The sequence below is a fragment of the Pedococcus sp. 5OH_020 genome, from assembly GCF_027812955.1.
Taxonomy (GTDB): domain Bacteria; phylum Actinomycetota; class Actinomycetes; order Actinomycetales; family Dermatophilaceae; genus Pedococcus.
Map to the genome: position 1 here is coordinate 341,893 of NZ_JAPYZV010000004.1, position 96,128 is coordinate 438,020.

The 96,128-nt window shown below is 71.7% G+C and carries 89 protein-coding genes, 1 tRNA gene, 1 pseudogene and 1 riboswitch (1 of these 92 running past the window's edge); of the genes and pseudogenes, 81 read left to right on the forward strand and 10 right to left on the reverse strand.

Annotated features, from left to right (window positions below):
- Positions 1-945, forward strand: partial view of an HAD-IIA family hydrolase gene (locus PHA84_RS09425; RefSeq protein WP_270887835.1) — the 3' portion only. It extends 108 nt beyond the left edge of the window; 945 of the gene's 1,053 nt are visible here — the last part of the coding sequence; the start codon falls outside the window, past its left edge; the stop codon is at positions 943-945.
- A 70-nt stretch (positions 946-1,015) separates the two neighbouring features.
- Here PHA84_RS09425 and PHA84_RS09430 read toward each other — a convergent pair whose 3' ends face one another.
- Positions 1,016-2,014, reverse strand: coding sequence for a hypothetical protein (locus tag PHA84_RS09430; protein ID WP_270887836.1), 999 nt, complete (start codon positions 2,012-2,014; stop codon positions 1,016-1,018).
- A gap of 3 nt (positions 2,015-2,017) precedes the next feature.
- Here PHA84_RS09430 and PHA84_RS09435 point away from each other — a divergent pair, with 3 nt between their 5' ends.
- From PHA84_RS09435 to aspS, 14 genes are all read left to right on the forward strand, one after another.
- Positions 2,018-2,278 (forward strand): hypothetical protein, encoded by a 261-nt coding sequence (locus PHA84_RS09435; protein ID WP_270887837.1) that lies wholly within the window; start codon positions 2,018-2,020, stop codon positions 2,276-2,278.
- A complete protein-coding gene (locus PHA84_RS09440; RefSeq protein ID WP_270887838.1) occupies positions 2,275-3,090 on the forward strand; it encodes a TlyA family RNA methyltransferase in 816 nt (271 codons plus the stop codon). Before PHA84_RS09435 ends, PHA84_RS09440 begins: the two co-directional genes overlap by 4 nt.
- Complete coding sequence (locus PHA84_RS09445; protein ID WP_270887839.1) at positions 3,087-4,028, forward strand: NAD kinase; 942 nt, start codon at positions 3,087-3,089, stop codon at positions 4,026-4,028. Before PHA84_RS09440 ends, PHA84_RS09445 begins: the two co-directional genes overlap by 4 nt.
- A gap of 35 nt (positions 4,029-4,063) precedes the next feature.
- Complete coding sequence (gene recN / locus PHA84_RS09450; protein ID WP_270887840.1) at positions 4,064-5,791, forward strand: DNA repair protein RecN; 1,728 nt, start codon at positions 4,064-4,066, stop codon at positions 5,789-5,791.
- Between the two features lie 73 nt (positions 5,792-5,864).
- A complete protein-coding gene (gene steA / locus PHA84_RS09455) occupies positions 5,865-7,049 on the forward strand; it encodes a putative cytokinetic ring protein SteA (protein WP_270887841.1) in 1,185 nt (394 codons plus the stop codon).
- Positions 7,046-7,987 (forward strand): copper transporter, encoded by a 942-nt coding sequence (locus tag PHA84_RS09460; protein ID WP_270887842.1) that lies wholly within the window; start codon positions 7,046-7,048, stop codon positions 7,985-7,987. Before steA ends, PHA84_RS09460 begins: the two co-directional genes overlap by 4 nt.
- Positions 7,988-7,992: 5 nt before the next feature.
- Positions 7,993-8,850, forward strand: coding sequence for a hypothetical protein (locus PHA84_RS09465; protein ID WP_270887843.1), 858 nt, complete (start codon positions 7,993-7,995; stop codon positions 8,848-8,850).
- Positions 8,847-10,541 (forward strand): murein biosynthesis integral membrane protein MurJ, encoded by a 1,695-nt coding sequence (gene murJ, locus PHA84_RS09470; protein WP_270887844.1) that lies wholly within the window; start codon positions 8,847-8,849, stop codon positions 10,539-10,541. Before PHA84_RS09465 ends, murJ begins: the two co-directional genes overlap by 4 nt.
- Positions 10,538-11,659 carry a glycosyltransferase family 4 protein gene (locus PHA84_RS09475; protein WP_270887845.1) on the forward strand — a complete coding sequence of 374 codons (1,122 nt, stop codon included), beginning with the start codon at positions 10,538-10,540 and terminating at the stop codon, positions 11,657-11,659. Before murJ ends, PHA84_RS09475 begins: the two co-directional genes overlap by 4 nt.
- 11 nt (positions 11,660-11,670) lie before the next feature.
- Positions 11,671-13,377, forward strand: coding sequence for a CTP synthase (locus PHA84_RS09480; RefSeq protein WP_270887846.1), 1,707 nt, complete (start codon positions 11,671-11,673; stop codon positions 13,375-13,377).
- Positions 13,378-13,384: 7 nt separating this feature from the next.
- Positions 13,385-14,041 carry an NUDIX domain-containing protein gene (locus tag PHA84_RS09485; protein ID WP_270887847.1) on the forward strand — a complete coding sequence of 219 codons (657 nt, stop codon included), beginning with the start codon at positions 13,385-13,387 and terminating at the stop codon, positions 14,039-14,041.
- A gap of 118 nt (positions 14,042-14,159) precedes the next feature.
- Positions 14,160-14,879 (forward strand): VOC family protein, encoded by a 720-nt coding sequence (locus tag PHA84_RS09490; protein WP_270887848.1) that lies wholly within the window; start codon positions 14,160-14,162, stop codon positions 14,877-14,879.
- Positions 14,876-15,376, forward strand: a complete 501-nt coding sequence (locus tag PHA84_RS09495) for a YchJ family protein (protein ID WP_333742271.1) — start codon at positions 14,876-14,878, stop codon at positions 15,374-15,376. The genes PHA84_RS09490 and PHA84_RS09495 overlap by 4 nt, the downstream gene beginning before the upstream one ends.
- A gap of 39 nt (positions 15,377-15,415) precedes the next feature.
- Positions 15,416-17,299, forward strand: a complete 1,884-nt coding sequence (gene aspS, locus PHA84_RS09500) for an aspartate--tRNA ligase (protein ID WP_270887849.1) — start codon at positions 15,416-15,418, stop codon at positions 17,297-17,299.
- Positions 17,300-17,318: 19 nt separating this feature from the next.
- On the opposite strand, the gene PHA84_RS09505 is transcribed toward aspS, so the two are convergent.
- The 4 genes from PHA84_RS09505 to PHA84_RS09520 form a co-directional block, all read right to left on the reverse strand.
- Positions 17,319-18,152, reverse strand: a complete 834-nt coding sequence (locus PHA84_RS09505; RefSeq protein WP_270887850.1) for a DUF427 domain-containing protein — start codon at positions 18,150-18,152, stop codon at positions 17,319-17,321.
- A gap of 58 nt (positions 18,153-18,210) precedes the next feature.
- Entirely contained in the window at positions 18,211-19,035 is an 825-nt protein-coding gene (locus PHA84_RS09510; RefSeq protein ID WP_270887851.1) for an alpha/beta fold hydrolase, read from the reverse strand.
- Positions 19,036-19,165: 130 nt separating this feature from the next.
- Positions 19,166-19,912 (reverse strand): GNAT family N-acetyltransferase, encoded by a 747-nt coding sequence (locus tag PHA84_RS09515; RefSeq protein ID WP_270887852.1) that lies wholly within the window; start codon positions 19,910-19,912, stop codon positions 19,166-19,168.
- Positions 19,909-22,128, reverse strand: coding sequence for an MMPL family transporter (locus PHA84_RS09520; protein ID WP_270887853.1), 2,220 nt, complete (start codon positions 22,126-22,128; stop codon positions 19,909-19,911). The genes PHA84_RS09515 and PHA84_RS09520 overlap by 4 nt, the downstream gene beginning before the upstream one ends.
- 79 nt (positions 22,129-22,207) lie before the next feature.
- Here PHA84_RS09520 and PHA84_RS09525 point away from each other — a divergent pair, with 79 nt between their 5' ends.
- From PHA84_RS09525 to PHA84_RS09725, 41 genes are all read left to right on the forward strand, one after another.
- Positions 22,208-23,548 (forward strand): replication-associated recombination protein A, encoded by a 1,341-nt coding sequence (locus PHA84_RS09525; protein WP_270887932.1) that lies wholly within the window; start codon positions 22,208-22,210, stop codon positions 23,546-23,548.
- An 81-nt stretch (positions 23,549-23,629) separates the two neighbouring features.
- Complete coding sequence (locus tag PHA84_RS09530) at positions 23,630-24,013, forward strand: DUF948 domain-containing protein (protein WP_270887933.1); 384 nt, start codon at positions 23,630-23,632, stop codon at positions 24,011-24,013.
- A gap of 6 nt (positions 24,014-24,019) precedes the next feature.
- Positions 24,020-24,334, forward strand: coding sequence for a DUF6167 family protein (locus PHA84_RS09535; RefSeq protein WP_270887854.1), 315 nt, complete (start codon positions 24,020-24,022; stop codon positions 24,332-24,334).
- A gap of 99 nt (positions 24,335-24,433) precedes the next feature.
- Positions 24,434-27,136 (forward strand): alanine--tRNA ligase, encoded by a 2,703-nt coding sequence (alaS, locus tag PHA84_RS09540; RefSeq protein WP_270887855.1) that lies wholly within the window; start codon positions 24,434-24,436, stop codon positions 27,134-27,136.
- On the forward strand, positions 27,133-27,654 hold the full coding sequence (ruvX, locus tag PHA84_RS09545) for a Holliday junction resolvase RuvX (protein ID WP_270887856.1): 522 nt from the start codon (positions 27,133-27,135) through the stop codon (positions 27,652-27,654). The genes alaS and ruvX overlap by 4 nt, the downstream gene beginning before the upstream one ends.
- Positions 27,651-28,832 (forward strand): endolytic transglycosylase MltG, encoded by a 1,182-nt coding sequence (gene mltG, locus PHA84_RS09550; RefSeq protein ID WP_270887857.1) that lies wholly within the window; start codon positions 27,651-27,653, stop codon positions 28,830-28,832. Before ruvX ends, mltG begins: the two co-directional genes overlap by 4 nt.
- The gene (locus PHA84_RS09555) at positions 28,825-29,643 is read left to right on the forward strand and encodes a shikimate dehydrogenase (RefSeq protein ID WP_270887858.1); all 819 of its coding nucleotides are present in this window, start codon (positions 28,825-28,827) and stop codon (positions 29,641-29,643) included. The genes mltG and PHA84_RS09555 overlap by 8 nt, the downstream gene beginning before the upstream one ends.
- Positions 29,644-29,671: 28 nt before the next feature.
- Positions 29,672-30,367 carry a prepilin peptidase gene (locus tag PHA84_RS09560; protein ID WP_270887859.1) on the forward strand — a complete coding sequence of 232 codons (696 nt, stop codon included), beginning with the start codon at positions 29,672-29,674 and terminating at the stop codon, positions 30,365-30,367.
- A 37-nt stretch (positions 30,368-30,404) separates the two neighbouring features.
- Positions 30,405-31,628: a chorismate synthase gene (gene aroC, locus PHA84_RS09565; protein ID WP_270887860.1), complete on the forward strand. Its 1,224-nt coding sequence runs from the start codon at positions 30,405-30,407 to the stop codon at positions 31,626-31,628.
- Positions 31,625-32,146, forward strand: coding sequence for a shikimate kinase (locus PHA84_RS09570; protein WP_270887861.1), 522 nt, complete (start codon positions 31,625-31,627; stop codon positions 32,144-32,146). Before aroC ends, PHA84_RS09570 begins: the two co-directional genes overlap by 4 nt.
- Positions 32,143-33,216 (forward strand): 3-dehydroquinate synthase, encoded by a 1,074-nt coding sequence (gene aroB, locus PHA84_RS09575; protein WP_270887862.1) that lies wholly within the window; start codon positions 32,143-32,145, stop codon positions 33,214-33,216. Before PHA84_RS09570 ends, aroB begins: the two co-directional genes overlap by 4 nt.
- Before the next feature lie 19 nt (positions 33,217-33,235).
- On the forward strand, positions 33,236-34,417 hold the full coding sequence (locus PHA84_RS09580; RefSeq protein WP_270887863.1) for a thiolase family protein: 1,182 nt from the start codon (positions 33,236-33,238) through the stop codon (positions 34,415-34,417).
- A gap of 141 nt (positions 34,418-34,558) precedes the next feature.
- The gene (gene efp / locus PHA84_RS09585) at positions 34,559-35,119 is read left to right on the forward strand and encodes an elongation factor P (RefSeq protein ID WP_270887864.1); all 561 of its coding nucleotides are present in this window, start codon (positions 34,559-34,561) and stop codon (positions 35,117-35,119) included.
- Between the two features lie 3 nt (positions 35,120-35,122).
- Positions 35,123-35,536 carry a transcription antitermination factor NusB gene (nusB, locus tag PHA84_RS09590; protein WP_270887865.1) on the forward strand — a complete coding sequence of 138 codons (414 nt, stop codon included), beginning with the start codon at positions 35,123-35,125 and terminating at the stop codon, positions 35,534-35,536.
- A 213-nt stretch (positions 35,537-35,749) separates the two neighbouring features.
- Positions 35,750-36,277: a bifunctional pyr operon transcriptional regulator/uracil phosphoribosyltransferase PyrR gene (gene pyrR, locus PHA84_RS09595; protein ID WP_442952867.1), complete on the forward strand. Its 528-nt coding sequence runs from the start codon at positions 35,750-35,752 to the stop codon at positions 36,275-36,277.
- Complete coding sequence (locus PHA84_RS09600; RefSeq protein WP_270887867.1) at positions 36,274-37,242, forward strand: aspartate carbamoyltransferase catalytic subunit; 969 nt, start codon at positions 36,274-36,276, stop codon at positions 37,240-37,242. The genes pyrR and PHA84_RS09600 overlap by 4 nt, the downstream gene beginning before the upstream one ends.
- Positions 37,242-38,531, forward strand: coding sequence for a dihydroorotase (locus PHA84_RS09605; RefSeq protein WP_270887868.1), 1,290 nt, complete (start codon positions 37,242-37,244; stop codon positions 38,529-38,531). The genes PHA84_RS09600 and PHA84_RS09605 overlap by 1 nt, the downstream gene beginning before the upstream one ends.
- Positions 38,528-39,139: a PH-like domain-containing protein gene (locus PHA84_RS09610; RefSeq protein WP_270887869.1), complete on the forward strand. Its 612-nt coding sequence runs from the start codon at positions 38,528-38,530 to the stop codon at positions 39,137-39,139. The genes PHA84_RS09605 and PHA84_RS09610 overlap by 4 nt, the downstream gene beginning before the upstream one ends.
- The gene (gene carA / locus PHA84_RS09615) at positions 39,136-40,335 is read left to right on the forward strand and encodes a glutamine-hydrolyzing carbamoyl-phosphate synthase small subunit (RefSeq protein ID WP_270887870.1); all 1,200 of its coding nucleotides are present in this window, start codon (positions 39,136-39,138) and stop codon (positions 40,333-40,335) included. The genes PHA84_RS09610 and carA overlap by 4 nt, the downstream gene beginning before the upstream one ends.
- Positions 40,335-43,637, forward strand: coding sequence for a carbamoyl-phosphate synthase large subunit (gene carB, locus PHA84_RS09620; protein WP_270887871.1), 3,303 nt, complete (start codon positions 40,335-40,337; stop codon positions 43,635-43,637). Before carA ends, carB begins: the two co-directional genes overlap by 1 nt.
- On the forward strand, positions 43,634-44,542 hold the full coding sequence (locus PHA84_RS09625) for a dihydroorotate dehydrogenase electron transfer subunit (RefSeq protein ID WP_270887872.1): 909 nt from the start codon (positions 43,634-43,636) through the stop codon (positions 44,540-44,542). Before carB ends, PHA84_RS09625 begins: the two co-directional genes overlap by 4 nt.
- The gene (locus tag PHA84_RS09630; protein WP_270887873.1) at positions 44,542-45,537 is read left to right on the forward strand and encodes a dihydroorotate dehydrogenase; all 996 of its coding nucleotides are present in this window, start codon (positions 44,542-44,544) and stop codon (positions 45,535-45,537) included. Before PHA84_RS09625 ends, PHA84_RS09630 begins: the two co-directional genes overlap by 1 nt.
- Before the next feature lie 2 nt (positions 45,538-45,539).
- The gene (gene pyrF, locus PHA84_RS09635) at positions 45,540-46,388 is read left to right on the forward strand and encodes an orotidine-5'-phosphate decarboxylase (RefSeq protein WP_270887934.1); all 849 of its coding nucleotides are present in this window, start codon (positions 45,540-45,542) and stop codon (positions 46,386-46,388) included.
- A 120-nt stretch (positions 46,389-46,508) separates the two neighbouring features.
- Complete coding sequence (gene mihF / locus PHA84_RS09640) at positions 46,509-46,826, forward strand: integration host factor, actinobacterial type (RefSeq protein WP_270887874.1); 318 nt, start codon at positions 46,509-46,511, stop codon at positions 46,824-46,826.
- Positions 46,823-47,467, forward strand: a complete 645-nt coding sequence (gene gmk, locus PHA84_RS09645) for a guanylate kinase (protein ID WP_270887875.1) — start codon at positions 46,823-46,825, stop codon at positions 47,465-47,467. Before mihF ends, gmk begins: the two co-directional genes overlap by 4 nt.
- 7 nt (positions 47,468-47,474) lie before the next feature.
- A complete protein-coding gene (rpoZ, locus tag PHA84_RS09650; protein ID WP_056882255.1) occupies positions 47,475-47,738 on the forward strand; it encodes a DNA-directed RNA polymerase subunit omega in 264 nt (87 codons plus the stop codon).
- A gap of 29 nt (positions 47,739-47,767) precedes the next feature.
- Positions 47,768-49,054 (forward strand): bifunctional phosphopantothenoylcysteine decarboxylase/phosphopantothenate synthase, encoded by a 1,287-nt coding sequence (locus tag PHA84_RS09655; RefSeq protein WP_270887876.1) that lies wholly within the window; start codon positions 47,768-47,770, stop codon positions 49,052-49,054.
- Between the two features lie 79 nt (positions 49,055-49,133).
- The gene (metK, locus tag PHA84_RS09660; protein WP_270887877.1) at positions 49,134-50,354 is read left to right on the forward strand and encodes a methionine adenosyltransferase; all 1,221 of its coding nucleotides are present in this window, start codon (positions 49,134-49,136) and stop codon (positions 50,352-50,354) included.
- A gap of 76 nt (positions 50,355-50,430) precedes the next feature.
- Entirely contained in the window at positions 50,431-52,482 is a 2,052-nt protein-coding gene (locus PHA84_RS09665) for a primosome assembly protein PriA (RefSeq protein WP_270887878.1), read from the forward strand.
- A 142-nt stretch (positions 52,483-52,624) separates the two neighbouring features.
- Positions 52,625-53,170, forward strand: a complete 546-nt coding sequence (gene def, locus PHA84_RS09670; protein ID WP_270887879.1) for a peptide deformylase — start codon at positions 52,625-52,627, stop codon at positions 53,168-53,170.
- Positions 53,171-53,172: 2 nt separating this feature from the next.
- Entirely contained in the window at positions 53,173-54,111 is a 939-nt protein-coding gene (gene fmt, locus PHA84_RS09675) for a methionyl-tRNA formyltransferase (protein WP_270887935.1), read from the forward strand.
- A complete protein-coding gene (locus PHA84_RS09680) occupies positions 54,104-55,606 on the forward strand; it encodes an RsmB/NOP family class I SAM-dependent RNA methyltransferase (RefSeq protein WP_270887880.1) in 1,503 nt (500 codons plus the stop codon). The genes fmt and PHA84_RS09680 overlap by 8 nt, the downstream gene beginning before the upstream one ends.
- A gap of 67 nt (positions 55,607-55,673) precedes the next feature.
- Positions 55,674-56,336 carry a ribulose-phosphate 3-epimerase gene (rpe, locus tag PHA84_RS09685; RefSeq protein WP_270887881.1) on the forward strand — a complete coding sequence of 221 codons (663 nt, stop codon included), beginning with the start codon at positions 55,674-55,676 and terminating at the stop codon, positions 56,334-56,336.
- A gap of 134 nt (positions 56,337-56,470) precedes the next feature.
- A riboswitch (FMN riboswitch) is annotated at positions 56,471-56,601 on the forward strand.
- Between the two features lie 108 nt (positions 56,602-56,709).
- Positions 56,710-57,741: a bifunctional diaminohydroxyphosphoribosylaminopyrimidine deaminase/5-amino-6-(5-phosphoribosylamino)uracil reductase RibD gene (ribD, locus tag PHA84_RS09690; protein ID WP_270887882.1), complete on the forward strand. Its 1,032-nt coding sequence runs from the start codon at positions 56,710-56,712 to the stop codon at positions 57,739-57,741.
- Positions 57,741-58,376 carry a riboflavin synthase gene (locus PHA84_RS09695; RefSeq protein WP_270887883.1) on the forward strand — a complete coding sequence of 212 codons (636 nt, stop codon included), beginning with the start codon at positions 57,741-57,743 and terminating at the stop codon, positions 58,374-58,376. The genes ribD and PHA84_RS09695 overlap by 1 nt, the downstream gene beginning before the upstream one ends.
- Positions 58,373-59,083 (forward strand): nicotinamide riboside transporter PnuC, encoded by a 711-nt coding sequence (gene pnuC, locus PHA84_RS09700; protein WP_270887884.1) that lies wholly within the window; start codon positions 58,373-58,375, stop codon positions 59,081-59,083. The genes PHA84_RS09695 and pnuC overlap by 4 nt, the downstream gene beginning before the upstream one ends.
- Positions 59,080-60,306 (forward strand): 3,4-dihydroxy-2-butanone-4-phosphate synthase, encoded by a 1,227-nt coding sequence (gene ribB, locus PHA84_RS09705; RefSeq protein ID WP_270887885.1) that lies wholly within the window; start codon positions 59,080-59,082, stop codon positions 60,304-60,306. The genes pnuC and ribB overlap by 4 nt, the downstream gene beginning before the upstream one ends.
- Complete coding sequence (gene ribH, locus PHA84_RS09710; protein WP_270887886.1) at positions 60,303-60,788, forward strand: 6,7-dimethyl-8-ribityllumazine synthase; 486 nt, start codon at positions 60,303-60,305, stop codon at positions 60,786-60,788. Before ribB ends, ribH begins: the two co-directional genes overlap by 4 nt.
- Positions 60,785-61,048, forward strand: a complete 264-nt coding sequence (locus PHA84_RS09715; RefSeq protein WP_270887887.1) for a phosphoribosyl-ATP diphosphatase — start codon at positions 60,785-60,787, stop codon at positions 61,046-61,048. Before ribH ends, PHA84_RS09715 begins: the two co-directional genes overlap by 4 nt.
- An 11-nt stretch (positions 61,049-61,059) precedes the next feature.
- Positions 61,060-61,905 (forward strand): ATP phosphoribosyltransferase, encoded by an 846-nt coding sequence (hisG, locus tag PHA84_RS09720; RefSeq protein ID WP_270887888.1) that lies wholly within the window; start codon positions 61,060-61,062, stop codon positions 61,903-61,905.
- A complete protein-coding gene (locus PHA84_RS09725; protein WP_270887889.1) occupies positions 61,902-62,417 on the forward strand; it encodes a PH domain-containing protein in 516 nt (171 codons plus the stop codon). Before hisG ends, PHA84_RS09725 begins: the two co-directional genes overlap by 4 nt.
- A gap of 80 nt (positions 62,418-62,497) precedes the next feature.
- Here PHA84_RS09725 and PHA84_RS09730 read toward each other — a convergent pair whose 3' ends face one another.
- Genes PHA84_RS09730 through PHA84_RS09740 form a run of 3 tightly spaced genes read right to left on the reverse strand, consistent with a single transcriptional unit; the run spans position 62,498 to position 65,468 of the window.
- Positions 62,498-63,703, reverse strand: a complete 1,206-nt coding sequence (locus PHA84_RS09730; protein ID WP_270887890.1) for an MFS transporter — start codon at positions 63,701-63,703, stop codon at positions 62,498-62,500.
- Positions 63,704-63,727: 24 nt separating this feature from the next.
- Positions 63,728-64,891, reverse strand: a complete 1,164-nt coding sequence (locus tag PHA84_RS09735) for an FUSC family protein (protein WP_270887891.1) — start codon at positions 64,889-64,891, stop codon at positions 63,728-63,730.
- A gap of 1 nt (position 64,892) precedes the next feature.
- On the reverse strand, positions 64,893-65,468 hold the full coding sequence (locus PHA84_RS09740; protein WP_270887892.1) for a DUF5655 domain-containing protein: 576 nt from the start codon (positions 65,466-65,468) through the stop codon (positions 64,893-64,895).
- A 215-nt stretch (positions 65,469-65,683) separates the two neighbouring features.
- On the opposite strand from PHA84_RS09740, the gene PHA84_RS09745 reads away from it, so the two are divergent.
- On the forward strand, positions 65,684-66,976 hold the full coding sequence (locus PHA84_RS09745) for a hypothetical protein (RefSeq protein WP_270887893.1): 1,293 nt from the start codon (positions 65,684-65,686) through the stop codon (positions 66,974-66,976).
- Between the two features lie 114 nt (positions 66,977-67,090).
- Here PHA84_RS09745 and PHA84_RS09750 read toward each other — a convergent pair whose 3' ends face one another.
- On the reverse strand, positions 67,091-67,675 hold the full coding sequence (locus tag PHA84_RS09750) for a hypothetical protein (RefSeq protein WP_270887894.1): 585 nt from the start codon (positions 67,673-67,675) through the stop codon (positions 67,091-67,093).
- A 31-nt stretch (positions 67,676-67,706) separates the two neighbouring features.
- Between PHA84_RS09750 and hisF the strand changes: the two genes are divergently transcribed.
- Positions 67,707-68,480: an imidazole glycerol phosphate synthase subunit HisF gene (gene hisF / locus PHA84_RS09755; protein WP_270887895.1), complete on the forward strand. Its 774-nt coding sequence runs from the start codon at positions 67,707-67,709 to the stop codon at positions 68,478-68,480.
- A 55-nt stretch (positions 68,481-68,535) separates the two neighbouring features.
- On the opposite strand, the gene PHA84_RS09760 is transcribed toward hisF, so the two are convergent.
- Positions 68,536-69,180, reverse strand: coding sequence for a TIGR03085 family metal-binding protein (locus tag PHA84_RS09760; RefSeq protein ID WP_270887896.1), 645 nt, complete (start codon positions 69,178-69,180; stop codon positions 68,536-68,538).
- Positions 69,181-69,250: 70 nt separating this feature from the next.
- Here PHA84_RS09760 and PHA84_RS09765 point away from each other — a divergent pair, with 70 nt between their 5' ends.
- The 23 genes and pseudogenes from PHA84_RS09765 (at position 69,251) to PHA84_RS09875 (ending at position 96,082) form a co-directional block, all read left to right on the forward strand.
- Complete coding sequence (locus tag PHA84_RS09765) at positions 69,251-71,077, forward strand: ABC transporter ATP-binding protein (RefSeq protein WP_270887897.1); 1,827 nt, start codon at positions 69,251-69,253, stop codon at positions 71,075-71,077.
- A complete protein-coding gene (locus PHA84_RS09770) occupies positions 71,074-72,855 on the forward strand; it encodes an ABC transporter ATP-binding protein (protein WP_270887898.1) in 1,782 nt (593 codons plus the stop codon). The genes PHA84_RS09765 and PHA84_RS09770 overlap by 4 nt, the downstream gene beginning before the upstream one ends.
- Before the next feature lie 20 nt (positions 72,856-72,875).
- Positions 72,876-73,253 carry a phosphoribosyl-AMP cyclohydrolase gene (gene hisI / locus PHA84_RS09775; protein ID WP_270887899.1) on the forward strand — a complete coding sequence of 126 codons (378 nt, stop codon included), beginning with the start codon at positions 72,876-72,878 and terminating at the stop codon, positions 73,251-73,253.
- The gene (locus tag PHA84_RS09780) at positions 73,246-74,799 is read left to right on the forward strand and encodes an anthranilate synthase component I (protein WP_270887900.1); all 1,554 of its coding nucleotides are present in this window, start codon (positions 73,246-73,248) and stop codon (positions 74,797-74,799) included. Before hisI ends, PHA84_RS09780 begins: the two co-directional genes overlap by 8 nt.
- Positions 74,796-75,383 carry a Trp biosynthesis-associated membrane protein gene (locus PHA84_RS09785; RefSeq protein WP_270887901.1) on the forward strand — a complete coding sequence of 196 codons (588 nt, stop codon included), beginning with the start codon at positions 74,796-74,798 and terminating at the stop codon, positions 75,381-75,383. The genes PHA84_RS09780 and PHA84_RS09785 overlap by 4 nt, the downstream gene beginning before the upstream one ends.
- Before the next feature lie 140 nt (positions 75,384-75,523).
- A complete protein-coding gene (locus tag PHA84_RS09790) occupies positions 75,524-75,781 on the forward strand; it encodes an HGxxPAAW family protein (protein ID WP_270887902.1) in 258 nt (85 codons plus the stop codon).
- A 9-nt stretch (positions 75,782-75,790) separates the two neighbouring features.
- Positions 75,791-76,201: a DUF2752 domain-containing protein gene (locus PHA84_RS09795; RefSeq protein ID WP_270887903.1), complete on the forward strand. Its 411-nt coding sequence runs from the start codon at positions 75,791-75,793 to the stop codon at positions 76,199-76,201.
- Between the two features lie 38 nt (positions 76,202-76,239).
- Positions 76,240-77,031 (forward strand): indole-3-glycerol phosphate synthase TrpC, encoded by a 792-nt coding sequence (gene trpC, locus PHA84_RS09800; RefSeq protein ID WP_270887904.1) that lies wholly within the window; start codon positions 76,240-76,242, stop codon positions 77,029-77,031.
- Entirely contained in the window at positions 77,028-78,257 is a 1,230-nt protein-coding gene (gene trpB / locus PHA84_RS09805) for a tryptophan synthase subunit beta (protein ID WP_270887905.1), read from the forward strand. Before trpC ends, trpB begins: the two co-directional genes overlap by 4 nt.
- Before the next feature lie 2 nt (positions 78,258-78,259).
- Positions 78,260-79,057 carry a tryptophan synthase subunit alpha gene (gene trpA / locus PHA84_RS09810; protein ID WP_270887936.1) on the forward strand — a complete coding sequence of 266 codons (798 nt, stop codon included), beginning with the start codon at positions 78,260-78,262 and terminating at the stop codon, positions 79,055-79,057.
- Position 79,058: 1 nt separating this feature from the next.
- A complete protein-coding gene (locus tag PHA84_RS09815) occupies positions 79,059-79,592 on the forward strand; it encodes a MauE/DoxX family redox-associated membrane protein (protein ID WP_270887906.1) in 534 nt (177 codons plus the stop codon).
- Positions 79,589-80,407, forward strand: coding sequence for a DsbA family protein (locus PHA84_RS09820; protein WP_270887907.1), 819 nt, complete (start codon positions 79,589-79,591; stop codon positions 80,405-80,407). Before PHA84_RS09815 ends, PHA84_RS09820 begins: the two co-directional genes overlap by 4 nt.
- On the forward strand, positions 80,404-81,273 hold the full coding sequence (gene lgt / locus PHA84_RS09825) for a prolipoprotein diacylglyceryl transferase (RefSeq protein ID WP_270887908.1): 870 nt from the start codon (positions 80,404-80,406) through the stop codon (positions 81,271-81,273). Before PHA84_RS09820 ends, lgt begins: the two co-directional genes overlap by 4 nt.
- A gap of 137 nt (positions 81,274-81,410) precedes the next feature.
- Positions 81,411-85,955: a glutamate synthase large subunit gene (gltB, locus tag PHA84_RS09830; RefSeq protein WP_270887909.1), complete on the forward strand. Its 4,545-nt coding sequence runs from the start codon at positions 81,411-81,413 to the stop codon at positions 85,953-85,955.
- Positions 85,948-87,402, forward strand: a complete 1,455-nt coding sequence (locus PHA84_RS09835) for a glutamate synthase subunit beta (RefSeq protein WP_270887910.1) — start codon at positions 85,948-85,950, stop codon at positions 87,400-87,402. The genes gltB and PHA84_RS09835 overlap by 8 nt, the downstream gene beginning before the upstream one ends.
- 88 nt (positions 87,403-87,490) lie before the next feature.
- On the forward strand, positions 87,491-88,948 hold the full coding sequence (gene pyk, locus PHA84_RS09840) for a pyruvate kinase (RefSeq protein ID WP_270887911.1): 1,458 nt from the start codon (positions 87,491-87,493) through the stop codon (positions 88,946-88,948).
- Positions 88,949-89,045: 97 nt separating this feature from the next.
- A tRNA-Leu gene (locus tag PHA84_RS09845) sits at positions 89,046-89,128 on the forward strand.
- Positions 89,129-89,425: 297 nt separating this feature from the next.
- Positions 89,426-89,941 (forward strand): ASCH domain-containing protein, encoded by a 516-nt coding sequence (locus PHA84_RS09850; RefSeq protein WP_270887912.1) that lies wholly within the window; start codon positions 89,426-89,428, stop codon positions 89,939-89,941.
- 266 nt (positions 89,942-90,207) lie between these two features.
- Positions 90,208-90,867: a hypothetical protein gene (locus PHA84_RS09855; RefSeq protein ID WP_270887913.1), complete on the forward strand. Its 660-nt coding sequence runs from the start codon at positions 90,208-90,210 to the stop codon at positions 90,865-90,867.
- A gap of 11 nt (positions 90,868-90,878) precedes the next feature.
- Positions 90,879-93,041, forward strand: coding sequence for a sensor histidine kinase (locus PHA84_RS09860; protein ID WP_270887914.1), 2,163 nt, complete (start codon positions 90,879-90,881; stop codon positions 93,039-93,041).
- A complete protein-coding gene (locus PHA84_RS09865; protein ID WP_270887915.1) occupies positions 93,038-93,712 on the forward strand; it encodes a response regulator transcription factor in 675 nt (224 codons plus the stop codon). Before PHA84_RS09860 ends, PHA84_RS09865 begins: the two co-directional genes overlap by 4 nt.
- Before the next feature lie 837 nt (positions 93,713-94,549).
- Positions 94,550-95,119, forward strand: a complete 570-nt coding sequence (locus tag PHA84_RS09870) for a dihydrofolate reductase family protein (protein WP_270887916.1) — start codon at positions 94,550-94,552, stop codon at positions 95,117-95,119.
- Between the two features lie 309 nt (positions 95,120-95,428).
- Positions 95,429-96,082 (forward strand): annotated as a pseudogene (locus PHA84_RS09875) (aldo/keto reductase).
- Positions 96,083-96,128: the final 46 nt, after the last annotated feature.

A 96,128-nucleotide genomic window follows, 5' to 3' on the forward strand; every position in this document is an offset into this window, starting at 1 on the left:
GAAGCGGTCGACCACGCGGTGTCGGCGCTGTCGGCGCTCACCGTGCCGGTCGTGTACGCCACCAACAACGCCTCGAGGCCGCCGCAGGAGGTGGCCGCCCACCTCACCGACCTCGGCCTGCATGTCAGCGGTCGGGATGTCGCCACGAGCTCCGAGGCCGGGGCGGCGGAGCTGGCTCGCCGCCTCCCTCCAGGTTCGACCGTGCTCGCGATCGGCGGTGAAGGCGTCCGGGAAGCGTTGCGGCAGCACAGCTTTCGCGTCGTCACCGGAACGCAGGCGCAGGAGAGCCGCGACGAGACGTATGCCGGCGTCCTCCAGGGCTACGGCCCGGCGGTGACGGCCTCCGACCTCGCCCAGGCGGCATACGCAGTGTCGGCCGGTGCGCTCTGGGTGGCCACCAACATCGACGAGACGCTCCCCACCCACCTGGGTACGGCCCCGGGGAACGGCACCTTGGTGGCTGCGGTCCAACGGGCGACCGGGTGCGAGCCGATCGTCGTCGGGAAGCCGCACGCACCGTTGTACCGGCTCTGTGCCGACCGCCTCGGTCAGCCGGCGTCGCAGCTGCTGGCGGTGGGTGACCGGCTGGATACCGACATCGCCGGAGCGGTCGAGGCGGGCATGGACTCGGCCCTCGTCCTGACCGGCGTCGACTCGGTGACGAGCCTGGCCGGGGCCCCTGCGCCGCTGCGGCCGACGTACGTCGTCCCGGATCTTCGCGCGCTGGTCGAGGACTACGTGCCCGCGGAGACCGACTACTCCTGGTGGGTCTGCGGCGCTGACCGGCGGCGCATCACCGACGGAGGCTGGGACGTGGCCCGGGCGGGCTCGCCCATCGAACAGGCGCGGGCAGGTCTGGCCTGCCTGCACGAGTCACTGGACCACGGGGAGCTGGACATCCGAGGCGCCGAGCGCCTCGCGACGGAGATCGACTACTGGCAGTAGCGTGAGGGCGACGAGCGGCAGGTGACCGCTCCATCCGAGGAGGATCGATGGCATTCGAGTCGGTGCGCAGCTATCTGCAGCTCGCCAGCGGACTGGGAGAGATGACCATGGCACGCGCCATGGACGCAGCCCAGGGACTCCTGGCCCTGCCGGGCGCGGACGAGGTCACGCGGCGGGCGGTCCAGGCCTCGACACTCGCGGACCAGATCCTCGAGGCCGCGAAGTCCAACAGGGCCAACCTGCTCACGCTCGTGCAGGCAGAGGTGGAGGCCGCACTGAGGAAGGCCGACGTCGCACGCGTCGGCGACGTGGAGGCCGCCCGGGCGGCGCTCGCGGCGGTCACCAGGGAGCTGTCCGAGCTCAGGGAGACGCTGCTCGCCTCAGGTGCGTCCGCGGTGGCGAGCGCCTCCCGCGCGCCCCTGGGGCGTTCGCGTCCTGGGGCGGCAGCGGTGTCCACGGTAACCCGAGCCGTGCCGGTCGGCCAGGACGGTCTGAGCGGCAGCCCCGTCGGCGACGCCGAGCCGTCCCCGCTCGGGGCAGCCGACCCCGGCCCGGCCCCGGCGAGCAGGGTGGCCGCCAGCGCGTCCCGTTCGACCCCAACGGCCCGACGGGATGAGGGCGCGGGCAGTACCGCCAAGAAGTCGACCGCCAAGAAGTCGACCGCCAGGAGGTCCGCTGCCAAGAGCACCGCTGCGACGTCCACAGCCAAGAGCTCCACTGCCAAGAAGTCCACTGCCAAGGTGCCGACAGCCAACAAGAGCACCTCTGGGGCCCCCGCGAGGGGAGCGTCGGCCGCGAAGAAGTCCACCCCGAAGAAGTCCACCCCGAAGAAGTCCACCCCGAAGAAGTCCACGGCGAAGTCGGCTGCGAGCCCCACCGCGCCACGGACGGCCGCCACCAAGTCGGCTGCCACGAAGTCGACCGCCACGAAGTCGGCCGCGAAGAAGTCCACCCCGAAGACTTCGGCGTCCACATCGCGCTCAAGCACCGCCGGCACGACCTCGACTGCCAGGAGGAGCTCCACCCGGAAGACCACAGGCGCCCGTAGCTCCGCGACGAAGAAGGCCACCTGGTGAACGTCGGCTCCGGAACCCCCGCAACGCCGCATCCGGTCCCCAGTGAACCGTCGCGCGGCTCCGACCCGGCCGCAGGGGCCGAAGCGCACGGCTCAGACGCCGCGCTGGGCGACAACGCCACCGGTGACATCGTGGTCGATGCCGCACTGCGGGAGCTGCAGCAGGCCCCCACCGACGATCTGGACGCCCAGATCGAGGCGGGCCAACGCGTCCACCGTACGCTGCAGGCCAGGCTCTCGGACCTGGGCGGCGAGTGAGCGAGCCCGTCCGTCTGGACCTGGAGCTGGTTCGCCGAGGCCTGGCGCGGTCACGAGGCCAGGCTCGGTCCCTCATCGAGGCGGGAGATGTCAGCCTGGCCGGCAGCCGGGCACTCAAGGCGTCGACTCCTGTCCCCCCGGGCGCGTCGGTCGAGGTCCGGGAGGAGGGCCCTCGTTGGGTGAGCCGCGCAGCGTACAAGCTGGTCGGAGCCGTGGAGGCGTTCGGACCGCGAGGACTGGTGGTCGCGGGCAGACGCTGCCTCGACGTAGGTGCGTCGACCGGCGGCTTCACCCAGGTGCTGCTCCATCTCGGCGCCACCGAGGTCGTCGCCCTTGACGTGGGTCACGGACAGCTCGCCGCCCAGCTGGCCGACGACCCCCGGGTCACCGAGCGGTCAGGCACCACCGTGCGGGGCCTCGCGGCGGCGGACATCGGCGGCATCGTGGACCTGCTCGTCGCGGACCTCAGCTTCATCTCCCTGACTCTGGTGCTCGACGTCTTCGCGCAGCTGGTGTCACCGGAGGGGGACGTCGTCGTCCTCGTCAAGCCGCAGTTCGAGGTCGGGCGGACCCGGGTGGGGAAGGGCGGGATCGTGCGCGCGACCGCGGACCGGGCCTGGGCCGTGACCAGGGTGGCGCGGGCCGCTCTCGGGGCCGGGCTCCACCCCAAGGGGCTGGTGCCCAGCCCGATAGAGGGCGGCGAGGGCAACGCCGAGTACCTCCTCTGGCTGACCCCTCGCGCCGAGGGCTCGATGGGATGGGAGGCTCTGGTCAGGACCGCTGACGAGGTCAGCCTGAAGGGAGCCCCGTGACCAGCACAGCCCGCCGCCGGATCCTGCTGGTGGCGCACCCCCGCCGGCAGGAGGCCTCCGACATCGCCTGGACCGTCGTGGACCGCCTCCACGACGCCGGCATCGACGTCGTGGTGCTGCCCGACGAAGCGCACGCGGTCAAGCTCTCCTCGCACGTCGAGCTCGCTGACCCGGCCCACCCCGCAGAGGGCTGCGAGCTGGTGTGCGTGCTGGGGGGCGACGGCACGATCCTGCGCGGCGCGGAGATGTCACGGGGCACCGGCGTACCGCTGCTGGGCGTGAACCTCGGCCACGTCGGGTTCCTCGCCGAGGCCGAGAGGGAGGATATCTCGGCCACCGTCGACCACATCGTCACGCGGAGCTACACGGTGGAGGAGCGGATGACGCTCGAGGTCACGGCGCAGGTCAACGGCAACCCCGTCTACTCGAGCTGGGCCCTCAACGAGGTGACCGTCGAGAAGGCCAACCGAGAACGGATGCTCGAGGTCGTCGCCGAGATCGACGGACGCCCTCTGACGACGTGGGGCTGCGACGGCGTCGTCGTGGCGACTCCCACTGGCTCCACCGCGTACGCCTTCTCCGCCGGCGGCCCGGTCGTCTGGCCGGACGTCGAGGCCCTCCTCCTGGTCCCCATCAGCGCGCACGCGCTGTTCGCCCGCCCACTCGTACTCGGCCCCCAGTCGCACCTCGCCCTCGAGGTGGTCCCCGACACCTTGGGCACGGGCGCGCTGTGGTGCGATGGGCGGCGTGCCGTGGACCTACCCCCCGGGGCACGCATCGAGGTCGTGCGTTCCGACACGCCGGTCCGGCTGGCGAGGCTGAGCCGGTCACCCTTCACCGACCGGCTCGTCGCGAAGTTCGACCTGTCGATCCACGGCTGGCGAGGGAAGGCCCGACTGGCCAAGGCCGCGCGCGCGGAGCGCACCGCACGCGCCTGACGCACCCTGTCACCAGCCCGTGAGAGGCTGTGCGCGTGCTCCAGGAACTGAGGATCCAGGGCCTCGGGGTCATCGACGACGCGGTGCTCGAGCTGCATCCGGGCCTCAACGTCGTCACGGGGGAGACCGGCGCGGGCAAGACGATGGTCGTGACCGGGCTCGGCCTCCTGCTCGGCGCCCGGGCCGACGCCGGCCTGGTCCGGGCGGGCGAGGCCTCTGCCGTCGTGGAAGGCCTCGTGGACGTGACGGCGGACCATCCTGCAGCGGTCCGAGCCGCAGAGGCGGGCGCCGACGTGGCGGACGGCCTGGTGCTCGTGCGCTCGGTGTCGGCCGAGGGCCGGTCGCGGGCGCATGTCGGTGGCAGGTCGGCCCCGGTCGGAGTCCTGGCGGAGATCGGCGAGCACCTCGTGGCCGTCCACGGGCAGTCCGAGCAGTGGCGGCTGCGGCGCAGCGAGCAGCACCGCGCCATGCTCGACCAGTTCGGCGGCGAGCCGCTACGCCGGGCGCTGCGCATCTACACCGACGCGTTCGACGTCCACGAGGCTGCTGCGTCGGAGCTCGCCATGCTCCGCGACCAGGCCCGCGACCGCGCACGCGAGATCGACTTCCTCCAGCACGGTCTCGACGAGGTCTCCGCGGTGGATCCCCAGACCGGGGAGGATGCCGCCTTGCGGGTGGAGGACGAGCGGCTGAGCCACGCGGAGGGGCTGCGCACCGCGGCTGCCCTCGCGCACGCTCGTCTCGCGGGCGCCCAGGAGTATGCGGAGGAGTCGGCACCGAGCGCCATGGACGCCGTCGCAGCGGCCAGGCATGCCCTGACCGGCGAGGTGGACCACGACCCGGCGTTGCGCGAGCTCGACCGCCGACTGGCCGACCTCGGATACCTGACCGCCGACCTGGCTTCCGACCTCAGCAGCTACCTGGAGGACGTGGAGGTCGACCCTGGCAGGCTCGCCTGGGTGCAGCAGCGGCGCGCGGACCTGACTCGGCTGACCCGTAAGTACGGCGAGACGGTCGACGACGTCCTGGAGTGGGGCCGCGTCGCGGCCGAGCGGCTGGCCCAGCTGCTCGGCTCGGACAGCAGGATCGAGCAGCTGGAGCTGCACGCCGCCCAGCTTGAGCGTGACCGAGCGGCCGCCGGGAGCAAGCTCACCGCCGCACGGAGGAAGGCGGCGAGGGTGCTCGCCGCCGCCGTCACGCAGGAGCTTGCTCACCTGGCGATGGGGCAGGCCTCGGTGGAGGTCAGCGTCTCGCCGCGAACGAGCGGCCTCGCCAGGCATGGAGGGGACGACGTGGAGATCCTGCTGGCGGCCAACCCGGGCAGCACCCCGCGCACGGTGGCCCGCGCCGCCTCAGGCGGTGAGCTGTCGCGGGTCATGCTCGCCCTGGAGGTGGTCACGGGCGCAGCAAGCGGCAGTGACGTCCCGACGTTCGTCTTCGACGAGGTCGACGCGGGCGTGGGCGGGGCCGCCGCCCTGGACGTCGGGGCGCGGCTCGCGGCGCTGGCCCGACAGGCCCAGGTGGTCGTGGTGACCCATCTGCCCCAGGTCGCCGCCTACGCCGACCGGCACCTCGTGGTGCGCAAGTCCAGCGACGGGCACATCACCTCCAGCGGTGTGCACGCGGTCGGCGAGGACGAGCGGCTCAGAGAGCTCGCCCGCATGATGGCGGGCGTCGACACCGACTCCGCCCTGGCGCACGCGCGCGAGCTCGTGGTGGAAGCGACGGCCCGCCGTGGAGCGGCAACGCCGGCTCCGCGCTGAGCGGGCGCCCGGCGGCCGCGCTCCCAGCGTGGGCGGCGCGGCACCCGTTCGCCGCCATGGGAGGATGGCGACAATGCCCTTGAAGATCCCCCGCCAACGTCACCGCGAACCCGATACCCCCGGAGTGCGCGGTCTCGTGCGTGTCGACTCCCGGACCAAGAACCTCACCAAGCGGCTCCGCCCCGGCGAGATCGCCGTGATCGACCACCAGGACATCGACAAGGTCTCCGCCGAGGCGCTCCTGGCGTGTCGCCCGGCGGCAGTCGTCAACGCAGCCGCGTCGATCTCTGGTCGGTATCCCAACCTCGGTCCCGAGATCCTCGTGGAGGCCGGCATCCCGCTCATCGACAGCGTGGGCCGCGACGTCATGCACGACCTTCACGAGGGCCAGCAGGTCCGCATCGACGGCGACGAGATCTGGCTCGACGACGAGGTCGTGGCCAAGGGCCAGGCCTTCGACCACGACCTCGTCCAGACCTCCATGACCGACGCACGGGCGGGCCTGGCCGTGCAGCTCGAGGCGTTCGCCGCCAACACCATGGAGTACCTGCGCCGCGAGCGCGACCTGCTCCTGGACGGGGTGGGGGTCCCCGACATCACCACCGAGGTGGACGGTCGGCATGCGCTGATCGTGGTGCGGGGCTACCACTACAAGGAGGATCTGCGCACGTTGCGCAGCTACATCCGCGAGTACCGACCGGTGCTCATCGGAGTCGACGGTGGCGCGGACGCACTGCTCGAGGAGGGCCTCAAGCCGCACCTCATCGTCGGCGACATGGACTCGGTGTCGGACGGCGCGCTGCGCTGCGGAGCCGAGATCGTCGTGCATGCCTACCGTGACGGGAACGCCCCCGGCCTGGAGCGGGTGCGCCGGCTCGGGGTCGAGCCCGTGGTCTTTCCGGCCACCGGCACCAGTGAGGACGTCGCGATGCTGCTGGCAGACGACAAGGGCGCCTCCCTCATCGTCGCCGTCGGCACCCATGCCACGCTCGTGGAGTTCCTGGACAAGGGTCGCAGCGGTATGGCGAGCACGTTCCTGACCCGCCTGCGCGTCGGCGGGAAGCTCGTCGACGCCAAGGGTGTCTCCCGGCTCTACCGTTCGCGCATCTCCAACCTCTCCCTTGCCGTCATGCTCGTCGTCGGGCTGGGCGCTCTGTTCGCAGCGCTCTGGTCGACGACCGGCGGACGGGCGTTCCTGCAGGTGCTGGGCGCCCGCTGGGACGACCTGTGGTCCTTCGTCGTAGGAATCTTCACGTGATCGACTTCCGCTACCACCTGGTCTCCATCGTCTCGATCTTCCTCGCCCTCGCGGTGGGCATCGTGCTCGGTGCAGGTCCGCTGAAGGAGGACATCGGCAACACGCTGACCTCCGAGGTCAAGAACCTGCGTGACGACAAGGCGACCCTGCGCACCCAGCTGGACACCGCGGACAAGGCAGCCCAGGCGCGCGACGAGTTCACGGTGGCCAGCAACCGCACGCTGCTCGCCGGACGGTTGCGTGACACGACCGTGTCGGTGGTCGTCCTGCCCGGTGCGGACACCGGGCTGGTGAAGTCGACGACGCAGACCTTGACCGCGGCGGGGGCCACTATCGGGTCCACGGTCTCGGTGCAGGACGCCTGGGTCGATCCCGAGAAGGCGACCTTCCGGTCGACGCTGGGTCAGCAGCTCGCGGCTCAGGTGGAGCTCCCGGTCGGCCAGACGGACGGCGAGATCGTGGACGCTGTCCTGGCCCGGTCTGTGCTGGCCAAGGCCGGTGCGAGCGCCACGGGGGCGGCGGGCGCCCTGGAGGGCCTGCGTACCGGCCAGCTGATCCGCTTCACCCCGGACCAGGTGAGCCCGGCCAGCGTCGCCGTGGTCGTGGCCGGTCCCGTCACCGGCTCCGATGTCGCCGACCGGGAGTCCAGGGCCGGCGCGCTCAGCGACCTCGCGGCCGCCATGGACTCCGCCGGCGCGGGCGCCGTGCTCGTCGCCGCGAGCCTGAAGGACAACGCGACGAACACCACCTCGGTGCTGGCCACCTCACGGGCCGACGACGACCACGCCAAGGCGCTCACCACCGTCGACGACGCCGAGCTCCCCATGGGCCAGGCGAGCATCGTCTTCGGCCTCCTGCAGGAACAGGCCGGCAAGGTCGGCCACTACGGGCTGGCGGGTGACGCCACGGCGGCGTTCCCGCCGCTGGCCACCAGGTAGCTCCTGTGCGCGCCCTCGCGTCCGCGGGCCTCGCGGCGGTCCTGGCCCGGGGTGCTCTGCACGCGCTCGCGAGACGTCCTCCGGGACCCGTCGGCACGTGGGACCGCGTGAACCACGCCGGCACAGGAGTCAGCCTGCTGGAGGGCCCGGCATATGCCGCAGGGGCCGCGCTGGCCGCGGGCATGGCCGGCGCCGGCGCAGGTCCGGTGCTCGCCGCCACAGCCTCGGCCGGCCTCGGTGCCCTGGACGACCTGCGGGGCGACTCCGGGAGCAAGGGCCTCAAGGGCCACCTCACGGCGCTGGCGCGGGGCGAGGTCACCACCGGGGCCGTCAAGGTCGTCGGCCTTGCGGTCACCGGGCTGGCCACCACAGTGCTCGTCGACCGCTCTGCCGACCGCTCTGCCCACCGTGCGGCCGGCCGTGCGGCGAGCCGTGCCGGAGACCGCCGGGCCAGCCGCTCGGCCGTCGACACCCTCGTCGGCGGCGCTGTGGTCGCGGGCTGCGCCAACCTGCTCAACCTGCTGGACCTGCGACCGGGCCGCGCGCTCAAAGCCGCCCTGGTGCTGGGGCTGCTGACCGGCACCTCGCCGTCGTCCTCAGTGGCGGCAGCGGGCGCGGCGGGTGCCGCGGCAGGGCTGATCGGACCGGACCTGCGGGGCGAGACGATGCTGGGCGACACCGGTGCCAACAGTGCGGGGGCGCTGCTCGGCGCCGCCCTGGTTCAGCGTTGCGGGCGGCGTGGTCGCTGGTGGGCTCTAGCCGCGCTTGCCGCGCTCACGCTGGCGTCCGAGAAGGTCTCCTTCACTGTCGTCATCGAGTCGACCCCGGTCCTGCGGGAGCTCGACGCCCTGGGCCGCCCATGACCGTGCAGTCGGTCCGCTCGTCGGTGGCGCGGGCGGCCGGGCTCATCGCCCTGGCGACCCTGCTGGCGCGGCTGACGGGCTTCGTCCGCACCCTGGTGTTCTCCGGCAGCGTGGGAGCCGCGGGAGTGGGCGACACCTACCAGTCCGTGAACATGCTGCCCAACGTGGTGTACGAGGTGGCCGCCGGGGGAGTGCTCGCCGCGGTCGCCGTACCCCTGGTGGCCGGTCAGCTGGGGCGTGGCCGCGCCGTGGACGCCGACCGGACCGCATCGGCGCTGCTGACCTGGGCGGTCCTCGTGCTCGCGCCGCTCACCGTGGTCCTGGCCATCGGCGCCCGGTGGGTGGGCCGGGCACTGCTCGGCAGCAGCGCCTCGCAGGCTGAGCTCACCCTGGCCTCCCACATGCTCGTCCTCTTCGCCCCTCAGGTGCTCCTCTACGGCGTGGGCATCGTCCTCACCGGAGTGCTCCAGGCCCACCGGCGGTTCCTTGCGGCGGCGCTCGCCCCGCTGCTGTCCAGCGTCGTGGTCATCGGCTCGTACCTCGCCTACGCGGCGGTCGCCGGGGACCGGAACACGCCGGGCACCGTGTCGCGAGGTGCTGTCTGGACCCTCGCCGGTGGCACCACCCTGGGGGTCGTCATGCTGAGCCTGCCGCTTCTCGCGCCAGTGCTGCGGGCAGGCGTTCGCCTACGGCCCACCCTGCAGTTCCCCGCCGGAACCGCCCGGCGTGCCGCCTCTCTCGCCGGTGCCGGCGTGCTGGCGCTGCTGGCGCAGCAGGCGGCGGTGCTGACCACGCTGTGGGTCACGCACCACAGGACGGCCGCAGTGGGGACGGTGAACGTCTACACCTATGTCCAGGCGGTCTACCTCCTGCCGTACGCGGTGCTCGCCGTCCCGGTGGCGACCTCCGCATTTCCGGCTCTGGCCCACGCCGTGGCGTCCGACAGCAGGTCGGCCGCGACCTCGCGGGGGACGAGCCCGGAGCCGACCGACGCCGGGCACGACGCCACCGTGACGCTCGCCGGCTCGCTGCGAGGCGTCCTCCTGCTCACCGCCGGTGCGGCCGCGGTCCTCATGGCAGTGTCCCGGCCGGTCGGAGGGTTCTTCTCTGCGCTGGACCGTGGCAGGCAGGCGGGGGGCGGTGCCGCTCTGGAAGCCCTGCCCGGAACGCTGTCCGCCTACGCTCCCGGCGTCGTCGGGTTCGGCGTCGCCGCTCTGCTGACGCGCGCCCTGTACGTCCGCGGGCGCCCTCTCTACGCCGCCCTCGCCGTGGCGACCGGCTGGGTGTTGAGCGCCGCTCTGCCGCTTCTCGCGGTGCCGGAGGGCTCCACGGCGGGGGCCACCCTGGGCGTGCTCGGGGTGAGCTCCACGCTCGGCATGACCGTCTCGGCAGTGCTCCTGACCGGGCTGGTTCGCCAGGCCTGGGGCCGCGCCGCGCTGACTGGGAGTGGACGCACCCTTGCTGCCGCCCTGGTGGCCATGGCGTTCGCCCTGGCCGGTGGCGACGCTCTGGCTACGAGAGTGCTGGCCCTGGTCACGACCGGCTCGGCATCGGGGGCGTTGCTGGGCGGGGCGCTCGTCGCTCTCGTCACCGCCGCCATCTACCTGGCTGTGATGGCGGTCGCTGACCGCAGGTCGATGGTCGCGATCGTCCAGCGGAGCAGGCAGCGGCGTTCGGATGGTCCGGTATGAGGGTGGCTCTGCTGCTGGGACGCAGCACGGGTGGCATCGGCACCCATGTCGTCGACCTCGCGGCCGGTCTGCGGACGCTGGGAGACGAGGTGGCGGTGGTGACGGACCGGACGACGGCTCAGCGGTTCGGCATCGCGGGCGCCCGGTGCTGGTGGCCCACCGGAGCCTCGGGGATGCTGCGGTCCCTTCGCGGCCTGCGGTCCCTGCGGGCGCTGGCTCGGGGCGCGGACGTCCTGCACGCCCACGGGCACCAGGCCGGACTGCTGGCCACCGTCGCGACGGTCGGCGTGCGCACCCCGGTGGTCGTGACCCAGCACAACGCCATCCTCGCTCGGCCGGGACTGCGCGGCCTGGAACCCCGGCTCATGTCCGGTCTGGTCCAGCGGCTGGTAACGCGCAGGGCTGCTCTGGTGACCGGCGCGAGCAGCGACCTGGTGGAGGAGGCACGCCGGCGCGGAGCCCGTGACGCGCGGCTCGCCGCGGTGCCGTCACCAAGGGTCCCCCTCCTGCTGGCGCAGGGACCCGACGACGTGGTGACGCGCCACGCCCGCGCCGCCGAGCTGCTCGAAGGGGCGGGCGTCACGCCCAGCGGCCCACTGGTGCTGACGGTCTCGAGGATCGCCCCGCAGAAGAGCCTGGAGGTGCTGCTCGCCGCCGCGGCAGCCCTCGACCGACCGGTGACCTGGGTCGTCCTGGGTGACGGGGAGGCCGGTCTTCTGTCAGTGCTGCGCAGCAGGGCACTGAGCCTCGGCGTACCCGTGCACTTCCTCGGCGCGGTGGCCGACCCCGCTCCGTGGCTCAGATCAGCCGAGGTCTTCGTGCTCCCCAGCCGGTGGGAGGCGCGTGCCTTGGTCGTCCAGGAGGCCATGGCTGCCGGCACTCCCGTGGTCAGCAGCGATGTCGGCGGGCTGCACGACCTCGTCGACGGCGTCGGCCTCCTGGTGCCGGTGGGCGACGCCTCGCAGCTCGCCCGCTCCGTCGAGGCGGTCCTGGGTGACAGCGAGCTCCGGGGCCGGCTGTCCGAGCTGGGCCGGGGCAGGGCCGCATCCTGGGACGACGGAACGGCGACGGCGCGTCGCTGGCACGACTGGTACGCGAGCCTGCCCCGCATGACGTAGGCTTGAACCCCGTGGTGGAGCAGACGAAACACATCTTCGTGACCGGAGGCGTCGCCTCCTCGCTGGGCAAGGGCCTCACCGCCTCGAGCCTCGGACACCTGCTCCGCGCCCGCGGGCTGCGCGTCACCATGCAGAAGCTCGACCCGTACCTCAACGTGGATCCGGGCACCATGAACCCGTTCCAGCACGGCGAGGTCTTCGTGACCGAGGACGGTGCGGAGACCGACCTGGACATCGGGCACTACGAGCGGTTCCTCGACAGCAACCTGGTCGGCAAGGCGAACGTCACGACGGGGCAGATCTACAACCAGGTCATCGCCAAGGAGCGGCGCGGTGAGTACCTCGGCGACACCGTCCAGGTCATCCCGCACATCACGAACGAGATCAAGGAGCGGATGCGGGCCCAGGCCGCGGGCGCTGCAGGGGTGCTGCCGGCGAAGGCGCCCGACGTCATCATCACCGAGATCGGGGGCACGGTCGGTGACATCGAGTCGTTGCCGTTCCTCGAGGCCGCGCGGCAGGTCCGTCACGACGTCGGTCGCGACAACGTGTTCTTCCTGCACGTCTCTCTGGTGCCCTACCTGGCCCCCAGCGGTGAGCTCAAGACCAAGCCCACCCAGCACTCCGTGGCCGCGCTGCGCCAGGTCGGTATCCAGCCCGACGGGCTGGTGCTCAGGGCCGACCGGGAGATCCCCGAGGGCATCAAGCGCAAGATCTCGCTCATGTGCGACGTCGACACTGAGGCCTGCGCGGCGGCGGTCGACGCGCCGAGCATCTACGACATCCCGAAGGTGCTGCACAGGGAGGGCCTGGACGCGTACGTCATCCGGCGCCTGGGGCTGAACTTCCGGGACGTCGACTGGCACGACTGGGACGAGCTGCTGCGCCGCGTCCACAGCCCCGAGCACACGGTCGAGATCGCCCTGGTGGGCAAGTACATCGACCTCCCCGACGCCTACCTGTCCGTCACGGAGGCGATGCGGGCAGGCGGTTTCCACCACGACGCCCGGGTGTCGATCCGCTGGGTCGCCAGTGACGAGTGCCAGACCGAGGCCGGGGCCCAGCGGGCGCTCGGGGGCGTCGACGCCGTCCTTGTCCCTGGTGGCTTCGGCGTCCGCGGGATCGAGGGCAAGCTCGGCGCTCTCAGGTGGGCTCGGGAGCGGAGGGTGCCGACGTTGGGCATCTGTCTGGGCCTGCAGTGCATGGTGATCGAGTACGCCCGGAACGTCGCGGGGATAGCAGGCGCCAGCTCCACCGAGTTCGACCCGCAGACGCCGGCACCGGTCATTGCGACCATGGAGGAACAGAAGGCGTTCGTCGAGGGGGCGGGAGACCTCGGCGGCACGATGCGGCTGGGCTCCTATCCCGCGAAGCTGACCGAGGGCTCGGTCATCGCCGAGGCGTACGGCGCGGTGGCGGTGGACGAGCGCCACCGGCACCGCTACGAGGTCAACAACCGGTACCGCGAGGAGCTGGAGCGAGCGGGCCTGGTGTTCTCAGGGCTGTCCCCGGACCGGAACCTCGTCGAGTTCGTCGAGCTGTCCCGCGACCAGCACCCGTACTACGTCGCCACCCAGGCGCACCCCGAGTTCAAGTCCCGACCTCACCGCGCGCACCCACTGTTCGCCGGGCTGGTCGGCGCCGCCATCGACGCCCAGCGTGCCGCCCGCCTCGTGGAGGTGGAGCGCCCCCGCGCCACCGCCGACGCGGCCAGCTGAGCCGGCGATGACGGAGGAGCAGCTGGGCGACCGGTTCGAGGAGCGGCCGGTGGTGGCCACCGAGGTTGCCATGCACGGCAAGGTCTGGGACGTGCTTCGCGAGCGCGTCGACCTGGGCGAGGCCGGCGAGGTCACCCGTGAGTTCGTGCGTCACCCTGGAGCCGTCGCGGTCGCCGCAGTGGACGCCGAAGGGCGCATCTGCCTCATCCAGCAGTACCGGCACCCCGTGCGGACCTTCGAGTGGGAGATCCCCGCGGGCCTGCTGGACGTCGACGGCGAGGCGCCGCACATCGCGGCGGCCCGCGAGCTGCACGAGGAGGCCGACCTCGTCGCGGACACCTGGCACGTCCTGGCCGACTACTTCAGCTCCCCTGGGGGGATCGACGAGGCCATGCGCGTCTATGTGGCGCGCGACCTGCGGCCGGTACCGGAGGGCGACCGGCACAGCCGCGACGGCGAGGAGCTCGGGATGCCGCTGCGGTGGGTTTCGCTCGAGGAGGCCCGGGACGGCGTCCTGGCGGGCCGGCTGCACAACGCCACGCTCACGATCGCCGTGCTGGCCGCCCTCGCCGCTCGAGAGCTCGGGTGGGCGACCCTACGTCCGGTCGACGCGCCGTGGCCGGCGCACCGGGCCTATCGGCCGCAGGCCTCACCGCAGCCCTGACGGGAAAGGCCTGCGGCCGATAGGCGCCCGCGAGGCCTCGAAGAAGTGGGTCCCCGGAGACGTGACCGCACGGCGCCCTCGACTGCCGCTCGTGCGAATGCGGGCCTAGGCTCGGCCCATGTATCTCGAGAACCTCGTCTTCGACGCCGTCGACCCGCAGCGGCTCGGACGGTACTGGGAGAAGGCGCTCGGCACCGAGACGCTCTCGGACTCCGAGGAGGCCTACGAGACGCGGCTCACCGTTCCCGGCGGGCCCGTCCTGGACCTGTGCTTCCAGCGGGTCCCGCAGCCGGCCGTCGACGGCTCCCGGCTCCACCTCGACCTGCGGGGCGACGACCAGCAGGACGAAGTGGTCGCGCGGCTGCTTGCGCTGGGTGCCAGCCCCGCCGACATCGGACAGAGAGACGTGCCGTGGGTCGTCCTCGCAGACCCTGAGGGCAACCCCTTCTGCGTGATGGAGGCCCGGGCCGCCTACTCGGACACCGGCCCCATCGCCGCGGTCCCGATGGACAGCGCCGACCCCCAGCGGGACGCCGCGTTCTGGGCCGCGCTCACCGGCTGGGCCCCGGTGGACGGTGTCGCCGACGCCACGCTTCGACACCCCTCGCTGCGCGGGATGCTGCTGGAGCTGTGCGCCGAGAAGTCGGCGAAGTCGGCAGCGAAGAACAGGCTGCACCTCGACCTACGGCTCGAGAGCGAGGACGACCCCGACGCGGTCCTCCCACGGGTGCTGGACCTGGGGGCCCACGTGCTCGACCACGACTTCGGGGATCTACCGTGGACCATCCTGACCGACCCGTCGGGCAACGAGTTCTGCATCCTGCCGGCCCGCGCATGAGCGCCTTCGGTCGTGACGTGCCGCACGACTGCCCGTGCGGCAGCGGCGCGCCTTACGCAGCGTGCTGCGGGCCGCTGCACCAGGGGGAGCGGGCGGCCGCCACGGCGGAGCAGCTGATGCGCTCGAGATACGCGGCATACGTCGTCGGGGACCAGCCCTACCTCGAGCGGACCTGGCACCCGCGCACCCGACCCTCGCCGCTTGCCCTCGACGACGTGGTCGGCTGGGCCGGCCTGAGCATCCTTGCGACGGCTGACGGGCGGGACTTCGACTCGACCGGTGAGGTGGAGTTCCGGGCGGCGTACCGCGGCGGCGCCCTGCACGAACGCAGCCGGTTCGTCCGGAGAGCGGGCGCCTGGGTCTACGTCGACGGCGACATTCTCGGGGACATCGTCGGGGACGTCGGTGGGGACATCGGTGGGGACGTCGGTGGGGACGTCGTCGGGCGAGGCGCGGAGGTCGAAACCGGTTCGTCCCGTCCGACGGCCAGTCCGTAGGATGGGTCGGCTCACCCAAACCTGATCGAAGGAACTCCTGTGCTCCGCACCCACGAGGCCGGCACCTTGCGTGCCGACCACTCCGGCCAGACAGTGACGCTCACCGGCTGGGTGGCACGCCGACGTGACCACGGCGGGGTGGCCTTCCTCGACCTGCGTGACGCCTCGGGAGTCGTGCAGGTGGTCGTGCGCGACGAGGTGCTGGACCAGGGCGAGGCCCACGACCTGCGCAACGAGTACTGCGTCCGCGTGGTGGGAGAGGTCCGCAGCCGGCCTGAGGGCAACGCCAACAAGGAGCTCCCGACGGGCGAGGTCGAGGTCGTCGCCGCCCGCCTGGAGGTGCTGAACCCCTCCGCGCCCCTGCCCTTCCAGATCGACGAACGTGTGACGGTCGGCGAGGAGGCCCGGCTGAAGCACAGGTACCTGGACCTGCGCCGGCCCGGCGCGTCCTCGGCCGGTGCCGCCATCCGGCTCCGCTCCCGGGTGAACGCGGCGGCTCGCGCCGTCCTCGGCGCTCGGGACTTCGTCGAGATCGAGACGCCGACGCTGACGCGCTCGACACCGGAGGGCGCTCGCGACTTCCTCGTGCCGGCCCGGCTGGCTCCGGGCTCCTGGTATGCCCTCCCGCAGAGCCCTCAGCTGTTCAAGCAGCTCCTCATGGTGGCGGGGATGGAGCGCTACTACCAGATCGCGCGCTGCTACCGGGACGAGGACTTCCGGGCCGACCGCCAGCCCGAGTTCACCCAGCTGGACATCGAGATGTCCTTCGTCGAGCAGGCCGACGTCATCGAGCTGGGGGAGGCCATCGTCACGGAGCTCTGGAAGCTCATCGGCGTCGAGCTGTCCACACCGTTCGCTCAGCTCACCTATGCCGACGCGATGGCACGGTTCGGCTCCGACAAGCCGGACCTGCGCTTCGGCAACGAGCTGGTGGACTGCACGGGCTACTTCGCCGAGACGCCCTTCCGGGTGTTCCAGGCCGAGTACGTCGGGGCCGTGGTCATGCCCGGTGGCGCAGCGCAGCCGCGCAAGCAGCTCGACGCCTGGCAGGACTGGGCGAAGAGCCGGGGTGCCCGCGGGCTCGCCTACGTGTTGGTGCAGGAGGACGGCTCGCTCGGCGGACCGGTGGCCAAGAACCTGTCCGAGACGGAGAGGGCAGGACTGGCAGCGCACGTCGGCGCGAGCCCGGGCGACTGCGTGTTCTTCGCCGCAGGTGCCACGAAGCCGTCCCGCGCGCTGCTGGGCGCCGCCCGCCTGGAGGTCGGCCGCCGCTGCGACCTCATCGACGAGTCGGCGTGGTCCTTCCTCTGGGTGGTCGACGCGCCGCTGTTCGAGCCTGCGTCCGAGGCCGTCGCGGCCGGTGACGTCGCGGTCGGCGCCGGCGCCTGGACGGCCGTCCACCATGCGTTCACGTCACCGAAGGCAGAGTTCCTCGACACCTTCGACAGTGACCCCGGCTCGGCGCTGGCCTACGCGTACGACCTGGTGTGCAACGGCAACGAGATCGGGGGTGGGTCCATCCGAATCCACCGCCGCGACGTGCAGGAGCGCGTCTTCGCCGTGATGGGCCTGTCGCCCGAGGACGCGCAGGAGAAGTTCGGCTTCCTCCTCGAGGCGTTCCAGTACGGCGCTCCACCGCACGGCGGCATCGCGTTCGGCTGGGACCGCATCGTCTCGCTACTCGCGGGCACCGAGTCCATCCGCGACGTCATCGCCTTCCCCAAGTCGGGAGGGGGCTACGACCCGCTGACGGCCGCGCCGGCCCCCATCACGGCGGAGCAGCGCAAGGAGGCGGGCGTGGATGCCGTGCCTCAGTCGGCAACGTCGCAGTCGCCAGGCGCTGAGTCAGCGCAGGCGGTGGAGTCCCGGTCGGCAGGGTCTGGGTCAACGCAGAGCCAGCCGACGCAGCCCCAGCCCGCGTAGCAGGTCCTCGCGGCGCGGCTCAGCTCGCGCGACCGCTGCCTACTCCTGTCGACGCCGGTCCTTCGGGCGGCATACGCCCGGCCAGGAGCTCGCCGTCGACGGTCGTGTGCGTGCGCTCGGACCAGAAGGCCACCAAGTCGCGCACCGGCAGGGCGTCGTGGAGCGGGTCCGGGTAGGACCAGGCGATGTCCTCGCCACCCTCGAGGCCTGCGCTGAGGTAGCTCGCCACGCCCTTGTAGGCGCAGACGGTGTGCGTCGCGGAAGGGGTGAGCAGGTCCATCCGAACGTCGTCCGGCGGCAGGTACCAGCGCACCGGCAAGGACGTCTCCACGAGGGCCCGCGCGCGGCGGGACTCCGCCAGGACGGTCTGACCGAGCCGCACGACGACGTGCCGGCTGCTGCGCAGGACGTCGATGCGCTTGAACGGGTCGTGCGGGTGCCCCATCACCGGCTCGTCCTCCTCGGTCCACTCGAATCGCTCGAAGTCGAGGACCACTCGGCCGCCGAGCGTGGCGTCGTCCGGCCTGAACGCCACCTCGACCGCAGGCGCCGAGCCGGCGAGGGTGGCCAGGGGGGTGCCGGGGCACGTGTGGGTCGCGAAGTCCCTGGGCCCCATGGCCGGTGGCAGCCCCGCCGGCGCCTCCCGACGTGACAGCTCCACGAGGTCGAGCTTGAGGTGCTGCGGCGGCACGGCGTACTGCGGCACGACCCGGCGAGGCTCCCAGACGAGCAGCGCGTCGGACGTGTCGAGCACCAGGTCACCCTCGGCGCGGGCCTGCAACCGCTTGGGCGTGCGGACATACCGCAGCTCGGCCAGACTGGAGAGCCACTGGGCATGGAGGTCGAGGGTCACCTCGCCAGCGTCCTCCGGTGCCGCACGCGGTGCAGCGGGCTGGAGGCGAAGAGCCCCGTCAGCGGGTGAGAAAGTCAAGCACCGCAGTGTTGAATTCCTCCGCATGACTGGCGCTCACCCCGTGCGGGCCGCCTTCCACGACGTGCAGCAGGCTGCCGGAGACCGCCTCGTGGGTGCGCCTGCCTGACAGCTCCAAGGGGACGATCCCGTCGCCATCACCATGGATCACCAGGGTCGGCACGGTGATCCTGGGAAGGTCACCGGTGAAGTCGGTGACCCACGAGTGGATGCACTCCGCGGCGGCGTGGAGGTCCGCCTGCGAAGCCTGCCGCAGCGCCTCCTGGCGCTGCGACTCGCTCACCTTCAGCTGCCCGTCAGCCGAGAAGAAGTTCGTGAGGAAGGCGTCGAGGAACCCTTCGCGGTCGGCCCTGAGCTGCTCCTGCATGGCAGCCACCGTGGCGAGGTCCATGGCGCCGTCCGGGTGGTCCTCGTCCTTGAGCAGACACGGGGGGATGGCCGCCGCGAAGACGATGCTGTGCAGCCGGTCCTGCCCGTAGCGGCCGACATACCGAGCCACTTCGCCGCCGCCCATGGAGAACCCGACCAGGGTCACGTCGCGCAGGTCCAGCCGCGTCATCAGAGCGTCGAGGTCCGCGGTGAGCGTGTCGTAGTCGTAGGCGGAGGCCTCGCCGGGCTTTTCGGACGCGCCGAACCCGCGGCGGTCGTACGTGACGACCCGGTACCCGACCTCCCGCAGGGCCGGCGTGACATCCGACCAGGAGGCGCTGCTCAGCGGCCACCCGTGGATGAGGACCACCGGTCGCCCGTCGCCGCCCGAGTCCTCGTAGTGGATCTCGACTTCTGCGGACGTCAAGGTGGCCATGATCGGTCCTTTCGGGTGGTGGGCCGGGACTCCTCGACCCTAGGCCAGAACCGGAGAACGGACGAGGGCCAGGCTCGCGAGAAGAGGCAGGGTCGGTGCCCGGCGCAGGAGCGGCAGCGGACGTGCCCGCTCACCGCAGTCGGCGGCTCGACCACAGGTGGACATCGTCGTAGCCGAGTCCGGTGTAGAGCCTGCGGGCCACGGCGTTGTGGGAGTAGAGGCCCAGCGTGCACACTCCCCGCTCGCGGACGGCCTCCCGGGTGAGCCGTGCCGTCACGGCCAGCCCAAGGCCGGTCCCGCGGTGCTCAGGGTGCACCGTGATGCCGGACAGGACCGGCCAGCCGGCGAGGTTCGGCTCCCTGACCCCGCACGCGACCAGCGTGCCGGCCGAGTCCCGCACCCCGAGCCAGCGCTGGTCAGGGAACTGGAAGGGCCTGGCGTCCGTCCCCGGGTTCGCGACACCGAGCAGGCGCTCGATGTCTCGGATCTCCTTCTGCGACAAGGGCACCAGCCTCTCCTCGACCGGCACGGGAGACGGTGCGGAGGTCGAGCTCATCCACTCCCACTCGTTGCCGTCGGACAGGGCGAGGTGTCGGGCCACCGAGTCCAGGGCGTCGCGCTGGACCGTGACCGACGCCAGCTCGGCGGGCAGCAGCTGCTGTCGGAGCATCCCGCCGACCAGCTCGTCGACGTCGGCCGCGGCGCCCATGACCAGGAGTCCGATCCGGCGCGTATGCGTCCGGCGCGGCACCGCTATCGCGGTCCCGTGGGCGTACGCCGGTCCTTCCAGCGTGACGGGCAGGTCGTAACGCACGAAGCCGCTGTTCCCTGAGGTACGAACCAGCTCGGTGTGCGTGGTGAGGCGCTGCAGCGTCATTCGGTGATGCCGAACCGCGCGTGCCCTCGCCGTAGCCGTGCCGGCGCCCACCAGTTCCAGTCGCCCAGGAGCGTCATGGTGGCCGGGACCAGGAGCATTCGTACGAGCGTGGCGTCGAGGGCGACGGCCGTGGCGAGGCCCACCCCGGTCTGCTTGATGACCAGCAGCCTGCCGGCGACGAAGCCGGAGAACACGATCACGACCAGGAGGGCGGCCGAGGTGATGATGCGCCCGGAGCGTTGCAGGCCCAGGACGACGGCATCGTCGTTGGAGTAACCGCGCTCGTGGAGCTCGACGATCCGTGACAGGAGGAAGACCTCGTAGTCCATCGACAGGCCGAAGCCGAAGGCGAGCACCAGCAACGGGATCGTCGACTCCAGCGCACCCACGGAGGCGAAGCCCAGCAGGTGCTGGAGATGGCCCGTCTGGAAGACCCAGACCATGACGCCCAGGCTTGCGCCGAGGGACACGACGTTGAGCAGGAGGGCTTTGACCGGGATGACGACGGAGCCGGTCATGAGGAACAGCAGGACCAGGGTGGCCAGCGCCACGAGGCCGAACGCGAGCGGCGCGCGCCGGACCATGGAGGCGACGAAGTCCTGCAGGCCGGAGGCGGCGCCAACGACGAAGGTCTCGAACGCCGGCCGGTCATCCTGAAGCCGACGGACCACCGCGCGGGAGGGATCCCCGAGCGGGCCTCCAGGCACGTCCAGCCCGACGAGGGCGAGACCTGGCCCGAGGGGGTCCACGCTCGCCACCCTGGCCCCGGTGGGAAGCCGTAGACCCGCGGCGTACCTGCGGACCTGTGGCAGCGGCGCGCGGGCCACCACTGAGACGTCCGGCCCGTCGAGCTGCGGATAGTCCCGCGCCAGTCCCTGCGAGAACCGTCGCTCGGGCGCACTGGTCGGAAGCAGCTCGGCGCCGGACGACGTCAGGCGCAGGTCGAACGCCGGCACTGCGAGCGCCAGCAGGGCGGCGAGCACCACTGCGATGATGGGAACAGGCCGGCCATGGACCCACCGGGCCAGCCGCGAGAAGACGCCCTGCTGGGGTGGGACCTCCGTTCCCCTGCGCAGCAGCCGACGCGCCCCGAGGGCGCACAGCGCCGGGATGAGCGTCAGGGCGACGACCATGGCGATGAGCACCACGGACAGGCCAGCCGCACCGACGGCCTTCATGAACTCCGCCTCGAAGAGCAGGAGGCCGCCGAGGGAGATCCCCACGGTCAGCCCGGAGAAGATCACCGTCCGTCCGGCGGAGTCCACCGTGCGGGCCGTGGCGGCACGGACCATCTCGGGCGTGATCCGCTCGGCGGGCAGGCCTCGGGCGCGGGCACGGAGCTCTTCACGGAACCTGCTGACGGTGAGCAGGCCGTAGTCGATGCACAGGCCGAGTCCCAGCACCGTCACGACATTGACCGCACTGGCGTCGAGGTCGATGAGGTACGAGAAGCCGAGGAGCGACGCCAGCGCCCCGGCGATGGAGGCGACGGCGCCCACGATGGGCATCCCCGCCGCGACGAACCCGCCGAACACGACCACCATGACCAGGAAGCTGACCGGGAGGGCGATCCCTTCGCCGGTACGCAGGTCCACCTCGATCTGGCCCGTGATCGCAGCGACCAGACTCTGCAGCCCGCCGGCGGAGACCTGCGCTTGGGGCAGGGCGTCCACGAGGGGCTGCATGGCGGCATCCACCGCGGTCTCGACGCGGCGGTGCTCGAGCGCGTCCAGGTCAGCGGCGACGGTCACGACGGTGACGTAGCCGTCCGAGTCGGCGACGCCCCGCTTCAGCAGCGGCGCAGCTCGGGGGTCGTGCAGCCCGCGGGGGAACGCGAACGGCACGGCCACGGAGGCGACCCCCGGGATCTTCTCGATGCGGGCTGCGGCGGCGAGGGCCGCGGCACCCGTCCGCCGCTCCGACAGGTCGACCCGGTCGACGCGCACGGTGTAGGTGCTGAGCTGCGACCGGCCGGAGTGCACGATGAGGTCACGCCCACGCAGGTTCTCTCCCTGGACGGTCGGCTCCCCGCTGTGCAGCCGGTGGAACAGCGAGTCGCCGCCCAGGACACCAGTGGCCGTGGCGAAGCCTGCCGCGACCAGCAGCAGCCACGTCGCCACGACGGTGAGGGGACGGCGGGCGAGCGCGCCGCCGAGCCGGGACAGCGCCGAGCGGGACCGGTCGGGATGCTGGGCGTCGCGGGCGGCGTCGGGCACGGGAGATAGCCTGCCATCCGTGGTGACAGGCAACGGCGAGGACCTCTTCGCGGCGGCGGGTGCCGCCGCGGGCGACGGGATGCCGACCGGCGCCGCTCTCCCTCCGCTCGCCGTGCGGATGCGGCCCGCGTCACTGGCCGAGGTACGCGGCCAGACCGCCGTCCTGCGCCCGGGAAGCCCGCTGCGCCGGCTGGTCGAGGGGTCGGGGGGTTCGGCGGGGCCGCTGTCCGCCATCATCTGGGGGCCGCCCGGCACGGGCAAGACGACGCTGGCCCACCTGGTGGCCACCTCGGCGGGACGCAGGTTCGTCGAGCTGTCCGCGGTGACGGCGGGCGTGAAGGACGTCCGCGCGGTGATGGAGCAGGCCGCCCGCGACCGGGACCTCTACGACCGGCAGACGGTGCTGTTCCTCGACGAGATCCACCGTTTCACCAAGGCCCAGCAGGACGCCCTGCTGCCTGGGGTCGAGAACAGGCAGGTGATCCTCGTCGCCGCGACGACGGAGAACCCCTCCTTCTCGGTCATCGCGCCGCTGCTGTCGCGGTCGATGCTCATCACCCTCACCCCCCTGACCGACGAGGAGGTCGCCGACGTCCTGGCCGCCGCGGTGGTCGACGCCCGCGGGCTGGCTGGGGAGTACGTGCTCGCCGACGACGCGGCCGACCATCTGGTGAGGATCGCGGGGGGCGATGCTCGGCGGGCCCTGACTGCGCTGGAGGCGGCGGCGGGCGTGGCGCTCGACGCCGTCCCGCCCGGGTCCACGCGGGAGGGCCCCGTGGAGATCACCCTGGCGGACACCGAGCAGGCCGTGGCGTTCGCCTCCGTGCGCTACGACAGGACCGGAGACCAGCACTACGACGTCGCGTCGGCCCTGATCAAGTCGATGCGGGGCTCGGACGTCGACGCGGCGCTCCACTACCTGGCGCGGATGCTGGAGGCCGGCGAGGACCCGAGGTTCATCGCGCGGCGCGTGGTCATCGCGGCGTCCGAGGACGTCGGGATGGCCGATCCGACCGCCCTGCAGACGGCCGTGGCGGCGATGCACGCGGTGGCGCAGATCGGGATGCCGGAGGCGCGGATCATCTTGGCGCAGGCCGTGGTCCACAACGCGCTCGCCCCCAAGTCGAACGCGGCCTACACGGGCATCAACGAGGCTGTCGCCGACGTCCGCGCCGGACGCGGCGGCCCCGTCCCGGCGCACCTGCGTGGCAGCGGGTACGCCGGCGCGGCGCGGCTCGGACACGGTGACGGGTACGTCTACGCGCACGGGGAGCCCGACGGCGTCGCCCGGCAGGACTACCTGCCGGAGGACCTTCAGGGGCACACCGACTACTACCGGCCGACGAGCCGCGGTTTCGAGGAGCGTCTGGGACCCCGATGGGAGTGGCTGAAGGAGCGGGTCCGCGGCGCACGTGGATAGTCGCAGGTCAGCGTGCGAGGCGACACGGGATGCGCCGGGAGACGTCAGCGGCGTCGGGGTAGGGTTGCCGCCATGGATTCAGTGAGTCTGGGCGACATCGCGGGCATGATCGCGGCGCTGGCCTTCGCGTTCCTCGTGTTCCGGCTGGGCAGCGTCATCGGGAAGGCCGGAAAGATCCTCGACGAGACGAGGATGAGCTTGCGCAGCACCACGGAGAACGTCCAGCCGACCCTGGTCAAGCTCACCGACACGGTGAGCCTCACCAACGACCAGCTTGCTCGCGTCGACGGCATCACGACCAACGTCTCTGCGATCACGACCAACGCCAGCGCGCTCACCTCGCTGTTCGCCGCCACCCTGGGCAGCCCCGTGGTCAAGGTCGCCGCCTTCACCTACGGAGTTCGCTCGGCGCTCAGCGGCGGCGGCACGCGGACCGCGGGTGGCCGTCGCCACCGCCGGGGCTGATCGCCGATGTCGCGCCTGTTCTGGACCGCCCTCGGCGCCGCCGTCGGGGTCTACGCGGTACGCAGGGTGAGCAAGGCCGCCCAGGCCTACACCCCGGCCGGCGTCGCCCATGGCCTCTCCGAGCTCGGTGACGGTCTCCGGGAGCTGGCTGCCGCTGTGCGCGAGGGGATGGCCGAGCGCGAGACCGAGCTGCGCCTGGCGCTCGGTATCGACGCGGGCACGGCCGACGACCCGCAGGCCGCCGCCGGTCGTCTCGACGCCGCGGCTGCCCGGACGCTGCTGGAGGACCCGACCGGCCCACGAGCCGACCGAGCTCGGTAAGGGCGGGCGCGCCTGCGCCGCAGCCCCGGCATACCACCTGTGCCTGCCCGTACGATTCGTCATGCCCGCCGCAGGCACCCGGAAGATTCGAGTCCAACCATGGAAACCGCCGAGATCAGGCGCCGCTTCCTCTCGTTCTACGAGAGCAAGGGCCACACGGTCGTCCCCTCCGCCCCGCTGCTCTACGACGACCCGAACCTGTTGTTCGTCAATGCCGGGATGGTGCCGTTCAAGCCGTACTTCCTCGGGCAGCAGACCCCACAGTGGGACCGTGCCACGTCGGTGCAGAAGTGTGTCCGTACCGGGGACATCGAGGAGGTCGGCAAGACCTCCAGGCACGGGACGTTCTTCCAGATGAACGGCAACTTCTCCTTCGGCGACTACTTCAAGGAAGGCGCCATCACCCTGGCGTGGGAGCTCATCACCACCTCCCAGGAGCGCGGCGGCTTCGGCCTCGACCCGGACAAGATCTGGCCGACCGTGTACGACGAGGACGACGAGGCGTTCGACCTGTGGAAGAGCACCATCGGCGTTCCCCAGGAGCGCATCGTGCGCCGCGGGAAGCTCGACAACTACTGGCACATGGGCGTTCCCGGGCCCGGCGGCCCGTGCAGCGAGATCTACCTCGACCGAGGGCCTGAGTACGGCCGCGAGGGCGGCCCGGCGGTCGACGAGGACCGGTACCTGGAGTTCTGGAACCTCGTGTTCATGCAGTACGAGCTGTCCTCGGTCCGGGCGAAGGACGACTTCGACATCTCAGGCGACCTGCCCAAGCGCAACATCGACACAGGCATGGGCCTGGAGCGGATGGCCACGCTGCTGCAGGGGGTGGACAACCTCTACGAGATCGACGAGGTGTACCCGGTCCTGAACCGCGCGGCGGAGCTGACGGGCAAGACGTACGGCGCGCACTCGGGGCACGCCGCGAGCGAGTCGCACCCCGACGACGTCCGGCTGCGCGTGGTGGCCGACCACGTGCGGTCCAGCCTGATGCTCATCGGTGACGGCGTCACACCGGGCAACGAGGGTCGGGGCTACGTGCTGCGCCGGATGCTGCGCCGCGCCGTCCGCTCCATGCGGCTGCTCGGGTTCGACGAGCCCAGCCTGCCGCTGCTGCTGCCCGTGTCGATGGAGCGGATGCGGAACTCCTACCCCGAGCTGGAGAGCGGCTTCGACCGGATCTCCTCGATCGCGTACGCCGAGGAGGAGGCCTTCCGTCGCACCCTCGCGTCCGGGACGACGATCCTGGACACGGCGGTCTCGCGGACGAGGGCCTCGGGAGGCACCACGCTGCCCGGCGACGAGGCCTTCGCGCTTCACGACACCTACGGCTTCCCCATCGACCTGACCCTCGAGATGGCCGCCGAGCAGGGCTTGGAGGTGGACCGGGCGGGCTTCACCAGGCTCATGCAGGAGCAGCGTGAGCGTGCCAAGGCCGACGCCAAGGCGAAGAGGGGCGGCCACGCCAACACCGAGGTATGGCGCGACCTGCGCGCTAAGGGCGCCACGGACTGGCGCGCGTACCAGGAGCTCACCACCGAGGCCAGCGTGGTGGGGCTGGTGCTGGACGGGGTCGCCGTCCCGGAGCTCGAACCGGGTCAGCGGGGCCACGTCGTCCTGGACCGCACGCCGTTCTACGCGGAGTCCGGTGGTCAGATCGCCGACGAGGGGGTCATCACGGCCGACCGGGCGCACCTGAAGGTCGTCGACGTGCAACGCCCGGTCAAGGGCCTGGTGGCGCACACGGTCGAGGTGCTCACGGGACCGGTGCGCGTCGGCCAGGAGGTGTCGGCGGAGGTCGACCCGGAGTGGCGCGTCTCGGCGTGCCAAGCGCACTCGGGCACCCACGTCGTCCACGCCGCGCTGCGCCAGGTGCTGGGCCCGTCAGCGCTGCAGTCCGGCTCGTACAACAAGCCGGGCTACCTCAGGCTCGACTTCGCCTGGGGACAGGCGCTGTCGCCGGAGACGCGCAGCGAGATCGAGGAGGTGGCCAACCTCGCGGTCCGTCGGGACCTGCCCGTGTCTGCGCAGTACATGACGCTTCCCCAGGCGCGCGAGCTCGGTGCGCTGGCGCTGTTCGGCGAGACGTACGACGAGGAGGTGCGGGTCATCGAGATCGGTGGCCCGTGGTCCCGTGAGCTGTGTGGTGGGACGCACGTGAGCCACTCCTCCCAGATCGGCGCGTTGTCCGTGACGGGGGAGTCCTCCGTCGGCTCGGGGGTGCGCCGGCTGGAGGCGTTCGTGGGCATGGAGGCCCTGAGGTACCTCGCCAAGGAGCGTGCCCTCGTCGCCGAGCTCACCGACATCGTCAAGGTGCAGCCCGGTGAGCTCAAGGAGCGGGTCGCCGCACTGGTCGCGCGCGTCCGGGAGGCGGAGCGCGAGCTCGAGCGGATGCGGCGTGAGCAGGTGCAGGCCCGCACCGGCAGGCTGGTCGAGTACGCCCGCGACCTCGGTGGCATCCGGGTGCTGACGCACGACGCGGGCGAGGGAGCGAGCGCCGACGACCTGCGCACCATGGCCCTGGACCTTCGGGCGCGGCTGGGCGAGTCCGCCCCGGCCGTGATCGCGCTCACCGGAGTGGCCAAGGGCCGTCCCGGCGTCGTGGTCGCCACCAACGCGGGCGCCCGGGACCGTGGCGTCAAGGCGGGGGCCCTCGTCCGCGTTGCCGCGCAGGCCCTCGGTGGCGGTGGCGGCGGCAAGGACGACCTGGCGCAGGGCGGCGGCACCGACCCGGCCAGGACGGGTGAGGCGCTGGGCCAGATCGACCGCGTGGTCCGCGAGGCAGCAGGGATCGAGGGGTGAGCCCCGCCGCCCGCGAGGGTGTGCGGATCGGCGTCGACGTCGGCTCGGTCCGGGTCGGCGTGGCGGCCAGCGACCCCTCGGGACTCATCGCCACGCCGGTCCGCACGGTCGCGCGCGCCCGCGACGACGCCGGTGGGAGCGCGCCCGACCTCGAGGAGATCGTGGCTCTGGTGCGGGAGCTCGGCGCGATGGAGGTGGTCGTCGGGCTGCCGCGGTCGCTGTCGGGAGCACAAGGAAAGGCGGCCGTGACGGCGCGCACGTATGCTGGGCGGTTGGCGGTCCGGGTCGCCCCCGTGCCGGTCCGGCTCGTGGACGAGCGCCTCACTACCGTGGAGGCGCATCGCTCACTGCGGGAGAGCGGGATGGACGGCCGACGGCAGCGGTCGGTCGTCGACCAGGCCGCGGCGGTGGTGATCCTGCAGGTCGCCCTGGATGCAGAGCGCGGCTCCGGGCGCCCGCCCGGCGAGCTGGTGAGAACTGACGGGCGCAAGCCCCGGACGAAGGACAGACACCGATGACCGAGCCCCATCTGGAGCACTCGATCTTCGGGGGGACCGAGCACGAGGAGGCCGGGGGGCACCACGAGGGCCGGCCTGTGCGGGGGCGCCCGCCGCGTCGCCGTCCCCGCCGTCGAGGGCGGCGGCTGGGGATCCTCGTGGCAGCTCTGGCGATCGTCGCGGTGGCCGCCTTCGCGGCGTACACCGTCCTGCGGCCGGTGGTCGACGGCTTCCTGGAGAGCAACGACTACCCGGGGCCGGGCACCGGGCGGGTCCAGGTCGTCGTCAACGAGGGGGACACCGGGCGGGCGATCGGGGCCACCTTGGTCAAGGCGGATGTCGTCAAGAGCGCCAAGGCGTTCCTCGCCGCTGCGGCGAAGGACAAGCGGTCCGCGGCCATCCAGCCCGGCACCTACTCGCTCAGGAAGCAGATGGCGGCCAAGGGCGCTCTCGCCGTGCTCGTCGACCCCAGGAACCGCACCGTGCCCCGGGTCACCGTCCGCGAGGGCCTGTGGAAGAACGAGGTGTTCGCCGCCCTCTCCAAGGGCACCGGCGTGCCGGTCGCGCAGTACCGTGCCGCCGCGAAGGACGCCCAGGCCATCGGCCTCCCGGCGTCGGCCAAGGGCAACGTGGAAGGGTTCCTGTACCCGTCCACGTACGAGTTCCCCGCGAAGTCGACAGCCGCCGAGCAGCTCAAGATCATGGTCGCCAAGGCCGTGCAGGAGCTGGACTCCGCCGGCGTGCCCGAGGCGAGCTACCAGCGGACGCTGACCGTGGCTTCCATCGTGGAGGGCGAGGCGGGGGTCGCTGACCGGGGGAAGGTCGCCAGGGTGGTGGAGAACAGGCTGCGGAACCCGGACGGGCCCACCGTGGGGCTGCTCCAGATGGACTCGACGGTCAACTACGCGCTGCAGAAGCGAGGCAACCTCACCAAGCCCGAGTACGACCGGGCGAAGTCCAGCCCGTACGACACCTACGCGAACAAGGGCCTGCCGCCCGGACCGATCGGAAACCCGGGAGCCAAGGCCATCGAGGCGGCGGCGCACCCCACGCCGGGACCCTGGTACTACTTCGTCACCGTCAACTACGACACCGGCGAGACCCGCTTCGCCGCCACGCAGGCGGAGCACGACCGCAACAACGCACAGCGCCAGCAGTGGTGCGACGCGCACAAGCCGAAGTGCGAGGGCGGTGGCTGAGCCGCGGCGCGCCGCGGTCCTCGGTCGGCCGGTCAGCCACTCCCTGTCACCCGTCCTGCACTCGGCGGGCTACCGCTCGCTGGGGCTCGCCGAGTGGTCGTACGGCGCCCACGAGGTGGGAGAGACGGAGCTCGCCGCGTGGGTCGGGGCCCTCGACGGCTCTTGGCGCGGCCTGAGCCTGACGATGCCCCTCAAGGAGGTCGCCTTCAAGGTGGCCACCTCCGTCACCGACACCGCACGCGTCACCGGGGCGATCAACACCCTGGTGCGCCGCGACGGCGAGGGCTGGGAGGGGCACAACACGGACGTGAGGGGAGTGGAGGCCGCCCTGGCCGACGTCGCGCACGACGGCACGGCGACACTGCTGGGTGGTGGTGCCACCGCTCGCTCGGCGATCGTGGCCCTCGCCGCCCTGGGCGTCCGGCGGGTGCGGCTCGCCGTGCGTGCGCAGCCGCGCCCGGAGACGCTGCGCCTGGCCGTCCAGACCGGGGTCGCGGTCGAGACCGTCCCGCTGGCGTCGTGGGGGGCCCACCTGCTCGGCGGCCTCGTGGTGAGCACCCTTCCCCCTGAGGCCGGGGAGCCGGCCGCCCGTGCCTTGGGAAGCGGTCGGCGCACGGGGACGCTGCTGGACGTCGTGTATGCCGACTGGCCCACTCCGCTGGCGCGAGCCGCCGCAGCAGCCGGTCTGGACGTGGTCTCGGGGCTGGACATGCTCGTGTACCAGGCCGCCGAGCAGTTCCGGCTCTTCACCGGCCACGTGGCACCGGTCCAGGCCATGTACGCCGCCGGCCGACAGGCGCTCGGCCGGTGATGGCCCGTGATGGTCGGGTGACCGTCCGATGATCGTCCTGGGGTCGGGCGCCCACACCGCCGGCTGGCTCCTGGCGCTCTTCGGAGTCCTGGGCGCGCTCGTCGGCTGGTACACCGGACGACAGCTGGCCACCGGTGGGTACCGGATCACCTCGGACGACGCGGGCGCCCTGCCGCGCCACGCGTGGTGGCCTGCGGTCGCTCTCGCGGTGCTGTGGGGGTTCCTGGCGTGGCGGGTCGGGGACGTGGCCGGCTGGGCCGCCCTACCGGCGTACCTCCTCTTCGCCTGGCTGACCGTCGCCCTGATCTGGATCGACGCGGACGTTCACCGGTTGCCCGACGGGCTGGTCCTCCCGGCGTACCCGGCGCTGCTCGTGCTCGTCGGGGTGGCCACCCTCGGCCTGGGGGACTGGCGCCCCCTGGTCCGGGCGCTGCTCTGCCTTGCGGTCATGTACGCGCTCTACTTCGTCATGGCGATCGCCTCTCCCGGGTCGCTGGGGTTCGGCGACGTCAAGCTCTCCGGGCTCATCGGGCTGGTGCTGGGCTGGTGGGGCCTCGGTACGGCCGTCATGGGGCTGCTCGCGGGGTTCGTCGTCGGCGGTGTGCTGGCGGTCGTCATGCTCGTGGGACGCCGCGTCGGCCTCCGCTCGCACATAGCGTTCGGGCCGTCGATGCTGCTCGGGGCGCTGCTGGCGCTGGCGGTCGAGTACCAGCTGGTGGCCTAGCCGTGGGGGTCCGCAGCCTGCATGGGAGGATCGGCGCATGCTCCGCTGGCTGACCGCAGGTGAGTCCCACGGCCCGGCTCTGCTGGCCACGGTCGAGGGGTTGCCTGCCGGTGTGGAGGTGACCACCAAGGACGTGGCTGCCGCGCTGGCCCGGCGCCGGCTGGGGTTCGGTCGGGGGGCCCGGATGAAGTTCGAGCAGGACGAGGTCGAGCTCCTCGGGGGCGTCCGGCACGGGGTCACCATGGGGTCGCCCATCGCGATCCGGATCGGCAACACCGAGTGGCCGAAGTGGGAGACCGTGATGGCGCCGGACCCCGTCTCGGACGAGGCGTTCGCCGCCTCCGACGACGTCAACGCGGAGAAGGAGGTGGCCCGGAACCGGCCGCTGACCCGGCCGAGGCCTGGTCACGCGGACCTCGTGGGCATGCAGAAGTACGGTTTCGGCGACGCCCGCCCCGTCCTGGAGCGCGCGTCGGCGCGGGAGACCGCAGCCAGGGTCGCGCTCGGCGAGGTGGCTTCGCGCTTCCTCGACCAGGCGTACGGGATCAGGCTCGTCTCGCACACCGTGGCCATCGGGACCGCGGGCGTGGGCGAGGAAGCAGTGCTGCCCACGCCCGAGCAGGTGGAGCAGATCGACGCGGACCCGGTCCGCACGCTGGACGCCGCCGCGTCGGCGGCCATGGTGGCCGAGGTCGAGGCCGCCAAGAAGGACGGGGACACGCTCGGTGGCGTCGTGGAGGTGCTCGCCTACGGCGTGCCGCCGGGGCTCGGCTCCCACGTCCACTGGGACCGCAGGCTCGACGCCCAGCTCGCCGCGGCGCTGATGAGCATCCAGGCGATCAAGGGAGTGGAGGTCGGGGACGGCTTCCGCACCGCCGCGCGCCGCGGGTCGGCGGCGCACGACGAGATGGAACGCGCCGGCGACGGCACCATCGTGCGTCGCACCGGCCGTGCGGGCGGGACGGAGGGCGGGATGTCGACCGGCGACGTACTGCGCGTGCGCGCCGCGATGAAGCCGATCTCGACGGTGCCTAGGGCGCTCGACACGGTCGACACGACCGGTGCCGACGCAGCCAAGGCCATCCACCAGCGTTCGGACGTGTGCGCGGTCCCGGCCGCGGGTGTCGTCGCGGAGGCGATGGTCGCTCTCGTCCTCGCACAGGCCTGCCTGGAGAAGTTCGGCGGGGACTCGGTGGCCGAGACGGCCCGCAACCACGCGGCCTACCTGGCCTCGGTCCCCGAGGCGATGCGCACGTGGTGAGCGCTCAGACCCGCCCCCTCGCGGTCGTCATCGGCCCGCCCGGCTCGGGCAAGAGCACGATCGGCCGCCGGCTGGCCCAGGCCCTCGGCGCCCCGTGGCACGACACGGACGCCGCGATCGAGGCGCAGGCGGGGCAGTCGATCGCAGACCTCTTCGTGGACCACGGCGAGGCGCACTTCCGCGACCTCGAGCGCGCCGAGGTGGCGCGCGCCCTGGCCATTCCCGGCGCGGTCGTGTCGCTGGGCGGTGGCGCGGTGATGGATCCCGCGACCCAGCAGGCACTCACCGGCCACCGGGTGGTGTTCCTCGACGTGGGCATCGCCGACGCCGCGCGGCGCATCGGGTTCGACGCGAGCCGGCCGCTGCTCCTGGTCAACCCGAGGGCCTCTTGGACGAAGATGATGAACGAGCGCCGCCCGACCTACGAGCGGCTGGCGACCATCCGGGTGGAGACGGCCGGGCGGAGACCGGCGGACATCGTGACGGAGCTCCTGACCGCCCTGGAGGCACGGCGATGAGCACGACCCGCATCAGCGTGGGGGACCAGTACGACGTCGTCGTCGGCCGTGGGCTGCTGGACGAGCTGCCAGCACTGGTGGGCGAAGGCGTCCAGCGGGTGCTGGTCGTGCACCCGCGGGCCCTCGCCACGACGGGCGAGGCAGTGCGAGAGGACCTGGTAGGCAAGGGTTTCGAGGCGTATGCCGCTGAGGTTCCAGACGCCGAGGAGGCGAAGACGGCGCAGGTGGCGGCATTCCTGTGGGGCGTCCTGGGTCAGGCGGGCTTCACCCGCTCCGACGCCGTCGTCGCCGTCGGCGGGGGAGCCACCACCGACCTCGCCGGATTCGTCGCCGCCACCTGGCTGCGCGGTATCCGGGTGGTGCACGTGCCCACCACGCTGCTTGCGATGGTCGACGCGGCGGTGGGCGGGAAGACCGGCATCAACACGGCGGAGGGGAAGAACCTCGTCGGGAGCTTCCACCCCCCGGCGGGCGTGCTGTGCGACCTGGACACCCTCGAGACGCTGCCCCCTCACGACTTCGTGGCCGGGCTCGCCGAGGTGGTCAAGTGCGGCTTCATCGCCGACCCGGTGATCCTGGACCTCGTGGAGGCAGACCCGCAGGACGTCCGCTCCCCGGCGGGCCGACACGTCCGCGAGCTCGTGGAGCGCGCCATCCGGGTCAAGGCAGAGGTCGTCGCCCAGGACCTGAAGGAGTCGGGGCTACGGGAGATCCTCAACTACGGGCACACCTTCGCGCACGCAGTCGAGCAGGTGGAGCGGTACCAGTTCCGCCACGGCGCCGCAGTGTCCATCGGCATGGTGTACGTGGCCGAGCTCGCGCGCCTGGCGGGCAGGATCGACGACGACCTCGCCGAGCGGCATCGTGCGATCCTCACCTCGCTCGGGCTTCCGGTGAGCTACCGCGGTGACCGCTGGCCCCGGCTCCTGGAGGCGATGAAGCGGGACAAGAAGTCCCGAGGCTCGGTCCTGCGGTTCGTCGTCCTCGCTGGGCTCGCCAAGCCGACGCGGCTGGAAGGACCCGACCCTGCGCTGCTCCAGGCGGCGTACGCCGAGATCGCTCGGGACTGACAGGCGAGAGGAGGCCACCATGCAGTCCGCCTATCTCTACGACGCCGTCCGAACGCCCTTCGGGCGGTTCGGCGGCGCCCTCGCGGCGGTGCGCCCGGACGACCTCGCGGCGACGGTGCTCAGCGCCGTAGTCCAGCGCACCGGGCTCGACCCCGCCGTGGTGGACGAGGTCGTCCTCGGCAACGCCAACGGCGCTGGGGAGGAGAACCGCAACGTCGGCCGCATGGCGGCCCTCCTGGCGGGGCTACCGACCTCCGTATCCGGCAGCACCGTGAACCGGCTGTGCGGCTCCAGCCTGGACGCGGCCATGGTCGGCTCCCGGACCATCGAGACTGGGGACGCGCAGGTCGTGCTGACCGGGGGCGTGGAGTCCATGACCCGGGCCCCCTGGGTGCTGCCGAAGGCGGACCGCCCCTACCCGGCGGGTGACGCGACCCTGGTCTCCACGACGCTCGGCTGGCGGCTGGTCAACCCGCGGATGCCCCGGGAGTGGACGGTGTCGCTCGGAGAGGCGAACGAGCAGCTCGCCCACGAGTACGGGATCTCACGCCAACGGCAGGACGAGTTCGCCGTCCGTTCCCATGAGCTCGCCGACCTGGCGTGGTCGCACGGGTTCTATAACGACCTCGTCGTCCAGGTGCCGGGAGCCGAGCTGGCGCGGGACGAGAGCATCCGTCCCGGGACCTCCGCCGAGGCGCTGTCCAGGCTCACGACGTCCTTCCGGGAGTCCGGCACGATCACCGCCGGTAACGCCTCCCCGCTGAACGACGGGGCGTCGGCGGTCCTGCTCGGGTCGCGCGACGCTGCAGACGTGCTGGGGCGGGAGCCGTGGGCCCGCGTGGCCGGCCGGGGCTCCTTCGCCCTGGAGCCGCACCGCTTCGGGTTCGCGCCGGTGGAGGCGGCGAACCGCGCCCTGGCCCGCGCGGGCATCCGTTGGGACCAGGTGGCTGCAGTCGAGCTGAACGAGGCGTTCGCCGTGCAGTCGCTGGCCTGCCTCGACGCCTGGGGCGTCGACCCGGGCATCGTGAACCAGCATGGTGGCGCGATCGCGATCGGGCACCCGCTCGGCGCCTCCGGGGGTCGGATCCTCGGCACGCTGGCCGCGACCTTGCGCCATGCTGGCGGCCGCTACGGCGTCGCGGCGATCTGCATCGGGGTCGGGCAGGGCCTGGCGGTCGTGCTGGAGAACGCTGCGGCGTGAGCACCGACCTCCGGCGATCACCCTGGTCGAGGAGGGTTCGGGGGGCCCGGACGCGGCGGCTAGACTGCTCCGGATCCCAACCCCGGCATTCCGGGACGTCCGCGCGCCCGCGCACTCCCGGCATACGAAAGCGACACACACGTGGCATCGACCAACGACCTGAAGAACGGCCTCGTTCTCAACATCGACGGCCAGCTGTGGTCCGTCGTGGAGTTCCAGCACGTCAAGCCCGGCAAGGGACCCGCGTTCGTGCGGACGAAGCTGAAGAACGTCCTGTCCGGGAAGGTTGTGGACAAGACGTTCAACGCAGGTGTCAAGGTCGAGACCGCCAACGTCGACCGGCGGGACATGCAGTTCCTGTACAAGGACGGGTCCGACTTCGTCTTCATGGACGGGACGACCTACGACCAGATCCACATCCCGGAGGCCACCGTCGGCGACGCCGCGAACTACCTCCTGGAGAACCAGAGCGCCCAGGTGGCGACCCACGACGGGACGGTCCTGTACGTCGAGCTGCCCGCCTCCGTCGTCCTTGAGATCACGTACACCGAGCCGGGGCTGCAGGGCGACCGTTCGACCGGAGGGACCAAGCCGGCGACGCTGGAGACGGGGGCCCAGATCAACGTGCCACTGTTCCTCGAGCAGGGCACCAAGGTGAAGGTCGACACCCGCGACGGCTCCTACCTCGGTCGCGTGAACTGACCCTTGGGCGCTCGTAGCAAGGCTCGCAAGCGCGCCGTGGACCTCCTCTTCGAGGCCGAGCAGCGCGGGGTGAACGCCCGTGACCTGCTCGCCGAGCGGCTGGCGAAGCCGGTCACCGACGCGCCGCTGAGCCAGTACACCGCCGACCTCGTCGAAGGGGTCGTCGAGCACTGGACCGACATCAACGAGCTGCTCGCGACGTACTCCCAAGGCTGGTCCCTGGAGCGGATGCCCAGCGTCGACCGGGCGATCCTGCGCCTGGGGGCGTTCGAGGTGCTCTACGCCACGCAGGTCCCCGAGAGCGTCGCCATCGCCGAGGCCGTGGAGCTCGCCAAGAGCCTGTCCACCGACGACTCGCCGAAGTTCGTCAACGGGCTGCTCGGCCGGCTCGCCGAGGTCAAGCCGACGCTGGCCTGAGAACGCGGCTCGCGAGAGCCACGATGAGACCCGCGACGGCGGGCCGCGCGCGAGGCGTTAGAGTGTCTCGCGAACGACATCCTTTAACGACCTGTCCTGTGAGGCAGGGAAGGAGGTCCTGACGCTGTGACGCGTCCTGACTCTGCTGTACCCACGGTTCCGGAGGCCGATGTCTCCTCCGACCCGGCCTCCGGCTCCGACACCCGCGTCGTCATGAGCTCTGGCGACATCTCGCGCGCGCTCCGCCGGGTCGCCCACGAGGTCCTCGAGCACAACAAGGGCGCTGCCGACCTGGTCGTCCTGGGAATCCCGACGCGCGGCGTCGCCCTCGCCCGACGGCTCGCGGGCGTGATGGAGTCCGTCGAGGGCACGGCGGTTCCGGTGGGCGCGCTCGACGTCACCATGCACCGCGACGACCTTCGCCGTCAGCCGACCCGTAGCCCGCGCCATACGGAGATCCCCGCCGTCGGCATCGACGACAAGGTCGTGGTGCTGGTGGACGACGTCCTCTACTCCGGCCGTACGGTGCGGGCCGCGCTCGACGCACTGTCGGACCTCGGGCGCCCGCGTGCGGTCCGCCTCGCGGTGCTGGTCGACCGCGGGCATCGTGAGCTTCCGATCAGGGCCGACCACGTCGGCAAGAACCTGCCCACCGCGGGCTCCGAGCGGGTCTCCGTGCGCCTGAGCGAGCACGACGGCATCGACGACCAGGTGACGATCTCCGGAGGACAGTCCCGATGAGCACGGTCGCGACCGCTGGTGGCCGCACGCGCCGGCACCTGCTGTCCAGTGCCGACCTGGACCGCGCCCAGGTACGGGCGATCCTCGACACGGCGGGCGAGATGCAGGGCATACAGCAGCGGGAGGTCAAGAAGCTGCCGGTACTGCGCGGTCGCACGGTGGTCAACCTCTTCTTCGAGGACTCGACCCGGACGCGGAGCTCGTTCGAGATCGCCGGGAAGTGGCTCTCCGCCGACGTCGTGAACATCTCTGGCAACGGGTCGTCGACGTCCAAGGGCGAGTCGCTGCGGGACACCGTCCTCACCGTCGCCGCCATGGGCGTGGACGCCCTCGTCGTCCGACACAGCGCGAGCGGTGCCGCTCACCAGGTCAGCCAGTGGGTGGATGCCCACGTCGTCAACGCCGGCGACGGCACGCACGAGCACCCGACCCAGGCCCTGCTGGACGCGTACTCGATGGAGCGGCGCCTCGGGAGCCTCGAGGGCCGCCACGTCGTCATCGTCGGCGACCTGACCCACTCGCGCGTGGCGCGCTCGAACCTCATCACGCTGCGGACGCTGGGAGCCCGGGTCACCCTGGTCGCGCCGCCGACCCTGATGCCGAGCGGGATCGCGACCTGGTCGCAGGTGGACGGCTTCGAGCTCTCCCACGACCTCGACGCGGTGCTTCCCACCGCCGACGCCGTGATGATGCTGCGCGTGCAGCGCGAGAGGATGAGCGGCGGCTTCTTCCCGACGGCCCGCGAGTACACGGTCGGCTTCGGCCTGACCCGTCCGAGGCTGCAGGCGCTCGTCACCGCGAACCCCGACGCGGTCATCTGCCACCCCGGTCCGATGAACCGCGGTCTGGAGATCGCCGCCGACGCCGCGGACGCCGCGCAGTCGCTCGTGCTGGACCAGGTGAGCGCCGGGGTCGCGGTACGGATGTCGGTGCTGTACCACCTGCTGGCGGGGGAGGAGAGCTGATGCCTGCGTTGCTCATCACGGGGGCCGACCTGCTCGGCCACGGCGCCCAGGACGTGCTGGTCGAGGACGGCCGCATCTCCGAGGTCGGGAAGATCCGCTCCGCCAGGGGTGCGGACGTGCTCGACGCCGACGGCCTGGTGGCCCTGCCCGGCCTGGTGGACCTGCACACCCACCTGCGCGAACCGGGCCGGGAGGACGCCGAGACCATCGCGACCGGGGCCGCAGCAGCGGCTGTGGGCGGCTTCACCGCCATCCTGGCGATGGCCAACACCACCCCGGTGACGGACACGGCCGAGGCGGCGGAACGCATCCTCGACCTCGGGCAGGCCACCGGGCTGGTGGACGTGGTGCCGGTGGGCGCCGTGACCAAGGGTCTGCGCGGGGCGGAGCTCGCGGAGCTCGGCCTGATGCACCGCTCGCGCGCCGGCGTGACCGTGTTCTCCGACGACGGCCACTGCGTGCACGACTCGCGCGTCATGCGCCGGGCGCTGGAGTACGTGCGGGCCTTCGGCGGAGTGGTCTCCCAGCATGCGCAGGACCCCCTGCTCGCCGGGCCGCAGGCCTGCGCGCACGAGGGCGAGCTCGCCGGACGGCTGGGGCTGCCAGGGTGGCCCGGGATCGCCGAGGAGTCGGTGGTCGCGCGCGACGTGATGCTGGCGCGGCATACGGGCTCCCGCATCCACGTGGCTCACGTGTCCACGGCCGGGACGGTGGAGGTGCTGCGCTGGGCCAAGGCCCAAGGCGTCCGGGTCACCGCCGAGGTGACGCCGCACCACCTTGTCCTCACCACGGACCTGCTCAGCGGCTACGACCCGACCTTCAAGGTGAACCCGCCGCTGCGACCGCAGGAGGACGTCGACGCGCTGCGCGAGGCGCTCGCAGACGGGACCATCGACGCCGTCGCCACCGACCATGCGCCGCACGCGCGGCACGACAAGGAGCACGCCTTCGTCGACGCGGCGTTCGGGATGCTGGGCCTGGAGACGGCCCTGTCGGTGGTCAGCGACGTGATGGTGCACACCGGCCGGCTGGACTGGGCCGGCGTGGCCAGGGTGATGTCCCACAACCCCGCCCGCATCGCCGGGCTGGCGCAGCACGGTCGACCGCTGGCCGAGGGCTCGCCCGCCAACCTCACCCTCGTCGACCCGGCGGCCGAGACGACGGTCGACGCGCGGGCCTCGCTCTCCCTGTCGCGCAACAACCCCTGGCACGGGCGCACCCTTCGGGGGACGGTGCAGGCCACCGTGTTCCGAGGGCGCGTCACGGCCGAGAAGGGGGCTCTGGCGTGACCCGCCTCCAGGCCGTCGGCGTCCTTCTCGTGGCTCTCGGGCTGATCTACGCGCTGCTGTATGCCGCCTGGCTGCGCAAGCAGCGTAGGCACGCCTCGGCAGCGATCGCGGCCGAGCGCGAGCGCACGTCGAGGGACCCCGCTCTCGCGGCACCGGTCCTGAAGGAGAAGCCCGCCCAGCTGGTCGTCGAGGGCACCTACGTCAGCACCACCACGGCACAGTCCCGCCTGGAGCGGGTCACCGTCGAGGGGCTGGGCAACCGGGCCAGAGCCACCCTGGCCGTCAACCGCGGGCGGCCCGACGCGCTCGTCCGGATCGAGCGACAGGGCGAGGCGACGGTGGTCATCCCGGCGGGCAGGCTCATCTCGGCCCGCAGGGAGCGCGGCATGGTCGGCAAGTTCGTCGGCCCCAGGCGCCTGGTGGTCCTGCAGTGGAGAGCCGACGGGGGAGACGTCTACGAGACCGGCTTCCTGCCCCGGTACAAGGCGGACGGGGACCGGGTCGAGTCGGCCCTGTGGTGGCACACCGGAGAAGGCGAAGGATCGAGCTGGAGCCGGTCCGAGGAGGACCCCAGCTCGAGCACTACGGAAGGGAACCCCAACTCATGAGCAGTGCACCCGCCTACCTCGACATCGACCGTGCGGACGCGGTCCTCGTCCTGGAGGACGGACGCTCGTTCCGCGGCCAGGCCTACGGGGCCACCGGCCAGACCGTGGGTGAGGCCGTCTTCTCGACGGGGATGACGGGCTACCAGGAGACGTTGACCGACCCGAGCTACCACCGCCAGGTCGTCGTCATGACGGCGCCGCACATCGGCAACACGGGCGCCAACGCCGAGGACGAGGAGTCGCGCCGTATCTGGGTCGCCGGCTACGTCGTCCGAGACCCGGCCCTGCGCCCGTCGAGCTGGCGGTCGCAGCGCTCTCTCGAGGACGACCTGCGCGACCAGGGGGTGGTCGGGATCAGCGGCGTCGACACCCGGGCGCTGACGCGGCACCTGCGCGAGCGGGGCGCCATGCGGGCCGGGATCTTCTCGGGCGAGCGCGCGGAGCTTCCGCCGGCCGAGCTCGCGGCGGTCGTCCAGCGGGCACCGCGCATGTCGGGGGCGGCCCTCGCCGCCGAGGTGACGACGGCCGAGCCGTATGTCGTCCCGGCGGTGGGGGACCGTCGCTTCACCGTGGCCGCGGTCGATCTCGGGATCAAGTCCATGACGCCGACGCTGATGGCCCAGCACGGCATCGAGGTCCACGTGCTCCCCGCCACGGCGAGCTTCGAGGACATCCGTGCCGTCGGTGGGTCCGGCCCTGACGGGGTGTTCTTCTCCAACGGTCCTGGTGACCCGGCGACGGCGGACCAGGAGGTGGCGGTGCTGCGGCAGGTGCTGGACGCCCGCATCCCCTTCTTCGGCATCTGTTTCGGCAACCAGCTGCTCGGACGCGCCCTCGGCTTCGGGACCTACAAGCTCAAGTACGGCCATCGCGGCATCAACCAGCCGGTGATGGACCGGCGGACCGGGAAGGTCGAGGTCACCGCGCACAACCACGGCTTCGCGGTGGACGCGCCGCTGGGCGCAGAGGTGAGGGCGCCGAGCGACGCCGCCGCAGAACCGACCGACTACGGCCGCGTCCGGGTGTCGCACGTCTGCCTCAACGACGACGTGGTCGAGGGGCTCGAGTGCCTGGACCTGCCGGCGTACTCGGTCCAGTACCACCCCGAGGCGGCGGCGGGACCCCACGACGCCGCATACCTCTTCGACCGGTTCATCACGCTGATGACCGACAGCACGGAAGGAGACCGCGCCTGATGCCCAAGCGCGACGACATCAGGAGCGTCCTGGTCATCGGCTCCGGCCCCATCGTGATCGGCCAGGCCGTCGAGTTCGACTACTCGGGGACCCAGGCCTGCCGCGTCCTGCGCGAGGAGGGCATCCGCGTCATCCTCGTGAACTCCAACCCGGCGACGATCATGACGGACCCGGAGTTCGCCGACGCCACGTACGTGGAGCCGATCACCCCGGAGATCGTCGAGGCGATCATCGCCCGGGAGCGCCCCGACGCGGTGCTCGCCACCCTCGGCGGACAGACCGCCCTCAACTGTGCCATCGCCCTGCACGAGTCCGGGGTGCTGGAGCGGTATGGCTGTCCGCTCATCGGCGCCAACGTCGAGGCGATCCAGCTCGGCGAGGACCGCGAGAAGTTCAAGGGTGTCGTGCAGCGGTGCGGCGCGGAGTCTGCGCGCTCGACCATCTGCCACACGATGGAGGAATGCCTCGACGCCGCAACGGATCTCGGCTACCCGGTGGTCGTCCGGCCCTCGTTCACCATGGGTGGTCTCGGGTCGGGCTTCGCCTACGACGAGGTCGACCTTCGCCGCATCGCCGGAGCGGGTCTGCAGTACAGCCCGACGACCGAGGTGCTGCTGGAGGAGTCGATCCTGGGCTGGAAGGAGTACGAGCTCGAGGTGATGAGGGACAACGTCGACAACGTCGTCGTGGTCTGCTCCATCGAGAACCTGGACCCGATGGGGGTGCACACCGGGGACTCCATCACCGTGGCGCCGGCGCTGACGCTCACCGACCGGGAGTACCAGCGGCTTCGCGACATCGGCATCGCCGTCATCCGCGAGGTCGGGGTCGACACCGGCGGCTGCAACATCCAGTTCGCGGTCAACCCCGAGGACGGTCGGGTGATCGTCATCGAGATGAACCCCCGGGTGTCCCGCTCCAGTGCCCTTGCCTCCAAGGCGACCGGCTTCCCCATCGCGAAGATCGCCGCGAAGATGGCCCTGGGCTACACCCTGGACGAGGTGCCCAACGACATCACCAGGCAGACGCCCGCCAGCTTCGAGCCGACGCTGGACTATGTCGTGGTGAAGGTCCCGCGGTTCGCGTTCGAGAAGTTCCCGGCCGCCGACCCCACCCTCACGACGACGATGAAGTCGGTCGGTGAAGCCATGGCCATCGGCCGCAACTTCGCCGAAGCCCTGCAGAAGGCGCTGCGCTCGATGGAGCGCGCGGGCAGCAGCTTCCACTGGGGCGGCCCGACGCCCAGCCTGGAGCAGGCGCGGACGCTGCTGCACACGGCGAAGACGCCCACGGACGGCCGGCTCGTCACCGTGCAGCAGGCGCTGCGGGGCGGCTTGTCGGTCGAGGAGGTCCACGAGGCGACAGGCATCGACCCGTGGTTCCTGGACCAGGTGGCCCTCGTCAACGCCATCGCCGACCGTGTCGCGTCGGCGCCGGAGCTGACCCCGGCGCTGCTGCGCCTGGCGAAGCGGCACGGCTTCTCGGACCAGCAGCTGGGACAGCTGCGCTCGCTGCCCGAGCCGGTGGTCCGCGGGGTGCGCCAGGCCCTGGGCGTGCGGCCCGTCTACAAGACCGTCGACACCTGCGCCGCCGAGTTCGACGCCACCACGCCTTACCACTACAGCAGCTACGACGAGGAGACGGAGGTCGCGCCTCGCGAGCGCCCGGCCGTGCTGATCCTCGGTAGCGGTCCCAACCGCATCGGCCAGGGCGTGGAGTTCGACTACTCCTGCGTGCACGCGAGCTTCGCGCTGCGCGAGGCCGGCTACGACACGGTCATGGTGAACTGCAACCCCGAGACGGTGTCGACCGACTACGACACCAGCAGCCGGCTCTACTTCGAGCCGCTGACGCTCGAGGACGTGCTGGAGGTCGTACACGCCGAGCAGCATGCAGGTCCGGTGGCCGGCGTGATCGTCCAGCTTGGCGGACAGACCCCCCTCGGTCTGGCCAAGGCGCTCAAGGAGGCGGGAGTCCCCATCGTGGGGACCAGCCCCGAGGCGATCGACCTGGCCGAGGACCGCGGCGCCTTCGGCCGGGTGCTGGCTGAGGCGATGCTGCCGGCTCCGCGTCACGGCACGGCCTACAGCGCCGCGGAGGCGGTCCAGGTCGCCGGCCAGATCGGCTACCCGGTCCTGGTCCGTCCGTCGTACGTCCTGGGCGGGCGAGGCATGGAGATCGTCTACGACGACGACACGCTGGCCACCTACGTCACCCGTGCCACGGTCGCCAGCCCGGAGCATCCGGTGCTTGTCGACCGCTTCCTCGACGACGCCATCGAGATCGACGTCGACGCCATCTACGACGGCACCGAGATGTACCTCGGCGGGATCATGGAGCACATCGAGGAGGCCGGGATCCACTCCGGCGACTCGGCGTGCACGCTGCCGCCGGTGACCTTGGGGGTCGGCGAGCTGGAGCGCGTCCGCGAGGCCACCCTGAGGCTCGCGGAAGGCATCGGCGTCCGTGGGTTGATGAACGTCCAGTTCGCCCTCGCGCAGGACGTCCTGTACGTCCTCGAGGCCAACCCGCGCGCCTCGCGCACCGTCCCCTTCGTGGCCAAGGCCACCGGCGTACCGGTCGCCAAGGCAGCGGCGCGCGTGATGCTGGGCGCCAGCATCAAGGAGCTCCGCGAGGAGGGGCTGCTGCCCCCCTCCGGAGACGGCGGCTCGATGCCGAGCCACGCGCCCGTCGCGGTCAAGGAGGCGGTCCTGCCGTTCAAGCGGTTCCGCACCCGGGAGGGACAGGTCGTGGACAGCCTCCTCGGCCCCGAGATGCGCTCCACCGGTGAGGTCATGGGGATCGACGACGACTTCGGCACGGCCTTCGCCAAGGGCATGCTCGCGGCCGGCTCGGGCCTGCCTCGCAAGGGCAGGATCTTCGTCTCCGTGGCCAACCGCGACAAGCGCGCGATGATCTTCCCGGTCAAGCGCCTCGCCGACCTCGGCTTCACCGTGGTGGCGACGTCCGGCACCGCCGATGTCCTGCGGCGCAACGGGATCGCGTCCGAGGTCGTCCACAAGGTCAGTGACCGGGAGGAGGGCGACGCCAGCATCGTCGACCTCATCCTGGACGGGCAGATCGACATGGTGGTGAACACCCCCAGCGGCCCCAACGCCCGGGCCGACGGCTACGCCATCCGGGCGGCGACGGTCGCCATGGACCGCCCGATCGTCACCACGGTGCAGGAGCTCGCGGCGGCCGTGCAAGGCATCGAGGCCCAGCTGAAGGGCGACTTCACGGTGAAGCCGCTGCAGGAGCACGCGGCGGCGCTGGACCTCTACGGCCGGGGGCAGGCGTGAGCCACACTGACACGCGGCGTACGACCGTGGGGGGTGGCGGTGTCGTGCAGGTGACCGGCGAGCTCATCGCCACCCGGCGCGCCGGGGCGTACCACCACCTGACCTTCGTGGCGCCCGGCCTGGCCGAGCTCGCCCGACCCGGGCAGTTCGTCGCCCTGTCCGTGGGCGGACCCACGAGCGCCAACCTGCTGCGGCGGTGCTTCTCCATCCACAAGGTGAGCCCCTCGGGCACGTACGGCGGCACGGTGGACGTCGTCGTGGCGGCGCACGGAGCCGGCACGCAGTGGCTGACCGCGCTCCGGGCGCATGACGAGGTCGACATCGTCGGACCGCTCGGTCGCCCGTTCCCGCTGCCGAAGGAGCCCCTCGCCTGTGTCCTGGTGGGCGGGGGCTACGGCAGCGCGCCGCTGTTCTGGCTGGCCGAGGCCCTGCGCGAGCGAGGCTGCCACGTCGAGATGGTGCTGGGTGCCGCGACCGAGGCGAGGCTCTTCGGCGTGGTCGAGGCACGCAGGTTCGCCGACGGGGTCACCGTGACGACCGACGACGGCTCCACCGGCACCAGGGGCTGGGTCTCGGACGTGCTTCCGGACGTCCTGCGGCGCACGGGTGCCGCGGTGGTGTACGGCTGCGGCCCCATGGGGATGCTGAGGTCCGTCACGCAGGTGGCCGCGGCCGAGGGCGCTGTGGCCCAAGTGGCCGTGGAGGAGTCGATGGCCTGCGGCGTGGGGGTGTGCATGACCTGCGTCATGCCGGTGGCTGGCAAGGACGGCGTCACGCGGATGGTCCGGTCCTGCGTGGAGGGGCCCGTCTTCCGCGGCGACCGCGTCCGCTGGGACGCGTTCGCCGACGGCGTGTGCCGCGTGCCCGCCGACGCCGTCGGCGCCCCGCGGGAGAGTGGTCACTGATGGCGGTCGACACCGCTGTACCGACGGCGGTCGACAGGTCCGTCGACATGTCCGTCGACCTTGCCGGCGCGCTGCTCCCCAGTCCCATGATGACCGCCTCCGGCTGCGCGGCCAACGGTCCCGAGCTGGCCCGGCTCTTCGACCTCACCGAGCTCGGCGCCTTCGTCACCAAGTCCGTCATGGCGGAGCCGCGCTCGGGCCGGGGCACACCGCGGATGTCGGAGACACCGTCGGGGATGCTGAACTCCATCGGCCTGCAGGGACCCGGCATCTCGGCCTTCGTCGAGAAGGACCTGGCGTGGCTCGACCGGGCCGGGGCTCGGGCCCTCGTCTCCATCGCCGGGAACACCAGCGGCGAGTTCGCCGACGTGGCAGCCGCCCTGCGCGCCAGCGACGCGTTCGGCTGCGTCGTGGGTGTGGAGGTCAACATCTCGTGCCCCAACGTCGCCAACCGCGGGCTCGTGTTCGCCTGCGACCCCCTGGCCAGCGCCAAGGTCGTCGCGCTGGTCCGCGAGCAGCTGCCGCGGGACGTCCCGATCTTCGCCAAGCTGACGCCCGACGTGACCGACATCGTCAGCGTCGCGCAGGCGTGCGTGAAGGCGGGGGCGAGCGGGCTCACCATGATCAACACGCTGCTGGGAATGGTCATCGACACGGACCGGTTGCGGCCCCAGGTCGCGGGCGTGACCGGCGGGCTCTCCGGCCCGGCCGTGCGTCCGGTGGCCGTCCGGGCCGTCTGGCAGACGAGGGCGGCCATGCTCGAGGGTCGCCTTCCCGTGGTGCCGATCATCGGCGTCGGCGGGGTGCGGACCGGCCGTGACGCGCTGGAGCTGGTCGCCGCCGGGGCCAGCGCGGTGCAGGTCGGGACGGCGACGTTCAACGACCCGACCGCTCCGGTGCGCGTCGGACGGGAGCTGGCCCAGCTGTTGCGGGACAAGGGGTTCGAGCGCCTGACCGATGCGGTCGGCGTGGCCCATGGGAGGGTGGCGCGGTGACGGTGACCCCGTTCGGCACCCGGCTCCGGGCCGCCATGGATTTGCACGGCCCCTTGTGCGCCGGCATCGACCCGCACCGGGCGCTGGTCGAGTCCTGGGGACTGCCGTACGACGTCGAGGGGCTCAGCCGCTTCACGGAGTCCTGCGTGGCGGCCTTGGCCGGCCAGGTGGCCGTCGTCAAGCCACAGTCGGCGTTCTTCGAGGTGTTCGGGTCCGCAGGCGTCGCGGTCCTGGAGCGGGCCGTCGTGGCCCTTCGCGAGTCGGGAACGCTGGTGATCCTCGACGCCAAGCGCGGGGACATCGGCTCGACGATGGCCGCGTACGCCGAGGCGTATCTGGGTCCCCAGGCGGTGGCCCCGGCCGACGCCCTCACCGTGAGCCCGTACCTGGGCTTCGAGTCTCTACGTCCGGCCCTCGACCTGGCCTCGGCCACCGGCCGGGGGGTCTTCGTCCTCGGGCTCACCTCAAACCCCGAGGGCCGCACCGTGCAGCACGCCCGGCTGCGCGACGTCAGCGTGGCCGAGACCATGGTGCGGGGCGCCGCCAAGGAGAACGGGCCGGCCGCAGAGCGGGGCGAGCTCGGGTCCGTGGGCCTGGTCGTGGGCGCGACCGTGGGCTCGGCGGTGCAGGAGCTGGAGCTCGACCTGGCCGCGGCGAACGGACCCCTGCTGGCGCCCGGGGTGGGAGCGCAGGGCGGTACGCCGGACGACCTCCGCCGGGTCTTCGGCGACGCCCTCGCACGTGTGCTGCCCTCGTCCAGCCGAGAGGTGCTCTCGGCCGGACCCGACCCCGCCAGGCTGCGCGAGCGGGCCCGCCGGACCAGCGAGGCGCTCGCTGACCTGCTCCGTTGACCGAGTGCGGCAGATCTCGGAGGTCCCCTGGGCGAGAAAGCGGGGCCGGCCGTTGCTACAGTCGAAGGCGCCAAGTGACCAGTTCGTGCCAGTCCCGCACGCTGCCAGAGGAGTAATACCGTGGCTCTTCCCCCGTTGACGCCAGAGCAGCGAGCAGCGGCCCTGGAGAAGGCCGCCGTTGCCCGCCGCGAACGAGCGGCAGTCAAGAACCGTCTGAAGTATGCCCAGGGCTCCCTCAAAGAGGTCATCGCCGCGGGCAAGGGCAACGACGTCGTCGGCAAGATGAAGGTCTCCGCGCTGCTGGAGTCCATGCCGGGCGTCGGTCGTGTCCGTGCCCGCCAGATCATGGAGGAGGTCGGCATCTCCGAGAGCCGCCGCGTCCGTGGCCTGGGGGCGAACCAGATCTCCGCTCTGCTCACCCGCTTCGACGAGGCGTGAGCGACCGCGCCGGAGGCGCCGAACAGCGCCCCCGGCGCCTGGTCGTCCTAGCCGGCCCCACCGCAGTCGGCAAGGGGACCCTCTCGGCCTACGTCCGGGAGCACTTCCCCGACGTCTGGCTGTCCGTGAGTGCGACCACGCGCGCGCCGCGGCCAGGGGAGCAGGACGGCATCCACTACCACTACGTCGACGAGCGGGAGTTCGCGCGGATGGAGCGGGACGGCGAGCTCCTGGAGTCCGCCGTCGTCCACGGGCACCACCACTACGGCACCCCCCGGGCCCCCGTGGAGGCAGCACTGCGCGACCAGCGGCTGGCGCTGCTGGAGATCGACCTGCAGGGGGCGCGGCAGGTGCGGGCCTCCATGCCGGACGCCCTTTTCGTGTTCCTGGCGCCGCCGAGCTGGGACGAGCTGGTCCGCCGCCTGGTCGGGCGGGGCACCGAGGACGAGGAGGAGCGGGCCCGCCGGCTGGAGACCGCGAAGGTCGAGATGGCCGCGGAGAGGGAGTTCGACGTGACCATCGTCAACGACGACGTTCGTCGGGCGGCCGAAGAACTCGTATCATTGCTGCGATCCCCCTTGACGCCTGCGTCCAACGAACGACCGTCGGACCGACGCCGGTCCAACCAACAAGAGAAGTGAGTGCCCTGTGTCCGGAACCGTCGCGAACCCCATCGGCATCACCAACCCGCCGATCGACGACCTGCTGACCAAGGCGGACTCGAAGTACGCCCTCGTCATCTACTCGGCCAAGCGGGCCCGCCAGATCAACGCGTACTACAGCCAGCTCCAGGAGGGCCTCCTGGAGTACGTCGGGCCGCTCGTCGACAGCCAGGTCCACGAGAAGCCCATGTCCATCGCCCTGCGTGAGATCAACGAGGGCCTCGTCACCTCCGAGCCGATCGAGAGCTGACCCCACCGAGGGTCGGCGCCGGCACTGACATGGCGAACATCGTCCTCGGTGTCGGCGGTGGCATCGCGGCCTACAAGGCCTGCTTCCTGCTGCGGCTGCTCACCGAGTCCGGCCACGACGTCACGGTCGTGCCGACGGAGTCCGCCCTGCGTTTCGTCGGCGCCCCCACCTGGGAGGCTCTCTCGGGGCGTCCGGTCCGCACCGACGTCTGGACCGACGTGCCGCAGGTGCCCCACGTGCGCCTGGGAAAGGCTGCCGACCTCGTGGTGGTCGCCCCGGCGACCGCCGACCTGCTCGCCAAGGCGGCCCACGGCCTCGCCGGGGACCTGCTGACGAACGTCCTGCTGACCGCCCGCTGTCCGGTCGTGATGGCCCCCGCCATGCACACCGAGATGTGGGAGCATCCGGCCACGCAGGCCAACGTCTCCACGCTGACCGAGCGGGGGGTGCACATCATCCCGCCGGCCTCCGGGCGGCTCACCGGCGCCGACACCGGCGCGGGCCGTCTTCCGGAGCCCGAGGAGCTGTTCGGGGTGTGCACCAGGATCCTGCAGCACCGGGCCGCGAAGCACGGCGGGCTCGCTCACTCCGCCTCGCGCCCCGAGCGCGACGGCGCGGCCGTCCCGGCCCGGGGTGCGCTGCGAGGCCGATCGGTGCTCGTCACCGCCGGAGGAACGCGAGAACCCCTGGACCCGGTCCGGTTCCTCGGCAACCGCAGCTCCGGCAAGCAGGGGTACGCGCTGGCCACCGTGGCCGCCGAACGAGGAGCGCAGGTGACCCTCGTGGCGGCCAACCCCGCGCTGCCGGCGCCGGAGGGTGTCACGGTGGTGGCCGTGCAGACCGCTGTCGAGCTCGAGCAGGCGGTCGAGGTGGCCGCCAAGGACGCCGACGTGGTGGTGATGGCCGCCGCGGTGGCCGACTTCCGTCCCGCGCGCTACGCCGACAGCAAGATCAAGAAGACGCACGACCCCGACGCGCCGGACGCCGCCCCGACGCTCGAGCTGGTCCGCAACCCCGACATCCTCGCCGGGCTCGTCGAGCGGCGGGGTGAAGCGACCAGCCCGGTGATCGTCGGGTTCGCCGCCGAGACGGGCGACGCCGTGGGCACCGTCCTCGAGCACGGCCGGGCCAAGCTCGCGCGGAAGGGCTGCGACCTCCTCGTCGTCAACGAGGTCGGGGTGGACAAGACCTTCGGGCTGGACGACAACACCGTGCACATCCTGCGCAGGGGGTCCGGCCACGTGGTCGACGCGGGCCCCGCGTCCAAGCACGCCATCGCCTCCGCGGTCTGGGACGCCGTACAGGAGATCCTGTGACCGTCGTACACTCTCGGGGTCCCAGGCCCCGCGAGCGGGCATGACCAGCCAACGCAGCTGTCCCCCGAAGGAGAATTGAGTGTCCGCACGCCTGTTCACGTCCGAGTCGGTCACCGAGGGCCATCCGGACAAGATCTGTGACCAGATCTCCGACTCCATCCTCGACGCCATGCTCGAGCAGGACCCGGGCAGCCGGGTCGCCGTCGAGACCATGGTGACCACCGGCCTGGTGCACGTCGCCGGCGAGGTCACCACCGAGGCGTATGTCGAGATCCCGAAGATCGTGCGCGACACCGTGCTGGGGATCGGCTACGACTCCTCGACGAAGGGCTTCGACGGCGCGTCCTGCGGCGTGGAGGTGTCCATCGGCCAGCAGAGCCCGGACATCGCCCAGGGCGTCGACACGGCGTACGAGAACCGCACGGGTGGCGTGGACCCGCTCGACAAGCAGGGCGCCGGCGACCAGGGGCTGATGTTCGGCTACGCCTGTGACGACACGGCGGAGCTCATGCCGCTGCCCATCTTCCTGGCCCACCGCCTCGCCGAGCGCCTGACGGCCGTGCGCAAGAGCAACGAGGTGCCCTACCTGCGGCCCGACGGCAAGACGCAGGTCACGATCTCCTACGAGGGCGACCGGGCAGTCAAGCTCGACACGGTGGTGCTGTCCACCCAGCACGCGTCCGACATCTCGCTCGACGACCTCCTCACTCCCGACATCGAGCAGCACGTCATCAAGCCGGTGCTGGTGCAGCTGGCGGACGAGGGCACCGAGCTCGACACGTCCTCGTACCGGGCGCTCATCAACCCCACCGGCCGCTTCGAGATCGGCGGTCCGATGGGGGACGCCGGCCTCACCGGTCGCAAGATCATCGTCGACACGTACGGCGGCATGGCGCGGCACGGCGGTGGCGCCTTCTCGGGCAAGGACCCGTCGAAGGTGGACCGCTCCGCCGCCTACGCCATGCGCTGGGTGGCCAAGAACGTCGTGGCGGCCGGTCTGGCACGACGCTGTGAGGTCCAGGTGGCCTACGCCATCGGCAAGGCACAGCCGGTGGGGCTGTATGTCGAGACGTTCGGCACCGAGACCGAGCCGGTGGACGCCATCCAGGCCGCCATCACGTCCGTCTTCGACCTTCGGCCGGCCGCGATCGTCCACGACCTGGACCTGCTGCGGCCGATCTACAAGCCCACCGCGGCCTACGGCCACTTCGGCCGCACCCACGCCGACCACCTCTCGAACCCCTTCACCTGGGAGCGCACGGACCGGGTCGAGGCCCTGCAGAAGGCTGTCAAGGGCTGACGGTGCGGTTGACGGTGCGGCCCGGGGTGCTGGGACGCCCCGGGCACCGTCGGAGGCGTCGGCTAGTTTTCCCGACGTGAGCGACGCCGGGGCACCAGAGCAGCTTGAGCTCATCGGCGCGACGACGCCCCCGCGAAGGAGGGCCCGCACGACCGAGGCCACCGCGTCCACGGACCCGGTGGCCTCGGTCGTGGTCGACACCGGTCTGGCGCACCTGGACCGCCCGTTCGAGTACCTCGTCCCCGCGTCGATGGCGGAGACCGCGGTGCCAGGGGCGAGGGTGAAGGTGCGCTTCGCCGGGCAGGACCTGGGCGGCTTCGTGACGGCTCGAGCCTCGTCGGCAGGACACGACGGCAGGCTGGCGCCGCTGCGCCGGGTCGTGTCGCCGGAGCCGGTGCTGACCCCCGCCGTGCTCGAGGTCGCCCGCGCAGTCGCCGCCCGGTACGCGGGCACCCTCGGGGACGTGCTCCGGCTCGCCGTCCCGCCGCGCCACGCCGCAGCCGAGAAGGCACTCGCCGGCGACGCCGCCACGGTGGACCCCCTTCCGGTCACGAGCGGACCAGGACCGGCCTGGGCTCGCTACCCGGCGGGTCCTGCCTACCTCGCACGCCTGGCCGCGGGGGAGCCGCCCGCCGCCGCCTGGCTCGCGCGACCCACGACCGACCCTGCTGCGGACTGGCCGGCCGCCCTGGCAGCCGCGGCGGTCGCCGCGCTGCACAGCGGTAGAGGCAGCGTGCTGGTGCTGCCGGACCATCGGGACGTCCTGCGGGTGGACGCCGCGCTGACCGACGCGATGGGACCCGGCCGGCATGTCCGCCTCACCGCGGACCAGGGCCCGCAGGCGAGGTACACCGCCTGGCTCAAGGTGCTCCGGGGGCACGTCAGGGTGGTCGTGGGCACGCGGGCGGCAGCCTTCGCACCCGTCCACGAGCTCGGGCTGGTGGCCTGGTGGGACGACGGCGACGACCTCCACCAGGAGCCACGGTCGCCCTACCCGCACGTGCGGGAGGTGCTGCTGGAGCGGGCCCGGGTCGAACGGGCCGCCGTGCTGGCCGGCGGCTTCACGAGGACCGTCGAGCTGGAGCGGCTGGTGCAGGACGGCGTCCTGCGCCCGGTCGGCGCCTCTGACTCCGGCCGTACGGCCGTCCCGCGGGTCCGGGTGGCAGGCGAGGGTGTGGAGCTCGAGCGGGACCCCGCCGCCGCGTCGGCCCATCTGCCGTCGGTCGCGTGGCGGACCGCAAAGGCGGCTCTGGAGTCGGGTCCGGTGCTCGTCCAGGTCCCTCGTCGCGGGTATGTCCCGGCGCTGGCCTGCCAGACGTGCCGCGCGCCGGTTCGCTGCCGGCACTGCGCCGGCCCCGTGGCGGTGGCGGGCCGCACCGAGGATCCACGGTGTCGTTGGTGCGCGCGGGGCGTGGGCCGCTTCGAGTGCCGGAGCTGCGGCGGCCGCGAGCTCCGATCGTCGGTGGTGGGAGCCCGTCGCACCGCGGAGGAGCTCGGCCGGGCGTTCCCCGGCGTCCCGGTACACACGTCGGGCGCAGGCGCCGTCCTTCCTTCCGTGGGGCCCACGCCGGCACTTGTCATCGCCACACCGGGCGCGGAGCCGGTGGCCCGCGATGGCTATGCCGCGACGCTGCTCCTCGACGCCTGGGCGTCCCTCGACCGGCCCACGCTGAACGCTTCGGAGGAGGCGCTGCGCAGATGGTTGGCAGCAGCAGCCCTGACGCGCGGCTCGGGTCAGGGTGGCCAGGTGGTGCTCTGCGGTGCACCGGTGCACACCACGCTGCCCGCGGTCGAGGCGCTGGTGCGTTGGGACCCCGTGTGGTTCGCCGGGAGGGAGCTCGCCGAGCGCCTCGAGCTGCGGCTGCCACCGACGGTGGCGATGGCCGCGGTGACCGGTGACCGACGGACGGTCGAGTCCGCGTTGGGGGAGGCGGACCTCGGGAGGGACGTCGAACTGCTGGGGCCGCTCTCGCAGGGCGAGGACGCCGTCCGCGTCCTGCTCCGGGCTCCGCTCGACCAGCGCCCGGCGCTGGCGGCGGCCCTTGCGACCCTGCGGGCGGTCCGCAGCGCGCACAAGGAGGCGGCAGGGCTCAAGGTGGCCGTCGACCCGGCGGATCTCGGGGGCTGAGTGGTGGCGTGGCGTCCCGAGCCCGTCCCAGTCCGACGCACTCCAGCCCGCCCAGTCCCAGCAGCCCAGTCGCAGTCAGCCCAGTCGCAGTCAGCCCAGCCGCAGTCCGGGGGGCCGGGAGGACCGACCTAGACTGGGCGCCGTGTCGATCCAGAACATCCGGCTCTTCGGTGACCCCGTGCTGCGCACCCCGGCGGAGCCGGTCGTCGACTTCGACCGTGAGCTGCGGCAGCTGGTCCGCGACCTGACCGACACGATGATGGACGCGCCCGGCGCAGGCCTCGCGGCCCCGCAGATCGGGGTCGGCCTTCGCGTCTTCACCTACTGGGTGGACGGGGAGCTGGGACACCTGGTGAACCCTGACCTCGACCTGTCGAGCGAGCTGCAGGACGGCGAGGAGGGGTGCCTGTCCTTCCCGGGGCTGCGGTTCGACACACCGCGCTCCCTGCGCGTGGTGGCCCGAGGGATGAACCAGTTCGGCGAGCCCGTCGTGCTGGAGGGCTCGGAGCTCCTGGCACGGTGCATCCAGCACGAGACCGACCACCTCGACGGCATCCTCTTCATCGACCGAATGGACCGGGAGCAGCGCAAGCTGGCGATGCGGGCCATCCGCGAGGCGCAGTGGTCGGGCCAGAGCGCGCCGACGGTGAAGGCCAGCCCGCATGCCACCTTCGGCCGGGGCATGTGAGCATGCGGCTGGTCTTCGCCGGGACGCCGCAGGCTGCCGTCCCGTCGCTGGATGCCCTGCTGGCCTCCTCTCACGAGGTCGTCGCCGTCCTGACCCGCCCGGACGCCCGGGCCGGACGAGGACGGAGCCTGGTCCAGTCGCCGGTGCGGCGCCGGGCCCAGGAGGAGGGCATCGAGGTCCTCGCGCCGGAGCATCCCCGCGACCCGGACTTCCTGGAGCGGCTGCGACAGCTCCGCCCGGAGGTGTGTCCTGTCGTGGCCTACGGCGCGCTGGTCCCCCCGGCCGCGCTCGCCATACCGGCGCACGGCTGGGTCAACCTGCACTTCTCGCTCCTGCCTGCCTGGCGCGGCGCAGCCCCGGTGCAGCATGCGGTGATGGCCGGCGACGAGGTCACCGGCGCGACGACGTTCCGTCTCGAGGCCGGCCTCGACACGGGTCCCGTGTACGGGATGATGACCGAGCAGGTCAGGCCGATGGACACTGCCGGCGACCTGCTCGAGCGGCTCGCGGTCGGGGGCGCCGGGCTGCTCGCGGCGACCATCGACGGCATCGAGGACGGGTCGGTGCAGCCGGTTCCGCAGCCCGTCGAGGGTGTGTCGTTCGCGCCGAAGCTCGGGGTCGCTGACGCGGCAGTGCGGTGGGACCGCCCCGCGACTGCGGTGGACCGGCAGGTCCGAGGGTGCACCCCCAGCCCCGGTGCCTGGTCGGTGTTCCGGGGGGAGCGGGTCAAGATCGGGCCGGTGCGGACGGGCGAGGGGTACGCCGGGCCGCGACTCGCTCCCGGGGAGCTGGCGGCGGGCAAGCGCGAGGTGTGGGTGGGCACCGGCTCCGTGCCCGTACTGCTGACGGACGTACGTCCCCACGGCAAGAAGGAGATGCCTGCCGCCGCCTGGGCTCGCGGGGTCCGGGTCGAGGCAGGGGATCGGTTCAGCGATGAGTGAGGAACGACGTAGCTCCCAGGGGCGGCAACGCCCTGCGCGTGCCCACGGCGGTCGGCAGCGATCGGCACAGCGGCCCAGCGAGCGCGGCCGCAGTACCGACCCCCAGCGGCTGGCCGCGTACACCGTCCTGCGCGCGGTCGCGGAGGGGGCATACGCGAACCTCGAGCTTCCCAAGGTGTTGCGCGACCGGCGCATCCACGGTCGTGACGCGGCCTTCACGACGGAGCTCGTGTATGGCGCGGTTCGCATGCAGGGCCTGTACGACCCGGTCATCAGCGTGGCGGCGGGTCGCCCCGTCAGTGCGATCGACGGGGCGGTGCTCGACACTCTCAGGCTGGGGGCGCACCAGCTCCTGGGCATGCGCGTGCCCACGCATGCGGCTGTGGACGAGACCGTCGGGCTGGCGCGGAAGGTCAACGGCGCCGGCGCGGCGGGCTTCGTCAACGCTGTCATGCGACGCATCAGCGAACGGGAGCCCGCCGACTGGCTGGCCCAGGTGGTGCCCGCAGGGGCCGAGCCGGCGGCTCGCCTGGCTGTCGAGCAGTCCCACCCGCTGTGGGTGGTAAAGGCTCTGCGCGCCGCCCTGCTCGGGCACGGGGCCTCCACCGCCGCGACCGTCGACGCGGACCTGAACGCCCTCCTCGTCACCGACAACGCGCCGGCGAGGGTGTCGCTGGTAGCCAGGCCTGGCCTCTCCACGGTCTCCGAGCTCGTGGCGGCAGGGGCCGAGGCGTCCGAGCTGTCACCGGTGGCAGCGGTGCTCCCCGGCGGCGACCCCGGCGGCATCGAGGCCGTGCGCGAGGGTCGCGCCGCCGTCCAGGACGAGGGGTCCCAGCTGGTGGCGCTGGCCCTGGCCGCGGTGCCCGTGGAGGCGCCTGCTCCGCAGCAGTGGCTGGACCTGTGCGCCGGCCCGGGCGGCAAGGCGGGGCTGCTGGCGGCACTCGCCCTGCAGACCGGAGCCGACCTCACCGCCAACGAGGTGAGCGAGCACCGTGCCGACCTGGTTCGCCAGACCCTGCGGCCGGCAAAGGCCCAGGCGCGCGACGCCGGTCGAAGGGTGGACGTCGTGACCGCCGACGGCCGCAGCTACGGCCAGGATCATCCCGGGCGCTACCACCGGGTGCTCGTGGACGCCCCGTGCACCGGACTGGGAGCGCTGCGCCGGCGTCCGGAGGCCCGCTGGCGGCGCAGCCCGGCGGATCTCGCCGACCTGGGAAAGCTGCAGCGCGAGCTGCTCACGTCGGCTATCGACGCGACGGCCACCGGTGGCGTCGTGGCCTACGCCACGTGCAGCCCGCACCTCGCGGAAACCCAGTTCGTGGTTCGCGACGTGACCAGGCGCCGTGACGACGTGGAGCTCCTGGAGGCGCCGGAGCTCCTCAGGCAGGTTGTGGGGAGGGCCATCGACCTCCCGGGGAACGGTGGCACGGTGCAGCTCTGGCCGCATCTGCACGGCACGGACGGGATGTTCCTGGCGCTGCTGCGCCGACGGTGACCCGATCGTGCCGACGCCGGTGACCGGTGCCCAGGTGAGACACGGTGGACCCATTAGGGTGAGCGCCGTGCAGATCTCCCCGAGCATCCTCTCGGCCGACTTCGCCAACCTCGAGCGCGAGCTCGGCCGGATCAGCAACGCCGACTGGGCGCACGTGGATGTCATGGACGGCCATTTCGTGCCCAACCTCACCCTCGGCCTGCCCGTGGTGGAGGCCCTGGCACGGGTCAGCGCGGTGCCGCTGGACTGCCACCTCATGATCGACGACCCCGACCGGTGGGCTCCGCAGTACGCGGAGGCCGGCGCCGGCTCGGTCACCTTCCACGTCGAGGCGGCACGGGACCCACGCGCCGTCGCCAGGGCGCTGCGGTCTGCCGGCGCGCGGGCGGGCCTGGCGCTCAAGCCGGGTACGGCGTTCCCGCCGTACGAGGAGCTGCTTCCCGACCTGGACATGGTTCTCGTCATGACCGTCGAGCCCGGGTTCGGCGGCCAGTCCTTCATGGCCGACCAGCTGCCCAAGGTGGCCCAGGTGCGGCAGGCGGTTCGTGACCACGGCGGGGAGATCTGGGTGCAGGTGGACGGGGGTGTGTCGGCTGGGACCATCGAGCAGTGTGCCGAGGCCGGCGCCGACGTGTTCGTCGCCGGCTCCGCCGTGTACGGTGCCGACGACGCCGCGCAGGCCGTCGAGCACCTCAGGGCGCTCGCGACGGCGCACTGCCACTCGCGATGACCCGCCGCCATGCGGCAGGGCCCCTGCGCGGCGGGCACACGGACGCGGGTCGGCGGGCGCTCTGCGGGGTTCGTAGTGAGGACCGTCACTCGGACGCCCCGCTGACGTCGCCCGGCCCCCTGGCATAATGACGGTGACGTGCTCCGGGGTCGGTGCAACTCCGAACCGGCGGTGACAGTCCGCGACCCGACCGCAGCCAGCGGCCGGTTGACCTGGTGGAACTCCAGGACCGACGGTGAAAGTCCGGATGGTAGGCAGCACGCGAAGCAGACCTTCGAGGTCCGTCCTGTCACCGGCTCCCGGTGTGGCGGCCCTCGGGCGCCCTGCTCGGTCCCCGGAGCTCGACCATCGGTCTGGAGCACGAGGGCAGGACATGACGGGGCAGCACACCACGGACGCCGACGAGGTGTGGATGAGTCGCGCCCTGGAGCTGGCCGAGCGCGGACCCGAGGCTGACGCCAACCCGCGCGTCGGGTGCGTCCTCGTCGGGCCCGACGGGAGCCTCGTGGCCGAAGGCTGGCACCGGGGCGCCGGGACCCCGCACGCCGAGGCGGACGCGCTCGCCGCCGCCGGCGACCGGGCCGAGGGCTGCACCGCGTACGCCTCCCTGGAGCCGTGCAACCACACCGGCCGCACACAGCCGTGCGCGCAGGCGCTGCGCGCTGCGCGGGTGCGGCGCGTCGTCTTTGCCCAGACGGACCCGAACCCGGCAGCGGCCGGTGGCGGCCAGTGGCTCCTTGAGCACGGCGTGGGGACTCGGGCTGGGGTGCTGGCGACCGAGGCGGAGCTCCTGAACCGGACGTGGACCCAGCTGGTGACCACTGGAAGGCCCTGGGTCACCTGGAAGCTCGCGACGACCCTGGACGGGCGCAGCGCAGCCGCCGACGGCACGAGCCGGTGGATCACGGGGGAGAAGGCGCGCCAGGACGTGCACGTCCAGCGCTCTCGGTGCGGAGCCATCCTCGTGGGGACCGGGACGGCGCTCACCGACGACCCCCACCTGACCGCGCGTCGGGCGGACGGCCGCCTGTACGAGCGACAGCCGGTGCGTGTCGTCATGGGGGTGCGCGAGCTGGCTGTGACCGCGCGGGTGCTCGACGACGCAGCACCGACCTGGCACCTGCGGACCCGGGACCCGCACGAGGTCCTTGCAGCGCTGGCGAGGGCGGAGATCCACCACCTGTGGCTCGAGGGTGGCCCCACGGTCGCGGCCGCTTTCATGTCCGCCGGTCTGGTCGACGAGGTCGTCGCCTACGTCGCACCGGTTCTGCTCGGACGCGGTCGCCCGTCCGTCGGCGACCTCGGCATCACGACCATGGGCCGCGCCCTCCGGCTCGAGCCGACCGACATCACGCTCATCGGCCACGATGTGCGGCTCACCGCCTGCCTCAAGGAGATCGGCTGATGTTCACCGGGATAGTGGAGGAGCTCGGCACGGTCGTCGCCCTCGAGCACGGCAGGGACTCCGCCCGCCTGACCGTCGCGGGGCCGCTGGTCACCCAGGACGCGGTCCACGGCGCCTCCATCGCGGTGAACGGGATCTGCCTCACGGTGGTGGAGCACTCGAGCGGCCGGTTCACGGTGGACGTGATGGCCGAGACTCTGAGCCGAACCAGCCTGGGTTCCCTGGCCGCTGGTGACCCGGTGAACCTGGAGCGCGCCATGTCGACCGGCAGCCGGTTCGGTGGCCATGTCGTCCAGGGACATGTCGATGCCACGGCGACCATCACGGAACGCGTCCCGGGGGACCGGTGGGAGGTGGTGCGTTTCAGCCTTCCGCCCACGGTGGCTCGCTACGTCGTGGAGAAGGGCTCCATCACGGTCGACGGCGTCAGCCTCACCGTGGCGACGCTGGGCACCGACTCGTTCACCGTGTCACTCATCCCGACGACTCTGGCCCTGACCACGTTGGGACACAAGGTCGTGGGGGATCCCGTGAACCTCGAGGTGGACGTGCTGGCGAAGTACGTCGAACGCCTCCTCGCCTTCGCCCCTCCGCACGACAGCACGACTACCAGCGATCAGGAGACCACGGTATGAACTGGCTCGAGAAGCTCTTCGACGCCCAGCTGCACCTCGGCAGCCAGCAGATCCTCTGGCGGGAGGTGGTCGGCAATGCCTTCGGGTTCGCCTCCGCGATCGGAGGCATGCGGCGCCGTGTCTGGGCCTGGCCCGTGGGGATCGTCGGCAACGTCCTGCTCTTCACCGTGTTCTTCGGCGTCGCGTTCAGCAACCCCCAGCACACCACCCTCTACGGCCAGGCGGGACGGCAGGTGTTCTTCGTGATCACCAGCGTCTACGGCTGGTGGCGATGGCAGCAGGTGCGCCGGGCGAACCACGCCGAAGGCACGGCGCGGCCCGCCATCACGCCTCGCTGGGCCACCATGCGGGAAAGGGCGGGGTACGTCGGGTTCTGGCTCGCCGGCGTCGTCGTGCTCCAGTGGGTCTTCGCCCTCATCGGCGCCGGGTGGCCGGCGCCACGCTGGTACTACTGGTGCGACGCATGGATCTTCGTCGGGTCCATCGTGGCCACCTACGCCATGGCGCGCGGGTGGAACGACTTCTGGCTGGCCTGGATCGCCGTGGACATCGTCGGAGTCCCCCTGCTGGTCCACTCCAGGTTCTACCCGTCGGCTGTGCTCTACGCCGTGTACGGGGCGCTGGTCGTGTACGGGTTCTTCGTCTGGCTGAAGGCCTCGCGCGAAGAACCGGAGCCGGTCAGAGAGCTGTCCGAGGCTCGGGCATGACCGGGCTCGCGACGGTCGAGCAGGCGCTCGCGGCGTTACGTGCGGGGCGCCCGGTGCTGGTGACCGACAGCGAGGACCGGGAGAACGAGGGCGACGTCGTACTCGCTGCACAGACCCTCACCGACGAGTGGATGGCGTGGACCATCAGGCACACTAGCGGCTACGTCTGTGTGCCGGTCCCCGGCGCGACGGCGGACCGGCTTGGCCTGCCCCTCATGGTCGCCGACAACCGGGACCCTCTTCGGACCGCCTACACCGTCAGTGTGGACGCTGCCTTCGGCGTGACGACCGGGATCAGCGCAGCCGACCGCGCCACGACCATCCGCCTGCTGGCGGACCCCGCCGCGACGCCGGAGTCGTTCCTCCGGCCCGGCCACGTCATCCCCCTGCGTGCCAGGGACGGTGGCGTCCTGCAGAGGCCGGGCCACACGGAGGCTGCGGTGGACCTGTGCCGGCTGGCCGGCCTGGCGCCCGTGGCAGCCATCGGCGAGCTGGTCAACGACGACGGCACCATGATGCGCGGCGCGCAGGTGATGGCGACGGGTGCACTCGCGGACCTGCCGGTCATCACGATCGCGCAGCTCGTCGCCTGGCGACAGCGGCACGACCGCGTGGAGCGGCTCGCGCAGACCCGGCTGCCCACCCGGCACGGCGAGTTCGCAGCCGTCGGCTACCGGGACCGGCTCACCGGTGACGAGCACCTCGCACTGGTGAGCCCACGCGGTACGGCAGGAGCCGCCCCGCTGGTGCGCCTTCACTCGGAGTGCCTGACCGGCGACGCCCTCGGCTCACTGCGCTGCGACTGCGGGCCGCAGCTCGAACGCTCCCTGGAACGGGTGGCCGCCGAGGGCGGCGTCGTGGTCTACCTCCGGGGGCACGAGGGACGTGGCGTGGGTCTGGTGTCCAAGCTCCAGGCCTACGCCCTTCAGGACCGGGGCCTGGACACGGTGGACGCCCAGCTGGAGCTCGACCTGCCGGTGGACGGACGGGAGTACGTCGCGGGGGCCGCGATCCTGGCCGACCTCGGCCTCGGCCCGGTTCGGCTGCTCACGAACAACCCGGCCAAGGTGGCCGCCATGAGGGCTTACGGCGTGGACGTGGCGAGCGTGGAGGGCCTGTCCATCGCGCCCAACCCGGCCAACCGGCGGTACCTTCGCGCCAAGCGCGACCGGATGGGTCACGACCTGATCCTCGACGCGGCGGACGCCGGGGTCACGGCGTGAGCGGCCACGGTTCACCGACCATCACCGCCGACGGCTCCGGCCTGCGCGTCGCCATCGTCGCCGCCTCGTGGCACAGCGAGGTCATGGACGGTCTCGTCGACGGGGCTCGGCGAGGGCTGGGCGACTCCGGGGTGCGCGACGTGCCTCTCGTGCGCGTCCCCGGCACCGTCGAGCTGACCGTCGCCTGCGCGCGTCTGGCGCCGGCATACGACGCGCTGGTCGCTCTCGGAGTCGTCATCCGTGGTGGGACGCCGCACTTCGAGTACGTGTGCTCCGGGGTGACGAACGGCCTCACGCAGGTCAGCGTCACCACCGGCTGTCCGGTCGGCTTCGGCGTCCTGACGTGTGACGACGACCAGCAGGCGCTGGCCCGAGCCGGGCTCCCAGGATCCAGCGAGGACAAGGGGTACGAGGCCGCGGTGGCGGCCGTGGCGACTGCGACCACGCTGGCCGGCTGGGCCCCCCGTACCCTGGGCGCGTGAAGACTTTCGACGACCTCTACGCCGAGCTCACCGAGAAGGCGGTCACCCGTCCGGAGGGCTCCGGGACGGTCCGCGCGCTCGACGCCGGGGTGCATGCGATCGGCAAGAAGATCGTCGAGGAGGCGGCGGAGGTGTGGATGGCCGCCGAGCACGAGGGCAAGGAGCGCGCCGCCGAAGAGATCTCCCAGCTCCTCTACCACCTCCAGGTCCTCATGGTCGCCTCCGACATCAGCCTCGACGACGTCTACACCCACCTCTAGGAACCACCGCCATGCTCCGAATCGCCGTGCCCAACAAGGGGTCCCTGTCCGAGCCCTCCGTGGAGATGCTCCGCGAGGCCGGCTACCGGGTGCGCCGGGACGCCAAGGAGCTCGTCGTCACCGACGCCGACAACGACGTCGAGTTCTTCTACCTGCGCCCCCGCGACATCGCCGTCTACGTCGGGTCCGGCACCGTCGACTGCGGCGTGACCGGCCGCGACCTCCTCCTCGACTCGGGCAGCGCGGCCATCGAGGTCATGACGCTGGGCTTCGGGGCGTCGACCTTCCGGTACGCCGGCAGACGCGGCACGTGCGCACGGGTCTCCGACATCTCGGGACACCGGGTGGCCACGAGCTACCCCGGCCTCGTGGAGAAGCACCTGGCCGAGCACGGGGTAGCCGCGCAGGTGGTGCGGCTGGACGGTGCAGTCGAGACCGCCATCACGCTCGGCGTTGCCGACGTCATCGCGGACGTGGTCGAGACCGGCACGACCCTGCGTCAGCAGGGCCTGGAGGTCTTCGGCGACGAGATCCTGCGGAGTGAGGCCGTCCTGATCCGTCGCGAGGGGTCCCACGAGACGGCGGCTGTCGAGGTGCTGCGCCGACGGCTCACCGGCGTCATCACCGCCCGGCACTACGTGATGCTCGACTACGACGTACCCGTGGGACTGGTCGAGCAGGCCTGTGCGGTGACGCCCGGACTGGAGTCGCCCACCGTCTCGGCGCTGCAGAACAAGGAGTGGGCTGCGGTGCGGGCCATGGTCCCGCGGGCCCGGACGAACGCGATCATGGACGAGCTGTACGACCTGGGCGCCCGCGCCATCCTGGTCACGGACATCGCCGCCTGCCGGCTGTGACGCCCGAGCCGGACCTTCCTGCGGGGACGGCGCAGGGCAACGGCGGGCAGCCAGCCTTCGCGGTGTTCCAGCCCCGCCGCGGGCGGGCGGTGGCGTACGCCGCCGCCGCCGCCACGCTGCTGCTCTTCGGGCTGATCGCGGTATTCCTTCCCGGTCCGGACGTGGGCGGCACGTGGCGTGCCGGCGACCGGGTGTTCTACGCCGCGATGGGGGTGGCGATTGCGTTCCTTCTGTGGAGGTTCGCCTCGATCCGCGCCGTCCCGTCGCGGGAGGAACTCGTCGTCCGGAACCTCCTGACGACGCGCACCGTCCCGTGGGGCGCGGTCGCGGACGTGCGCTTCGGGGGTGGCGACCCCTGGGTGACGATCGAGCTGGTGGACACGGACACGCTCGCCGTCATGGCGATCCAGCGGGCCGACGGGCAGGTGGCGCAGGCGGAAGCCGGACGGTTGGCTGCCCTCGTCCAAGCGCTCGGACCCTTCCCGGCCGGTCCTGAGGTCACCGGGCCCTGAGGCCACCGGGCCCTGAGATCACCGGGCCCTGAGGTCACCGGGCGCTGAGGCCACAGGCCCTGAGGCCCGAGCGCTGGTCGCTACTCCACGCGGCGCAAGCCTGGGCGAAGCACGGCCGAGACGGCGATCTGACCGACCATGAGCAGGGTCAGCGTCATCCAGACCGCCTGGAACCCACCCGTGGCATCGCGCAGCGCCCCCATGGTCGCGGGTCCCAGAGAGGCGATGCCGTAGCTGAAGAAGAACGCCATCCCGGCCAGCCGGGCGCTCGCGGCCGGCGTCTGCGCGTAGTCGACCATCAGCACGAGGCCCAGGGAGAACGAGGCGCCCTGGCCGAAACCGAGCACCGTCGCCCAGACCCAGGGCGCAGCCCCGGGCGCCAGCCAGAGCCCTGCCTGGCCCAGGAGGCCGAGGACGGAGGCTGCCACCAGGAGGGTTCGGTGGTCATGGATGCGGTCGGTCAGGACTGGGCCGAGCAGTCCGGAGACGAGCTGAGCGGCAGTGAACACGCTGAGCAGGTAGCCCGCGTGCGTCGCGTCCCAGCCACGACCGGTGTACGTCGGGGCGAGCCACGCCAGGGTCGAGTAGAACTCGATCGACTGCAGCGACAGGTATGTCGCGACCAGCCACGCGGTGAGGTGCCCCCAGGGCAGCCGCGCCGGGACGAGCAGCGTGGGGTTGGCAGCGCGGTGACGCGTGTGGCCGCGCCATACCGGCAGCCAGGCCAGCACGCCGACCAGCGCCAGCATGCTCCACGAGCCCAGGGATGCCTCCCAGGACCCCAGCCGGTCCCGCAGCGGCACCGAGAGCGCGGAGGACGCGCCCGCGCCACCCATCATGGCGAGCATGTACAGGCCCGTGACGAGCCCGGAGCGTTGCGGTGGGAACAGCTCCTTGACCAGGCCCGGGAGCAGGGTGCCGCCGATGGCGATCCCCACGCCCGCGACGAAGGTTCCGGCATACAGCGCCCACGCCTGACCGCCGGCGAACCGGAGGCCGAGTCCCACGGCCACGCACACGACGGCCAGCTCGATCGCCCCCGCGGCGCCGACCCTCAGCGCGATCCGCTGGGCCAAGGGCGCGAAGACGCCCATGCAGAGCACGGGCAGGGTCGTCAGCGCGCCCAAGGCGGCGTTGGACAGGTGCAGGTCCGCGCCGATCGTCTGGACGAGCGGCGGCACGCTGGCCATGGCGGTCCGCAGGTTCACCGCGACGGCCACGAGGCTCAGGGCCATGACCCAGGTGGGAGGCAGATGCAGGCGGGGGTGGGGACGAGGAGATGACATCGCGCGCCAGTGTCTCAGGAGCCCTCAGCCGTCGTGGGGTGCGGTCGTCATGGACTCCGGCACCATCTCGAACGCCTCGTCGTGCGGCAGCCCTGTGAGCATCAGCAGGTCCACCACCATGGAACGTATCTGAGCCCTCATCACCTCACCCGACAGGCCGGCGGAGTGGTCGATGACCGCGCTGAGCTCGCCGATCTGCTGCAGGCCGCGTTGGGCGTTGGTGGGCAGGCGCCGCTCCGCGAGCTCCCGCGCGATGTCGTGCGTCGTCTCGGCCAGCGAGTCCAGCAGCCGCAGATAGGCGGTGGGCACGGGCTCGTCCCGCCAGGTGGCGATGGCGGCTCGCCGCACCAGCACCCGCAGGTTCCGGATGGCCCGGTCGAGCGGTTCGAGCAGGTCCGCGATGGCTTGCACGCCGGGCAGGTGCCGGCGGCGGAACGGCGAGAGGCGGACGACCGCGATGCCCTCGGCCGAAAGCGCCCGGGCCTCGGCGAGCATGGACTCGGACTGACGGGCCCGCGCGAGAGTCGCCGAGGCGAGGTCGGAGTCGGCGGTCCGTAGGGCCCGCGCGGTGTCGGTCAGGATGGCGCTGATCTCCTGCACCACCAGGGACGCCTGCTGTCGCGGTCGCCGCAGCGGCGCGGCCGGGACCACGAGGGTGAAGAGCAGGGCCACGACGCCCCCCACGACGGCGTCGAGCCAACGGGTGAAGGACTGCCCCGGGTCGGCGATGAGCGTCGTCACGATGACAGACTGCACGCCGGCCTGCGTGGTGAGCAGCAGCCCGGCGCCCAGGAGCGCCGCGACGCTCATCGCGAGCACCACGACGACCACGATCTGCCAGAGCCCCGAGCCGAAGAAGTGCACGAAGGCATCCCCGATGAAGACGCCCACGGCCACGCCGATCATGACCTCGGTGACCCGGCGCAGCCGCTGGCCGAACGACATACCGAGGCTGATGATGGCGGTGACGGGCGCGAAGAACGGACGCGGGTGGTGCAGGAGGTCGTTGGCCACCCACCACGCGGTGGCGGCGCCGAGACCGCACTGGACGATGAAGAACATCCGGCTCAGCAGCCGGTGCGTCCGCGCGGCAGCCTCGTGGCGCGACCGCGCGGCGGCGCGGCCCAGGTCCACGCTCGAGGGGGAGAGGCCTGCTCCGGCGCTGCGCAGCCGGCCCGACGAGCGCACGTCAGCCGTTCTGGAGGTAGGCCGCCTCGAGGAGCGGCTCCAGCGACCGGAGGTCGTCCTCGTCCGCGTCCGAGGGCAGGTGCAGCCAGTGGGTCGCCTGGGCGAACCCCTTGGCCGGGGACAGCCGCTCGTCGACAGGCGTGCCCTCCCGGAACCGGAAGCCGACCCGGACGGTGTGCCGAGGTCCCGGCGCCACTGCCACGAACTGCGTCTTGCGGACGACCGGGATGTAGCCGCCACGTCCCTCCCGGCGGGCGTCGGGGCCCAGCCCCTCGGCGAGCACGATCACGGCGTCGTGGATGGCTCGGAGCTGGGCCCTCCTGCCGCTGTACAGCGCGTCGGTGTACCCGTCGGCGTCAGGCCGCACCCACCCCGCCTGGGTCGCGGCCTCCTCGGCGATGGCCCACTGCGAGTTCTGCGGTACGCCGTGCACGTCCTTGAGCCAGGCGCGCACCGCCCGCTGGTCCAGCGGGTCGACGCCGGACGCCTTCACCACGGTCGCCCACTGCTCGAGGGTCCGGCCGGTGCGCTGCTCGAGGGAGCTGCTGACCGCCGCCATCATGTCGCCCGGTTCCATTCCCCGATTATGGCGTGGCAGGTCCGTACCAGCTGTCGAGGATGAGGTGGACGGCCGCCGGGCCCTGTGGTCCACACCTCCGTCATCGGAGGGAGGGAGGTGGCCCGAAGCCGACATAGCCTCCAAGGTGACCCAGCACGACCGTGCCGGGTCACGCCTTGACCCCGATGCTGCCGCCCTACCAGGGAGACCGCTTCACATTCGAAAGGGAACGCATGAGCAGAAAGCTTCTCGGTGCTGCCGTCGCAGCCCTGGTCGGCAGTGCGCTGGCCATGGTGCCGTTCGCCTCGGTCGCGACCGCCTCCGCCAAGGGTGGTGCCGCACCCGGCCCCGCCAGCGACGCTCGGTTCGGTACTGCAGGCAGTGTGACGCCGACGTACGGCGCTCGCACCATCCCTCACTGGTCCTTCACGTACACGGATCCGACGAACGGCGTGAAGTACACCGCGACGATGGTCGGCTCGGACCCCCGCAAGGGAGGCTCTACGACCGTCAAGACCGAGATCATCCCGCTGGAGTTCACCTTCGTGGCGGCGGGACAGGACATGTCGGCCGTCAGCAAGCTGTACGGCTACGACGCCAAGGCCCAGGACTGGGACGCCGACCCCACCACCGGCTCTCCGAATGACGTCGCCAAGACGCTGAGCTCACCCATCTTCGCCGCCAACACCTACCCCGGTGATCTCGGCGGTGACACCGGCCAGTACGGCGACGTCTTCATGCGGGCGCAGTTCGGAAAGATCGGCTCGGGCTACCACGTCAAGCTGGCGAACACCACGGTGCTCCCCAAGCAGCGGTTCGCGGTCCCGGCGAGCCAGGGCGTCGCGTACCAGCGCGTGTCCGGGGCCGTGGCTGGGATCGTGGAGGGCCAGTGGTTCTCCACGAAGCTCCAACAGCTGATGGGATCGCTGCAGATCGACCCCACCACGGTGCCGATCTTCTTGACCCACAACGTCCTGCTGTTCGACGGCCATGACAACTACACGAACTGCTGCACGCTGGGTTACCACGGTGCGGCCATGCCGCTGGGGCATGGCGCGGGCCAGGCCAACGGCCAGGGCAACAACCCGGTGCAGACGTTCATCTACGCCGCGTACACCACGCCGAACACGTACACCGGGTTCTCCCCGACGACCTCCCCGACCCGGGGGATCGCCGACATCCACGGCCTCTCCCACGAGGTGGCGGAGTGGCTCGACGACCCGTTCGTCGACAACGCCGTCCAGCCGTGGCTGACGCCGACAGCGCCGCAGTACGGATGCACGGGAGTTCTCGAGACGGGCGACCCCGTCGTCGGGGTGTGGTTCCCGCTCGCCGGCAACCCCGACTCCGCGGCGAACAACGTGTGGCACCCCGAGGACGAGGTCAACGCCAACTGGTTCGCCCGTAACGGCACGACGCCTTTGGGGCTGAGCTCGTGGGACGGCCGGTACACCTTCATGGGACCGCGGACCATCGGGATCGGCGGTGCCTACACGGGCTTCGCCTCGGTGGCCAAGGGCTGCTGAACGGCCGCGTACGAGGCGGTGCCGGCCGTGGGCCGGCACCGCCTCCGGCTGCGGCGCGGGGTCCGACCAGCGCGGTCCTGCCCGGAAACGCGCGACCGCACTACAGGCGCGGGACTACAGCGGCTGGTCTGTCGTGTCGATCGCCAGGTCGGCCCGGTCCCGGGTGCGGTCGGCTGAGAACAGCTCGTCCTCCTGGGCCGCCCACCTGCTCCAGAACTCCGCGAAGCCGGGGTCGCGGTTGATGGCCCTGGCGTAGCGCACCTGTTCCTCTGCCTCCACCCACACCAGTGCCGAGAGGGCCGCGCCCGCCGGGAGGGCGCCCGACCCGCACCCCTCGAGCAGCACGACCGGCGCCGCCGGCAGCTCGACCCAGTCCGCATCGGCCCCCCGGAGCCAGTCCCAGCGCCGGTAGCGCGCTGGACGCCCGGCCCTCAGCGGCTCGACGACCCACTGCTGCACGCGTTCGGTGGCGGCTCGCAGCCCGTCCCAGCCCGGGTAGAGGTCGTCCAGATGCACCGTGGGGGCGGCGAGCAGGGCCGCAGCCTCAGCCGCCAGGGTGGTCTTGCCGGCACCACTCGGACCGTCGATGGCGACCAGATGTATTGCAGCGCAGCGGGGTTCACGCGACTCGACGAGGGCGACCAGGGCATCGAGGGCGGCGCGGGCATCGAGGTGGACCGTACCGCGATCGCTCGCCATGGGGCCAACGATAGGTGGATACGCTGGGCGGGTGACTGTCGCCACGCGCGTGATCCCCTGCCTGGACGTGGATGCCGGACGCGTCGTCAAAGGGGTCAACTTCGCGAACCTGCGTGATGCGGGCGACCCGGTGGAGCTGGCGAAGGCCTACGGGCAGCAGGGTGCCGACGAGCTCACCTTCCTCGACGTCACGGCCAGCAGCGGCAACCGGGAGACCACCTACGACGTCGTCCGACGCACCGCCGAGCAGGTATTCATCCCCCTCACGGTCGGGGGAGGCGTCCGTACCGTGGACGACGTCGACCGGCTGTTGCGGGCCGGGGCGGACAAGGTGGGCGTCAACACCGCCGCCATCGCTCGTCCGCAGCTGGTGCACGAGATCGCGGCCCGCTTCGGCTCGCAGGTCCTCGTGCTGTCAGCCGATGTCCGCCGCCGCCGCGACGACGCGGGACCAGCCAGCGGCGGCTTTGAGGTGACCACCCACGGTGGCCGCACCCGCACAGGCATCGACGCGATCGAGTGGTGCGTGCGGGCCGCCGAGCTGGGCGCGGGGGAGATCCTGCTGAACTCCATGGATGCCGACGGGACCCGTGACGGCTTCGACCTCGAGCTGATCGAGGCCGTGCGGTCCGAGGTCCGCGTCCCCATCATCGCCAGTGGAGGTGCCGGCGCGGTGGGCGACTTCGCGCCTGCCGTGCGGTCGGGCGCCGACGCGGTCCTGGCAGCCAGCGTCTTCCACTTCGGCGAGCTGACCATCGGCGCGGTCAAGCAAGCGCTGCGCCAGGACGGCATCTGCGTTCGCTAGGGGGCCGGCCACCGCGCCGGTTGCTGGGCCGGCCATGCCGCCGGCCAGCTGTCCGCTACGAGAGCCCGACCGGAGACGTCCACAGGGCCTTGACGAGGTCGCTGCCGCCGGTCTCCTCGAGGGCCGCGACGCGCCGCCGGCCGTATGCCGCGAGCAGCAGCTCCTCCGGCCGGCCCTGGAGCAGCACGGTGCCGAGCTCGGTCGCCGCTCGCGCCGGCAGCTCCTCACCCTCGGGAGTCTGGAGCACCACCCCGACCGGGCTCCGCCGGAACAGCAGCCTGGCGGTCCGCCCCAGCGTCTTCCACACGGCCCGGGACTGCCGGGTGGAGAGCTCCCGGCGAGGTCCCGGCGTCTCGTCGCCCCGCAGGACGTCCTCGTGATGGATGAAGAGCTCCACGAAGTTGACCGTGTCGTCGATCGCCGGCAGGCGCGCGGGCGACCACGTCGGGGGCCCGGCACGCACGAGCTCCACGAGCTCCGGCCACGGCTTCGCGGCATACTGCGCCTGGCCCTTCTCGAGGCGTCCGGCCAGCGGCGACAGCCAGATGCCCGGTGCCAGGTCAGGGCGGCGGTCCCGGATGACGATGTGGGCGGCGAGGTCCGCGGCGGTCCACGGCGAGCAGAGGGTCGGTGCCTGCGGACCGTGGGCGAGGAAGGTGTCGCAGAGGGCGTCGCGCTCGAGCCGGGCGAGTTGGGTCATGGCTGCCATCATGCCTGCCCCGTGAGAGGGTTGGATCTCCCCCCACCTCACGCACACCCGGAGGTCAGCCATGTCCGTCGACGTCGCCCCGTCGCTGCGTCGCAGCCTGGGCATCGTGGCGGTCGGCATCCGTCGGGAGCCGCGCTGGTTCGCCTTCGCCGTCGCGGGAAGCACCGTCTACGGCGTCATGACGGTGCTCACGGCCTGGGCTATCGGCAAGGTGACCCGTGAGCAGGTCCAGCCCGCCGTGGCGGCGGGGCACGTGAGCGCTCACCAGCTGCGGGTCATCTTCGCCTGGGTCGCCGGCGTCGTCCTGGTCAACGTCGTGGGCGTGGTGATCCGCCGCATCGCCGCCGGCTTCACGATGTACAACGTCGCTGCGACGTTCCGGCGCGAGGTCACCCGGCAGTACCTGCGTCTGCCGCTGTCGTGGCACCACCGGCACCCCTCAGGACAGCTGTTGTCCAACGCGAACGCCGACGTCGAGGCGACGTGGAACGTCTTCGCGCCGCTGCCGATGGCCCTGGGCGTGCTGATCATGCTCGTCGCCGGGATCGTCCAGATGGTCCTGGTCGACCCGGTGATGGCGCTCATCGGCCTCGCAGTCTTCCCTGCGCTCTTCCTGGCCAACGTGGTGTTCCAGCGATCCATGTCGCCGAAGGTGTCCCGGGCCCAGCAGCTGCGCGCCGAGGTCAGCGAGGTGGCCCACGAGAGCTTCGAGGCGGCGCTCATCGTCAAGTCCATGGGGCGCGAGGACGAGGAGGCGAGGCGGTTTGAGGAGGTCACCCGGCGCCTCCAGGCGGCCAACGTCGCGGTGGGCCGAACCCGGGGGACCTTCGACCCCGTCATCGAGGCCATCCCCACGCTCGGCACGCTCGCCGTCCTGGCCGTGGGGGCGCGTCAGGTCGCTTCCGGTGCGCTCCAGCCGGCCGCCGTGGTCCAGGTCGCGTATCTCATCTCCGTGCTCGCGTTCCCCGTCCGGGCGCTCGGCTGGGTCCTCGGTGAGCTGCCGCGGACCGTGGTCGGCTGGGACCGGGTCGACGCGGTGCTGCAGGCACGGGGAGAGCTGCCCTACGGCTCGGCGAAGCTGCAGCGCCACGGCGCGTCTGACTCGCGTCTGGAGGACGTCGACTACTCCTACGACATCGTCGACGAGGACGGCGTCGAGTCCAGGTTCCAGGCGATCCACGGCGTCAGCCTCGAGGTCCCCGCCGGTGCCACCGTGGCCCTCGTGGGGCCGACCGGCTCCGGAAAGTCGACGCTCACCAACCTCACCCTTCGGCTGGTGGACCCCGACCACGGCACGGTCAGCCTCGACGGTGTGGACCTGCGCGAGGTCCGGCGGGGAGGGGTGAGTGAGGTGGCCGCGCTCGTGCCACAACAGACGTTCATGTTCGACGACACGGTGCGCGGGAACATCGCCCTCGGCGCCGACTTCGACGACGCGCAGGTGTGGCAGGCGCTCGAGACGGCCCAGGCGACGGCCTTCGTCCGCGAGCTGCCACACGGCCTCGACACCAGGGTCGGGGAGCGGGGGGCGTCCCTGTCCGGCGGCCAGCGACAGCGCCTGGCCCTCGCCAGGGCGGTCATCCGGCGGCCCCAGGTCCTCGTCCTGGACGACGCGACCAGCGCCGTCGACCCTTCCGTGGAACAGGCGATCCTGGCCGCGCTGCGGTCCAGCAGCGACGGGACGACGGTGCTCGTCGTGGCCTACCGCATGTCGACCATCACGCTGGCCGACCGCATCGTGTACATCGAGGCGGGCCGGGTCGTCGACCAGGGCAGCCATGACGAGCTACAAGAACGGTGTCCCGGCTACGAACGGCTCGTCACGGCGTACGTCCGCGAGGCGGCCGAGCGGGCTGCCATGGCAGCCGACGAGGAGGTCACGGCGTGAGCAGCACCATCGACGCGACCTCGCGCCTGGGCACGCTCGACACCCTGCGTCGGGGGGTCGACCTGTCGCCGGAGCTGCGCCGCGGCCTCGGCGTCACGCTCGGCCTGGCCGCCCTGACGACGGCCGGCCGGGTCGTGGTGCCCTTCGTCGTGCAGCAGACGACCGACCACGGGCTCCTCGGCAAGAACGGCCCGGACCCGGGCCTGGTCACCCGCGACGTCCTGCTGGCCCTCGTGGCCGTGGTCATCACCGCGGCATGCGCGTACGCGGTGAACGTGCGGCTCTTCCGGGCCTCGGAAGCAGGGCTGGCCTCCCTGCGGCTGCGGGGGTTCCGGCACATGCATGACCTGTCGATGCTGACCCAGAACAGCGAGCGGCGCGGCTCGATGGTGAGCCGGGTGACCTCCGACGTCGACACGATCAGCCAGTTCGTCCAGTTCGGGGGCATCATCCTCATCCTGAGCCTCGGCCAGATCGCCGTGGCCACCGCCCTGATGCTGTTCTACAGCCCGCTGCTCACGGCCGTCGTCTGGCTCTGCTTCGTCCCGCTGCTGTTCGTGATCCGTCGGTTCCAGACCATCGTGGGACGGGCCTACACCACGGTGCGCGAACGGGTCGGGGACCTGCTCGCCGCGGTCTCCGAGTCCGTGGTGGGAGCAGCGACCATCCGTGCCTATGGGGTGGAGGAACGGACCGCAACGCGCATCGACGAGGCCATCGAGGCGCACCGGGTCGCCTCCATCGGCGCGCAGGTCAGGTCCGTGGCCGCCTTCTCCTCCGGCCAGCTGGTGGCCGGCCTGACGCTGGCGGTCGTGCTCGTCGTGGGGACGGTCCAGGCGTCCGCGGGACACCTGACCCTCGGCAAGCTCCTCGCCTTCCTGTTCCTGGTCAACCTCTTCACCCAGCCGGTCCAGCAGGCGACCGAGATCCTCAACGAGCTGCAGAACGCCGTGGCCGGCTGGCGCCGGGTCATCGGGGTGGTCGACACCCCGGCCGACGTGGCGGACCCGGGCGAGGAGGGCGAGGTGCTGCCGCGTGGCCCCATCACGGTGGACTTCGAGGGTGTGTCGTTCGCCTACCCGGGCGGCGAGGAGGTGCTCCACGACATCGACCTCTCGATCGCGCCACGCTCGCGCGTGGCCATCGTCGGGGAGACCGGCTCGGGCAAGTCGACGCTGGCCAAGCTCCTCACCCGGCTGATGGACCCCACCCGCGGACGGGTGCTGGTCGACGGGGTGGACCTGCGCCGGGTGAGGTTCTCGTCGCTGCGCGAGCGGGTGGTCCTGGTACCGCAGGAGGGCTTCCTGTTCGACGCCACCCTGCGGGAGAACGTCCGTTTCGGCCGTCCGGGAGCGACCGACGACGACGTACGCCTGGCCCTGACCGAGCTCGGCCTCGACGCGTGGCTGTCCGGCCTGCCCCAAGGGCTCGCGACGGAGGTCGGGCAACGCGGCGAGTCACTGTCGGCGGGAGAGCGCCAGCTCGTCGCGCTCGCCCGCGCCTACCTCGCGGACCCCGACCTGCTGGTCCTCGACGAGGCGACGTCCGCTGTGGACCCCTCGACCGAGGTCCGCCTGCAGCGCGCCCTGGAGGGGCTCACCCGCGGACGGACGTCCATCGCGATCGCGCACCGGCTCTCCACCGCCGAGGCGGCGGACGAGGTGGTGGTGGTGGACCGGGGCAGGATCGTCGAGCGCGGCCCGCACCGTGTCCTGGTGCGGCAGGGTGGGGTGTACGCCGCGCTGCACGCGTCGTGGGCGGCCCAGCAGCGCGGCTGAGCACACGGCACAATGGCCCGGTGACCTCCCCCGCAGTCCTCGACCCCGCCATCGCGGGGCGTCTCAAGCGCGACGTCCAAGGGCTGGTGGCTGCCATCGTGCAGCAGTACGACACCGGGGAAGTACTGATGCTGGGCTGGATGGATGACGAGGCCCTGCGCCGGACGCTGTCCGAAGGTCGGGTGACGTTCTGGTCCCGCAGCCGCGAGGAGTACTGGCGCAAGGGCGACACCAGTGGGCACGTCCAGCATGTGAGGTCCGTCGCCGTGGACTGCGACGGCGACGCTCTGCTCGTCAGGGTCGACCAGGTGGGAGCCGCGTGCCACACAGGCGACCGCACCTGCTTCGACGCCGGGGACCTCGGAGCCCGGGTGGCAGAGGTGGGCGACGATGCCTGACGTGGGAGCAGACCTCTCGTTCGGCACGACGTGGCCCACCCTGGAGACCTTCGCGATCCTGGCCAAGGACCGCCGGGTCATCCCGGTGGTGCGACGGCTGATGGCCGATGCCGAGACGCCCGTCGGTGTGTACCGCAAGCTCGCGAAGGACAGGCCCGGCACGTTCCTGCTCGAGTCGGCCGAGCACGGCGGCGTCTGGTCCCGCTACTCGATCGTGGGCGCGGGGAGCGGCGCCACGCTGACCGAGCGCGACGGCCAGGCGCACTGGGTCGGTGAGCCGCCGGTAGGGGTGCCGACCAGCGGGAACCCTCTCGACGCCCTTCGCGACACCGTCGTCGCGCTCGCGACCGAGCCGATCGAGGGGCTGCCCCCGCTGACCGGCGGGATGGTGGGCGCCATCTCCTACGACGCCGTACGTCGCTGGGAGCGGGTGCCGCAGTCGCTGCCCGACGAGCTCCGGCTGCCCGAGATCACGATGATGCTCGCTACCGACCTCGCAGTGCTGGACCACGCCGACGGCTCGCTGCTGCTCGTGGCGAACGCGGTGAACTTCGACGGCACCGACGAGCGTGTCGAACAGGCCTGGACGGACGCCGTCGCGCGGCTCGACGCCATGAGCAGCGACCTCGCCGCTGCGGCCCCCAGCACGGTGGCCACGGTCGACCCGGAGGTGTTCCGGCGGGCGCGGACCGAGGTCCGCAGCAACGTGAGCCGGCAGGACTTCGAGCAGATGGTGGAGCAGGCGAAGGAGGACATCCGCGCCGGCGAGGTGTTCCAGGTGGTGCTCTCGCAACGGTTCTCCACGCCGTGCCGCGCCGACGCCCTCGACGTCTACCGGGCGCTGCGCTCCTCGAACCCCAGCCCGTACATGTACCTGCTGCGGCTGCCGTCGGGGGACGGCACGTCGTACGACGTGGTGGGCTCCTCCCCGGAAGCCTTGGTCAAGGTCACCGGGCGCCGTGCCATCACCCACCCCATCGCCGGCTCCCGCCCCCGGGGCAAGACGCCGGAGGACGACCTGCGGCTCGCAGAAGAGCTGCTGGCCGACCCCAAGGAACGTGCCGAGCACGTCATGCTCGTCGACCTCGGGCGCAACGACCTCCAGCGCGTGTGCGAGCCGGGCACCGTGGACGTGGTCGAGTTCATGAACGTCCGCCGCTACTCCCACGTCACGCACCTCGAGTCCACCGTGGTCGGGGACCTGCGGCCGGGACGGACGGCGTACGACGTGCTGGCTGCCACCTTCCCGGCGGGGACGCTGTCCGGCGCACCCAAGCCCCGCGCGCTGAGCCTCATCGAGCACTACGAGCCGAGCCGACGCGGCATCTACGGGGGCGTCGTCGGCTACCTCGACTTCCACGGGGACCTCGACATGGCGATCGCCATCCGCACCGCCGTCGTCAAAGACGGCACCGCCCACGTCCAGGCAGGTGCGGGCATCGTCGCGGACTCCGTGCCAAGCGCCGAGTTCGAGGAGACCGTCAACAAGGCAGCGGCAGCCCTGCGGGCAGTCGCCACCGCCTCCGCGCTGCGGACCGTGCGATGAGGGCGCCCCGGCCGACGTCGAAGCTCGCCGTCGTGCTGCTGGCCCTCGCCGGCGCTGGGGTGCTCCTGGCCAGCGGCGGACGCACCTGGGTCCGGGGAACCGTGGACGACGCGGTGCTGGGAGCCAGCCGGGTGAGCGGCAGTGGCCGAGACGTGGCCTCCGGCGTCGTGGCGCTGGCCCTGGTGTCGGCGGCCGCCGCACTGGCAGCCACCACGAGCGGGCCGGTAGTGCGCCGGGTGACGCTCTCCGTGCTGGGGCTGGCAGGGGTGGCGGAGGGGGTGCTTGCGGTCCGGATCCTGGCAGACCCGGCCCGTGCGCTCGGCGGGGTGGCGGCGCGAGCCGCTGGGCGTACCGGGTCGCTGGGGACGCATGCGACGGCGACGTCGTGGCCCTGGCTCTGCCTCCTCGCGAGCCTGCTCCTCCTCGCCTCGGCCGCCGGAGGGCTCGCCGGGTCCGGGCACTGGCGCGGCCTCGGAGCGCGGTACGAGACCCCCGCGGCCACGACGGCCGGAGCGCGGGGTCAGCGGGTCGCCAGCGACTGGGACAGGCTGGATGCTGGGGAGGACCCCACCGTCACCACCTGACACAATGGATATGGCACGTCGGCACCGCTTCACCCCGGCGCGCCGCACCGCTAGGCCGAACATCAGCGCCCGAACATCAGGGCCCGAGCATCAGCGCCCGAACGTCACGCCCCGACGCCCCGCCCGAGGAGCCACGCACCATGGCAGAGCACGAGATCCACGAAGACCACGGCCACAACACCGCCATCTGGACGGCCGTGGGGATCATCCTCCTCGGCGCTGCTCTGTGCTCCTGGGCCGTGGTCGTCACGAGCGTGACGTTGTTCGTCATCGGCGCGGTCGTGTGCGTCGTCGGCGCAGTGGCCGGCAAGGTGCTCTCCATGGCCGGCTACGGCGCGAAGACCCTCGACGGGCCGGACGCCCCCGATACGCCGAAGAGCTCCGTCGGGGTGAAGTAGGCCGTGTCCGTGGCGGCCCCGCTGTTGCGTGAGCAGCTGCGCGCGCCGCTGCTGACCGGAGCCGCAGGCGCGGCGCTGGCCGCTTCCGTCGTCCTGCACGACCCCCACGTGCCGGGGTCCTGGCCGGTCTGCCCGTTCCTGCGGCTGACCGGGGTGCCGTGTCCCGGCTGCGGGGGCCTGCGTGCGGCGCACGACCTGCTGACCGGCAGCTGGACCGCGGCCGCGTCCGAGAACGTCTATGCCGTCGTCACCGCCCTGCTGGTGTGCGGCGGCTATGTCGCCTGGCTGCTGGCGGCGTCCCAAGGGCGTCGGCCTGCCTGGGCCGACAGGCTTCCTGTCGTGACGGCCGTGTGGGCCGCCGGTCTGCTGGTCTTCGGCGCAGCCCGCCTGCTCCCCGCGCTGTCCGTCCTGCGACCCTGACGCCGGCCTGCGGGGCTGCGCTGGATAGCCTGTGGCGCATGGCCACAGTGCTCGACGACATCGTTGCCGGCGTCCGCGAAGACCTCGCGCGCGCCGAGGTCGCGACGCCTCGAGCGGAGATCGAGCGCCTGGCGTGGGCAGTGGCGCCGCCCCTCGACGCCGAAGCGGCGCTGCGCCGGCCTGGGCTGGGGCTCATCGCCGAGGTGAAGCGGTCCAGTCCCAGCAAGGGCGCCCTCGCCGCCATCGCGGACCCGGCCGCGCTCGCCGGGGAGTACGAGGCCGGCGGGGCCACAGCAGTGAGCGTCCTGACCGAGCGCCGACGGTTCGCGGGCTCCCTGGACGACCTGGACGCCGTGCGGGCCAGGGTGCGGGTCCCCGTGCTACGCAAGGACTTCATGGTGGCGGACTACCAGCTCTACGAGGCACGGGCGCACGGTGCCGACGTGGTCCTGCTCATCGTCGCGGCGCTGGCCCAGCCGGACCTCGTCCGGATGCACGCCCTGGCCCGCCGCCTCGGCATGACCGCGCTCGTGGAGGTGCACGACGAGGAGGAGGTCTCCCGTGCCCTGGACGCGGGCGCCACGGTGGTGGGGGTGAACGCCCGCAACCTCAAGACGCTCCAGGTCGACCGCGACACCTTCGGTCGCCTCGCCCCGCTGGTGCCCGACGGCTGCGTACGCGTGGCCGAGTCGGGGGTCGCCGGTCCCGCGGATGCCGCACGGTATGCCGCCGAGGGGGCCGACGCGGTCCTGGTGGGAGAGGCGCTCGTGAAGGGCTCGCAGCCCCGCCTGGCGGCGGCCGAGCTCATCGCTGCGGGGGTACCGGCATGACGGACCTCCGACCGCAGCCCCTGGCCCGTCCCGGTCGCTTCGGACCGTTCGGCGGGCGGTATGTCCCCGAGGCGCTGATCCCGGCGCTGGAGGAGCTGGACGAGGCGCGGCACAAGGCGATGGTCGACCCCGAGTTCCTGGGCGAGCTCGAGCGGCTGCACCGGACGTACACCGGCCGGCCCAGCATCATCACCGAGGTGCCCCGCTTCGCCGAGCACGCCGGCGGGGCTCGCATCATCCTCAAGCGCGAGGACCTCAACCACACCGGTTCCCACAAGATCAACAACGTGCTGGCCCAGGCTCTGTTGACCAAGCGCATGGGCAAGACCCGTGTCATCGCCGAGACCGGAGCCGGGCAGCACGGCGTGGCCACCGCGACGGCTGCCGCGCTGATGGGCCTCGAGTGCGTCATCTACATGGGCAAGGTGGACACTGAGCGCCAGGCGCTCAACGTGGCGCGGATGCGCATGCTCGGGGCGACCGTCGTCGCCGTGCCGACGGGCAGCGCGACCCTCAAGGACGCGATCAACGACGCGCTGCGCGACTGGGTGACGAACGTCGGCCATACCCACTACATCCTCGGCACGGTGACCGGTCCGCATCCCTTCCCGGAGATGGTGCGCGACTTCCACCGCATCATCGGCGTGGAGGCGCGGGGCCAGGTCCTCGACGTGACCGGGAGGCTGCCCGACGCCGTCATCGCCTGCGTCGGCGGCGGGTCGAACGCGATGGGGATCTTCCACCGGTTCATCGACGACGCCGGCGTGCGGCTGGTCGGCATCGAGGCCGGCGGCGAAGGGGTGGCATCAGGCCGGCACGCAGCCAGGTTCGCGGCGTCCGAGCCGGGAGTGCTCCACGGGACCTTCAGCTACCTCATGCAGGACGACGACGGCCAGACGCTCGAGTCACACTCGATCTCCGCGGGCCTGGACTACCCCAGCGTGGGCCCGGAGCACGCCTTCCTCCGCGACTCCGGACGGGCCGAGTACCGCTACGCCACCGACGAGCAGGCCATGAGCGCCTTCCAGCTGCTGTGCCGCACGGAGGGCATCATCCCCGCCCTCGAGTCCGCGCATGCCCTGGCGGGTGCCATCGAGGTGGGGCGCGAGCTGGGGCGCGACGGCCTGCTCCTGGTCAACCTCTCGGGGCGCGGCGACAAGGACATGCATACGGCAGCGCAGTACTTCGGCCTCATCGACGACGCCCCTGCGGGCGGCGCACAGTGAGCATCGGGGTCGGGGAGGTCCTCCAACGCTGCCGGGAGGAGGACCGGGCAGCCCTCGTGGGGTACCTGCCCGTCGGGTTCCCGGACGTGCCTGGGTCGGTGGACGCGATGGTCGCCATGGTCGAGGCGGGCGTGGACATCGTCGAGGTGGGAGTGCCGTACAGCGACCCCCTGATGGACGGACCCGTGATCGCGTACGCCGCGGACCAGGCGCTGCGGCGCGGGGTGCACGTCGCAGACGTCTTCACGGCCACTCGGGCCGTCCGCGACGCCGGCGCTCCGCCCCTGGTGATGTCGTACTGGAACCTCATCCTGCGCCAGGGGCCCCAGGAGTTCGCCCGGCGGCTGGCCGCTGCCGGGGGTGCGGGGATCATCACGCCCGACCTCATCCCCGACGAGGCAGGCGCCTGGATCGAGGCGAGCGACCTGACCGGGCTGGACCGGATCTTCCTCGTCGCGCCGAGCTCCACGGAGCAGCGCATCGCGGCGGTCACCCAGCAGTGCCGGGGGTTCGTGTACGCCGTGTCGCACATGGGCGTGACCGGCGCGCGCACCTCGATGGGCGACGCCGCCTCCGTGATCGTGGAGCGCACCAGAGCCGTCACCGACAAGCCGGTCTGCGTAGGGCTGGGGGTCTCGAACGGCGCCCAGGCGGCCGAGGTGGCCGCGTACGCCGACGGCGTCATCGTCGGCTCGGCCCTGGTCCGCTGCCTCACGGAGGCCCAGGATGCCGAGTCGGGAACCAAGGCGCTGCGCGAGCTCGTCGCGGAGCTGGCCGAGGGCGTCCGGAGTGGACGCTGAGGTGACTCGTTCGGGTCATCGGTGGGGCGTGTTCCTCACCCAGGGGCGCCGCACGGAGCTGGTGGGCCTGGCGGCTCGTCTGGTGCTCGGTGTGGTGCTGCTCGTGGCGGGACTGCTGAAGGTGACGCATCTGGAGACCTCGGCGCGCGCGGTGCGGGCGTACCAGCTGCTGCCGTACGACGTTGCCGGGTATGTGGGCTACGGCCTTCCCATCCTGGAGGCCGCCGTGGCAGTGCTGCTGCTGCTCGGCCTGTACACCCGCGCGGCCGCCGACGTCGGCGCGCTGCTCATGGTGGTGTTCGTCATCGGCATCGCCTCGGCCTGGGCGCGCGGCCTCAGCATCGACTGCGGCTGTTTCGGCAACGGGGGAACCATTGCGGCCTCCCAGACGCAGTACCCACTGGAGATCGCCCGCGACCTCGGCCTGCTCCTCTGTGCCGGCTGGCTCGTCGTGCGGCCTCGAACCGCGTTCAGCCTCGAGCACGTGCTTTTCGGGGATCCTGCCGTCCCCACCGACGAAAGGTCCCTGGCATGACCAGTAGCAGCGCCACGCGCAAGGCCAAGATCGCGGCCGCCACTCCGCGCGGCGGCTTGGGGAACCGGCGGGGTGCCGGCAACAGGTCAGGGAGCGGCGACCAGGGGGGCGGCAGGAGAGGCGGCGCGCCGAGCCGGGTCGTCGTGGCAACCGTCGTCGTGCTGCTCGTGGTCGCCGGGGTGGTCACCGCCGTCATCCTCGGTGCGCACGACAAGAACGAGAGCGCGACCAGCGGCGGCGGTGCGCTGCCCCGCAACGTCTCCGCCATGGGGGCGGGCGTGGTGGTCAACCCGGGGGCGCCGGCGAGCGCTCCCACGCTGGACCTCTACGAGGACTTCCAGTGCCCGGTGTGTGCAGAGTTCGAGCGCATCTTCGGGCTCCAGATCGTCGACCTCGTGAAGTCGAACCAGGTCCGGCTCGTCGCTCACCCGCTGTCGTTCCTGGACGACAACCTCGGCAACGACTCCTCCAACCGCGCGGCCAACGCGGCTGCCTGCGCGGCAGACGCGGGCAAGTTCCTGCAGTACCACGCGGCCACGTTCAACGGGCAGCCCGCCAAAGAGGGGACGGGGTACACCGACGCTGAGCTACAGGGCTTCGCCCAGGCCGCCGGCCTCAGCGGGGCGTCACTGCAGACCTGGCAGCAGTGCTACGACGCCAAGACCCACAACCAGTGGGTGGAGTCGGTGCAGACGCAGGCCGAGAAGGACCACGTCAACGCCACCCCGACGGTGAAGCTCAACGGCAAGGCCCTGAGCCTGGCCGGGCTGACCCAGGCATCGCTCGCATCCCAGGTCAAGGCTGCCACGAAGTGACGTCCGGCCTGCCGGTCTCCATCCCCAGCCCGACGACGGGGGTGTGGCACCTCGGTCCCTTCCCGGTGCGGGCGTACGCGCTGTGCATCCTGCTGGGCATCGTGGTCGCGGTCTGGATGACGGGCAGACGGCTGGCGGACCGGGGCCACCCACGGGAGAAGGCGGTCGACATCTCGGCCTGGGCCGTCCCGTTCGGGATTGTGGGAGGCCGGTTGTACCACGTCATCACCACACCCGACCCCTACTTCGGCAAGGGCGGCCACCCCGTACGCGCCCTGTACATCTGGGAGGGCGGGCTCGGGATCTGGGGCGCGATCGCGCTGGGCGCGGTGGGGGCGTGGATCGGTGCCCGCCGCTACGGGATCCCGTTCTCGGACTACGTCGATGCCGCCGCGCCTGGCGTTGCCGTCGCCCAGGCCCTCGGACGGTGGGGGAACTGGTTCAACAACGAGCTCTACGGCCGCAGGACGGACGTGCCGTGGGGACTCACGATCCACGAGTGGGACCAGTCCGCCGGCCACGCGGTGCGCGATGCGAGCGGCAAGGCGGTCGTGCTCGGCACGTTCCACCCGACGTTCCTCTACGAGTCGCTCTGGTGCCTGCTCCTCGCCGTGGTCCTGTTCCTCGTGGACCGGCGCGTCGTGCTGCGGCGGGGCCAGCTCTTCGGACTCTACGTCGCCGGGTACCCGGTGGGCCGGGTCGTGGTCGAGCTGATGCGCAGCGACCCCGCCCACACGATCTTCGGCGTACGCGTCAACGTCTGGACGAGTATCGTCGTCTTCCTCCTGGGAGTGGCGCTCGTGATCCTGGCGAGGCGGCGCGCCCCGAGGGTGCGGGCGGGCGCGGGGTCTCAGATGTCGGAATAGGGCGGCTCACATGCCGGGACAAACGCGCCTGCCGGTATTCTCTCTGCAGCCGTGGCCATGGTCGTCCACGCGCGTGAACGGACTGCCCGCCAGGGCCGCTCCGCCGCACCACGACCCCTCAGGACGGTGACCCGAACGTGACTCCTGTGCGCTTCTCCGCCCAGCCCGCCGACAGCGGGCTCTACCGCCGCGAGCACGAGCACGACGCCTGCGGCGTGGCGCTCGTGGCGACGATGCGGGGCAGTGCCGGGCACGACATCGTGGACCACGCCCTGACGGCGCTGCGCAACCTGGAGCACCGGGGCGCGACCGGCGCGGATCCCATGGTCGGCGACGGCGCCGGCATCCTCACCCAGGTCCCCGACGCCTTCCTGCGCGAGGTCGTGGACTTCGACCTTCCGGTGGCCGGCGCGTACGCCGTCGGCATCGCCTTCCTGCCGCGCGAGGAGGGCTCCCGGGCCCAGGCCACCGCGCGGATCCAGGAGCTGGCCGAGCAGGAGGGACTGCGGGTCCTGGGCTGGCGCGACGTGCCGGTCGCCGCGGAGCTGGTCGGCCAGACGGCGCGCGACTGCATGCCCTACTTCCGTCAGCTGTTCGTGGCGGCCTCGGGCGGCCGGATGGTCGGACTGGGCCTGGACCGGCTGGCGTTCTGCCTGCGCAAGCGGGCCGAGCGCGAGACCGAGGTGTACTTCCCCTCGCTGTCGAGCCGGACGCTGGTCTACAAGGGGATGCTGACCACGGGGCAGCTTGAGCCGTTCTTCCCCGACCTGTCGGACCGCCGCTTCGAGACCGAGCTGGCGCTCGTCCACTCCCGGTTCTCGACGAACACCTTCCCGAGCTGGCCGCTCGCCCACCCGTACCGCCTCATCGCGCACAACGGCGAGATCAACACCGTCAAGGGCAACCGCAACTGGATGCGGGCCCGGGAGAGCCAGCTCGTGTCCGACGTGATCCCCGGCGACCTCGAGCGACTGTTCCCCATCTGCAGCCCCGACGCCTCGGACTCGGCCTCGTTCGACGAGGTCCTGGAGCTGCTCCACCTCGGTGGCCGCTCATTGCCGCACGCGGTGCTCATGATGATCCCCGAGGCGTGGGAGAACCATGAGGAGATGGACCCGGCCCGCAGGGCGTTCTACGAGTTCCACTCCACCTTCATGGAGCCCTGGGACGGCCCGGCCTGCGTCACGTTCACCGACGGGTCAGTCATCGGCGCGGTTCTCGACCGCAACGGGCTGCGCCCTGGCCGCTACTCGGTCACCGACGACGGCCTCGTGGTCCTGGCCTCCGAGGCCGGCGTCCTCGACCTCGACCCGACGAGGGTGGTGCGCAAGGGCCGGCTGCAGCCGGGACGGATGTTCCTCGTCGACACCGAGCACGGCCGGATCGTCTCCGACGACGAGATCAAGTCGTCGCTGGCAGCCCAGCAGCCGTATGAGGAGTGGCTGCATGCCGGGCTCATGCACCTCGACGACCTGCCCGAGCGCGAGCACATCGTGCACACCGCCGCCTCGGTGGCCCGACGCCAGCAGACGTTCGGCTACACCCAGGAGGAGCTGCGCATCCTGCTGACGCCCATGGCGAGGACGGGAGGAGAGGCCCTCGGCTCGATGGGCACCGACACCCCCATCGCCGTGCTGTCGGAGCGGCCGCGCCTCGTGTTCGACTACTTCACGCAGCTCTTCGCCCAGGTGACGAACCCGCCGCTGGACGCCATCCGTGAGGAGCTGGTCACCTCGCTCGGCACGGTGATCGGGCCCGAGGGCAACGCCCTCAAGGCGACTCCCGCCCACGCCCGACAGGTCGTGCTGCCGTTCCCCGTCATCGACAACGACGCGCTTGCCAAGATCGTCCACGTCAACGCCGACGGAGACCTGCCGGGGTACGCCACGCATGTGGTTCGCGGTCTCTACGACGTCACGGGCGGCGCGCAGGCGCTGCAGGCCCGGCTCGAGGAGATCTTCGCCGAGGTCTCGCAGGCCATCGCCGACGGTGCCCGGTTCGTGGTCCTCTCGGACCGCGACTCCGGCCGTGACTACGCGCCCATCCCGTCGCTGCTGCTGACGTCCGCGGTGCACCACCACCTCATCCGCGAGAAGACCCGGACGCTGGTCGGGCTCGTCGTCGAGGCCGGGGACGTCCGCGAGGTGCACCACGTCGCCCTGCTCGTCGGCTACGGGGCCGCTGCCGTCAACCCCTACCTGGCCATGGAGTCGGTCGAGGACCTCGTGCGCTCCGGCGCGATCACCGGGGTCACCGCCGAGCAGGCGGTGCGGAACCTCATCAAGGCGCTCGGCAAGGGTGTCCTCAAGGTCATGTCGAAGATGGGCATCTCCACGGTGGCCTCGTACCGCGGCGCCCAGGTCTTCGAGGCCCTCGGCCTCTCCCAGGAGCTCGTGGACCGGTACTTCACCGGGACCGTCTCGCAGCTGGGCGGCATCGGGCTCGACGTCATCGCCGCCGAGACCGCGGCCCGCCACGCCGCCGCCTACCCGCCGGACGGCGTACGGCTGCCCCACCGCAAGCTCGAGGTCGGAGGCGAGTACCAGTGGCGGCGCGAGGGCGAGCCGCACCTCTTCGACCCGGACACCGTGTTCCGTCTGCAGCACTCCACGCGTCAGCGTCGGTACGACATCTTCAAGCAGTACACCGCGCGGGTCGACGAGCAGTCCGAGCGCCTCATGACGCTGCGCGGGCTCTTCACCCTGGGCGGTGCCAGCCCGCGTGAGCCTGTCTCCATCGACGAGGTCGAGCCGGTCAGCGAGATCGTCAAACGGTTCAACACCGGCGCGATGTCCTACGGGTCGATCAGCCAGGAGGCGCACGAGACCCTGGCCATCGCGATGAACCGGATCGGCGGACGGTCCAACACCGGCGAGGGCGGCGAGGACGCCGACCGCCTGATGGACGACGAGCGTCGTTCCGCCATCAAGCAGGTCGCCTCCGGGCGGTTCGGCGTCACCTCCCTGTACCTGACCAAGGCCGGCGACATCCAGATCAAGATGGCGCAGGGGGCCAAGCCCGGCGAGGGCGGTCAGCTGCCCGGCCACAAGGTGTACCCCTGGGTCGCCACAACGAGGCACTCCACCCCCGGGGTGGGGCTGATCAGCCCTCCGCCACACCACGACATCTACTCCATCGAGGATCTCGCCCAGCTGATCCACGACCTCAAGAACGCCAACCCCGAGGCGCGGATCCACGTCAAGCTCGTCTCCGAGATCGGGGTGGGCACCGTGGCGGCGGGCGTCTCGAAGGCACACTCCGACGTCGTCCTGATCTCCGGCCACGACGGCGGGACGGGAGCCTCACCCCTGACGTCGCTGAAGCACGCCGGCGGGCCCTGGGAGATCGGTCTGGCGGAGACGCAGCAGACGCTGGTGCTGAACGGCCTTCGGGACCGGATCGTCGTGCAGTGCGACGGGCAGCTCAAGACCGGGCGTGACGTCGTGATCGCGGCGCTGCTGGGTGCCGAGGAGTTCGGGTTCGCGACGGCGCCGCTGGTCGTGAGCGGCTGCATCATGATGCGGGTCTGCCACCTGGACACGTGCCCGGTCGGTATCGCCACCCAGAACCCGGAGCTCCGGTCGCGGTTCTCCGGCAAGCCGGAGTTCGTGGAGACGTTCTTCGAGTACATCGCCGAGGAGGTGCGCGAGCACCTGGCAGCCCTCGGCTTCCGCTCGGTCGAGGAGGCCGTGGGCCAGGTCTCGGCCATCGACGCGAGCCGGGCCGTCGCGCACTGGAAGGCCGCGGGTCTCAACCTCTCCCCGATCTTCGCCGACGTCCAGAGCCCGGACGGCTCCGCTCGGCGGAACACCACGGGCCAGGACCACGGCTTGGAGAAGGCGCTGGACCACCACCTCATCGCCATCGCGCGGGAGGCGATCAGCGACGGGACTCCCGTCACCGGTCAGGTGGCCGTTCGCAACGTCAACAGGACCGTGGGCACGCTGCTGGGCCACGAGGTCACGAAGGCGCATCCGCAGGGCTTGCCGGACGACACGATCGACCTCACGCTGGTCGGCTCCGCGGGCCAGTCGCTCGGCGCTTTCCTTCCGCGCGGGGTCACCCTGCGCCTGGTGGGCGACGCCAACGACTACGTCGGCAAGGGTCTGTCCGGGGGGCGTGTCGTCGTCCGGCCCGACCGCGCGGCCCCGCTCCAGGCTGAACAGAACGTCATCGCCGGCAACGTCATCGGGTATGGCGCGACCGGCGGAGACCTCTTCCTGCGGGGCAAGGTGGGCGAGCGGTTCGCCGTGCGGAACTCCGGCGCGACCGCGGTCGTCGAGGGCGTCGGGGACCACGGATGCGAGTACATGACCGGCGGCACGGTCCTGGTGCTCGGCCCCACCGGCCGCAACTTCGCGGCCGGCATGTCGGGGGGTGTCGCGTACGTGCTCGACCTGGTCGCGGAGCGGGTGAACCCCGAGCTCGTCGACCTGTCACCCCTGCGGCCCGACGACGAGACGACGGTGCGCCTGCTGTTGCAGCGGTACGCCGAGGAGACCGACTCGACGGTGGCCGCCCGGTTGCTGCAGGACTGGGAGACGGCTCGTTCCCGGTTCACTCTGGTCCTGCCCCGGGACTACCAGCGCGTCCTGGACGTGCGCGCCGCCGCCGAGGCGGAGGGACTCGACGTCAACGGCTCCGAGGTGTGGGAGCGGATCATGGAGGCCTCCCGTGGCTGACCCTCAGGGATTTCTGAAGACCCGCGAGCGGGAGCTGCCCACCCGCCGTCCGGTGCCCGTCCGCATCCGGGACTGGAAGGAGGTCTACGAGGAGCAGGAGCTCGGGCAGCTCCAACGTCAGGCGGGTCGCTGCATGGACTGCGGGATCCCCTTCTGCCACAGCGGGTGCCCGCTCGGGAACCTCATCCCCGAGTGGAACGACCTGGCCTGGAAGGGTGACTGGCGGGAGGCGATCGAGCGGCTCCACGCGACGAACAACTTCCCGGAGTTCACCGGACGGCTGTGCCCCGCACCCTGCGAGACCGCGTGCGTGCTCGGCATCAACCAACCCGCGGTAACCATCAAGCAGGTCGAGGTCACGACGATCGAGCGCGCGTTCGACGCCGGGTACGTCGAGCCTCAGGCGCCCGAGAGACTGTCCGGCAAGACCGTTGCCGTGGTGGGCTCGGGGCCGGCCGGCCTCGCGGCGGCCCAGCAGCTGACCCGTGCGGGCCACACCGTCGCCGTGTACGAGCGGGCCGACAAGCCCGGCGGGCTGCTTCGCTACGGGATCCCGGAGTTCAAGATGGAGAAGTCGGTCCTCGACCGGCGCATCGCCCAGATGGCGGCGGAGGGCACCCGGTTCCGCAGTGGCGTCACGGTGGGCGCGGACGTCACCGGCCCGCAGCTGCGAGACCGGTACGACGCCGTGGTGCTCGCCCTGGGGGCGACCGTGCCGCGCGACCTGCCCGTGCCCGGGCGAGAGCTCGACGGGGTGCTCCAGGCCATGGACTTCCTCCCACCTGCCAACCGGGCGGCGCTGGGGCAGCAGGTCGACGGGCAGGTGACGGCCGAGGGCAAGGACGTCATCGTCATCGGTGGCGGCGACACGGGGGCCGACTGCATCGGCACGTCGCACCGCCAGGGCGCTCGGTCCGTCACGAGCCTGGAGATCATGCCGCAGCCGGGAGAGGCGCGCCCCGCCAACCAGCCGTGGCCGACGTACCCGATGCTCTTCCGCGTCGCCTCCGCCCACGAGGAGGGTGGTGAGCGCGTGTATGCGGCCTCCACGAAGGAGATCCTCGGGCAGGACGGCAAGGTCAGCGGGATCCGGCTGGTCGACGTACGGCTCGGCGACAGGGGTTTCGAGGAGGTCGAAGGGACGGAGCGGGTCCTGCCGGCCCAGCTGATCCTGCTCGCTATGGGCTTCCTTGGACCCGAGCGGCCGGGCGTCGTCGAACAGCTCGAGGTGGAGCTCGACGAGCGGTCCAACATCCGCCGCGACCGGGACTTCATGTCGTCGGTGCCGGGGGTGTTCGTCGCCGGTGACGCGGGGCGTGGGCAGTCGCTCATCGTGTGGGCGATCGCCGAGGGCCGGTCAGCCGCTGCGGGGGTCGACCGGTACCTCACCGGGACCAGCGCCCTGCCTCGTCCCGTCAACCCCACCGACCGTCCCCTGATGGTCTGACCGCTCCCGCGTCTGGCTGGACTGACGCGGCCTGTCCGCGCAGTGACCCGCGTCACGTTCGCGGGAGCTGCCCTATAGGGTCAGGGGTATGCGTCGCGCCAAGATCGTCTGCACCCTCGGCCCGGCCGTCTCCACCCCTGAGCGCATCCGCGCGCTCGTCGACGCGGGGATGGACGTGGCCAGGCTGAACCTCTCGCACGGCGCCTACGCCGAGCACGAGGAGATCTACCGTTCCATCCGCAAGGCGAGCGACGACAGCGGCCATGCGGTGGGCATCGTGGTGGACCTGCAGGGGCCCAAGATCCGCACCGCCCGGTTCAAGGACGGGCCGGTGGAGCTCACCACGGGGGAGTCGTTCACCATCACCACCCGGGACGTGGACGGGTCGTCGTCCGAGGTCGGCACGACGTACAAGGGTCTGCCGGGCGACGTGAAGCCGGGCGACGCGCTCCTGATCGACGACGGCAAGGTGGCCCTTCGGGCCACGGAGGTCACCGACACGGACGTGCGTTGCATCGTCACCGTGGGCGGCACGGTCTCCAACAACAAGGGGATCAACCTGCCCGGGGTCGCGGTCTCCGTGCCGGCCCTTTCGGAGAAGGACAAGGACGACCTCCGCTGGGCCCTCGGCCTGCGCGCGGACATGATCGCCTTGTCGTTCGTGCGGTCCGCCAAGGACCTCGACGACGTGTACGAGGTGATGGACGAGGTGGGGGTGCGCCTGCCGGTCATCGCCAAGATCGAGAAGCCGCAGGCCGTGGACAACCTCGTGGACATCATCGCGGCGTTCGACGGCGTGATGGTCGCCCGCGGCGACCTCGGGGTGGAGCTGCCGCTGGAAGAGGTGCCGATCGTGCAGAAGCGGGCGATCGAGATCGCCCGCCGCAACGCCAAGCCGGTCATCGTCGCGACCCAGGTGCTCGAGTCGATGATCGACAACCCGCGCCCCACGCGCGCCGAGGCCTCCGACGCCGCCAACGCCGTCCTCGACGGTGCGGACGCCCTCATGCTGTCGGGGGAGACGAGCGTCGGCGCCTATCCGATCGAGGCCGTCCAGACCATGGCCCGCATCATCGAGAGCACCGAGGAGCACGGTCTCGAGCGCATCCGACCGCTGGGCACTCGTCCGCACACCATGGGCGGGGCGGTGTCCGCCGCTGCGGTGGAGATCGGCGACCTGCTGGGGGCGAAGTTCCTCATCACCTTCAGCCAGTCGGGGGACACAGCCAAGCGCATGTCACGCATCCGCCCGAGGATCCCCATGCTGGCCTTCACGCCCGAACAGCACACCCGCTCGCGCCTGGCGCTCGCCTGGGGCATCGAGACCTACCTCGTACCCATGGCGCGCCACACCGACCAGATGGCCCGGCAGGTCGACCTTTCGCTGCTCGAGTCGGGCCGGGTGCAAGAGGGCGACCTCGTCGTCATCGTGGCAGGCTCGCCGCCCGGGATCCCGGGCTCCACCAACGCCTTGCGGGTCCACAAGATGGGCGACGCGGTCAACAAGGTGGCCCCGGCGTACGAGGACCTCGACCCGGGCGTCTGAGCGCGGCCCCAGCGGCCGCAGGGAGTGTCTGCGGGCACTGGATGTCGGCGGCCGGCCGGTCGGCCGTTATGCTTTCCCCGCGCCGCGCCAGCGGCTCGCCGAAGTGGTGGAATGGCAGACACGGAGCACTCAAAATGCTTTGCCCGAAAGGGCGTGCGGGTTCAAGTCCCGCCTTCGGCACTCACCTGACCAGCGGAAACACCACCACCGGGTGGGCCGTGTCCACGCCCTGTCCACGCGCTGTCCACGGCACGTCCAGGGCCTCGCCGTTGCGGGCGGCCCCGCGGTGGTTGTCCCGCCGCGGGTGGAGGACCGGTTCCTGTATCAGGGCCTTCCGGAGAGCGCGCAGGGCGACCACCCTATGCGTGCGCAGAGGTCGCATCCTCGCCTGTTGCCAAGTCTTCGATTGGAACCGAGGGGTGGAGGGGCGCCTGTGGCTCGGGCTGGCTCGAGTCCGTACCGCCTAGGGTGACGTTTGTGAACCTCGCCCCCGCGGACCAGACGGCCGTCGAAGCGATGTGGGCGTCGTACGTCGCGGACACCGGCTACGACGGACCCCTCGTCACGACCTACGCCTTCGGCGACTCTGCCGAGCTGGCTGACGAGCTCGGCCTCTTGGTGTTGCACGGTCCCAAGAGGGCGACGGCCGGTCTCGTGCAGGAGTTTGATGCAGGGGAGCAGGCATTGCCTGAAGTGGGGGACCGGTGCGCGGTGCTCGGTGGCGACGGAAGGCCACTAGCGATCGTTCGCACGACCGACGTGCGAGTAGGGCCGCTGGCGTCGGTCGACGACCGCTTCGCGTGGGACGAGGGCGAGGGTGACAGAACGAGGGCTTGGTGGCTGGCTGCGCACACGGGCCTCTTCATCCGTCAGTGCGCGACGATGGGCCTGACGTTCTCCGACAATATCGGAGTGGTGTTCGAGCGGTTCGACCTCGTTTGGCCAGCGTGTGACCACGCCCGCGGTGACGTGTGGAGGCCGCCTCAGGCGTAGGCGACCTCAGTGCCATCGCCGGGTCTCTCGATGTGTCGCACCTCATGGATGCCTCGCTCCGACGGACCGCGTCTCGATACACCAGGGAGCAACGTCCGGAAAGAGCTTCGACGCGTGGTGGGCGGTCGCCCACGGTGCACTCACCCGGGGGCTCGGGACATTTCTCCCGGGCAAACCGGGACGGTGTCTCGTGACCCGTGACGGCGAAGCGGCGACTCTGAGCGGTGTGGGGCGGGTGGGCCGCCCTGGTTCTTGGGAGGTACGTCATGGCAGCTGTCTCGCAGGTGGACTTGACGGGCACGGCGCGCTGGAAGTGGACCGCGTCGGTGGCATTGGTGCGCACCGGCGGGGTGGCGGCGGTCCTTGCAGGCGTGGTCATGGGGGTGCATGAGTGGTGGGACGACCGGGTGCCGGGTGTCCAGGAGGGCGTCGTGCCGTCCTCCCTGCACGCCACGTGGGTGGGGCTGATGTTCGTAGGTTTCCTGGGGTTGAGCGCCCTCCAGCGACCCGCCTTCGGCCGGTTCGGGCGCGTCGCGTCGCGTCTGGCGGTGGCGGGCACGGGATGCCTTTTCGTGCTGGCACTGAATGAGACATGGAATTTCGCCCGCTCCCATGGTGCGCCGCAGGCCGACCCGCCCCTTCCGGTGATGGTGGTCCTGTTCGTGGTGATCGGGTGCTACGTCGCCGGCCTGATGCTCTTCTCCATCGCCACCATCCGGGCCGGCGTCCTGCCCCGCGCCGCCGGCATCTTCCTGCTGGTGAGCGTGCTGCTGAAGATCTTCGCGTCCGGTGTGCTGCCGGGCACGCTGGCCCTGATGGGCGTCGCGTTCGCCGCTATGGGGTTGACCGCGTTGCGGGCGGTCGGCTCGACAGGCCCGAGCCGCCAGGGTGAACCGGGGACGGTGGAGCCGCGAGCCAAGGCATAGGCGCGAGGGCCGTGGAGGGCGGACACTGGGGTCGTGCCCCAGCAGCAGCGCGCCTGCTCGACCTGCCGCCCCGGCGCCTGGAGATGACCAGTTCCAGGCTCCTGGCTGCGGCGTCGACGCGGCCGTTCGCAGGGATGGTTGGGGTGTTCGCTCTGGTAGTGGCGGCATGGGTGGCCATCGTGCGGGCGGGTGTCTTCGCCTCGTCGTGGACTTTGTTGATCTCAACGTCGGTCATGGCGATGGTGGGGGCGTTCCTGGCTGGTCGGCGACCGCGTCACCCGGTGGGCTGGCTGCTGCTGGCGACCGGAGTGCCATTCCTGGTGGGCCAAGGTGCCGACGGCATCGCCCGCCGAGCTCTGAACAGTCCACCGGCGGGTCCCGGCGCGGAAACCGCCCTGTGGGTGGCGAACTGGGTGTTCCCGCCGGCGTTGGTGCCGCTGTTCGTTCTTGTGGCGCTGACCTTCCCCGACGGCCACCTGCCCTCGCGACGGTGGCGGGGCGTGGCGGTTCTGTCCGGGGTTCTGGCTGCAGTCCTGGCCCTGTTCGGCGCCTTCGCGCAGACCACCCTCGTGCTCGGCCGGACCGCGACTCCCAACCCTTACGCGGTGCCCGCGCTCAGCGCCGTGGCTGCTGGGGTCATGACCGGTGCCGGGCTCGTCCTGCTGGCCTGCTCTGTGGCGGCGACGGTCAGCCTCTTCCTGCGCTGGCGGCGCGCGCCCAGGAAGGCTCAGCAGCAGATTCTGTGGGTGGTGCTGGCGCTCGTCGTGCTCGCGGCTGCGCTCGTGGTGGACGCCGCGGTGGCGCTGCTCACGCCGTCGCTGTACCCGGCGGTCTTCCCCACTGTCCAGCTGACACCTGTGGTGGTGCCGTTGGCCATCGCGGTGGCAGTCCTGCGGCACCAGCTGTTCGACATCGAGGCGCTGGTCAGCCGGGTCCTGGTCTATGTGATCCTCACCTTCGTGCTCCTCGCCGGGTACGCCCTCGCGGCGACCTGGGCCAGCGCGGCCCTTCCGGGACCGGCCGGGACCCTGGGCCGGGTGGTGGCCACCGCCGTCGTGGCGGTGGCCTTCGCACCGTTGCGGGATGTGCTGCAACGGGTGATCGGCCGCCGGCTCTACGGCGACCGTGGCCGGCCGTATGCCGCGATGACCCGCCTCGCCCGCCAGCTCCAGCAACCTTCAGCCCCGGAGAAGGTCCTGGACACTCTGGTGACCTTCGCCGCGGGGGCGCTCCGCTCCCCGTATGCGGCCATCGAGCTCGACGACCAGGTCGACCCCGCGGCCGAGCACGGCGCGCGACCCGCGGTCAGCCGGCGCCTTGCATCGGTGCAGCTGACCCATGCCGGGCTGTCGCTGGGGCGGCTCGTGGTGGCCGGTCGGGGACGTGAGTCGCTGGACCCGGCAGACCTGCGGCTGCTGGCCGACCTGGCACTGCCCATCGGCGCGGCGGTCCACGCCGTGGGCCTTTCGGTGGACCTGCACCGGTCCCGCGAACGCATGGTGCTGTCGATGGAGGAGGAACGCCGGCGCGTGGGCCGCGACCTGCACGACGACCTCGGACCGCGCCTGGCCGCGATCAGCATGCAGGTCGAGCTGGCCCGTGACCTCACGCTCACTGACCCGCACCGGGCGCACACCCTGCTGGACGACGTGCTGGACCAGACCGAGGTCGCCGTGCAGGAGACCCGCCGGGTCGCCCACGACCACCGAGCGCCGGCCTTGGACAGCCTTGGCCTGGTCCCGGCGCTGGAGGCCCATGCCGCGCACGTGGCAGCTGTGCCGGTGTGTTTCCAGGTGCCCAGCGACATACCCGCGTTGCCCGCCGCGGTGGAGGTGGCGGCATACCGCATCGCCCTGGAAGCGATCCAGAACGTCGCCACCCATGCGCAGGCCCGCTCGTGCGTGCTGCACCTGACCCACGACGAGCAGGGACTGACCTTGGACGTGACCGACGATGGCCTGGGCATTCCCGACAGCTATACGGCCGGCCTGGGGCTGCAGTCGATGACCGAACGGGCCACCGAGCTGGGCGGCACCCTAACCGTTCAGCCCGGCCCACACGGGCGCGGGACGCTCGTCCGGGCCGTCCTGCCCTGTCGACCCGGCCACGCGACACGTCCGGTGGGATCGGGCCGGCCCCGGCTAGCGGACGCTCGGGGAGGGATGCCTCGATGAGCGTCCTGAACGTGCTGCTCTGCGATGACCACGCCGGCTTCAGAGCCAGCCTGGCAGCGCTGCTGAGCGGTAGCGAGGACGTCGTGGTCGTCGGCGAGGCAGCCGACGGGGCCCACGCTGTCCGGGCGGTGCTGGCACTGCAGCCCGACGTGGTGCTCATGGACCTGGCCATGCCAGGGATGGGTGGTGTGGAGGCCACCCGAGCCATCGTGAACAGCTCACCTCACATCCGGGTGATCGTGCTGACCATGGTCGAGGACGACGACGCGGTCTTCGCCGCGATGCGCGCCGGCGCCCGGGGATACCTGCTCAAAGGCGCGCGACGGGCCGAGATCGTCCGCGCCGTGCGCGCTGTCGCCGACGGCGAGGCGGTGTTCGGCGGCGCCATCGCCAGCCGCCTCATCCGGTACTTCGATCCGCCAGTCACGGTGTCACCGTCACCCAGCTTTCCAGAGCTGACTCCTCGGGAGGTGCAGGTTCTGACCCTGATGGCTCGGCACTTGGCCAACCCCGCGATCGCTCACCAGCTCGGCATCAATGAGAAGACGGTGCGCAACAATGTCTCCGCCATCCTGGTCAAGCTCCGCGTCGCCGACCGAGCCCAAGCCATCCTCGCCGCCCACCAGGCCGGCCTCGCGGCGGAGGATCACCAGCCCGAGACCAGGCGCTAGTCGTGCAAGCAAACGGCACGCGCCAGGCGACGCCCGTGGCGAAGGGCACGAAAAAAGCACGGGGTCAACGCACCTGGCCACCTCGCGTGCGCCTCGTCGACGCTCGACGAATCACAGCGGCGGTCGCGGAACCGTTCAGCGGGACACAGGCCGCCAGCCGTTGCGCCGGCGCGGCCCTCCCAGAGGGCAGGCGAACCGCACCACCGCTGGACCTGTGCCGGACGCGTCCGCAGGCGGCGGTATATGCCCGCGGCCACCGTGCCGCACTACACGCGACAGCGCCACCGTCGCCCAGGCGAGTAGCAAGCCGGTTGCGCTCGACCTCCGCATCCGACCTAGATGTACTGTCAGGCATGGTCGCTGCCAATCGTCCTGCGGTGGAGCCGAGGTACTCAGTGGCAGCCCTTCTGGTCGCCCTGCCCACCATGGCAGCTGAACTCTGGGGTTTCCATGCGGTTGGACATGACGACGGCAATAGGCCATGGACGGTGATCGGTGTCGCCGCGGCCGTTGTCACCTGCGCACTCCTTTCGGTCGTGCTGGCGCGGTGGGGGCTCCAACACCCACGGCAGACCGGTTCTCGCAGTCGGATATTTGGGCAGTCGGTGCTGGTGTTGGCATGGCTGTCCACCGTTGCACCCATGCTCGTGCTGGTGAGCGTCTTCGGATATGCCCTTTCGGGCGGCGGGAGCTAGTTTTCTCAGCGGCTATGACCGCTCGATTACCCAAGCCGAACCATGTGACCGCTGGGATCGGGCGCCGATGAGAAGTGGCGCCGACAGTGGTCTGAGCTCGGTCCGGTGAAACGCGCTGCGCGCATCAAGGGAGAGCAACGAGATGAGACCCCTTCGATACTCGATCAACGTCACACTCGACGGCTGCTGCGATCACGAGGCAGGGCTTCCCCCCGACGAGGAGTCGATGCGTTACTGGACCGCTGAGATGAAACGAGCCGATGCCCTCCTGTTCGGCCGGGTGACGTACGAGATGATGGAGTCGGCGTGGAGGCAGCCAGCCACGGGCACGTGGCCTGACTGGATGGGTCAGTGGGAGATCCCGTTCGCCGAGGCCATCGACGCGACGAAGAAGTACGTCGTGTCGGGCACGCTGAGCGGGGTCGACTGGAATGCCGAGCTGGTGCGAGGCGACTTGAAGCAAGCGGTTCAGCGACTCAAACAGGAGCCAGGCGAGGGCCTGTTCGTGGGTGGCGTGACGCTTCCCTTGGCCTTGGCTGATCTGGGACTGGTCGACGAGTACGTGTTCCTTGTGCAGCCGGTCCTTGCCGGATATGGGCCGACGTTGCTCGCCGGTCTGCGGGAGCGCATCCAGCTCGCGCTCGTGGATCGCCATGAGTTCCGGTCGGGGGTCGTCGCACTGCGATACCGGCCCACGCGAGAAGCGGCTTGACATGATTTGTCCTGGCACGTTGGCCGCTGCCTCGCGACGGTACGAAGTTCTCGCGCCTGATGGGAGGGCTCCCGCCTGATACGAGGGTTGGGACCGTCCCAAACGCGCGGACGGAATAGCGCAACCTGCATCCCGGAGGTGCCGGTAGACGATTCCTCCATGCTCGCCCCTACGAGGACGTCCGCTCATCGGCACGTCCCGATCGGGCATGAGCGGATCGGTGGGTATGTTCGTCTTGTCCTGCGTCGGCATCATCCGTGGACTGCCGATCCGTGCGCCGGACGCGCTCGTCGAGGGATGGGATGGCCGATGGAGTACAGCCTGCTCGGCGCCACCGGTGTCCTCGTGTCCAAGGTGTGTCTGGGCACCGCCACTTTTGGCGTGGCGCCACTGGAGCAGGACGCGGGGCGGGTGGTCTCTGCCGCACTCGACCTCGGCATCAACTTCTTTGATACGGCCAACGTCTACGGCCACATGCCCACCTTCGACCGCCAAGGCGCACCCCCAGCCGGCCAGCGGGATCCAGCCGAGCGCATCCTGGGCCGAGCGCTCGCAGGCCGCCGGGACGACGTGGTGATTGCCAACCAAGTCGCGCGAGGCCACAGGTCCCGGCGTGAACGACCAGGGGCTGTCTCGCCGACACATCATCCAACAGGTCGAGAACAGCCTGCGCAGGCTCGAGACTGACTACATCGACCTGTACTACGCCCACTCCCCTGATCCCACACTGCGTTGGAGCAGACGCTGTCGACGTACGACGACCTGGTACGGCAGGGGAAGCTGCGGTACGTGGCGTTGTCCAATTTTCCCGCGTGGCAGGTCACCCGCGCGTTGTGGCTCGCCGATGACCGGCGACTGCCTGCACCGGTCTGCGTACAGGTGAAGTACAACCTCATCGACCGGGCTGCGGAACGGCAGCTGCTTCCGGCGTGCGGCAGTGCCCCGCGGGGTGGTGGGCTTTGAGGGCTGATCCTCGGTGCCTACTCGCCGCTTTGGAGGGCGGCGATGG

Bases quoted from the DNA above. Each gene is read 5' to 3' on its own strand.
- steA (WP_270887841.1), top strand. From the start codon at position 5,865: ATGCCCTTGAAGATCCCCCGCCAACGTCACCGCGAACCCGATACCCCC.
- murJ (WP_270887844.1), top strand. From the start codon at position 8,847: ATGACCGTGCAGTCGGTCCGCTCGTCGGTGGCGCGGGCGGCCGGGCTC.
- PHA84_RS09475 (WP_270887845.1), top strand. From the start codon at position 10,538: ATGAGGGTGGCTCTGCTGCTGGGACGCAGCACGGGTGGCATCGGCACC.
- PHA84_RS09485 (WP_270887847.1), top strand. From the start codon at position 13,385: ATGACGGAGGAGCAGCTGGGCGACCGGTTCGAGGAGCGGCCGGTGGTG.
- PHA84_RS09490 (WP_270887848.1), top strand. From the start codon at position 14,160: ATGTATCTCGAGAACCTCGTCTTCGACGCCGTCGACCCGCAGCGGCTC.
- PHA84_RS09495 (WP_333742271.1), top strand. From the start codon at position 14,876: ATGAGCGCCTTCGGTCGTGACGTGCCGCACGACTGCCCGTGCGGCAGC.
- PHA84_RS09510 (WP_270887851.1), bottom strand. From the start codon at position 19,035: ATGGCCACCTTGACGTCCGCAGAAGTCGAGATCCACTACGAGGACTCG.
- PHA84_RS09515 (WP_270887852.1), bottom strand. From the start codon at position 19,912: ATGACGCTGCAGCGCCTCACCACGCACACCGAGCTGGTTCGTACCTCA.
- PHA84_RS09525 (WP_270887932.1), top strand. From the start codon at position 22,208: ATGCCGACCGGCGCCGCTCTCCCTCCGCTCGCCGTGCGGATGCGGCCC.
- PHA84_RS09535 (WP_270887854.1), top strand. From the start codon at position 24,020: ATGTCGCGCCTGTTCTGGACCGCCCTCGGCGCCGCCGTCGGGGTCTAC.
- alaS (WP_270887855.1), top strand. From the start codon at position 24,434: ATGGAAACCGCCGAGATCAGGCGCCGCTTCCTCTCGTTCTACGAGAGC.
- mltG (WP_270887857.1), top strand. From the start codon at position 27,651: ATGACCGAGCCCCATCTGGAGCACTCGATCTTCGGGGGGACCGAGCAC.
- PHA84_RS09560 (WP_270887859.1), top strand. From the start codon at position 29,672: ATGATCGTCCTGGGGTCGGGCGCCCACACCGCCGGCTGGCTCCTGGCG.
- aroC (WP_270887860.1), top strand. From the start codon at position 30,405: ATGCTCCGCTGGCTGACCGCAGGTGAGTCCCACGGCCCGGCTCTGCTG.
- aroB (WP_270887862.1), top strand. From the start codon at position 32,143: ATGAGCACGACCCGCATCAGCGTGGGGGACCAGTACGACGTCGTCGTC.
- PHA84_RS09580 (WP_270887863.1), top strand. From the start codon at position 33,236: ATGCAGTCCGCCTATCTCTACGACGCCGTCCGAACGCCCTTCGGGCGG.
- pyrR (WP_442952867.1), top strand. From the start codon at position 35,750: ATGAGCTCTGGCGACATCTCGCGCGCGCTCCGCCGGGTCGCCCACGAG.
- PHA84_RS09600 (WP_270887867.1), top strand. From the start codon at position 36,274: ATGAGCACGGTCGCGACCGCTGGTGGCCGCACGCGCCGGCACCTGCTG.
- PHA84_RS09605 (WP_270887868.1), top strand. From the start codon at position 37,242: ATGCCTGCGTTGCTCATCACGGGGGCCGACCTGCTCGGCCACGGCGCC.
- carA (WP_270887870.1), top strand. From the start codon at position 39,136: ATGAGCAGTGCACCCGCCTACCTCGACATCGACCGTGCGGACGCGGTC.
- carB (WP_270887871.1), top strand. From the start codon at position 40,335: ATGCCCAAGCGCGACGACATCAGGAGCGTCCTGGTCATCGGCTCCGGC.
- PHA84_RS09630 (WP_270887873.1), top strand. From the start codon at position 44,542: ATGGCGGTCGACACCGCTGTACCGACGGCGGTCGACAGGTCCGTCGAC.
- PHA84_RS09655 (WP_270887876.1), top strand. From the start codon at position 47,768: ATGGCGAACATCGTCCTCGGTGTCGGCGGTGGCATCGCGGCCTACAAG.
- fmt (WP_270887935.1), top strand. From the start codon at position 53,173: ATGCGGCTGGTCTTCGCCGGGACGCCGCAGGCTGCCGTCCCGTCGCTG.
- PHA84_RS09680 (WP_270887880.1), top strand. From the start codon at position 54,104: ATGAGTGAGGAACGACGTAGCTCCCAGGGGCGGCAACGCCCTGCGCGT.
- ribD (WP_270887882.1), top strand. From the start codon at position 56,710: ATGACGGGGCAGCACACCACGGACGCCGACGAGGTGTGGATGAGTCGC.
- PHA84_RS09695 (WP_270887883.1), top strand. From the start codon at position 57,741: ATGTTCACCGGGATAGTGGAGGAGCTCGGCACGGTCGTCGCCCTCGAG.
- pnuC (WP_270887884.1), top strand. From the start codon at position 58,373: ATGAACTGGCTCGAGAAGCTCTTCGACGCCCAGCTGCACCTCGGCAGC.
- ribB (WP_270887885.1), top strand. From the start codon at position 59,080: ATGACCGGGCTCGCGACGGTCGAGCAGGCGCTCGCGGCGTTACGTGCG.
- hisG (WP_270887888.1), top strand. From the start codon at position 61,060: ATGCTCCGAATCGCCGTGCCCAACAAGGGGTCCCTGTCCGAGCCCTCC.
- PHA84_RS09730 (WP_270887890.1), bottom strand. From the start codon at position 63,703: ATGTCATCTCCTCGTCCCCACCCCCGCCTGCATCTGCCTCCCACCTGG.
- PHA84_RS09740 (WP_270887892.1), bottom strand. From the start codon at position 65,468: ATGGAACCGGGCGACATGATGGCGGCGGTCAGCAGCTCCCTCGAGCAG.
- PHA84_RS09745 (WP_270887893.1), top strand. From the start codon at position 65,684: ATGAGCAGAAAGCTTCTCGGTGCTGCCGTCGCAGCCCTGGTCGGCAGT.
- PHA84_RS09750 (WP_270887894.1), bottom strand. From the start codon at position 67,675: ATGGCGAGCGATCGCGGTACGGTCCACCTCGATGCCCGCGCCGCCCTC.
- PHA84_RS09760 (WP_270887896.1), bottom strand. From the start codon at position 69,180: ATGACCCAACTCGCCCGGCTCGAGCGCGACGCCCTCTGCGACACCTTC.
- PHA84_RS09765 (WP_270887897.1), top strand. From the start codon at position 69,251: ATGTCCGTCGACGTCGCCCCGTCGCTGCGTCGCAGCCTGGGCATCGTG.
- PHA84_RS09780 (WP_270887900.1), top strand. From the start codon at position 73,246: ATGCCTGACGTGGGAGCAGACCTCTCGTTCGGCACGACGTGGCCCACC.
- PHA84_RS09785 (WP_270887901.1), top strand. From the start codon at position 74,796: ATGAGGGCGCCCCGGCCGACGTCGAAGCTCGCCGTCGTGCTGCTGGCC.
- PHA84_RS09790 (WP_270887902.1), top strand. From the start codon at position 75,524: ATGGCAGAGCACGAGATCCACGAAGACCACGGCCACAACACCGCCATC.
- trpC (WP_270887904.1), top strand. From the start codon at position 76,240: ATGGCCACAGTGCTCGACGACATCGTTGCCGGCGTCCGCGAAGACCTC.
- trpB (WP_270887905.1), top strand. From the start codon at position 77,028: ATGACGGACCTCCGACCGCAGCCCCTGGCCCGTCCCGGTCGCTTCGGA.
- PHA84_RS09820 (WP_270887907.1), top strand. From the start codon at position 79,589: ATGACCAGTAGCAGCGCCACGCGCAAGGCCAAGATCGCGGCCGCCACT.
- pyk (WP_270887911.1), top strand. From the start codon at position 87,491: ATGCGTCGCGCCAAGATCGTCTGCACCCTCGGCCCGGCCGTCTCCACC.
- PHA84_RS09855 (WP_270887913.1), top strand. From the start codon at position 90,208: ATGGCAGCTGTCTCGCAGGTGGACTTGACGGGCACGGCGCGCTGGAAG.
- PHA84_RS09865 (WP_270887915.1), top strand. From the start codon at position 93,038: ATGAGCGTCCTGAACGTGCTGCTCTGCGATGACCACGCCGGCTTCAGA.
- PHA84_RS09870 (WP_270887916.1), top strand. From the start codon at position 94,550: ATGAGACCCCTTCGATACTCGATCAACGTCACACTCGACGGCTGCTGC.